The following is a 95349-nucleotide window of genomic DNA, read 5'->3' as shown; positions in this document are numbered from 1 at the left end:
GACACCCCGCAGATAATCGACGCCCTGGACCCGATCAGAGCGCCCCGCCCGGCAGACAAACAACCTCAGCCCGACCACGTCAGCAGCGACAAGGCCGACAGGCGGATGTCGGCCAGCACCGCCTGCTGGGTCCCGGGCCTGCCGGGGAACGGCAGTCCCAGCAGTTTCCGCACCGTGCTGTGACTGCCGTCGCACGCCGCCAGATAGCGCGCACGCACCTGCAGACCGTCTGACGTCACCGTCACGCCGCTGTCGTCCGGCTCGACCCCGGAGACCGGGGTGCCCCGCAGTACCCGCGCGCCGCCGGCGATCGCCCGCTCTTCCAGTACTTCCTCGACCTCCCACTGGGGAATCCCGATCGGGAAGGGGTGTCTGGTCTGCCAGGGGGCGCAGTCCAAGGGCGCGGGCAGGGTCGCGAAGTGCCCGCCCAGCGAATCTCCCGGCGCGGCCCGGTGCAGCAACGGCTCCAGCAGCCCGCGCAATTCCAGTAGCTCAGCGGTGCGGGGCTGGATCCCGCCACCCTTCACCTGCTCGATGCGCTGGGGCAGTTTCTCCAGCACCAGGGTCTCGACCCCGGCCAGCGCCAGCTCGCACGCCAGCATGAGTCCGGTCGGGCCGGCGCCCACGATGACGACCTCGGTCTCGGTCTTCGCCAACACACTCACTCCCCATAATTCCTCACTCGGGTTAAACGTATACATGGTGCAAAAATATCCTCGGAGTAGCTCCTTGCTATCGTGGGTGTCGTGGATGGCAAGCCAGGGCTACGGGAACGAAAGAAGCAGCGGACCCACGCGGCGATCTCCGACGCGGCGATCACGCTGTTCCTCGAACACGGCTTCACCCAGGTCTCGGTGGCCCAGGTGGCCGAGGCGGCTGAGGTGTCAAAACGCACGCTCTTCGCCTACTTCCCCACCAAGGAAGACCTCGTGGTGCATCGCCTGGCCGATCACGAGACCGAACTCGCACGCGTCGTGCGGGCACGCCCGCCTCGTACCGCCCCGCTGACCGCGGTACACGAGCACTTCCTGAAGGGGCTGCGCGAGCGGGACCCGATCACCGGGCTCAACGATCACCCTCAGGTGCTGAGGCTCACCCGGATGATCCTCGACGCGCCCACACTGGTGGCCCGGATGGATCGCTTCAAGACGGGTGCCGAACGCGCGCTCTCGCAGGCGTTGCAGGAAACAGCGGACGCTCCGGAACTCACCGCCAGGCTGGCCGGCGTCCAGATTGTCGCGGTGCAGTGGGCACTGGCACAGGACAACGCCGAACGCATGACGAACGGGGAACCCGCTGACGAACGTTACTCGGGTGCCGTGAAGGACGCCGAGCACGCGTTCGCGCTGCTGGAGAACGGATTGCGCCCTCCGGCCCCGCGGCGGTGAGGTATGGCCCTGCGCACCTTCGACCGAGAGCCTGCACAGGCTACGGGCCGACGGCTGTCGGTGTCGCCGGGGTATTCGTACCCTGCCCCGACGGAGTCAGGCGGACGCGGGCTTGGGGTGTTCTGCCGTGGGGTGTGTCGGCGGACAGTCGAACATCGACCAGCAGATGTCGTTGCGCAGCCGCTGGTCATCGAGTACGAGCTCACGAATCCCCTCCGGGAGCTGCTCGCGCTGCCACTGGCACTCGAGTCGTCCCGCGATCCCGCTCTCGCCGTCCGGTGCTGCTGCACGTGCGGCCTTGATCGCGTAGGCCGCCGCGCCCAGTTCATGCGCGGCGACGTGGGCGACTGCTCCGGCCTGGCCGGCGGCGTACGCGGCGTGCCGCGCCGCCCCGCGCAGATCTCTGGCTGCCCCCATCGCATGGCCGCCCGCCGCGCGCGCCTGCATCATCGTGACCTCGCCACGCGCCCAGGCACGGGCGTGCTCGATCGCCTGGCGCGGCCGCCGATCGCCGGGCTGGGCCGGCTCGAAGAGATCCAGAACGTGCTCCGCACAAGCGGCAGCCCACAGCGCGAGGAGACGGTGATCCGCATCGGTGAGAGTCCCACCACGGCGGATCGTCACGAAGCGGGGGTCGCGGACCTTCGGGAGGATCATGACGTGCACTCCCTTCTGCGAACATCGGCTCCGCTCACCGCGGTGTGCCCTGATGGCCGGTCAGCCGCCCGGCGCAGGGAATGATCCAGCGTGCTCATCAGCTGGGCGACACGACTGCTGCCGCCTGTCGTGAGCGGGTATCGGCAGAGCACATCGATGAGCACCGGTGTGGCACGCTTCCGCGACCGTTCCAGCAGGGCATCCCCGGTCGCGGGATCACCGCCTGCCTCCATCTCCCCGATGCGTGCGGCGCTCGCACAGGCCCGCAGGATGTGACCAACCTGGCCGGCCTGGGCAATGGGGTGCAGATACGCGGCCGATGCGGCGTCACCGGCGGATCGCGCGGCCAGTCGCGCGGCTTCGGACGGTGCGGTGCGGGCGGCTCGATGCGCGTCGAGGGAAGTGACACGCTGCAACTTCGCCCTGCGGGCACCGTTGATGAACACCCAGGCCGCGTCGATCGCCGCACGGGGGCGCGGATCATCGGGAGCAGCCTGCTCGAAGACTGACAGGACGTCCTCTGCGTGCCGAACCACGTAGCGCGCCACGACGCGCAGTTCGTCCGTCGTCAGATCGAAATCTCCGGACACGGTGTGCGTGTTCTGTCCCATGCCCCTGAATCGTATCCTTGAATGCCCGGTGGAGACTCTGCGACGTACTTTCCGCTCATCTGTGTGGAAACCCTCAAACGGAGGTCATGTGCGTCCGGTGGACCTGGCTCGTCGCCATGACCTCTCCACGCAGGCGGTCCGCAACTACGAGGACGCCGGCATCATTCCGCCGGCCCGCCGCAGCCGGACGGGGTATCGGGACTACACCGCCACTCATGCCGCCGGCCTCGCGGCCTACCTGGCGCTCGTCCCTGCCTTCGGCTACTCACGGAGCCGACGGATCATGCATGCCGTCACCGGCGCCCGGCTCGACGACGCGCTGGGGTACATCGACGACGGGCACGCGCTCCTGGCCCGGGACCGCAACACGCTGCGAGCCGTCGAAGCGGCGCTCCCGCATCTCGGAGACGCCACTCCGGATGCGGCGGCCACCACCCGGGCGCCGTACAGCATCGGTGAACTCGCCGGCCACCTCGCGCTCGACCGGGCCACCCTGCGCGCCTGGGAACGCGCTGGAGTCCTCACCCCGCAACGTGACCCGCGCGGGCACCGGCGGTACCTCGCGCGGGACGTGCGCGAAGCCGAACTGGCGCACCTGCTACGCCGAGGAGGCCGCCCCCTGGGCACCATCACCATCGTCCTCGGAGAACTCCGCGACGCCGGCAGCCTGGAAGCGCTGGCCAGGACGCTGGAAGGGTGGTGGCGCGATCTCACGTCCCGCGGAACGGCCCAGCTGTACGCCGCCGGTCAGCTCTCCGTCTACCTCGACGTCCTGGACCGATCCGCGGGAGCAGGCAGCTGAACCGGACCGAGGGGTCACCCGGTGTCGGCGTGAAAGCGTCGGTGCCCGTGAGGCCGCCCGTCGCCGGGGAGCAACGTGATCTCCGGCTCGGTCCCGGTCCGGTCCGCCGTCGGAGGCGTTGTCGTCATCCGAGCCGGACGATGTCCAGAACTGAAAGGTGGCGCAGGGGTCGGTTCGCGACGACGATGACGGACAGCTGGCCGACGGATGCGATACGGATGTCCTCGCCCTTGGGGTCGCCGGCGTCCCACTGGTCGAAGCCCCAGGGGCCGGCCGCAGCGACTTCCAGCACGTCCCACACCGTCTCTTCCGCGTGCTCGGGCAGTTCGGCGAGCACCTTCGCGGCCTGAGCCGAGAGCCGGATCGCGTACGGCCGGCCAGTCACCTCCGCCTGCTCCGGACCTCGTCCATGGTCACGAAACCGGCCTCGTTCCGGCCGGAGGCGAGGAACGCGTCGACTGCCGGGACGGAGGCGATGCGGGCCTGCCAGACCTGGACCACTTCGTACAGCGCGGCAAGGGAGAACGTCTGGCGGGACTCCTCCAGCGCGGCCGCCCACTCCTGCTCGAAGGCCGGCACCCACCGCGCAGCCCGGCGGTCGGCGCGCAGCTGGGCGAGCAGTTCGGCCGGAGCTCCCGGAGTGGGGGCGTACGGCGTGACGGGGACGTGATCAGGCTGCGCGCTCATCGGGCTTGTCCTCCCGGCTGGTCGTCACCCCACGGTACGCGCGCAGACATGCCGTGCATGGGGGCATGGGACAGATACTCGCCTCAGGCTCCCCGGCCGGGTGGTGAGCGGCACTGCCCGGGCAGTGCCGCTCACGCGAGACCGTCGCACCACCAGTTGGGGGGCGCCCCCGGCCGTGCGATGGCCGACTGTTTCCGCACCACTACGAGCCGAGCATCAGCTCAGCGATCGCTGAGGAACACCGAGCGCAGCTTGAGGCGGTCCGTCGCGGGGTTCCCGTGGGGGCGCAGGGTCCAGGAGTCACCCGTGCAGTCGGGCTCGGAGAACACCATGGCCCATTCGTCGGTGTTGTTGTGCGGGGCGAACGAGGGCTCGGAGGCGTCCTCGTCGGCGGTCTCGGGCAGTGTGACGCACTCACGGCTGTCGGGGTCGTGCAGCGTGACCGACTGGGTGGTGCCGTCCAGGTCGGCGTACTTGTAGGAGAAGTCGCCGGTGGCGGCGCTCGCGGAGGTCGGCAGGGCTACGACGAGGGCTAGGGCGCCGAGGACGGCGGCCGTGCTGGTGGGACGGCGCATGGAAGGCTCCTTCACGCAGGCGTGGGTACTGGTCAAGCCTGTCCTGGCGAACTGGCGCGATGGCACACGCTCCGGCGGTTGTCACCTCAACGGGACCCGCAGGAACGTTCTTCCGTAGTCCAAGTGCCGCATCTGCCGGGCCATGGGAAGGGGTGCTCAGCGAGGTGCTCGGGGCCGCGCGACGAAGCGGGCGACCGGTGTCGGCCCTCGACCGGCATCCGGCTGCCGGCGGAGTCGCTACTGGCCGTGCACCCAGATCCGTAGCGGGCCGATCGCCTCGAAGCCATGGCGCAGGGCGGCCGCCAGATCGTCGCCGTGTTCGTAGCCGACCACCGGCAGGCGGGGAAACAGGCGGTGCGCGGCATCGAGTACGACCGGCCAGGCCGCGTCAGGGCCGCCGTACGTTGCGAAGACGTTGGAGATGCCGACCACCTGCTCACTGCGGCTCGCCACCGCGCCGGCAACCACCTGGCCGTCCGCGGACCGTCCTGCGATCACGGACGTGGCCGGGGTGTCCAGCAGGCCGGGCCGGAAGAGGTGCGCGTTGCCGTTCCCGTCGTCCCAGGCCAGTGCCCAGGCGCGCAGCAGATCCGTGTCGGCCACGACGTCCCAGGCCAGATCCGGCGCGGTGGCGGGCTCGCCTGCCGGGCGGTGAATCCATTGCGCGGCGAACAAGATCTGGAAGCCGAATTCTGTCAGGTCGAGATCGGCGAAGCTGTCCTTGACGGAGGCGCCAGGCGTTGTGGTGTCGATACGGGCCGCCAGCGCTGCCGGATCGGCTCCTGGCGCGAGCGTTACCGCGTCGGGGTGGTACAGCGGCGTGCGAGCCGGGGAAATCCAGGACCGGGCCTCGAACGCGCCCGCCGGGCCGTGGGACCGGCTCATCGCCGCACACCACTCGGCGTTGTTTCGGGCGGCGGCTCTGATCAGGAACTCTTGCGGCGTCGTCACGAGTGCGGATCGTGCCCCGTCCCTGCCCCGCCCGTCGAGCGGATTTCCGGTACCCGCATGACGGCACTGCACGGGCCTGTCCCAGGAAGCAGTCGGTCATCGGCCTCCGGTACTGCCGCACCCGGCTTCCCAGGCTGCCTCGATCATCCGGAAGATCTCATGCACCGCGGCCTCCGGGTCGGCTGCCTCGCGGGCCAGCGAGTAGGCGTCGATCACGAACCTCGCGATCGTCCGGCTCACCGTGTCGGTCTGTGACAGTCCGGGATCGGCGGCGATGGCCGTTGCCAGCGTCTCCGCGTGGCGCAGCCTCATCGACTCCTCGTACTTCCGCAGGGCGGGCGTTTCGTCGATCATGCGCCAGATCGGGCCGACACCGTCCGCCGTGCAGTGTTGGACCAGCGCCTGGATCTCGCGGCGCAGCGCGGGGATCAGCGGCTCGTGCGGCGCTCTGGCGGTGACCGCCTGCGTGAGGCGTTGCTCGAAGCCTTCGTCCTGCTCGAACACCAGGGCCTCTTTGGAGGCGAAGTGGGAGAAGAGGGTAGTGCCGGCTACGTCGGCCTCGGCGGCCACTTCACGGATACCCACCGCGTCGTACCCGCGTTCCAGGAAGAGCCGCAGGGCGGTGTCTGCGATCTTCTGGCGGGTCGCGGCCTTCTTGCGCTCACGGCGGCCGGGCGGCGTATTCATGCCCTGACACTATCAGCTGCAAAATCACAACAGATACAAAACACTAACCGTTAGTGCTACGGTTCGCGGCCGAGGAGCCCCACACGGGCCCCGGCCAGATACGCATCGCCGTCCGAGCGGCGGGCGTGAACCCCGTCGACTGGAGGGTCCGTGAGGGGCAGATGCTGAGAGCCCATCCGATCGAACTGCCCGCCGGAGTCGGGCAAGATGCCGCGGGAGTGGTGGACGAGGTCGGGGAGGGTGTCGAAGGGGTCGAGGCCGGCGACCATGTGTTCGGCGAAGGGACCGCCACCTATGCCGAGTTCGCCGTGCTGTCGGCCTGGGCGCGCATGCCCGAGGGCCTGATGTTCGACGAGGCCGCCGGGTACCCCTCCGTGGTGGAGACCGCACTGCGCCTCATCCGCGAGGTCGGTGTGCGGCCCGGACAGACGCTGCTGGTGAGCGGTGCCTCCGGTGGGGTCGGATCGGCGGTGCTGCAGATCGCCCGCGCCCGAGGCATCACGGTGATCGGCACTGCCGGTGCCGCCAACCAGGACTATCTACGCAGCCTGGGCGCCCTCGCCACGACGTACGGCGAGGGCTGGACCGAGCGGGTGCGGCAGCTCGGCCGTGTCGACGCGGCCCTCGATCTGGCCGGCTCGGGCGTGATCCGCGAGCTCGTCGAGCTGACCGGGGACCCGCGGAAGGTGATCTCCATCGCCGATCTCGGTGCGCCGCAGCTCGGTGTGCGGTTCTCGGGGGTGGCCGGAAGTGTGCCGGATGCGCTCGCCGAGGCCGCCGATCTCATCGCGCGGGGAAAGCTCCACATCCCTGTCGAGAAGTCGTACACGCTCGCCGAGGCCGCGGCAGCGCACATCGACAGCCGGTCCGGCCACACGCGTGGGCGCCGGGTCGTGATCGTCTGAGCTGTTGCCCGCACCACCGGCCGTGAGGACCTAGACCCTCGGGCCGCGTGGTGCGTGCGGCGACGGGAAGGGGTGGCGGCGGCCTGTTCCGTACCCTGGGGGCATGCGTATGCGCCCCACTCTGACCTGGATCCCCACCGAGGATCTGCCGCCGGGCACCACGGATCTGGAGCCGGTCGCCGATGCGCTGGGCACCGGCGGCGTGCTGGTGCTCAGCGGGGCGGGCATCTCCACGGAGTCGGGCATCCCCGACTACCGTGGCGAGGGCGGGAGTCTGAGCCGGCATACGCCGATGACCTACCAGGACTTCATCGCCGACTCCCAGGCCCGGCGCAGGTACTGGGCCCGCAGCCACCTCGGCTGGCGGACCTTCGGCCGCGCCCGCCCCAACGCCGGGCACCGGGCCGTGGCGGCGTTCGGGCGGCACGGCCGGCTCTCGGGTGTGATCACCCAGAACGTCGACAGCCTGCACCAGGCCGCCGGCAGCGAGGGCGTCGTCGAACTCCATGGAAGCCTGGACCGGGTGGTCTGTCTTTCCTGTGGGGCCTTCACCCCGCGCCGCGAACTCGCCCGTCGGCTGGAGGAGGCCAACGTGGGGTTCCGGCCGGTGGCCGCCGCGATCAACCCGGACGGTGACGCCGACCTCACCGACGAACAGGTCGGAGACTTCCGCGTGGTGCCCTGCACGGTCTGCGGCGGCATCCTCAAACCGGACGTGGTGTTCTTCGGTGAGTCCGTGCCCCCGCCGCGGGTCGAGCACTGCCGTGAACTGGTCCGCGAGGCGACCTCGCTGCTGGTCCTGGGTTCCTCGCTGACCGTGATGTCCGGGCTCCGGTTCGCCCGCCAGGCGGCCCAGGCCGGGAAGCCCGTGCTGATCGTCAACCACGACCCGACCCGGGGCGACCGTCACGCCGTCACCCGCATCGCGCTTCCCCTGGGGGCGGCCCTCACAGCGGTGGCCGGCCAGCTGGGCATCCCCGTCGACGACTAGGAGCCGTCCGGGCGATCATGCTATTTCCGCCCCACGGGATCCGCGCCGTCGAATTCTGGGGCGAGATGGCCGAGCTGCAGGGTTCGACCGGGGGTGACCATGCCAGATCGCGGCTGGCACGACGACCGCGAGTACCACGATGCACTCCAACGGGCCGAGCAAGCAACGCGGGTCGGCTGGTCAGCGATTGCTGGGACGGCAGGAGCATTGGGCTGTGCATTGATCCTCCTGGTGGCGCTCTGCGTCGTTGCAGTCGTGGCGGGCCTGTACGTAGTGGTGGCTATGCACCACTAACGTCTGCCTTTTGGATCATGTGACTGCTCCATAACCGGCTCGTTGACGTGGGTATGGAGCGGGGAGATCTGAGCGATGCCGAGTGGGAACGGCTGCGGCCGTTCCTGCCAGTCAGCAACGGGCCTTGTGGCCGGTGGCGGGATCACCGGCAGGTGATCGACGGCATTCTGCACCGGGTGCGGACCGGAGTGCAGTGGCGTGACCTTCCTGAGCGGTTCGGTCCATGGAAGGGGGCGAGGCGTCAGAACACCAGGACGAGACGCCGTGGCAGAGCCTCGCCGCCCGCCTGGTGGAGGTGGTGCTGAAGGTGAGGGCTTGGGCCGCTCACGCGGCGGGTTCACCTGCAAACTCCACCTGAGCGCCGACGGTCGTTGCCGCCCACTATCCCTGATCGTCACACCAGGTCAGCGGGCGGACTGCACCCAGTTCAAGCCAGTGCTGGAGAAGATCCGCTTTCCGAAGACCGGCCCGGGCAGGCCGCGCAAGAAGCCGGACAGCCTTGCCGCGGATAAGGCATACAGCAACGGCCCCGTTCGTGAGCTCCTGCGCCTGCGGGGCATCCGCCACGCGACCCCGGAGAAGAATGACAGCGAGGCGGCCCGCCTGCGCAAGGGTTCACGCGGCGGGCGGCCACCAAACTTTGACGGCGAACGGTACAAGAAACGCAACACCGTGGAACGAGCAATCAACCGGCTTAAACAACACCGAGCCGTCGCCACTGGATATGACAAGCGCGGCTACGTCTTCCTCGGCATCGCTACCGCCGCAGCCCTCACTATCTGGCTCCGAACATGATCGACCGGACAAGTCCTAGGCGGCGCAGCCCAGGCGAGTCGGAGTTCGCTTACTTTACTGTGCCGAAACCTCTGAAATACCTCAGATTTGTTTTCGTGAGTCGGGGCGCACTGCCAGAATCACAGGGTTCCTGATCATGCGCCTCAGAGCCATCGCCGGGCACCTCCCCCACGGTCCCGGCCGGGACCGGCCATCTCCCCCTCACAAAGGCAACCCCTCCATGAGTGACGGCAGCCCCACAGCAGCCGGTCAGCTCACCGCTGACACAACGGCGAGCTCCCCCCACGTGGACGCCGGCGACGCCGGTTACAGCAAGGACCTCAAGTCCCGCCACATCAACATGATCGCCATCGGTGGCGCGATCGGCACCGGGCTCTTCCTGGGCGCGGGAGGGCGTCTCGCCGACGCCGGACCCTCGCTCGCCATCGCCTACGCCGTCTGCGGTGTCTTCGCCTTCTTCGTCGTACGCGCGCTGGGTGAGCTGATCCTCTACCGCCCGTCGTCCGGGGCCTTCGTCTCCTACGCCCGCGAGTTCATGGGCGAGAAGGGTGCCTTCGCGGCCGGCTGGCTGTACTTCCTCAACTGGTCCACCACCGCGATCGCGGACATCACCGCTGCGGCGACGTACGCCCATTTCTGGGGTGTGTTCAGCGATGTCCCGCAGTGGATCCTCGCGTTGATCGCCCTCGCCGTGGTGCTCACGGCCAACCTCATCTCGGTGAAGTACTTCGGCGAGATGGAGTTCTGGTTCGCGATCATCAAGGTCGCGGCCCTGGTCGCCTTCATGCTGATCGGCATCTTCCTCGTCGTCACCCAGCATCCGGTGGACGGCCACACCCCGGGCCTGTCCACCGTCTCGGACACCGGCGTCTTCCCCGTCGGCACACTTCCGATGCTGCTCGTGATCCAGGGCGTCGTCTTCGCCTACGCCTCCGTCGAACTGTGCGGCGTCACCGCCGGTGAGACCGAGAACCCCGAGAAGATCATGCCCCGTGCGATCAACTCGATCATGTGGCGGGTCGGACTGTTCTATGTCGGCTCGGTCGTACTGCTCGCACTGCTGCTGCCCTACACCGCCTACTCCGGGGGCCAGAGCCCCTTCGTCACCGTCATGGACAAGCTCGGGGTACCCGGTGCGGCCGGCGTGATGAACCTGGTCGTACTGACCGCCGCCTTGTCCAGCCTGAACTCCGGTCTCTACTCCACCGGCCGCATCCTGCGCTCCATGGCGCTGTCGGGTTCCGCGCCACGCTTCACCGGCCTGATGAACAAGGGACAGGTTCCGTACGGCGGCATTCTGCTGACCGCGGGCTTCGGGGTGCTGGGTGTCGGACTGAACTACGTGGTGCCGGGCCAGGCATTCGAGATCGTGCTGAACTTCGCGTCCATCGGAATCCTCGGCACCTGGGGCATGATCATGCTCTGCTCCCTCGTGTTCTGGCACCGCTCGCAGGACGGCCGGGTCCTGAGGCCCGCCTACCGCCTGCCCTGGGCCCCGTACACCCAGATCGTCACCTTGCTGTTCCTCGTCGGCGTGGCCTTCCTCATGTGGTGGGGCGGCGGCGTGGGCCGGACGACCGTGACGCTTCTCCCGGTGATCGCGGCGGCGCTGGTCGTTGGCTGGTTCCTCGTCCGCGGCCGGGTGCGCGAAATGGCACGGGCCAGGCAAAGCATCTGATCACAACCCATTATTTGCGTGGCACGCAATATTGCGTGCCACGCATTTTCTGTTACCGTGGGGGGCGTGAGCGGCCTTCGAGAACGAAAGAAAGAAGCCACGCGGGCAGCCCTGAGCTGGGCCGCGATCAGGCTGACCGTCGAGCGCGGGCTGAACGCCGTCAAGGTCGAGGACATCGCCGAGGCGGTGGGCGTCTCGCCACGCACGTTCAACAACTACTTCTCCAGCAAGGCCGAAGCGATCGCGTTTCGCTACCTCGAGCGGTCCCTGCGGGTCGCAGCCGAGCTGCGTCACGGACCGCCCGACGAGCCCTTGTGGGAGGCGATCACCCGTGCGGCGCTACGGCAGCTGGAACCCGGCCCTGAGGTGCGGCACATGCCGCCGCAGGAGCCCGCCGACTGGGCGGCGGGCCTGCGGGTGATGCTGGCCGAACCGGTGCTGGAAGCCGAGATGCTGCGAGCCTGCAAGATCGCGGAGAAGGAGCTCGCCTCGGCGGTCGCCGACCGCACGGGCACCGATTCCGGATCCGGCCTCTATCCGCGCCTGGTGGCCGCGAGCGTGATGGCCGCCACCAGCGTCGCGATCGAGCTGTTCGTTCAGGGCGACACGGGAGAGCCGATGGAGGTCCTGCTGCCCAGGGCGCTCGACATGGTGGCCGCCGGACTCCCCACCCCATAGCGCCGCCCTCCCCCGGCCGGGTTTTCCTTCTCTCCCGCCTGCCCTCCTCTGAAGCAACAAAGGAGAATTCTCATGTTTGACGTGGTTATTGTCGGCGCCGGTCCGAACGGACTGATGCTCGCCTGCGAGCTGGCGTTGGCCGGGGTGCGCCCCGTCGTGCTCGAACGTCTCACCGGCCCGAAGACCGAGCCACGGGCGAACGGCCTGGTCGGTCAGATAGTGCGCATGCTCGACCGCCGTGGCCTCTACGCACGCATCAGCGGCTCCAGCGAGCCACCCCGGCCGGCGCCCCGTTACATGTTCGGCGCGTTCACGCTGGATCTCGCGGGCATCGAGGACAACCCCGTGAGCCTGCTCCCGGCGCCGCAGGAGCAGATCGAGAAGGTCCTCGCCGAACGCGCCACAGAACTCGGCGTCATCCTCCGCAGGGGGGAGGAAGTGACCGACCTGCACCAGACCGACGACCTCGTCCGGATCACCCTGGGCGGCGGTGAGACCCTCACCGCCCGCTACCTGGTGGGGGCCGACGGCGGACGCAGCATGGTGCGGCGTCTGTCGGGCATCGGCTTCCCCGGCGTGACCGACGACGACTTCGTCACCCGGTCCGCAAACGTGTCCGTTGCGGACGAGTACGTCGGCCCCGAAGGCGACCTGATCGTCCCCGGCTACGGCAGCCTGCCGCCCCTGCTGTACGTGCGCACCGAGTGCGGCACGATCGTATGGGGTCTGCTGCCCGGCCGTGCGCCCATCCTCCACACCACCGAAACAGGCGGGGCGGCCGAGCAGGACACGCCCATGACCTTCGAGGAGATGCTGGCGAGTGCCGAGCGAGTGCTGGGCGCGCCCGTCCCGGTGGAACCGCCGAAGGGCGACGGGCCGCGTCTGCTCCGCCGTCTGGCCGGCGGAAACACGCGGCTGGCCGAGCGCTACCGGGACGGCCGGGTACTGCTGCTGGGCGACGCCGCACACGTGCACTCGGCGATCGGCGGCCCGGGCCTCAACCTCGGCCTGCAGGACGCGGTCAACCTCGGCTGGAAGCTGGCCGCGACCGTGCGCGGGTGGGCACCCGATGATCTGCTCGACACGTACGACGAGGAGCGACGTCCCGTCGCCGAACGCGTCGTGGCGTCGACACTGTCGCAGTCGGCACTGATGCGCCCCGGGCCGGAGGTCACCGCCCTGCGGACCGTCTTCGGTGAGCTGCTCGCCTCCCCCGGAGGCACTGGACGCATCGCCCACCTGCTCGCCGGCACCACCGAGGGCTTCGCGCCCGACCTCCAGGTGCACACCGGCGGAGGCACCCGTCGGCTGGCAGAGTTGACGACCTCCGCCCGGCCCCTGCTGCTGGACCTGGACGGCGGCTTCGCCGAGGCCGCGAAGCCCTGGCTCGACCGGGTGGACGTCCTGAGCGGCAAGGCGGAGGGCACGGACGCGACCGGACTGCTGCTGCGTCCCGACTGCCACATCGCGTGGACGGGTTACGAGCCGGGCGACGTCAGCGGTCTGCGGGCCGCCCTGACCAGGTGGTTCGGCGAACCGCTGGGGGACGCCCATGAGCCGGAGTGATGGCATGGCAGGGCCGGGGGGGTTGCCGGCCCGCTGCCACAGCCTCAGCTCCTCACGGCCTCGGCGATCCGCAGGGCGGCCTGACCGGGTGTGAGGTGCGTGGTGTCGACGACCTCGGCCTCGTCGTGCAGCCAGGTGCGGGCGGCCTCGGCGTAGGGCTCCAGGTATTCGAGACGGAATGCGGAGGGGCCGAGGACGGTGTCCCCCTCGATGCGCCCGCGGAGGGTGTCCTGGTCGGCGTGGAGAACGAAGTGCCGTAGAGGGATGGCGTGTTGTGCCAGGCCTGCGCTGATCTCGCGCCAGTACTGCTCGACCAGGACGGTCATGGGCATCACCAGGGTGCCGCCGGTGTAGCCGAGTACGTGGCGGGCGGTCTCGACGACGAGCGGCCGCCACGGCGGCCAGTGCTGGAAGTTGCCCGTCCAGGGCAGCCCCGGCGTGATGTCCATGAGCGTCTCGCCGACCTTCTCGGCGTCGAACACCCGTGAATCCGGGATCAGCTGCTGCAGGAGTGCGCCGGTCGTGGTCTTGCCTGCTCCGTGGGTGCCGTTGAGCCATACGATCATGGGATCCGATGCTAGTGCCGCGGCAGGCAATGTTCGCCCGTCAAGGAGCGGCGTTCGGTGCGTGCTCTGGGGGTCCCCCCTGCTCGCAGAGCTTGGGGGAGTGCCGGCCGGAAGTCCTCGTACTGGACGTACTTGGGCTTTCGGCCGGTGCGGCGGAGGGGGCACCTCCCTGCTCGAGCGAAGCCGAGAGCTTGGGGGCGCGTGCCGGGCGTCGCGACGGGGCGGACGTTGCCTGCTGCGGCACTAGCGCCAGACGTCAGGTGTCAGCTGCTCGACCGTTCGTCCTGGGGTCGTCTCGCGTGCGATGCTGAAGGGCACGTGGGATCACGGCGGGTAGCGGAAGAAAGTGCAGGGTGAGGGCAGTGCGGCGGCGGGGCGGGGCCATGGTGTGGGATCGGTTCGCGGCGTCCGATCCGGGACTGCTGCGGCTCACGGCGGGGCTGCGGACCGTCTCGGCGATCGCGCTCACCCTGCTGGTTCTGGCCCTTCTCGGCACCGACGTCAGCCACATGGTCGCCGGTGCGATGACAGCGATGACGGCCACCTTCGCCATCAAGGAGAAGCCGGTACGCGACCAAGCGGTCACGCTGGCCCTCGGCCTGCCGGTCTCACTCGTCGCGATGTCGCTGGGCGCGCTGCTGACTTCGCAGGTCGTCGCGGGCGACCTGTTCTTCATCGCCCTCATCTTCGGTGCCGTCTACTGCCGGCGATTCGGCGAGCGGGGAACGGCACTCGGCCTCATCGGCTTCCAGATCTACTTCCTCTCCCTGTTCGTCGGTGCCTCGACGACTGCCCTGCCGTCGCTCTGTCTGGCTCTGGCCGTCGGATTCGGCTGCAGCGCGGTGGTGCGGTTCGGCGTCGTTCCGGAAACGCCCCGGCGCGTCCTGGCACGGCTGCGCGACGCCTTCCGGGCGCGGCTCGCCCAGCTCGTCTCCGTGCAGATCGAGTTGCTCGACGCCGGCCCCGAGCAACTGGAGAAGGTGCTCGACGACATGCGGCTGCGCACCGCGCGGCTGCACGAGACCGCTCTGCTGATCCAGGGCCGTCTGGAGGAGGGCACACCGGACGCGGACAAGGCGGCGCTGCTGCAACGCCGGGTGGCGGACGCGGAGATCGCCACGGAGCGGCTGGGCATGCTGCTGTTGAACGCCCGCAGCGTGGAGCGCGCGGACACCCTCACCCTGCATCTGCCGCACGCGCCCGTACCGCTCACCGGGGACTGGAGGCCGGCCGATGACGACGCGACCATCGCCCTGCGCCGGGACCTCAAGGCGCTGCACCTTCTGGTCAGCCGTCCGGCGTCGCGCGACGCGGGCACGGCGGTGGCCCACATTCGCAACAGGCTGCTGGGCTACCGCGACGAGGAGAAGCTTCCGTCCGCGCCTTCGGGTATCCAGGACGCCTTTCGCGGCATCGGCGAGGCCGCCCGGTCGGTCCTGGGGCTACGACTCGCGCTGGACGGGCCGCAGGACGAGTCGGACGACTCTCCGGCGACCACGCGTTCCCGTGAGGAGTTCGACGCGGAGGACATCGCGCTCGCGGCCTCGGAGACGTCCGGGGAGAAGGACCGCGCCGGGTTGCAGCGTCCCACCACGAGGGCGGCGTTCCAGGTGGCGGTGGGCTCGGTGCTGGCCATGATCGGCGGTGAGCTCCTCTCCTCCCAGCGCTGGTACTGGGCCGTCCTCACGTGCTGGGTGGTCTTCCTCAACACGGCTTCCACCGGTGAGATCCTTGTCAAGGGATACCGTCGGCTGCTGGGCACTCTTCTGGGAGCCGTCGCCGGTGTCGCGTTGGCGGGGCTGGTCGGTGACCACACCTGGATCTCGTTCGCGCTGGTCCTCGTCTTCATCTTCGCGATGTTCTTCACAGCTCCGCTGTCGTACGCGGTCATGTCCTTCTTCGTCACGGCCATGCTGGGCCTGCTGTACACCCTGCTGAACTCGTACAGCTTCGACGTGCTGGTGCTGCGTATCGAGGAGACCGCGATCGGCGCCGCGTGCGGTGTCATCGCCGCTGTGCTGGTACTGCCGGTGCGCACAGACCGTCGTACCGACGAGCTGCTCGGAACCGTCCTGGAGCGGCTGGGTGAGGTGGTGTCCGCAGCGGTGGAACAGCTCAGCGGTGGTCCCGCGTCCGATCTGCTCGGCAAGGCACGCGGGCTGGACACGGCACTGGACGAACTGCGTGATTCCACCAACCCGTTGACCTATCCGATCACGCCGCTGCGTGGCCGGCGCCGGACCGTCCGCTATCTGGTGGCGCTCCTGGAGACGTGCGCGTATCACGCGCGTTCGCTCGCCGCGACGGCTGAGCTCGTGCCGCACAGCAAGACCGTCGCGGCCGACCCCCGGCTCCACCGGGCCGGGCAGCGTATCGCGCACAACATCGGCGTACTCGCCGCGTACGTCGAGGACGAGGCGGCTCGGGGCGAGGTCGAGTCCGGTGCCAGCATCGCCTCGACGCTGCGGGACGACGGGTCCGGTACCCAGCCGTCCGGCACCGTGACCTTCCGCGTGCTGCGGCACCTGCAGCGCCTGGACGAGGGAGTGGTCGGGCTCGCCCGGCCCCTGGACGTGCCGCTCGCCGACCACACCGGGACGAAGTCCGTACGCGACTGAGTGGCCTGACCCTGTCGGCTGCTCAGCACGAGCGGGTTCTGTCCGCGGTGTACTCGGTGACTGTCCATCGGCTGCCCTCCCCCCGCTCCAACCGCGCCGTGACCCCGTACCTCACCGGCTGACCGGCCCGCCGCGGCAGCCGCCATCCTGTCGTCGTGTCGAGGGTCTCCCACTTCGAACCGTCCACGCAGTCCTGCACGGTCGCCGTGGGCGGCTGCGCGCCGGCAGTCAGCGTGGTGACCTCCGGCTCATGTCCGAGGTCGCCGCGCATCACCGTGTGTTCCTCGGCCATGCGGGCCAGGTCCCGTTCGAATGCGCTCCATGCGTCGCGCGCCGTGTACCGCTTCAGGTCCGTCCCGTCCGCCGAGGCAGCCCGGTACGCCTTCAACTGCTCCGCCCACATCAGGCGGTACACCGCCAGCACGTCGGCCTCGGCCGCCGTGGACGTGCCTACAGGGGGCTTCCCGTCGCTCCCGGTGGACCCGACGCCACCGCAGCCGGTCAGGACGAGAACGAATGTCGCGGCACCGCACCGGAGGGTGACGCCCGCCCGGGAACACGTCTGCCGAGCCGTCGCCATCAGCTACTCCTGGTTCGCCGTCCGATATCGGTCACCGGCTCAACGACGCACGCCGTCATCGGGTCACCGCCAGGAACATCGCGCGGTTGAAGGGGCGGTGGGTCTTGACGGGTTTCTGGTCTGTACCTATGGTCACCGGTCAACGCGAGTGTTCAACATCCAGTGCATCGTTCACATACACGAACGGATGGCCCCCCACATGCCCGCCATTTCCGCGTTCCACCGTGCCGGACGGCGTCCGGCGTTCCTGCTCACCGCGGCCGTCGCGACCACCGCTCTGGCAGCCGGTTTCCTCTCCCTGCCCGGCGCCCGCTCCGCGGAGGCCGCGCCCGCGGCCTTCACGCACCCCGGAGTCATCGTCTCCCAAGGGCAGTTGGACTTCACCCGTGGCAAGGTCGACGCCGGGGCGCAGCCCTGGAAGAGCGCGTTCGACCAGATGACGGCGAGCAAGTACGCCGACCCGAACCGCACCGCCAAGCCCCGTGCGACCGTCGAGTGCGGTTCCTACTCGAATCCCGACTACGGCTGTACGGACGAGCGTGAGGACGCGATCGCGGCATACACCAACGCGCTCGCCTGGTACATCACACGCGACGAGCGGTACGCGAAGAAGTCGATCGAGCTGATGGACGCCTGGTCGGCGGTGATCAAGACCCACACCAACAGCAACGCCCCGCTGCAGACCGGCTGGGCCGGCTCCTCCTGGCCGAAGGCTGCCGAGATCATCAAGCACACCTACACCGGGACGTGGCCCGGCTCCGGGCGCTTCGCGACCATGCTGCGCGACGTCTACCTTCCCGAGATCATCAACGGCTCCGACTCCAACGGGAACTGGGAGCTGTCGATGATGGAGGCCGCCGTCGGCATCTCTGTCTTCCTCGACGACAGGACGTCCTACGACAAGGCGATGGCGAAGTTCCGTGCGCGCACGGCCGCGTACGTCTATCTCGCCTCCGACGGCGCCGTGCCCAGGACCGTGCCGAGCCAGAACCTCGACACCACCGCGAAGATCGTCAAGTACTGGCAGGGGCAGTCCACCTTCGTCACCGGGCTCACCCAGGAGACCTGCCGTGACTTCACGCACACCGGTTACGGCATCTCGGCCATCGCCCACATCGCCGAGACCAGCCGGATCCAGGGCCAGGACCTCTACGGCACGGACGTCGGCGAGCGACTGCGGCAGGCGCTCGGCTTCCAGTCCAGGTACGAACTCGGCGAACCGGCGCCGGACTGGCTGTGCGGCGGGTCGCTGGACCTGGGTCTCGGGCCCGTCACCGAGGTCGGGTACAACGCCCTGCACAACCGCCTCGGCACGGCGATGACCAACACCCAGCTGCTGACCGAGCGGAGCCGCCCGGCCGGCAGCAACAACCTCTTCGTGGCCTGGGAGACGCTGACGCACGGCGACAACCCGAACTGATCCGGCCGGAAGGGCCCGTTCACCCGTCCTGCGGGTGCGCGACGAAGACGCCGCACGGCTGCGAGCGGCTCCCTCGCGCACCCGGTCCGCCGCCCGGCCGACGGGATGCTGTACGAAGACCTGTGTGAACGAACAGACCCGGCCCGCGACCGTACGCGTGTTCATCGCCCTGGCCCCGCCCGACCACGCGAAGGAAGAGCTGGCCCGAGAGCTGCGCCCCGCGTATGACACGCACCCTCACATGCGGTGGAACCGTATCGAGGACTGGCACATCACCCTGGCTTTCCTGGGGGAACTTCCGGTCGGTACCGTTCCGCTCCTGAGCCCGCCGCTCGCCGGCCTCGCTGCGGACCACCGGCCGCCCCGGCTGGCCCTGCGTGGCAGCGGAACCTTCGACGACCGGGTGCTGTGGAGCGGGATGGACGGAGACCTCGAAGGACTGCGAATGCTCGCCACCGATGTACGTACGGCTATGAAGGGCGCCGGTGTCGCCTTCGAGGACCGGCCGCTGCGCGCCCACCTGACCTTGGCACGTGCCCGCCGGGGAGACCGGTCCTCGGCGGCGGAGATCGCTGAGGGACTGGCCGGCTTCACCGGCCGCCCGTGGTCTGCCGAACGTCTGCACCTGGTCGGCAGCAACGTCGGCCGCAGCCGTGGGCCGATCCACTACCGCGACATCGAGGCCTGGCCCCTCGGCGGTGGAGACGGGCCCGGATGAGACGGCACGGACGGGCTGTCAGTTCACCGGCGGTTCCGCCAGCAGGACTTCGACACCGCGGCTGCGCAGGGCGCGCACCTGGTCGGGATCCGCCGACGCGTCGGTCACCAGCGTCCAGCCAGGTTGCCAGGGGGCCCAGGCGTGGAAGGGGGCCGCGCCCAGCTTCGCCGCGTGCGCGAGGACGTACACCCGGCGCGAACGGCGGGCCATGAGTTCCTTGAGCCTGATCTGCTCCGCGCCGGCCTCACAGATGCCGAGGCCGGGCGAGACGCCGTCGGTTCCGAGGAACGCGGCGTCGAACGTCATGCGCTCCAGAGCGGCCTCGGTGAGCGGGCCGACGAACGCGTGGCTGAGCGGGCGGTAGTCGCCGCCCAGGCAGGTGACGTGCACGCCTTCGGCTCCCCCGAGTTCGAGCACCGCCGACAGGCTGGGCGTCGCGACGGTCACTCCGGCCCCTGTGCCGCGCAGTGCGCGGGCGAGCGCGGCGACGGTGGAGCCCGCGTCGAGCAGGACCGTCCCGCCCGGCGCGATCCGGGTCAACGCGAGGGCCGCGATGGCGCGCTTGGCCTCGGGCGCCTGCGCCGTACGCCGGTGGAGGGGTGCCTCGGGTGCCATGGCGCCGCCGTAGGTACGGGCGAGGCGCCCGTCAGCGGTGAGTCTGGCGAGGTCCCGGCGGATCGTGGACGGGCTCACCACGAACCGTGTGCTGAGTTCGTCGACCCCGGCGAGGCCGCTGTCCTGGGCCAGGGCGACGATACTTTCGCGCCGGGCGTGTGCGGCCGCGCTGGTCATCGGTGCCTTTCGGTGGCGAGTGCGACCGCCTGGCGGAGCGCCTCGACCATGCTGTCGCCCCGGGCGGTGCCGGTTCCCGCGATGTCGAAGGCCGTGCCGTGGTCGACGGAGGTGCGGATGACGGGGAGTCCGACCGTGACGTTGACGCCGTTCTCGATGCCGAGGACCTTGACCGGGGCGTGGCCCTGGTCGTGGTACATCGCCACGATCAGATCGTAGTCGCCGCGGGCCGCGAGGAAGAACGCCGTGTCGGCGGGGAGCGGGCCGTGTACGTCGATGCCGTCGGCGCGCAGCGCGGCGACGGCGGGGGCGATCTTCGTCTCCTCCTCACCGTTGCCGAAGAGGCCGTTCTCACCGGCGTGCGGATTGATGCCGCACACGCCGATGACCGGCTCGGGGATTCCGGCGCGGACCAGGGCTTGGTGGCCGCGGCGCACGGTGCGCTCGACGAGCGGCGGGTCGATCCGGTGCACGGCGTCGATCAGGCCGAGGTGGGTGGTGACGTGGATGACGTTCAGGTCGGGAGTCGTCAGCATCATGGACACCTCGTCCGTGCCCGTGAGGCTCGCGAGCAGCTCGGTGTGCCCGGCGTAGGCGTGCCCGGCGAGGTGCAGGGCCTCCTTGTTGAGGGGGGCCGTGCATATCGCGTCGACGTCGCCGCGCACGGCGAGTCGTGCGGCCTCCTCGACGTAGCGGTAGGCGGCTTCGCCCGCCTCCGCGGAAAGGCGTCCCCAGGGCAGATCCGCCGGCAGGAGGTCCAGGTCGACGACGTTCACGCGTCCGGGGGTCCAGTCGGCCTCCCCCGGGCCGGGGACGGGTACGACGGTGTCCTCACTGCCGACCAGTGCGGCCGCCCTGCGCAGACTGCGGGCGTCGCCGATGACGAGGGGGCGGCACCGGCGCACGGTGTCCGGGTGTGCGAGCGCCTTCATGACGATCTCGGGGCCGACGCCGGCCCCGTCCCCCATGGTCACGGCGACGAGCGGGAGGCGGTCGGGCGGCGGTGCGGTCGTGCGGGCGCGTCCGGGGGTGTGCTCGGCGGGGTTCATCGCGGTCCTCCGTCGGATGTGTGCGGTGTCTGCGGTACGTCGTGGCCGGGCTGTTCGCGCAGGGCGCCCACCATGCGCACGAGGGAATCGGTGCCGCCGAAGCTTCCGGGGCGGGTGACGACGCCGCGCCCGTCCGTGGTCCGGCAGAGCACGGCGCCGTGGTGCACCTGTCCGACCGGCAGCAGTGCGGTGATCCCGAGTTCGTCCAGGAGGGTGCGGGCGGTCTCCCCGCCGGTGAGGACGAGGTCCGCGTCCTCGGGCAGGAGCCCGGCGACGGTGCGGGCGAGGGCCCTTGCCAGGCGGGGTGCGGCAGAAGGGTCGATGACCGTGGTGGGCGCGACGCTGAGGACGAGGACCGGGGCCCGGTCCCGGGCGGTCGTGGTGACGGCGGCCGGGTGGCTGCCGGCGGGGTGGGCGAGCAGGGAGTTGGGGCGGAACGCGATGTGGCGGGCCCCGAGCAGGGTCAGTTGCGCGATCTGCGCACGGGCGCCGGGGTGCGCGGTTCCTACGACGACCACCACGGGGCGCGGCTCCCTGTTCGGCCGCCGGGGGTCCGCACGGCGTTCGGCCGTGCCGGACAGCCGTCCCAGGGCGGCGGTGATGCCGCCCGAGCCGATGGTCCGTACTGTCTCCGGCAGGCGGAGAATTGCCTCGGCCACGGCGTCCAGGTCGGCGTCGGTCTCGGCGTCGCACACCAGAGCCGCTCCGTCGGCGAGGCCTCGGCTCAGACGGTGTAACAGGTGTGGGACGCCCGCGCGTATCTCCGTGAGGGGTATGACGGACGCGTACATGCCCAGTGCTCCGGCCACGGACCTCGGCGGCGGCCCTGGCTCGGCGTGCCAGGCGTCGGTGTGGTGGAGCGGTACGCCGTGGAGCCGTACGACACCGTCGCGGACGGTCCGGCCGCCGGCCGGCAGCGCGGTCGCGACCACGAGACCGCCCGCGCCCGCCGCGAACGCCGCGGTCTCTGCGGCGAAATGGCCCCGGAGCAGCGAGTCGCTCTTCTTGACCAGCCGGGTGCCGTCCGCTGCGTGCCGCCGGACCGCCTGCGCGACGAGCCCTGCCGCTTCGGTGGATGTGCGTCCACGCGAGTCGAGATCCACCACCAGGGTCTCCCCCGGCAGCCGGTGTGCGGCCGGTACGAGGGCGATCCTCCGGCAGGAAGGCAGCACGGCCGCGCACTCGGCGGCACCGGACAGGTCGTCGGCCAGCACGACGAGGGGCGGACAGGTCCTGCGGTCGAACCGGTCGTGCGGCACGAGCGGCCCCCTCTCCTCCTGCGCTACGTGGCTGAAGTCGCCGGGCGGCCCGGCGGGCGCGGCTCATGGACCGTCGCGGTCTCCGGCGGCACGGCCGGCCCAGCATGGCAGCTCTGCGCGATTCGCGCGATATATCTTGCGCGAATCACGCAACACTGCCACCGTCGTGCCGACGGCCACGAGCCGGCGCCCGATGCCCGAAGTGCCGCGCGGACACGCCGCAGTTGCCGCCCGAGTGGAAGGGGTCTCCCGATGTCCACCGCCCATGACCTTCACCTGCCGGACGTTGCCGTCCCGCTGTCTCCCCTGGTGCTCGGCACCATGACGTTCGGCGACACAGTCGGCCGCGCGGACGCCGCCCGTCTTCTGGACATGGCCCTCGACGCCGGTGTCACGGGCGTGGACACGGCGAACGTCTATGCCGACGGCGAGACGGAGCGCATCCTCGCCGGGTTGCTCCCCTCCCGCCGCGACCGGATGGTCCTCGCCACCAAGGCGGGGATGCCGCACGAGGACCATCAGGGCCACGCCCCGCTGTCCCGCGCCGGGTTGCGGGCGGCGCTCGACGGGAGCCTGAAGCGGCTCGGCACCGATCATGTCGACATCTTCTACCTGCACCAGCCCGATCACGCCACGCCGGCCGCCGAAACTCTGGAGACGGTGGCGGAGTTCGCCGCCGAGGGCCGCATCCGGGCACTGGGGGTCTCCAATCATCCCGCCTGGCGGATCGCCCATCTCATGGGCGTCGCCGACGAGTCGGGGACGCCCCGGCCGGTGATCGCCCAGCAGTTGCACAACCTGCTGGCCCGCCGCGTCGAGGAGGAGTACACCGGCTTCACCGCGCATCCCGCGTCGCGCGGGATGCGCACCATGGCGTACAACGCGCTGGCCGGCGGTCTGCTGACCGGACGTTACGCCGGTGGCCGGGAGCCGGGCGCGGGCCGGTTCGGTACGTCGCGACTCGCGGACACCTACCACGACCGCTACTGGAACGACGGGCTGTTCACGGCCGTGGCCCGGCTCCGGGCCGTCGCGGACGGCGCCGGAATTCCGCTCGCCGCGCTCGCGCTGCGGTGGCTGCTGCACCGGGAGTCGACCGACGCGGTACTGATCGGCTGCTCCGGGACCGGCCAGTTGCGGGCCAACCTCGCGGCTGCTTCGGCGGGCCCGCTGCCCGGTGACGTGCTTGCGGCGTGCGACGAGGTGGGGGCCGGACTCCGCGGCCCCATGCCCGCCTACCACCGCTGATCCCGTCACCCGGCGGGTGGCTCGCCGGGCGGTGAGCCACAGCCGCAGTCGCGGTCGCTCCCCGCGACGAAGGGGTGGCCGGTCACCGTGACGGGCCGGTCGTCGATGACGTTCGGGGTGTCGACGACATGGCGGCCGGCGCCTCTGGTCAGGGGCGCGGGCCGGCCCGGGAGGTGGATGTCGGCGCGGGCCCCGGGCGGCACCAGGACCTCCACCACGAGGGTGGGCCCTTCGATGCGCCAGCCCGCCTCCGCGCGCCCGTACGGGGTGAGGTGCGCGGCCCACGCGCGGGTGAGCGTGCCGCCGGGGGACGGTGCCACCCGGATGCGGCGCCAGCCGGGCTCGGCCGCGGAGAGTCCGGCCACGCTCCGGTGGAGCCAGTCGGCCACGGATCCGAGGGCGTAGTGGTTGAAGGACGTCATCTGTCCGGGGTTGACGCTGCTGTCGGGAAGCATCGAGTCCCAGCGCTCCCACACGGTGGTCGCCCCCATGGTCACGGGGTACAGCCATGACGGGCAGTGCCGCTCGGCGACCATGCGGTGGGCGAGACGGGCGTGGCCCGCCAGGGACAGCGCGTCGCAGATCAGGGGGGTCCCCGCGAAGCCGGTGGCGATGCGGAAGCCCGAGCGGCGCACCAGTTGTGCCAGACGGTCCCCGGCCCGCAGCCGCTGTCGCCCTTCGGGGAGCAGCCCGAAGCACAGGGCCAGCGCGTAGGCGGTCTGCGAGTCGGACGCCAGACGGCCTGCCGGGGTGACGAACTCTTCGGCGAAGGCGGTACGCAGGCGGGCGGCCAGGGCGCGGTGGTGGGCGGCGTCGCCCTTCTCGTCGAGGAGTTCCCCGATCCCGGCGAGGAGGTCGGCCGAGTGGATGAGGTGGGCCGCGGCGACGAGTTCGGCGTCGGTGCGGGCCGCGGCGGGGTCGTCGGGCGGGGCCGTGGGGTCGAGCCAGTCGCCGAGCTGGTCGGGGTCGCGCCACAGACCGCCGTCCTCCGCCGCTCGTCCGGCCATGAGACCCACCCAGGCGGTCATGGACGGGTACTGGTCGCGCAGCAGGCCGAGGTCGCCGCTGTTGCGGTACAGCGCCCACGGCACCAGGACCGCGGCGTCGCCCCACAGCGCGTGCGGGTGTTCGCCCGCCGGCGGGTCGAGGATGTCGGGGACGACCAGAGGTACCGAGTGGTCGGGGCGGGCCAGTTGCTCGGCCGCGAGGTCCCGCAGCCAGCCGGCCAGCATGCCGGTGCAGTCGTGGAGGAAGGCGGCGGTGGGTGCGAAGACGGCGATGTCGCCGGTCCAGCCGAGCCGTTCGTCGCGCTGCGGGCAGTCGGTCGGGATGTCGACGAAGTTGCCGAGCAGGGAGTGCACGACGTTCTCGTGGAGCCGGTTCAGGAGCGGGTCGGAGCTCTCGAACCAGCCGGTGCGCTCCATGTCGGTGTGCAGCACGATCGCCTCGACACCGGTGGGGTCGAATGTCCCGGGCCAGCCGTGGATCTCGGCGTACCGGAAGCCGTGCAGGGTGAAGCGGGGTTCGTAGGTCTCGGGCGCGCCCGTGCCGCGCAGCACGTACGTGTCCGTGGCGGCGGCCCGGCGCAGGGGGCGCAGGGCGAGTTCGCCGTGTTCCAGGACCTCCGCGTGGCGCAGGGTGACGGTGTGTCCGGCGGGCCCGGTCACTCGCAGGCGGAGCCGGCCCACCAGGTTCTGTCCGAAGTCGACGACGGTGCGGCCTGAGGGTGTGGTGAGCACCTCTCGGACGGGGACGGTGCGGGTGCGGCGGACCGGGGGGCCGGTGGGGGCGGTCAGCCGGGCGGTGGGCGGGGGGAGTTCGCATACCCGTGCCCAGTGGCGGCTGTCGTGGCCGGGCCGGGACCAGCCGTCCTGCTCCAGGCGGGCGTCGTAGGTCTCGCCGTCGTAGAGCTCCGAGCGCACCAGCGGTCCGGTGCTCCAGGTCCAGCGGTCGTCGGTGGTGACGAGCTGGGTGGTCCCGTCCGTCCCGTGGATCTCCAGTTGGGCGAGCAGGGACCGGTGGCGGCCGTAGTGATGGCGCCGGCCGCCGTCCCAGCCGAGGCGTCCGGAGTGCCAGCCTTCCCCGAGGAGCGCGCCGATGGTGTTGGGGCCGGGCCGCAGGAGGGCGGTGACGTCGTGGGTACGGTAGCGCAGCCGGTGGTGGTAGGAGGTCCAGCCGGGTTCCAGCACTTCGTCGCCGACGCGTGTGCCGTTGACCTCGGTCTCGTAGATGCCGTGCGCGGTGACGTACAGGCGGGCGGACGCGACGTCGCCCTCGATCCGGAAGTCCCTGCGCAGCAGGGCCACCGGCAGGGCTTCCTCGTCGTCGCCGGTGTCCGGTGTGATGAGGCGGGCGCACCAGTCGGAGGGGTCGAGCAGCCCGGTCTCGACGGTGGCGGCTTCCGACCAGGGACTGGGTCCGCCGTCCGAGCCTCCCCACACCATCACCCGTACGGTGGCGCGGGTGCGGGAGGTGAGTGGCGGGCCGGGCCAGGGCACCAGCACGCAGTCGGCTCCCGGGGTGCGGCCGGTGTCGGTGAGGGGGGTGCCGTCCGTCCCCACGATCCTGATGCGGTAGGCGTGTTGGACCCAGTCGGGTTCCTCGGTGCGGGTACGCCAGCTCAGGCGCGGGGCCGGTTCGCCGATACCGAGGGCGAGGCGGTGGTGTTCGAAGACGGGGGCGGCGGTCACTGTCGTCGGATGCTGCACGGGCCGGGCTCCTCAGTCCATTTCGATGCGCAGGACCTGCGCGTAGGGGGTGGGGGGCGGCCCGGGGGGCAGGTGGACGTCGAGGGCGTCGTGGCCGGAGGTCCACCGGACCGGGGCGTCGGTGCCGAGCATGCTGATCCGGCGGGGCGGTGCGGTGACGAGCCCTCGCGCCGTGCCGAGGCTTTCGATACGGACGGTGCGGTCGTCGGGCCAGGCCATCAGGAAGGCGTAGAGGGCGGAGCGGTCCCCCTGGCCCACGGTGAAGCGGATGTCGCGGGGCGTGTAGGTGAGTGTCTTCTCCCGGGCGCGGTCGCCGGTCACGTCGGTCGGGCCCTCCCCGTGGACCTTCCAGGGGCGGCTGCCGAAGACGGCCTCGCCGCACAGGGCGGTCCAGGCGCCGAGGGAGTCGAGGACGGCGCCGGTCGGCTCGTCGATGGTGCCGTCGGGGAGCTGGGGGACGTTGAGGAGCAGGCAGCCGTTCTTGGCGACGGTGTCGACCAGCAGGTGCACGATCTCGGGGGCGGTCTTGTAGCGCTCGCCGTCGCTGTAGAACCAGTCGCCGATGCTGGTGTCGTACTGCCAGGGGTGCGGGTCGAGGGTGCCGAGCTGGCCTCGTTCGACGTCCAGGAGCACGGCGTCGCGGTCCTCGTCGGGGATGGTCTTGATGGAGACGGCGCCCTCGGGCCGGCGGGCGTAGTAGTCGGCGAGGAATTCCAGGCCTCGGCGGCTGGGCGGGGCGGCCTGGCACACGCTGCCCTCGTCGAAGGGCATACGGGAGTCGTCGAGGTAGACGAGGTCGGCGTCGTGGCGGAACGCGACGTCGCGCAGCCGGGCGTAGAAGTCGTCGACGAACGCCGCGTCGGGCTTCTCACCGGGCCGGCGTGGGCGGCCGTAGAGGTCGCGTGGGTCGAGCCCCTGCCACCAGGAGCCGTCCCCGTCGGCCGCGGTGAGGTGTCCGTCGTACGGGAGACCCGCGTGGGGGCCGTCCGCGTCGTGGCCGAACGCGGCGTCGAGCCAGCGCCAGGTCCAGGAGCCGGCGTGCATGCTCACGCCGAAGCGGAGCCCGGCGGAGCGGGCGGCGCCGGCCCAGCGGGCGACGATGTCGGTGCGCGGACCGACGTTGACGGAGTTCCACGGCTGGCGGGCCGAGTCCCACAGGTCGAAGTTGTCGCAGTGTGTGGCGAGGGAGACGAAGTACCGGGCGCCGGTCCGCCGGAAGCGGTCCATCAGCGCCTCCGGGTCGAACCGTTCGGCCTTCCAGGAGTGGCACAGGTCCTTGTGGCCGTACGCGGAGGGGTGGCCGAAGTGTTCGCGGTGGTGGGCGGTCTGCCTGGCGGTCCGCTTCCGCTCGAAGTCCTCGGTGCCCTCGTAGGAGCCGTAGAGGTGGCGGGCGTACCAGTCGCCCCTGCGGGCCGCGGACTGCGGGCCCCAGTGCGCCCAGATGCCGAGCTTGGCGTCCCTGAACCAGTCCGGGACGCGGTGGCCGCGCAGCGATCCCCAGTCGGGCCGGTACGTGCTGTTCCGGTCGTGGCCGGTGTTCATGCAACTCCCCTTCCATTGACGGTATTCAGGCGGCATGCCACCTTCGGAGCCATGTCGAACTTCCTTGCACGAGCGTCATGGGGCGCGGACCGGGTCCGGCTGGGGACCGCGTATTACCACGAGTATCAGCCGACGGACCGGCTGGAGACGGACCTCGATCTGATGGCCGCGACGGGGCTGTCGCTGATCCGGGTCGGCGAGTCGGTCTGGTCGACCTGGGAGCCGGAGGACGGAGTCCTCGACCTGGACTGGGTGGCTCCGGTCCTGGACGGCGCGCACGAGCGCGGCATCGGGGTGCTGCTCGGCACACCGACGTACGCGGTGCCTCCCTGGCTGCAGCGCGCACACCCGGAGATCGCCGCGGTCCGCGCGGACGGCAGCCGGGTGCCGTGGGGGGCCCGGCAGGAGGTGGACTTCACGCACCCGGTGTTCCGCCGTTACGCGGAGCGGCTGGTGCGGCGCGTCGTCTCCGCGTACGCGGGACACCCCGCGGTGGCCGGGTTCCAGGTCGACAACGAGCCCGGTCTCCTTCTCCTGCACAACGAGGGGGTGTTCGAGGAGTTCGTGGCGCGGCTGCGGCGGCGCTTCGGGACCGTCGGCGCGCTCAACGAGGCGTGGGGGCTGGCCTACTGGTCGCACCGTCTGTCGTCCTGGGACGAGCTGTGGGCGCCGGCGGGCAACACCACCCCTTCGTACGACCTGGCGTGGCGTCGCCATCAGGCCGATCTGACGGCCGAGTTCATCGCCTGGCAGACGGAGATCGTCCGGGAGGCCGCCAGGCCGCACCAGTACGTGACCACCTGCCTGGCGGTGACCCGTCCGGCGGTCGACGAGGAGGCGCTGACCGGGGTGCTGGACGTCACGGCCGGCAATGTCTACTACGCGGCGCAGGACGAGCTGGCTCTGCCCGACACGGGCCGGCGCCATGAGGGCGGCTGGTTCGGCCAGGGTGTCTGGCAGCTGTACCAGGCGGCGGACCGGCTGTGGGGCGCGCGCCAGGAGCCGTTCCTGGTCACCGAGACGAACGCCTCCTCGATCGGCGGGTCGCACACCAATCACGCGGGGTACGACGGCCAGTTGAGACAGGCCGCCTGGGCGCTGGCCGCGCGTGGGGCGCGTCTGGTGCAGTACTGGCACTGGCACACGCTGCCCTACGGTGCGGAAACCTACTGGGGCGGCGTTCTCGGGCACGCTCTCGAACCCGGCCGTACCCAGCGTGAGATCCGGCGGATCGCGGCGGAGTTCGAGGCGGCCGGGGAGGTGATGACGGGGCTCGTCCCGGACGTGGACGCGGCCTTCGTCCGGTCCGTCGAGAGCGACTGGGCGATGCAGTTCCAGCCGCCGCTGCCGCTCCCCGGAACGTTCGATCCGGATCCTCGCTCGTACGGGCGGGTCTTCGGCGCCTTCTACAAGGGGTTCTTCGACGCGGGCGCCCAGGCCCGGATCATGTCGCCCCGGCAGCTGGCGTCGGCCCTGCGCCACGGGACGGACGCCCCCGGCACGTTCCCCGCCTGCCTGGTGGTGCCCGCCCTCTACGTGAGCGACGACGAGGTGCCCGCTCTCCTCGACGGCTACGCACGCGACGGCGGACACCTGGTGCTCACCTTCCGCACGGGCTACGCCGACGGTGAGGCGCGGGCACGGTCCGAGGTCGCGCCGGGGGCCGTGCTGCGGGCGGCGTCCGGGGTGCACTACACGGAGTACGCGAACCTGCCCGGGCCTCTGGCCGTCGAGCCGGCGGAGGGGTCGTCGCTGAAGCTCGCGCCCGGTGCCCGGGCCCTGGAGTGGGCGGACGGTCTGGAGACGGACGACGCCCGGCCGCTCGCGCACTACACGCACCCCCATTTCGGACGGTGGCCGGCCGCGACCGTCCGGGAGCACGGGCGGGGCAGCGTGACGTATGTGGGAACGCTGCCGGACAGCGTCTTCGCCGAGGCGCTGGCCCGGCACACATCCGGTGGTGCGACGGCTGCGGCGTGCTGGGCGCCGCTGCCCGCGTCGGTGACCGTGACCTCGGCCAGCAACGCACTGGGACAGCGCCTGTGGTTCGTGCACAACTGGGCGTGGCAGCCGGTACGGGTCCCCGTTCCCGTAGCGGTCCGTGACGTGCTCGGTGAGGAGCGCCTGGCTCCCGGCGACGGGCTGGGCCTGGGGGCGTGGGATGTGCGTGTGCTCCGTGCGGTCGGCGCTCACGACGGGCCTCCGGACACGAGCGGGCGGAGCAGCAGCTCGATGTGCCAGGGCTGAGGGAGCAGTTGGTGGTCCGCCAGCGGGCCCGGTCCGCAGGAGGCGCTGCCGAGACCGTGCTGGGCGACGTCCACGTGGAGATGAAGGCGGTCGCCCGGTACGAGGTCCGGCGGGTGGGCGGCCGCTTCGAGCTCCCCGTGGCTCCAGGGCCGGACCGTCAGGCCGAAGGGCCTGCCGGTACCGGCCGTCTCGACGCGCAGGCCCTGGCCGGTCGCGGGGTCCACGAGCTCGGCCCATCGGACGGCGGCGCGCCGGCCGTTCTCCTGCGGGACGACGTACGGGGTCTGGAGCGAGGCGACATCGGCGGTGAACAAGCCCGTCCGGGCGGCGTCTTCGCTGTCCGGGTAGGCCTCTCCGGGGCCCTTTCCGTACCATCGGACGCGGTCGTGGCGGGCGGGCAGTGTGAACCGTATGCCGGCACGCGGCAGGGTGAGACCGTCCCAGGGGCCCTCCGGGGTGATGTCGACGGTGAGGCGCAGGGCATCGCCCTCCCGGGTCCAGGTGTGATGCATCCGCAGGCCGTGCGGCAGGCCGTCGGGGGCGTGGCGGGACCGGACGCGCACCTCCTCCCGGCTCCGCTCGACGCTCTCCGTGCGGATGACCAGCCGGTCCAGGCCCGCTCCACGCCACCGGCGCAGTACGGAGTTGTCGCCCATCCCCCGGTCGTTGTCGGTGGGTGCGCGCCAGATGTCGAGGTAGGGGCCCGCGAGGCCCAGGCCGAGGCCGTCCGGTGCGTGCAGCAGTCCGGTGTGTTCGTCGAGGACGCCGACGGCGGGGGCTTGCGGGAGCTGTCCTGGCCGGGGCGCGGCCGCCCGGACGCGCGACTGTGTCCAGGCGACCTCATGACCGGCCGGGCCCCACAACTCGTCGGCGGCCAGGACGGCCCGGACGGTCAGCCAGGTCTCGCCGGACGGGCCGGAGCGACCGGCGGGCGGGGCGGGCAGCTTCGGCAGGGCGGGCAGGGCGAGGTCCGCCTCCTGGCGTGCGGCCACCGGTGGTACTTCCAGGCCGCCTTCCGCGAGGTGGACACCGTCCGTCTCCAGGGTCCAACCGAACCGCAGGTGCGACAGGTCCCGTACGTCGTGCCGGTTGCGCACCCGGATCCGGCCGGCCTCCGGGTCGATGTCGATGCCGACCGGTTCGATGGCTTTCTTGTACGCGGCGAGGCCGGGTGACGGGGTGCGGTCGGGGAAGAGCAGCCCGTCGATGCAGAAGGTGCCGCCGTTGGGACTGTCGCCGAAGTCCCCGCCGTACGCGAAGTACTCGCGGCCGTTCTCGTCGGTGCGGCGCAGGCCGTGGTCGATCCACTCCCAGACGAAGGCACCGGCGCAGCGCGGATGGGACTCCAGGGTCCGCTGGTACTCGGTGAGGGAGCCGGGGCCGTTTCCCATGGCGTGCGCGTACTCGCACAGCAGAAAGGGCAGTTGGCGCCTGCGCTGCTCCGTCCCGGGCTCGTCCGCGGTCTCGGGCGGCGTGTCCTCCTCGTGGCGGCCGATGCGATCGACCTCGGCCACGGGGGCGTACATGAGGCTGTAGAAGTCGGAGTGGCGGTAGGTGCGGTCGCGTTCGTAGTGCAGTGGCCGGGACGGGTCGCGCTCCCTGGTCCAGTCGGCGACGGCGCCGAAGTTCGTGCCGTGATGGCTCTCGTTGCCCAGGGACCAGATGACGACGCTGGGGTGGTTCTTGTCGCGTTCCACGGTGCGGCGCGTCCGGTCCAGGAACATCGGCCGCCACCGGGGGTCGTCCGCGGGGTTGCCGGCCCAGTCGGCGTGGATGAATCCGTGTGTCTCGATGTCGCACTCGTCCACGACCCACAGGCCCAGTTCGTCGCAGAGGCCGAGGAAGTCGGGGTGGGGTGGGTAGTGGGCGGTGCGTACGGCGTTGATGTTGTGACGCTTCATCAGGAGCAGGTCGTGGCGCATCGTGTCGAGGGGGACGGCGCGTCCGCGGTCGGGGTCGTGTTCGTGGCGGTTGACGCCGCGCAGCAGCACGGGAGCGCCGTTGACGGTGAAGCGGCCGTCCCGGACCGCCACGGTGCGGAAACCGATGCGCAGCCGGACGGGTTCGGCACTGCCGGAGAGGGGCGTCAGTTCGCCGGTGTAGAGGCGGGGGTTCTCGGCGCTCCAGGGTCGGACGCAGGGCAGCGGAACGGTCCGGCCGGCCGGGTGACCGTGGATGCCGAGCTCGGGCACCGACAGGAGGGCGGGCACATCGGTGTCGACGCGCAGGGTGCCGCTCCCCCGTTCGTGGTCGTACGAAGCGTGGACGAAGTAGTCGCCGATCGCCCCCGGAACGACTTCCAGCAGCGTCACATCGCGGAAGATGCCGGGCAGCCACCACATGTCCTGGTCCTCCAGATAGCTGCCCGAGGACCAGCGGTGGACGCGTACGGCGAGGTCGTTGCGGCCGGGGCGCAGGGCCGGGCCGGCGTCGAACTCCGCCGGCAGCCGGCTGCCCTTGGAGGTGCCCAGCTCCTGGCCGTTGAGCCAGACCTTGAAGCAGGAGTCGACCCCGTCGAAGCGCAGGACGGTGCCGGCCGGCCGCCATCCGCCGGGGAGGTGGAAGGTGCGGTGGTGGTCGCCCGTCGGGTTGGTGTCGGGCATGTGCGGAGGGTCGATGGGGAACGGGTACGCGGTGTTGGTGTAACGGGGTATGCCGTGGCCCTGGAGCACCCAGTGGCCGGGGACGGTCAGTGGTGACCAGCTGCGGTCCTCTCGGTCGGGGCCGTCGGGGCCGAGGAAGTCGAGAGGGGCGTCGGCGGCCGGCGACAGGCGGAAGGACCATGTGCCGGCGAGTGCCAGCTGCCGGCCTGGGGCGAAGTGGGCGCGCGGGGCAAGCCGTCCCGTGCCGGGTGTCAGGTCCGCCCAGTACGGGGCCGCCGCCTCCTCCTGCTGTTCTGTGCCCGGGTCGCCCGGGTCGCCCGGGTGGCCGTCGCCGCTGTCCGGCGTCGCGCCCGCTCCCGTTTCCGTGTCCGTGTCCGTCACAGTCCCTCACCTCTCGTCGTCGAAGGCCGCCGCCGGCGTGGTCCGGGCCGTTCACGCATGGAGCGACCAGTCACCGGGGACGGTGAACTCCCAGCTGCCGTCCGGCACTTCGCGCACATCCCGGCCGCCGTCCGGGAGGGGCAGCTCCACCCGTGTGGGCGCGCCGGGCGGCAGGGTGACGGTGAGCCTGAACTCGTCCGGACCCCGGTACCAGGTCACGGCGGCACGCCCGCGTGGTGTCTCGTACCAGGCGCTCGCCCGGGTGAGACCGCCCACCGGGGCGGGACGGACGACGATGTGCTCGTACGCGACGGAGTCCGCGGCCTGCCGTAGCCCGGCCAGGGACGCGGTCAGCCATTGGGCGGCGGCGCCCAGCATGAAGTGGTTCTGCGAGGATCCGCGGGTCGGGCCGTCCCAGCGTTCCGTCAGCGCGGTCGCACCGTGGGCGAGCTGGTAGCCGTAACTGGGGCTGTCGGTCCGGCCGAGCACGTCGGCGACGACGTCGTCTCGCTCGTGCGCGGACAGGACGCGCAGCAGCGCCGGAAGGGCGATCTCACCGACGGTGACATGGTTGTTCTCCGCGCGGATGGCGTCGACCAGATGCGCCAGGACTGCCGGGGACTCGCCGGCCGGGACCGCGCCCATGTCCAGGGCGAGGGCGTCGCAGGCCTGGCTGCCGCTGCCGTAGGTGTGGTCGAGTGGGTCGAAGAACCGCGTGTGGAAGGCTTCGGCGATCCGGTCGGCGAGCCGCCGGTGGGCCGCCGCTTCGTCCGGCCGCCCGATCGCTGCGGCGATGTCGCCGAGCGCGGTGACGATGCGGTGGTGTGCGTGGGTCGCGGTGACGGCCTTGGGAGTGGAGTCGTCGAAGGCGATCCAGTCGCCCAGACCGTGCTGCAGCAGCAGCCCGTCGTCGGAGCGGGAGTGCAGATGGCCGAGGTAGCGCAGCATGTCCGGGTAGTGGGTGCGCAGCGTCGTGGTGTCGCCGTATGTCCGGTACAGGTACCAGGGTGCGAGGACGAGGGCGCCTCCCCAGTTGGCGTCGTCGCGGAACTTGTCCTCGAAGACGGTGTACTCGGGGGCGATGCCCGGGACGAGTCCCGACGCGGTCTGCGCGTCGGCCATGTCGCGCACGAGTTTGCGGTAGTGGGCGGCGACGTCGTAGCCGTACGCGACCGCGGGGAAGACCAGGTGGGTCTGCTCCAGCCAGCCGAGCTTCTCGCGGTGCGGGCAGTCGGTGAGGACGCTGAACATGTTCCCCTGGACGGCACGGTCGATGATGCGGTGGATCCCGTTCAGCAGGTCCGACGAGCAGCTGAAGCCGCCCGCCCGGGTGTTGGCGGTCCGCATCACCTCGCCGTGCACGGTCTCCGGGGATGGCGCGCCGGGCAGTTGCTCGACCTGGAGATAGCGGAAGCCGTGGTAGACGGTGGCGGGTGCCCATTCCTCGCCCTCCGGGTCTCCCCGCAGGGTGTACTTGTCGTAGCAGGGGGTTCCGGTGAACCGCTGGTTCACCGTCCCGTCGTCGGCGAGCAGTTCCGCGGGGCGGATCGTGACGGAGGTTCCGGCGGGTCCCGTGACGTCGATACGCGGGCGGCCGGCGATGTTCACGCCGAGATCGAAGACATGCGTCCCGGGGCGCGGTTCGCTCACGGAGACCGGTGCGATGGTGTCGACGACCTCGACGGGCGGATGGGTGCGGGCGTTCAGCGTCACGCCGTCGAGCGGGGCGGGTACGGCGGCGGTCCATGTCCGGCGGTCGTGGCCTTGGCGGTTCCAGCCGGGCCGTTCGAGGCGGGCGTCGTGCTCCTCGCCGCCGAACCAGGCGGACAGCGTGACGGGGCCTTCCGCGGCCCGCCAGGTGTCGTCGGTGACGATCGTGGTGGACGTGCCGTCGGCGTGAACGGCGTAGAGGACGGCGAGGGCGCGCGGTCTGCCGTGGTCGATGTGGAGTTTGGCGTAGCGCCCCGGTACCCGTGGTGCGTGCGCGATGCCGTTGCCGAGGCTCAGCCCCACGGTGTTGTCGCCCGCTCCCAGAGCCCCGGTGATGTCGTAGGTGGCGTAGAGGAGGCGCGTGCCGTAGGCGGTGTAGCCGGGTTCGAGGAGGGCGCACCCGGCGCGGACACCGTTGACGGAGGCCTCGTAGGTGCCCAGCGCTGTCGCGTACAGCCTGGCCTTGACCGGGGCGGACGGCAGCCGGAAGTCCTTGGCGAGGAGGGGTAGCCGGGAGGTGCCGTCCGCGTCCGGGGCGGTGATCCAGTGGGCGCCGTCCCAGTCGGACTCCGTGGGGAGCCCGGTCTCCCAGGTGGCGGCGGAGCTCCATGCGCTCCAGGGCGAGGTGCCGTCGTCGTACCGGGCCCGCACCCGCCACCAGACGCGCCGCCGCGCGCCGGGGGGCCTGCCGTCGTAGCGGGCGCCCGTACTGCGGGGGTCCTCCACCTGTCCGCTGTCCCACAGGTCGCATGTCCCGGATTCCAGGAGGCCGGGGCTGGTGGCGGCCTGGATCCGGTACGCGCGCTGCCGGCCGCCGGGCCGCCAGGACAGGTCGGGGTGCTGCTCGTCGATGCCGAGGGGCTCGGCGAGGTGGGCCGTACGCAGAGCGTGCGGTGCGGTCGTCATGTCCCGGGCTCCCTGCGTCGGTCAGTGGTGATGTCGGTGGCTCGGGTCCGCCTCCGGTTCGAGGGCCCCCTGCCCCCTCCCCCTGCAATCGTTGCTGGCATGCCACTTGAGAGGGTCGGATGCCCGGAACCGTAGAACCCCTGGAGAGACGCGTCAACACCGCGGGCCTCCCCAACACACGGCTGTGTACTGCGCTTTCGAACCCCTTGACGCCCTTCACCACCGCGCTTAGCGTCTTTTCCGGACGCCTGCATCACTGTTCCTCCGGACTCCGAGACGGCGTGAAGACTATGACTGGCATACCAGCAACTCTCCTCCTGGAAGAACGGGCCGAGCTGGCCATGAACGCCGTCGTGGGTCTGGCCGACCCCGACCTCGGCGGCATCCCCTTCTTCGGTGCGGACCTTCTCGCCGACCCGGCCGAACTGCGCCACGGCGACTGGGACTACGGCTCCAGCCACGGCAGGCTCACCGACGCGGCGGTCCTGGCCCGTCAGATGACCGGCGCCTCGTCGTGGAGCGACGTGGAGACGATGTACAAGAAGACGCTCCTCGCTCTCATCGGCGAGGACGGGCTCACCCGGCGGCGGAGCCATCCGCGCGGCCACTGGGAGCCGAACGCCAACCTGATCGACCAGCGGGCCACCCTGCTCGCGCTGACCACCTGGTACCAGGAGAGCCGGGACGAGCGGGCTGCGGCCGCCGCCGACCGGCTGGTGGCCGCGCTGCACCGGATCGCGGTCAAGGAACGCGATGTCTGGTACTACCCCGCGTCGGAGTACACGGACCGGGGCTGGCCGTCGGCCAACGCCGTACAGCTCCACCTGGCGCCCGACCCGGCGTCCTTCTGCGGGCGCCTCATCATGCCGCTGCTGCGGTGGCACCGGCTGACGGGGAACGAACAGGCCTGGGAGCTGTGCGGCTGGTTCACCCGGCTGATCACCGAGTACAGCGGCGTCTTCCTGCCTGACGGGTCGTTCAATCCGGCGCTCGCCTACCGCAGCGGGCACTTCCACACCCGTCTCGGCACCCTGGACGGCATCGCCAGGTACGCGGTGGACTCCGGCAACCACGCGCTGACCGAGTTCGTGCGCCGCTCTTTCGACTGGGCGCTGGGCCGGTGCACAGCCTTCGGCTGGACGCCGGGGGACCTGGCCGGACAGCGCTTCGAGCACGAGACCTGCTCCCTGGTGGACCTCATCGCCGTCGCGGGGACACTGGCCGGTGCGGGCCACGACCGTTACTGGGGTGTTCTGGAACGCTTTCTGCGCGGACATCTGACGTCCGCCCAGCTCCTCGACGTCTCCTGGGTCCGCTCGGCGCCCGACCGCGGGCTCGACGAACCGGGGTGGATCACCCGTCACCGGGTCGGCGAGCGACTGCGCGGCGCGTTCGTCGGCTACGGAGCCCCCAACGACTACGTCTCGGACAGCGTCCTCGGCCGTGGCCACACCGCCGACGTGCAGGCCTGTTGCGTGGGCTCCGGCGTACGCGGCCTGTTCACCGGCTGGTCCCTCGCGGTGACGGGCGACGAACGGCTGGTCCGCGTCAATCTGCTGCTCAACCGTGGCAGCAGGTTCGTGAACGTACTCAGTCATCTGCCCCACACCGGGCGGGTGGACCTCGACATTCGCGAGGACTGCCGCGAGCTGCGTCTGCGCGTTCCCGACTGGGCGGGCTACGCCCACGTCCGGGTCGTCCGCACCCCAGCCGGAGGCCCCGAACTGGTGCGTCAGGGGAGCGAGCCCGGTCTGTGGGCGCCGGACGGATCGCTCTCCGTGCGCGATCCACGCGTCGGCGAGCGCGTCACCGTCACTTTTCCCCTGCCCGAGACCCTCACCGACGAGACCGCCGCCGGCCGCGACTACCGCGTGCGCTGGCGGGGCGACGACGTCATCGGTATCGAACCGGAAGGAAAGACCCGGCCCATGTATCCGCACCGCACTCCCGCGCCGCAGGCACCCCTGCGCGAGCGCGCCCTGCACGTTCCCGCGAAGGAGTGGTCCTGGTGAGCGGCCCCGACCGCCGGACGTTCCTCGCCGCGGCAGGACTCTCCGCCGCCGGAGTGGCCGCCGCCCCGGCCGCGCGGGGCGCGGAGTCCCCCGCCGTGCCCGGGGCGCGGCGCAGGGCCGCCCGCATCCTCGCCGGGGTGCGCGACCCGCGCTTCCCGCGCCGCCGTGTGCCGATCACCGACCACGGCGCGGTCGGCGACGGTGTGCACGACTGCACGGAGGCGGTCCGCTCGGCCGTCGAGGCATGCGCGCGGGCGGGCGGCGGGCACGTCGTCGTGCCGCCCGGCGAGTGGCTGACGGGAGCCGTCCATCTGCGCAGCCGGATCGACCTCCATCTGGAGAAGGGCGCCACACTGCGGTTCCGGCAGGAGCCGGGGGCCTACCTGCCGGCCGTCTACAGCCGGTACGAGGGCACGGAGTGCTTCAACTACTCGCCGTTCGTCTACGCCTTCGAATGCCACACCGTCGCGGTCACCGGGCTCGGCACCCTCGACGGGCAGGCCGACTGGACGCACTGGTGGGACTGGACGAAGGGCGTCGACGAGGCGCCCGCGCCGCAGAACGCGGACATCGCGCAGTTGCTGGCCTGGGGCGAGGCGGGAGTCCCTGTCTCCGAGCGGGTGTTCGGCGACGGCCACTGTCTGCGGCCGAACCTGGTGCAGTTCTACCGCTGCAGTGACGTGCTCATCGAGGGTGTCACCGTTCGCAACTCCCCGATGTGGAACATCCATCCGGTGCTCTGCACCAACGTCACGGTCCGCGGCGTCACCGTGGACAGCCCGGTCGGCCCCAACAACGACGGCGTCGATCCCGAGTCCTGTTCCTATGTCCTCATCCAGGACTGCCTCTTCGACACCGGCGACGACTGCATCGCGTTCAAGGCGGGCAAGAACACCGACGGGCGGCGTGTCGGCGTACCGATGCAGCACGCCCTGGTCGAGCGGTGCGAGATGCGCGACGGCCACGGCGGAGTCACCATCGGCAGCGAGACCTCCGGCGGTGTATCGGACATCGTCGCCCGGCACTGCGTGATGGACAGCCCCCGCCTCGACCGGGCCATCCGCCTCAAGTCCAGTCCGCTGCGCGGGGGTTACATTCGTGACGTGCTGTGCCACGACATCACGGTGGGCGAGGTCGGGGACGCGGTCGTGGAGATCGCGCTCAACTACGAGCGGGTCGAGACCGGTGACTTCTATCCCGACGTGCGCGACATCGCGGTCCACCGGGTCACCACCACGGCGGGGCCGCGCGCCTGGACCTTCATCGGCAACGACGCCAACCCGATCCACGACGTGCTGCTGAGCGACTGCGTCTTCGACGGCATGACCGGCCCGAACGAGCAACGGAACATCGAGGGTCTGGTCCTGCGCCGCGTCACCATCAACGGCCAGGAGGCCTCGCCTTGACGGATCCGACGCATGTTACCGACGGGTCGGGGAGGAGCCCGGTCCGGGACCCGTGGCGCGAGGCAGACGCGGTCGTCGCCCGCGTCGTGCCGCCCCGCTTTCCCGACCGTGTCTTCCCGGTGACCGCTTTCGGAGCGAGTGGAGACGGCCGGACCGACTGCACCTCCGCACTCCGGCGCGCCGTGGCAGCGTGCCATTCGGCGGGGGGCGGGCGGGTCACCGTCCCGCCGGGGGTCTTCCTCACCGGGCCGGTGCGGCTGCGCAGCCATGTCGAACTCCATCTGGAGGAAGGCGCGACACTGCGCTTCAGCCAGGACCCGGACCGCTATCTGCCGCCCGTACTCACCCGCTTCCAGGGCGTCGAGTGCTACGGCTACTCCCCGTTCGTCTATGCCCGGGACGAGCGTGACATCGCGGTCACCGGGCTCGGGACCCTGGACGGTCAGGCCGACGAGGAACACTGGTGGCCGTGGTCCGGCCAGGAGGAGTTCGGCTGGCGGCCCGGGGTGAGGCACCAGGAGGAGGACTGGCCGGACCTCTGGCGGCAGGCCGAGGACGGCGACCCGGTCGAGCAGCGGGTGTACGCCGACGGGCGGCGTTTCCGGCCCAACTTCATCGAGTTCCAGCGGTGTCACGGCGTCCTGATCGAGGGGGTGACGATCATCCGGTCCCCGATGTGGGAGATCCACCCGGTGCTGTGCGGCAACGTCACCGTCCAGGACGTCGTCATCGACAGCCCCGGCCCCAACAACGACGGTATCGACCCGGAGTCCTGCCATGACGTGGTGATCCAGCGCTGCGACATCACCGCCGGGGACGACTGCATCGCCATCAAGTCGGGCCGCGAGGCCGACGGCCGCCGCGTGGCGACGCCCAGCGAGAACATCGTGATCGAGGACTGTGTGCTGCGGCACCGCTACGGGGCGGTCACGCTGGGCAGCGACATGACCGGAGGCATCCGAAACGTTTACGTACGCCGCTGCCGCATCGGCGGCCCCGGCCTCTATTTCGGCCTCTACATCAAGACGAACTCGGTACGCGGCGGCTTCGCCGAGAACGTCCATCTCGCTGACCTGACGGTCACTCACCTCACCAAGGAGTTCATCACCTGCGACTTCGAGCGGGGCGAGGGGGACACGGGGGCGTATCCCCCTCGGGTCGAGAACGTCAGCGTGAGCCGGGCGACCGTGGGCCGGGCGCGCCGCGGGGTCCTGGCGCGCGGGTACGGGCACGCTCCGATCCGTGAACTGCGCTTGGAGGAGTGCCACTTCACAAGTCTGGCGGAGGAAGACATCGTCGAGCACGTGGACGGATACGTGAGGGAGAAGGTGACCGGTGGGTCCGACGGACGGTGAAACACGCCCCGGGCGGTACGACTACTGCCCGTGGGAGTTCTGGAGCAGGAGCGGCAAGGAGGAGCGGGCCGCGCAGCTGGCCCACCAGGCGGAGCTCGTGAAGCGGTTCGCGGCTGAAGGGGGCACAGCGGAGTTCGGGGACCGGGTGTTCGTGTCGCCGTGGGCGGGGGTCCACACCGATTCCCTGCGGCTCGGCGACCGCTCGTACATCGGGGCGCACGCCGTGGTCACCGACGAGATCGCCATGGGTCGCAACTCCACGCTCAACCCGTTCTCCACGGCACGCGGCAAAGTGGTGATGGGGGATGGTGTGCGAGTGGGGGCCCATACCTCGCTGCTCGGCTTCAACCATGGTTTCGCCCCGGACGAACCGGTGCACCGTCAGCCACTCACCTCGAAGGGCATCGTTCTCGGCGACGACGTCTGGATCGGCTCGCACGCCGTCGTCGTGGACGGGGTGACCATCGGTGACCACTGTGTCGTCGGGGCGGGAGCGGTCGTCACGAAGGACCTGCCGGCCTGGTCGGTGGCGGCGGGCAGCCCGGCCCGCCGGCTGCGCGACCGGCGGGACACCACGACGGCCGGCCCTGGTGCACCGCGGCCGGGGCCGGCGGCGGGCAGTCTCGACACGCGGCTGGAACGCTTCGCGCGACGCTCCAGGGAACAGGCCGGCGAGGTTCTGGGGCGCTGCCGTCCGGACGGGTCCTGGGTCGAACGGCCAGGCGCCTCGCCGACCGTACGCGCTGTCTGCGACGCGGTGGAGATCGCGGACCTGCTGCTGGGCGGACCGCCGCCCGGTGAGGACCGTGACGCGCTGGTGGAGCGGCTGCGTGCCCTCCAGGACCCGGTGACGGGTCTGGTGGCGGAGTTCGGGGGGCCCTCTCCGTCCCTCGACGACCACTCAGCGATGTACCACATCCTCTGCGCCGGCTACGCGCTCGAACTGCTCGGCTCACGTTTCGCGCACCCGGTGCGGGCGGTCACCGAACTGCCGGCGGACCGGTTGGTGGAACGCCTGGACGGGCTGCCGTGGAGGACCGAGGCGTGGCGCAGCGGCAACTGGGTGGACGGGGCCGCCACCGCCCTCCACTTCGCCTCCCCCGGCTCCTCGCCGCAGACCGCGACGCTGTTCGGCTGGCTGCTGACGCGGGCCGACCCACGGCACGGCCTGTGGGGTGCCCCGGACGCGAAGGAGGGCTGGCGGCAGCCGGTGAACGGGTTCTACCGGACGTCACGCGGGTCCTTCGCACAGTTCGGGCTGCCGGTGCCGTATCCGGAGCGGACCGTGGACACCGTGCTCACCCACAGCCTCGACCCGGCCTGGTTCGGCCCTGACCGGGGCACGGCGTGCGATGTCCTCGACGTCATCCATCCGCTGTGGCTCTGTGCCCGGAGTACCGGGCACAGAGCGGGCGAGGGCCGGGACTGGGCTCGGGGGCAGCTGGAGCGGGTCCTGGCCCGGTGGCAGGACGGCGCCGGGTTCTCCTTCGCCCTGGAGCCCGGGGAGCGGCCGGACCGTCTCGCCGGTCTTCAGGGCACGGAGATGTGGCTGGCGGTCACCTGGCTGCTCGCCGACCATCTCGGGTCGGGCGAGGCGCTCGGCTACCGCCCCAGAGGCGTGCACCGCCCCGAACCGGCGCGCGCGGGCCTCGGCCGGGCGGATTAGGCGGCCCGCATCCGCAGCACCTGGGACAACACCTGGGCGGTCACCCAGGAGGGGTTCCAGGTGTTGCTGTTTCCACGGTCCTGCCAGTTGGTGGGGAAGAAGCCCTCCGCCTGCTCTCCCGGTGCGTCGAACCCCCACTCCCCCGCCCGGGTGCAGACGCCCTGCCCGAAGGCGTTCAGGACCAGCTCCCCCATTTCCCGGTACACCGGCCGGTCCACGAGATCTCCGAGGCGGGCGAGTTCGTACGCCGGGAAGAACACGTCGACGTGGTGGTTCTGGACGCTGACGCCCGGCCAGCCGGTGGTGGCGAATCCGTTCCTGAAGGGCGGGTTCCACTGGTACACCCAGGTGAGGAGCCAGTCGGCGGCCTCCTGGGCGCGGGCGCGCCACCGCTCATCGCCGGTGAGCCGCAGCAGCTCGTACACGCACAGGAAGTAGGCCATGCCGCCTTCCTTGTCCTCGCAGGCGGCGTCGAGGGTGGCGCGTGCGAAGGGTGTCGAGTAGTCGTCGGCGTACCGCCGGTGGTAGTGCTCCACGAGTGCCTCGGCGTCCTGGAGCAGGTCCTGGTCCTCGGTGACGCGGTAGGCCTTCAGCATCGCCAGTACGCAGGGCAGGCCGGCCGTCCCGGCGAACGAGGCGAGGGGTGCCCCGTCCGGACGCCAGCCGAAGGGCGTCGGGCCGTCGCCGCAGGCGGCCCGCACGCCCGCGGTGAGTGCGTGCACCCAGGCGTCGGGGACGTCGGTTCCGTGGCGGCGGAAGAGCCGAACGATGTCGGCGAGGTCGCAGAGATTGTCGCCGAGGGCACGGGCCGAGACGTACGGCCCTTCCTTCCCGTCGAACCCCGTCCACGTGCGGTCCTCGGTGGCGTAGAAGCTCAGGCGCAGTCCGGGGGCGTCCGGGAGCGAGCTGCCCGAGAGGTAGAACTCGACGGCTCTGCGGCAGCGTTCGACGCGCCGGGGTTCGTCGTTCTCGATGCCCAGGCGGGCGTCGCACCAGGCGAGCCGGAGGCTCTGCCCGGTCCACCCGTACATGAATCCGGCGGTGTGGCCGGGGCCGATGAACTTGAGGTAGCCGGCGGCTTCGCCGTCGTCGTGCCAGCGCCGGTCGAGTGCCGCCGTCTTGAGGCGTACGAGTTCGTCCGGCGACAGCGGGCTCGCTCCGCGCGGCCGGTACAGGGCGTGGCCGCGGTGCACGAGCGCGCGGAAACCGTGGCCCGGCCGTGTGGGGTGCCCCCAGTCCAGGGCGTGATGGGTGTGGTAGCCGGTGCCGGCCGCGAGGTCGCGGTATCCCTCCTCGCAGGGGGCGGTGCGGGCCTTGTGGACATAGGCGGTGTCGGGGCGCCCGTCGAAGAGCAGTGCTCCGCTCACAGCGAGCAGGGTCACCCCCTCGGGGCGGTGTGTCGCGCCGAGGGAGCCCGGTCCGGGTCGGGCGGCGTAGAGGGTGGCATACCGGCTTGCTCCGTCCGTCTCCCACTCCGCGTGCACGCAGGGGACGGGCAGCCGGTGGTCCTCCACGACGAGGCCGCCGCAGTCCGCCGTGAGGCGCGGCACGGTGCGTTCGGGGTCGGCCGACGGATTGCCCCGGTACAGGACCTGGGGCAGGGTGACCGCCTCGGGCCGCAGTGCGGGCAGCGGCAGAGCGATGCCCAGGACGACGTCCGCGCGGGGCGTTCTGCCGGTGTTGCGCCAGGCGGTCCGCAGGTGCAGGAGATCGCCCTCGAACACCAGGGAGAGCGATACCTCCAGCCCGGGGAGGCCTTTGAGGGTGCAGCGCACCTCCAGGCCGTCTCCGGCCCTCGCCAGCGCGCTGGAGCGTACGCCTGGCCGGGAAGGCGCCCAGGGACGCCCCACGGACACCACGAACATGGCGTCCAGCGGGACGACGAGGGGGGCGTCGCCCTTCCGCTCGGTGTACCCGAGGACGAGGTCGGGCGACCTTTCGGTGGAGCCTTCGGCGAACTCGGCGTATCTCTCTCCGCAGCTGATCCGGAACATTTGCAACTCCCGTCTTTGTAGGGACTGTTGACCGCATCTTCTGTCAGGTGAACCATTGTGGCATTCGCCTGGCATACCAGTGGCGTTCCTTTGCCGATCGTGTCTTCCGACCGTCGGCGATCCCCCTCCGAAGGAGAGGCACCCGTATGACCGCACAACCGCAGCAGAGCGAACAGCAGCCGCCGAGCCGCCGGAAGTTCGTCGGCGGTGCCGCGGCGGCGGTGGGCGCGGCAGCGCTCACCGGCGTCACGCTCGGGGCGTCCGCCCCGGCTCAGGCTCGTCCGGCCACCGGGCGGGCAGCGGCTGCCGCTTCGGCCGCCAAGTGCACCGTTGTCCCCAACAAGTACGACGAGCCGTTCGAAGTGTGCGACGACGAGCTGTTCATCTTCATGGCGAACTACAAGCCCTTCGAGAACCCGGGCTTCTTCGACAAGGTCATCGGCGACGCGATGCGCGCGGCCTTCCCCGGCGTCAAGATCAAGGCGGTGGCCTGGGACCAGCCCGTGCGCTACGAGGACCTCGAGAAGGCGGGTGTCGTACCCGACATCATCCTCGAGGACCCGCGCCGGCGTATCGACCGCGACCTGGAACCGCTCGGCTGGACCCGCGATCTCACCGACGACCTCCGCACCACCGGCATCGACCTCGGCTCGCTCAACCCGGCCGCGGTCGCTCAGGTGAAGGCCCGCTCGGACGGCGGGATGTACGGCGTGCCGCTGTTCGTGGACGAGTACGTGATGTTCCACAACAAGAAGATCTTCGACATGAAGGGACTGAGAACACCGGCCAGCGGCATCACCTACGACGAGGCGTTCCGCCTCGCCAGGAAGCTGACCTTCGAGAAGAACCTGGTCGCGTACAAGGGATATCTCCAGCACCCGGACCTCTATCTGGAGTTCAATCAGCTGGGGCTGTACCCGTTCGTGCCGGGACCGGGCGGTACCCCGGCGCCGGAGGACGTGAAGGTGAACATCACGTCGGAGGGGTGGCAGCGGCTCGGCACCAATCTGGAGCGCTTCCTGCTCCACCCTCACAACATCTTCACCACCGTCGACGACTACCTGCTGACCGGTCATGTGGCCATGGCGGTCGACAGCCTCTGGAAGCTCAACGCCTACGCTCTCAGCCCTCTCTACCTCCAGGAGGACGACGCCGAGGAGTGGCGCGGGCTCGCCGGCGGCGTCGAACTGGGCATCTCGTCCGTGCCGGTGCTGGGCGGCGGAGACGACGCGGTCTACCAGCCCAACAGCATCGCGGCGTTCCTGCCCCCGCAGTCAGCCAAGAAGGCGCAGGCCCTCCAGGTCCTCAAGTGGCTGGTGTCCCAGGAGGGGCAGGTCGAGCTGGCCCGGCACGGCATGAAGCCCGCCCTGCGCTCGCGGGCTGTCGAGGCGGCCTTCGGCACCGCGATCCCCGAGCTCGACGGGATCGACACCTCGGCGGTCTTCTGGGGGGACAACGCCGTCCTGCAGAACTACGAGAACACGGAGTACTGGGACCTGCCCATGTACTCGGTGTTCCGGCAGCACGTCCTCCAGGACGGCCTGCGGGTGTCCTCGGCACTGAAGGTCACCGAGACGGTCGACATCCCCGCCTACATCAAGTCGCAGGTGGCGGCCGGCTTCGACTGGTGAGTCACCGCCTGCGGAGCCGTACCGCGAGATACGGCTCCGCAGGCAGCTCGACCGTCACCGGGCCACCGGCGGCGTCGTCCAGGGCTCGGACGGTCATGTTCCAGGTGTCCAGGATCTCCACGCTCCACGGGCCCCCGGCGAGTGCGAAGGGCCGGCGGGGATAGCGGTGCGGGCCGAGATACTGCAGGACGTATTCGCCCGGCGCCTCCAGCGTCGAGGCGTCGTGTGTCTCGGGGGTGTGGCCGAGACCGGCCGGTGCCTCGTCGAGCACCGCCCGTAGGAACGCGACGCGTTCGACAGCGGTGCCGCTCAGCTGCCCGCCGCCCCCGCTCCAAGGGGCCGGGCCCCACGACTCGGCATGCGCGCCGTAGCCCCCGCGGCATACCGCTTCCCAGATCCGGCACAGCAACTCAGCTCCGGGCAGGGCGTGTTCCGGGTCGTCCGGGTCGTCCCCCTCGGCGCCGCAGTCGTCGACGACGACCGGCTTGCACAGGTCCCGGACCAGTCCGGACACGGCCCGCGTCTGCGGGTGCGCCACGGAGGCGTGCGTGATCCAGGGAGCGCCGAAGTCGGTGCCCGGAGCGCCGTGCACGGTGAGCGGGTGATGGCCGTGGTCGTGTTCCTGGATGTCGGTCTGCGCTTCCGGGTCGGGCGGCGCACACCACCACACGTTGGACCGGCCGGCGAGCCGGGTGACGGTCCCGGGGATGTCGCGGCCGTGCAACAGGACCTCCGCCTGTACGCCCATCGCCCCGAGTGCCCCGATCTGGTGGTCGAGGCGGTCCAGCGGCAGGGAGGCGTCGAGAAGCCGCACCTTGTTGAAGGGGGACGCCGCCAGCGCGCGAAGTATGTCGTCGTCGGCCTGCGGGACGCTGGTGGTCCAGGGGTGGAACGGGGTGCCGTCGGCATGCCGGAAGCGGGTGCCGTGCACCCGTACGGGGCCGTGGGCGGCGTGCGGGGTCGGGGGGTGGGTCGTCATGTCGCCTTCCGGATACGGAGTGCCAGGTCCGGCCGGTGATCCAGCGGCACGCGCACCGTGCCGCGGTGCGGCCCGCCGGGCAGCGGGGTCACCGTCATATTCCAGGTGTCGATCAGGTCCATGCCCCACGGGCCGCCGTCCCCGGGCAGCGTCACATCGCGGTGGCGGTGGCGCCGGTCGCCGAAGTAGACGAACTCGTCTTCGGGGGAGCCCTCCCACAACCGCCGCAGGAACGCGATGCGGGACGGGATCTCGCCGTGCAGCCGGCCGCCCCGGGAGATCCAGGCCCAGTCGTCCGGGTCCTGCTCCGGGAAGCACTCGCCGTGGCCGACGTAGGCGCCGGCGGCCATGCCGTGCCAGAACTGCCGCAGCAGTACCCGTCCCGACAGATTGCCCCAGCGGCGGCCGAGGATCCCTTCGTAGCCGATCTCGTCGATCACCACCGGTTTGGGGACCTGCTCCAGCCAGTCCTGGGCGAATCTCGCGTCCCAGTGCTGGATCGACTGGTGGGTCGTCCAGGCGGTGCGGAAGTCGTAGATCCGCTCGTACTCGTACATCCGGGTGCCGTTGTGGATGGACCTGAGGTGCTGGTAGGGGTCCGACCGCTGGACGTACTGGCCGATGCGGTCCCAGTCCTCGACGGTCTTCGCGGTGTTGAAGTCGTACTCGTTGGCGATCGACCACCACACGTTGCGGTAGGCGGCGAGGCGAGCGACGACGTGGCGGACGAGGAACAGGTCCTCTTCCCGGCTCATGTCGTCGACGCCCCAGTGCCCCTTGTCGTACGGGTGGAGGATGATGACGTCCGCCTCGACGCCCAGGTCCCGCAGGTCCCGTACCCGACGCTCGAACCGGTCGAAGAAGGCCGGGTCGAAGCGGGTCCTGTCGAGCCGGCCGGGCCTGGGCGGTCCCGGGGTGAGGCCCGGGAACACGAGTCGAGGCGGGTTCATGTCCCGGGTCGGCAGCAGGCACATGCGGACCTTGTTGAACGGGGACGCGGCGAGGGTGCGCAGCGTCTGTTCCTCCGCCTTGTCGTCCTCGTCGTGGGTCCAGTGGTAGCAGGTGGTGCCGAAGGGCAGGTAGGGCGTGCCGTCGGCGTACCGGAAGGTGCGCGGCCCCGCCACACGGACCGGGCCGTGGTTGCCGGGGCCTGCCGGTGTGCAGGTGAAGCCGCCCTCGGTGCCGTCGAGGGCGGGTGCGGTGGAGCGCGTCGTGTACGTCCATGGGCCTTCGCGGTCCGGCATGAAGCGCACACTGTGGATGTTGTCACCGTCGTGGAAGCCGTCGGCGCGCACCACCCGGTGACCGTGGCGGAAGTCCGCGCCGAAAGCGACGTCCTGGTAGGGGTTGCCGGCGGACGGGCCGTTCAACGTCAGTTCGAACGTGCCCCATCGCTCCACCGTTTCGCCGACGGTCATGAGCGGCCCTCCCTGACCCAGTCCTCGGTCACCGTCACATGTCTGATCGTCTTGCGGAGGTAGGAGTAGGCGATGTGCAGCAGACCGTCGCGGCTCTGCATGATGCACGGATAGGAGTATCCGTATTCGGTCTCCCGGTACTCCTCGTCCGCGGTCTGCAGGTCGCGGCGCCAGGGCCAGGTCCGTCCGTCGTCGTCGGACAGTGCCACCGTGAGGGGTGTCCGCAGTGCCTTCCTGCGCCGGCCCGGGCCCTCCCCCACCCAGCGGAACTCGCCGCGTTCCAGGCTGGCGTGGTTGTAGACGAGAGCGAGCGCGCCGCTGCCGAGTCCGGTGAACTGGATCCCCGAGTTGTTGTTGGGCAGTTCGGTGGGCACCGCCCGGCTCCAGGTGCGGCCCGCGTCGGTGGAGGTCACGGAGTGGATGCGGTCGGCCGCTCGGCTGCGCAGCAGGCCGAGCAGTGATCCGTCGACCCGGCGGACGACGGTCAGCTGGACCAGGTGGTCGGTCCCGGCGACGTCGTACTCCTTCCAGCCGGCGCCCTGGTCCTCGCTGATCAGGACCGTGCTGTGCTCGGCGTCGCGGCGGCAGCGGTAGGCGGGCAGCAGCCAGGTGCCGTCGCCGGGGTCCAGCGGAGGGTTGCGCACGTAGACGCCGGGTCCCTCGTGGGCGATGTGCGGGGGGTCCCAGGTGCGGCCGCGGTCGTGCGAGACACGGGCGACGAGGTGCGCGGTCTTCTGGTCGTGCGGTTCGTTCGACGGGTGGAAGAGCCACACGGTCCCGTCCGGCAGCTGGCCGAGCACGGGGTTCTGTTCGGAGCGGTCCGGGTCGGCGGACAGCGCGACGGCGCCGGACCACCGGTCAGCACCCAGCGGCAGCCGGGAGAGTACGACGTTCGTGTCGCGGTCCCCCTCGTCGGGGCCGTTGAACCAGGCGCACAGTACGTCGCCGTCGTCGAGTTCCAGGAGACTGGCGGCGTGGCTGTCACCCGGGTGCGGGGCGGGCAGCAGCGCCTCCCGGACGGCGGGCTCACCCGGACGGGGACGCAGCACGCCGTCGAACCTCGGGTCGTGCGCCGGCCGGCTCCCCTGTTCCGTCTCCGTCATGCTCCGACTCCTTTCAGGTCCAGCTCTCCGGCGAAGTGGCAGGCGGCCGTCCGGCCGGGAGCGGTCTCCCGCAGCGAGGGCACCTCCGTACGGCAGCGGTCGCGTGCGTAGAAGCAGCGCGGGTGGAACGGGCAGCCCGGTGGCACGTCGGATGCGTCGGCCACCTCACCGCGCAGTACGACGCGTTCCCGGCGGCGCGCCCCGGGGTCGGGGTCGGGCACCGCGGACAGCAGCGCCTCGGTGTAGGGGTGGAGCGGCTGCCCGTACAGGTCCGCGGTCGCCCCGGTCTCCACGACCCTGCCCACGTACATCACCGCGATCTCGTCGGCCATGTACTCGACCACGCCCAGGTCGTGCGAGATGAAGAGATACGTCAGGTAGGACTCGTCCTGGAGATCCTTCAGCAGATTGAGGATCTGGGCACGCACCGACACGTCGAGCGCGCTGACCGCCTCGTCAGCGACGACCAGACGCGGCGCGAGCGCCAGGGCTCGTGCTATGCCTACGCGCTGGCGCTGGCCGCCGCTGAAGGCGTTCGGGTAGCGGCGCAGGTATTCGGGGCGCAGACCGACGCGGCGCAGCAGTTCCGCGACACGTTCCTCGGTCTCGGCGCGGCCGAGGCCCAGATTGACGCGGAGGGGCTCGCCGATGATCTGGAGCAGCGTCATGCGCGGGTTGAGCGAGGCGAACGGGTCCTGGAAGACGAGCCGGATCTCGCTGCGGTACGGCTTGAGGGCGCGCTCGTCGAGCTGGGCGAGGTCGACCACCGTGCCGTCCGTGCGACGGTAGGAGATCTCCCCCGAGGTGGGTTCGAAGACCCTCATCAGGCAGCGGCCCAGGGTGCTCTTGCCGCAGCCAGACTCGCCGACCAGGGCCACGGTGCGTCCGGCCGGCACGGTCAGGTCCACGCCGTCGACGGCGCGCACCTGGCCGACGGTGCGTCCCAGCAGTCCGCGGCGGATGGGGAAGTGCTTGGTGAGTGCGTGGGTGCGCAGCAGGGGGGCGTCAGCGGCCTCCGTGACCGGGGCTTCGAAGGAGGGTGCGGTCATGTGGTGGTCTCCTCGTACAGCAGGCAGCTCACTGCTCCGGGGCGCCCTGGGTCCGACACCGGCTCCGGCACGGTGACGTCGCAGCGGCCGGCCATGAACTCGTCGCAGCGCGGGTGGAAGGGGCAGCCGGACGGCCGCCGGTAGGTGTGCGGGACCATGCCGCGCACGGGCTTCAGCCGCTCGCGCGATCCGGACCCCAGCTTGGGCACGGACCGCAGGAGCGCTTTGGTGTACGGATGGCGCGGAGCCCGGAAGACGTCTTCCACGCGTCCCTCCTCGACCACGGTCCCCAGGTACATCACGGCCACACGGTCGGCCATCTGGGCGGCGACCCCGAGATCGTGGGTGATGAGCATGACGGACATCCCGGTCTCCTGCTGGAGGGTGCGCAGCAGGTCGAGGATCTGGGCCTGGGTGGTGACGTCGAGGGCCGTCGTCGGTTCGTCGGCGATGAGCAGCTGCGGGCCGCAGGAGAGCGCCATGGCGATCATGGCGCGTTGCAGCATGCCTCCGCTCATCTGGAACGGGTACTCGTCGACGCGCCGCTCAGGAGCGGGGATTCCGACGCGGCCGAGGAGTTCCACGGCGCGTGTACGCGCCTCGGCCTTGGTCACGGGTTCGTGCAGCCGGATCGCCTCGCCGATCTGGTTGCCGAGCGTGTGCATGGGGCTCATCGAGGACATGGGCTCCTGGAAGACCATGGCGACGCGTTTGCCTCGCACCTCCCGCACCGTTGCCGGGCCGGCCGTGACCATGTCGGCGGTGCCGTCGTCGGTGCCGACCCTGATCTGCCCGGCGGTTATCCGGCCGGGCCGGTCGACCAGGCGCAGGACGGAGCGGGCCATGACGCTCTTGCCGCAGCCCGACTCGCCCACGACGGCGAGGACTTCGCCGTGTCCGATGGTGAGGTCGACGCCGCTGACCGCGTGCACCACGCCGTCCTCGAGCTCGAACCGGGTGTGCAGGCCCTCGATTTCGAGGATGTTCCGTGACGGTCGCGTCAGTTCCTGCTCCCGCGATGCTTCCGTTGCCGGCATCGCGCCCCCTTACTGTTTGTACGGGTCCGCGGAGTCCCGCAGCCCGTCACCGACGAAGTTCATGGCGAGCACGGTCACGAAGACCGCCGCTCCGGGTATCAGCAGCCACGGCGCGGTCTCCAGCGTCCGTACGTTCTGCGCCTCCTGGAGCAGGACGCCCCAGCTGACGGCGGGCGACTGGAGGCCGAGGCCGAGGAAGCTCATGGCGGTCTCGCCGAGGATCATCGCGGGCACGGCCATGGTGAGCGACGCGATGACATGGCTCGACATGGACGGCACCATGTGCCGGAAGATGATCCGGACACGTCCACAGCCGTCCAGCCGGGCCGCGGTCACGAAGTCCTCCTCGCGGAGGGAGAGGAAGCGCCCGCGGACCACCCGGGCGAGTCCGGTCCAGCCGATCACGGAGAGGATGGTGGTGATGGCGAAGTACCGCATCATCGGTCCCCAGTCGGCCGGCACCGCGGCGGAGAGCGAGAGCCACAGCGGCAGCGTCGGGATCGCCATGAGGAACTCGATGATCCGCTGGATGAGTGTGTCCGGGGCGCCGCCGAAGTATCCGGAGATCCCGCCGAAGAAGAGGCCCAGGAGGAAGCTGACGGCGACGCCGATGAGGCCGATGGACAGTGAGACCCGCGAGCCGTGGATGATCAGGGACAGCAGGTCGCGTCCGGACCGGTCGCTGCCGAGGAAATAGACGCTGTCGTCCGCGTCGGCGGCGCCGATCAGATGGCGGTCCCAGGGGATCAGCCCCCACATGTCGTAGGAGTCGCCCCGGGCCAGGAACCGTACCGGGACGCGCTGGTCCGGGTCGGCGGTGTGGATCTGTTCGAATGTCTCCGGGTCGCGGACCGTGCGGTAGCCGTTCACGTACATCCGCAGGCCGTCGTCCCAGCTGAGGTCGACCTTGACCATCTGGGGCGGGGCGTAGGTGTGTTTCGAGTCTCCGGAGCTCGGTGAGCCCGGTGCGAGGAACTCCGCGAAGACGACGACGAAGTAGGCGAGCAGAACGACCACGGCGCCCGCCACCGCCAGCTTGTGCTTGCGGAACTTGCGCCACACCAGACGCCAGGGGGAGTTGTTCCGTCCGGACGCGACGTCCGTGTCGGCGCCGGCGTCCTCGTCGGCCGGCGGCGCCGCGGCCGGCTTCTTGGTCCTGGTCAGCACGGAGCCTCACCCTCCCTCGTAGCGGTGCCGGATTCTGGGGTCCCACCAGGCGAGGGCGAGGTCACTGACCAGAGTTCCGATGACGGTCAGGGTGGACAGGATCAGGATGAAGCTGCCCACGAGGTACATGTCCTGGTTCTCCACGCCGCTGAGCAGAAGCGGCCCGGTGGTCGGCAGGCTCATGACGATGGAGATGATCGTCTCGCCGCTGATGAGTCCCGGCAGCAGCCATCCGACGGTGGAGAAGAACGGGCTCAGGGACATCCGCACCGGGTACTTGAGCAGCAGCTTCCACTCGGGCATGCCTCTGGCCCGGGCGGCGACCACATACGGTTTGTACAGCTCGTCCAGGAGGTTGGCGCGCGTGATACGGATGAGGCCGGCGGTGCCTGACAGGCCGATGATCAGGATCGGCAGCCAGAGATGTCCGGCCAGGTCGAGCAGTTTGCCGAGGTTCCATGCGGCGTCCTGGTACTCCGGGGAGAACAGGCCGCCGGGACTCTGCCCGAAGAAGCGCATGCCGGCCCACATGAAGACCAGGGCGAGAAGGAACTCGGGCACCGCCATCCCGAAGAAGCCGAAGAACGTGGCCACGTAGTCACCGGGCGAGTACTGGCGTACGGCGGAGAAGATCCCGATGGGGAAGGCGATGGCCCAGACGAACAGCAGTGTGGAGACGGAGAGGAAGAAGGACAGTCCGACCCGGTCCCAGATGAGGTCGGAGACCGGCCTGCTGTTCCAGGCGAAGGCCTGTCCGAAGTCGCCGTGGAAGATGATGTTGGAGATCCACTTCCAGTACTGGGCGAGGAAGGGCTGGTCCAGCCCGTACCGTGACCGCAGGGCGGTCAGCTGCGCGGTGCTCATCAGCTCGCCCCGGCTCTCCGCCTCGGCCTGGAGGGTCGAGACGTAGTCGCCGGGCGGCAGGCTGATGATGAAGAACGAGGCCAGCGAGACCGCCCACAGGGTGACGACCATCCACATGACCCGGCGCATGAGGAACGAGAGCATGGGAGTCCGCCTTCCGCGTCAGGCCCGGCCCGAGATGAAGTACGTCGACGGATTGCTCGGCCCCGGGGCCTGGTGCGCCACCGCCGCGCTGAACTTCTTCGGGACGTTGTGCACGTTGTTCCTGACGATGCCGTACTCGGCGGGCGGGGTGGAGATCCCGATGTAGTAGAACTCCTCCTTGGTGATCTCCAGGATCTGCTTCGCCAGGCCGAGTGCCTGGGACGGGTCGAAGGTGACGCGCATCCGGTCGAAGAGTTCGAGCTGCTCGCGCACCCGGGCGGGCGGCTCCTCCCCTGCCTTGCCCTCCCGGGTGTACCACTTGGCCCACTCCCCGCCGAACCGGGAGGATCCGCGGGGGTTGGAGGGGAGGTAGTAGTGGTTGCCGCCCGCGCCGGTGCGCACGTCGAAGGAGCTGCCCTGCCAGGTCGCGCCCTCCGACTCACCGGCCTCGACGCGTTCCCAGTACAGGGTCTCGGCGAGCCGCTGGATGTTCGCCTTGACGCCGACCTTCTGCCAGTCGGTCCGGATGAGGTCGAGGGCGTCCACCTGGTCCGGCTGGTCGGAGACGACGAGCACCGTGAAGGAGAGCGGGTCGCCGTCCTTCGTGAGCCGCGTGCCGTCGCCGTTCCGGCGGGTGAAGCCGGCCTTGTCCAGGTATTCGTTCGCCCGGGCTGCGCTGTACTCGGTGTACTGGCTGCCGAGTTCACGGCTGTACAGCTCGTCGCCCTCGACCGGGCCGCACTGCCAGGGGCTGCCCTGGCCGCCGTAGATGGTGTCGATGATCTTCTGCCGGTCGATCGCGTGGGAGAGACCGATCCTGAAGTCCTTGTTCGCGAACAGCTCGCGCTTCTTCGCGTCGGGGTGCGTCTGGTTGAAACCGATGATCATCGTGTTGGCCAGGGCGGACTTCACCTCGATGAGCCGGTAGCCGCCCTTCTGCCGGTTCCGGGCGATCACGGGCTTGTTGCGGATCGTCCCGAAGTGGCTGAGCTGCATGTCGAGGTCGCCGTTGGTGACCTTGAGCACCTCGACCTCGACGTCCTGGATGTTCTCGACGACCACCTTGTCGATGTACGGGAGCTGGCTCCCGTCGGGGTCGACCTTCCAGTAGTACGGGTTGCGCTCGGCGACGAGGCTGCTGCCCTTGCCGACCTCGTTCCTGGCCACCCAGGGGTTCAGGGTGGGCAGGTCCGGGTTGGCCCAGCAGTCCGCGCGCAGGGGCATGTAGTCGATCCAGCTCCCCAGGCCGGCCTTCTTGGCGAGGTCCTCCGCGCTCCTGCCGTGCTTGGGGTGGAACTGTCTCAGGTAGTGCGCCGGGAGGAACATGACGACGCCCGAGGTTCCCGCGATCTCCTCGATGAACCCCGGCTTCGGCTCCTCGTAGACGTACCGCACGGTGTGCTGGTCCACCACCTCGAACCGCGCGGGCTTACCGGACCGGGACAGCCACAGGTCGTAGACGCCGTCCTCGTGAAGGTCCGGGTCGATGTTGTAGTCCGTGTAGGCGAACGCGAAGTCGTCCGTGGTCACCGGTTTCCCGTCCGACCACTTCAGCCCTTCGCGGAGGGTGAAGACGAACTCCTTGCCTTCGCCCTTCACCTCGTACTTCTCGCACACGTTCGGGAGCATCTTCGTCCTGGTCATGCCCTGCCAGGTGGGCGCCCAGGAAACGAGCGGCTCGTAGCCCATGCTGTAGCGGAGCCACATCACGTCTTCCTGGGTGATCATCGCCGAGTGCCAGGTCCCGCCGTAGACACCCGTCTTCTCCAGCGGGGTCACCTTCGGCGGGGCGCCGGGCAGCCGGTCGGCGACCTTCGGGAGTTCGCCGGCGTCCGCGAGCTTCTTCAGTGCCGGTGCCTCCTTGCCCTTCGCACCGCCGGTGGCCGCGGTGCCCTCGGGTTCGGTGTCGAAGAATCCGCAGCCGGACAGCGACGCGGCCACCAGGAGGCCGCCGCCCGCCCGCAGGAGGGTGCGCCGGTCGAGCACGCCTCGCTGCGCCGGGGACGGCGTGCGGTCAGCAGTCATGTCCACGCTCCTTTGCGTGTACGTGCCGCTTCTTCCAGCTCGCGGACCTTGGGGACGACGGTGGCGGTCAGCTTGCGCCGCTCCTCGTCGTCGAGGCTCGCCAGCGGATCGGCGGCGTGGGTTTCGTCGATGCGGCCCAGGGCGGCCAGGACGAACTTGAAGGTGCTGACGAGCGCGGGGAGCGTCGGTTCGTGCCGCGCGGCGCGCATCAGGCCGAGCAGATCCTCCAGCTGTTCCTGGAGCATCCGGGCGTACGGCCAGTCCCCGGCCCGTGCCGCGTCGTACAGGTTGACCAGCAGACGGGGTGTCACATTGGCGAGGGAGGAGGTGGCACCGGCGACGCCGGCGTAGAGGGACAGATCGGTCAGGCTGCTGCCGCCGGCGAAGCAGCGTACGTCGACTCCCTCGCTGTCGGCCTGGCGCAACAGACGCCGAAGCCAGGTCATGTCGCCGGCGCTGTCCTTGATCCCGCAGAGCACGCCCTCACGGGTGAGGTCGATCACGCACTCCACGGTCAGGGAGCACCGGGTGAGCTGGGGCATGTGGTAGGCGAGGACCGGGAAGCCCACGGCCTGGGCCACGGCGCGGTAGTGGTCGCGGAGCTCTTCCCTGCCGTAGCCGGCGAAGTAGGGGGCGATGACGGCGACTTCGTCGGCTCCGGCGTCCAGTGCTGACCGTGCGTGACGCACGGTCAGCGCTGTCGCCGCGTCACCGACGTGCGCGATGACGGGCAGCCGGCCGCCGGCGGTCTCGGCGGCGACGGTCACGGCGAGCGCGCGATCGCCGTCGTCCAGCGCGTGGAACTCCCCCGTGGTTCCGTTGATCCAGAGGCCGTGGATGCCGGCTTCGATCAGTCCGGTCAGGTGGCATTCCAGCGAGGACCGGGCGAGTTCGCCCTTGTCGTTCATGGGCAGAACGGTTGGTGCGATGATCCCGTGGAGCTCGTGTCTCGGCATGGTACCTCGCGGCATGTCGGTGGAATGCCATGAGTCTCTTGAGCGCGACATCGGCCGTCAACCCTTTCGACACAGGCAATAGTCTGCGCACGTGGACTTCGATCAGGCCTGGTTCACCTGCGGCATACCACAGGGGCCCGCCCGTCGGGCACGGCGTCGTACGGGCCGCCCGGTGCGACGGATCCGGGCGGCCTTGCGCGGGTTGTGTCCGGGTCGGCGGTCCGTGGACCGGCGGCCGTTGCGGGGTCAGTGGTTGATCTTCACCTGGCTGAACTCCGCCGTCACGTAGTGGGCGACGTCGTTCGCTTCCTTGTTGCCGTCCACGAACATCCCGGCATAGAGCTTGTCACCCATCGGGATCCGCTCGTAGCCGACGCGGGTCCACTGCAGGGAGTCCGGGGATATCTCCGAGGTGAACTCGTCGCCGCGCAGGGTGATACGCAGCCAGTACGGACCGTCGTCGAGCTTCTCGTCCTCTTCGTAGGGGTAGGTGCCGGCGCTCATCTCCGTGCCGTTCGCGTGGATGCGTTTCACGACGGCCTTGATGCCGCCCTTGGCCGAGTAGATGGCCAGGAGGTTGAAGGGCGAGTCGGCGGTGAGGTTCTCGCGGATCATGATGCCCGCGAGGACTTCCTCGTAGACGGCGCTGAGTGAGTCGAGCCGGGCGATGAGTTCCACGACCTCGTCGCCGGGCGCGTCGACGGTCTGGTGGACGAACAGGCCGGAGTCCTTGCGCCCCTTGAGTTTGCCCGAGCCACGCAGGGTGAACACCTTGCCGTTCAGGGCGGCCGCTCCCTCGATGGGCGCCTTGCCGATGTCCTTGGCGGTCCAGCTGCCCAGCGTGGTCACGCGGTTGACGTGTACGGGCACCAGGGTGGACGTCGTGGAGGTGCCCGTGCTGTCCGTGACTCGCGCGGTGAGATGGTGGGTGCCCTCGGGGGCGTTCTTCCAGACGGCCTCGTACGGGGCGGAGGCCGTCTCGCCGACCTTCTTGTCATCGGCGTGGAAGACCACCGAGGCGATGGTCGCGCCGTCCTGCGCCTTCACGTCGGCGCGCAGGGTGATGTCGTGGGTGCCGGCCGCGGAGGCGAGTACGGTGTCGGCGGCCGGCGCGGTCAGGGTGACCGCGGGGTTCGCCGCGCCGGTGGGACTCAGGGAGTTCAGGTACAGCTCCAGGTTGCTGTAGCCGGTGTCCGGGTCGATGGCGCCGCCGTCCGCGGGGTCGCTCTTCGCCAGTCCGTGCTTCTTCTCCCAGGCGTCAGGAATGCCGTCGTGGTCGCTGTCCCGGGGCGGCTCGGCCGAGGCGAGCGGGACGATCCCGCCGACCTCCCTCTGCGAGTTGATCATGCGTCCGGTGCCTTGGCGCACGTCATTGACGACACGTGCGTCGACGGCGTCGCGGCGCGGCAGGACCGCGCCGACTCCGGCCAGGACGGCCTGGTAGGCGTCCTTGGCCGACTGTGCCTCGATCGGGTCGGGGACGTCGAGCGGCTCCTTGCTCAGGGTGGCGCCGCCGACCGGGAAGACGACGCCGCGGGTGTTGTCCGCCGTGATGTCGGAGTGGCCCTCGATGACGTTGCCGCCGACGTGCCAGATGCCGCCGCGGTCGGGAGAGACGATGACCGGCGCGATGGCGGCGAGGGTGTTCGGGCCCGGCTTGTAGTAGTTGCCGACCATGTTGACGCCGTCGGCCCACTCGCCTCCGTAGCAGGAGGTGTAACCGTAGTTGTAGATGACGTTGTTGCGGTGGTCGGCCCGCTGGGGCACGTCCTCGACGAAGCTGAAGCGTGGATTGCGGCCACCCTGGTGGACCAGCAGGTTGTGGTGGTAGCTCGCGTTGTCGCCGCCCCACAGCCCGCCGTAGCCGTGCAGGCCCTTCTCGTGGACGGACATCGCCAGACCTTCGGCGATGATGCACCACTGCAGGGTGAAGTTCTCGTTGCCGTAGGCGGAGCAGACCTCGTCGACCGCCCAGCTGAAGGAGCAGTGGTCGACGATGACGTTGCGGCAGCTCTCCATGCCGAAGGTGTCGATGGGGGTACCGAGGGTGTCCGTACCCCGGAAGCGCAGGTGACGGATGATGATGTTCTCGACGTCCTTGGCCTTGGTCTCGTTGCCGACGACACAGATGCCGTCGCCGGGCGCGGTCTGTCCGGCGATGGTGAGGTTCGACCCGGTGATGTCCAGGCCGCCCTTGAGCTCGATGTTCCCCGAGACCCTGAAGACGATGGTGCGGTCGCTGCCCGACACGGCGTCGCGCAGGGACCCCGGCCCGGAGTCGGCGAGGGTGGTGACCTCGTGGACCGAGCCGCCACGTCCGCCGGTGGCGTACCGGCCGCCGCCCTCGGCTCCGGGGAAGGCCAGGACGCCGCCGGCGGCCTCGGCCGCCGCGGCGAGTTTTCCGGATGCCTGTGCCGAGGGGATCCGGAGCGCGGCGGTGCCGAGGATCACGCCCGCGCCGACGACGAAGGCACGCCGTCCCAGCGGTCTGTCCGTCCCGTCGCTCGTGCCGGTGGCGGTTCCGTTCAGTGGGTTCATGACGAGTCTCTCCTCAGGGGATCGAGGGGGTGTTCGGCGTGCCGGGAGACGGGGTCCGGTACGCCGTCGGAAGGGTGTGCGCGTCTCGGGTCCGTCGGGTCTCAGGGTTCGTCGGAGCAGTTCACGTCGAGGTCCCAGAGGATGACGTCGAGGGCGTGCGGGCTGATGGTGTGTTCGGCGTGCGTGGCGTCCTCCAGGAGCTCCCAGTGGCCGTTGCCGATGACCTCGATCCGCTGACGCACGACAGGCTCGTAACTGCGGTGCCCCACACCGTTGAAGCAGCAGGCGTCGAAGCGGTTGAGGATCTGCATCTGGCGGCGGTGGGGCCCGACCGACGCCAGCGCGTAGATGTCCGGGAAGTCACTGATGCCGTAGAACACCGGGTGCTTGTCCAGGCGTTGCTCCCAGTCGCCGGTGGTCGGGCTCGGCTTGGGCGGAGCGGAGCGCAGGAAGAACGGCAGTGATCCTGCGGTCGGGTAGCTGCGGGTGATGCGTGGGTCGAGCGCCGGATACACGGTGGTGGTCCAGCCGCCGCCGGACAGGCCGATCATCTGGAGGGAGGAGGGACGGTGGGTGCGGCTGACGTGGTTGACCGCGACGGTGAGCGGTTCCAGGAAGAACCGGAGGGTGGAGAACGTCGCGGACTCCCAGGGCCCCAGGTCGTTGTGGGACTCGGGGGTCACCATGGTGTCCGGGTCGGTGGGGCTGCGCAGTTGTCTCGGGTTCCAGTGGTAGAGCGGCATCGCGCACAGCAGCACGCCGTAGCCGGCGTCCACGAGTGCCTGAGCGGTGCGCTGCATGGTCTCGGGTGTCTCACCGTGACCGTTGTGGTAGAGGGCGAAGCGCCGGTGGCCGGCGGGACGGCGCGGCAGGAGGAGATACACCACGGACTTGAGGTCGTACGGGAGGGTCACGGTGAGTCTGTCGATGCGCCGCAGTCCTGTGAAGGCGGGCAGTTCGGGTGCGGCGACGCTTTGTTCGACCTCGGGCAGGGTGCCGGGCAGCCGGCCGTCGGCGGATTTCCACACTTCGGCGACGAGCTGGGCGCGGATGCGTTCCACGTCGGCCTCGGTGTGTACGGTCATCAGCTGCTCGACGTCGACCCCGACGACCTGCTGGGGCAGGGCCTTGTAGTCGATGCTGTGGGCGGCAGCCGCCTCCTGGTCGACGGGGGCGACCGGGCGCGGGCGGGCGGGGCGGGCGGTTCGGGCTTCCGGGGAGCCTTCCAGGGCGTACGCGTTCCCGCTCGCTCCGAAGTCTCCGAGCGCGGCGGTGGTCGCGGCGGCTCCGGCGGATCCCAGGAGCGCTCTGCGGCTGACGGTTGACATGACGGGCCCCTCAGTTGCCTCGGCTGTGGTCGGGTACGGCGGACGGGTTCCAGCCGTCCAGCAGGTGGGCCGGGTCGCGCCAGGTGCGCGCCTCGGCTTCGGACAGTTGCCGTGAGCAGGACAGCCGCTCGGAGGTGTCCACCGGTGCCCCGCTCAGGTCCTTGCTGCCGTACTCCCAGAAGCGCAGCTGCTGCCCCGTGGTGCAGTCGAACCCGGTCAGGCCCCAGCCCACGGGGGCCACGTGGGAATCCATGGTGGTGTCGATGAAGACGGCCTGGCTGGCGGGGAAGCGGCTGTCGATGCGGCTGAGCAGGACGCTGCCGTCGGCCACGGAGTCCGCGCGGGTGAGTCCGGTGTCGACGAAGACGGCGCCTGGCCCGTCCGGAGCGTTGCGGATCTGACTGATGTAGCCGAGGTCGAGCGCTTTGAGTTCGGAGTCCTGGACGAAGACGCCACCGGTCCCCCAGAGGAAGTCGACGTCCCCTTCGATGTAGGAGTCATGGACGTACGCGCGTCCCTGGATGCGCAGGCTGTCCTGGAAGCTGAGGACGCGTACCCCGTCGAGGACGATGCGGTCGCCGTTGCCCCGGAACGCCTCGGACTGCGATCCGCCCTCCGGCGTGAGGTTGTGGACGGTGATGTCCCGCATGCGGAAGTCGTCCGCGTCGACGCCGAACGCGGCGCGCCAGCAGTTGAACCGGTCGGGCTCCGGCAGCACCCGGCGCGGGCAGTAGCTCTGTTCGGGCGGCACGTCGGCCATCGCGGAGTCGCCGTTGAGCAGGCTGTTGTTGGGGTATCCGACGACGGTTCGGCCGGCCCCGGCACCGGTCACCCGCAGATGCTGCCGGTTCGGGCCGATGTAGACGATCTCCCGGTAGGTACCGGGTGCCACGTCGATACCGACTTCGTGGCGGTTCCCTTCCGGCACGAAGTCGACCGCGCCCTGCACGGTGCAGAAGTCACCGCCGCCACGCGCGTCCACGCGCAGGTTCCTTGTCCCGGGGCGGGGCCCCTCCGCTGTCCGGAACCGCCAGGTTCGGGAAGAGGTGATGCCCGGGTGGCCCTCGAAGAAGCCCGGGTCCACGGTGACGTAGTACTGCTGCCCGGGATCCAGGGGGCGGTGCAGCAGGACGGTGGCCGTGCGGCCGTCGACGACGACCGGCTCGTAGCTCCAGCGGTGGAGTTCGCCGTAGTCGGAGCGTGCGTCACCTATGTGGCGCTGGTACGTCGCGGGATCGGCGAGGTCGACGGTGTCGACGGCGCTGCCGTCGGGGCGGTGCACGGTCAGGCGTCCTTCGGTGCCGACCCTGGCGTCCGATCCGAACGTGAGGCGCAGGGGCGTGTCGGCGCAGACTGCCCGTGCGGTGCCGCTGGGTGCGACGGCCGCCGGTGCGGCGGCCCGGGTGGAGACGCTCCCGGCCACGGCGGGCGGGTTCACGACCACCGGGGCGAGCAGGACGGCGAGGACCGGACCGGCGCGCACCACCGGTCGCAGGCGGGTTACGAGCTGACGGAACTTCGATCGCATGAGAGCGGCTCCTCAGTCCGGCATACCTATGGCATGCCAGCGATGGAAGCACATGAGTCACGGGGTGAACACCCCTTGTACGGAGCGAACCCGGCTTCCCTCCGGGAGAGTTGTGACCGACGGGGTCAAGGCGGGCCCGTCGTCGCGCCGTCCCGGTCCGTGACCGGCCGGCGGACTGCCGGATGCCGTCCCGCCAGGTCCGCTCGGTGGGTCCACGTGGCGTCGACCGGTCCGCGGTCCGTCCCCGTATCCCCTTCGCATCGGGGCGAAACCGGCGCCGGCACGCGACGTTCCGGGGCCCGGCGGAAGAGCGGCCGGGCCCTCGTGGGCGCGGCCCCGCGCACGGCTGAGGGGAGTCGTTCTGCTCGACGGGCAGACACTTGGCCCACCAGTGGCATACCATGTGCTGAGTGCGCGTGGGACGGACGGTACGGTGACCCGGACAGCAGTCACGGAGTGCCAGGAGGACGGCATGACCCCACCGAAGGCGGTTTCGGCCCCGCGCGAACCGGCCACGTCGTCGATGACGAGCGTGGCTGAGGAGAGCTTGGAGACCCGGGCACGCAAAGCGCTTGTGGACTGGTTGACGAAGGAGCACCCCGCTCCTGGACAGCCCGTTCCCGTGCGGGAGTTCGCCAGGCGCCTGGGCATGAGCAGGACCCCGGTGCGCAGCGCGGTCGGTCGCCTCTACGAGCGCGGGCTGCTCGCCTATGACCCGGTGGCCGGCTTCACCGTCGCCATCCCCTCGCTCTCCAGCATCTACGAACTGTTCGAGCTGCGGCTGATGCTCGAATCGCACGCCCTGCGGCTCTTCGGGGATCGCACCGACCGCGAGCCGCCGGCCAGACTCCGCGAACTGGTGGACGAGGCCGACGTACTGGCCCGGGAGTCGGTGGAGGACCACACGCGCTACATCGACTTCCGGGAGAACGACAGCCGCTTCCACCGCGCCATGGTGGAACTGGGGGGACTCCCCCGGCTGCTGGAGCTCCACGACGACCTGCATCTCAGCATTCATGTGACCCGCACCGGTATGGAGGCACCCATCACCGCGTCCCGGCTGAACACCGCTGTCTCGGAACACCGTGCCGTGGTCGACGCGCTGGAACGCGGCGACCGGGCGGCGGCCAGGGATCTGCTGGAGGCCCACATCCTGCGGGTCCGCGACCAGACCATCGCCTTTCTCGCCCGGCCCACGATCTAGGGGAGACCATGTCGGGACCAGCGGTACCCACCCGCACCGCGCGCAGCGCGCACCGTCCGCCGCAGCTGGAGCACGCCGAGCTGACAGGCGGACTGTGGCGCCGATGGCGTGACGTCAACCGCACCGTCAGCCTGCCGTTGGCCCGGCAGTGGCTGGAGCGGGCGGGGAATCTGGACAACCTCCGTGTCGCGGCCGGTGAGGCCGACGGCGGGTACCGGGGCCCGGTCTACATGGACTCGGACGTGTACAAGGTCCTCGAGACCGCGGCCTGGGAGCTGGGGTCCGGCGAGGACCCCGCGTCCGCGGAGTTCGTCGACAGCACGGCCCGGCTGCTGGAGCGCGCCCAGCAGGACGACGGCTATCTCGACTCCCACTACCAGGTGGTGAATCCGGATGGCCGCTACACCCGGCTGGTCGACAGCCACGAGCTGTACTGCGCCGGTCATCTGATACAGGCGGCGGTGGCCGCCCACCGCTCCGGTGCGGACTCCCGGCTGCTCGGCGTGGCGCGCCGGGTCGCGGACCACCTCGCCGATGTGTTCCTGGGCGGCGACGGCCCCGGTCTGGACGGCCATCCCGAGATCGAGACCGCTCTGGTCGAGCTGTACCGGGTGACGGGCGAGGAGCGTCACCTCGCTCTGGCGTCCGCCTTCGTCGAGCGGCGTGGACGCGGCCTGGTCGGCACGCACAAGCACGGCAACCGGCACCGCCAGGACCATCTGCCGGTGCGTGAGGCTCCAGCCGTCACCGGCCACGCCGTGCGCGGGCTCTACCTGGAGGCCGGGATCGTCGACGTAGCGGCCGAGACCGGCGACGCCTCCCTTCTCGCCTCGTCCGAGCACCGCTGGCAGGACATGGTGGCCGCCAGGACCTCGCTGACCGGCGGGCTCGGCTCGCGCCAGGTGGGCGAGGTCTTCGGCGAACGGTACGAACTGCCGCCGGACCTCTCCTACAACGAGACCTGCGCGTCGGCCGCGAGCATCCAGTGGAGCTGGCGGCTGCTGCTCGCCACCGGCCGGGCCCGATACGCCGACCTGATCGAGCGCACCCTCTGCAACGCCTTCGCCGCGGCACGGTCCGACGACGGCCGGACGTACTACAAGGGCAATCCGCTGCAGCGGCGCGCCGACCACGCCGAGGCGGTGGGCGACCCCCGTTGCCGTGACGAGTGGTTCTTCTCCGCCTGCTGCCCGCCCGCCGTCACCCGCCTGGTCGCCTCGCTCGAGCACTACGCCGCGACCGTCTCCGAGCATGCCGGTGTGCCCACCTTCCATCTCCAGCAGTACGCGTCGATGGACCTGGCCTCTCCCTTCGCGGACGGCCGGCTGCGGCTGCGGGTCGAGACCGACTACCCCTGGCGCGGACAGGTCGGGATCACCGTCACCGAGGCGCCCGCAGGTCCGTGGGCGCTCGCCCTGCGCGTTCCGCCGTGGAGCGTGGCGACCAGGCTGGACACCCCGGACCGGAGGGACCTCGCGGTCACCGCGGACGAGGACGGATACGTCGTACTGCGCCGGTCGTGGCGGGCGGGTGACACCGTGGTGCTGCATCTGGACATGACCCCCCGGATGACGCTGCCGCACCCGCGCATCGACGCCGTGCGCGGGTGCGCAGCCGTGGAACGAGGCCCGCTGGTCTACTGCTTCGAGCAGACGGACCAGCAGGACGGAGTCGATGTGGACGATCTCGCCATCTCCCCGGACGCGGTGTTCGAGGAGGTCATGCATGACGACCTCGACGGTCTCGGCCCCACCGTGACACTGCGGACCCCTGCGGTGGCGGTCACCGGCGCCCACGAGGCGGGTCTCCCCTACCGCACCCGCTCCACCCCGGAGGCCACCGATTCCGTCCGGCCCGCGACCGCCACCGCGGTGCCCTACTTCCAGTGGGACAACCGCGGCGACGGCGCGATGCGGGTATGGATGCCGCTGCGCGGCTGACGGCCGGTCAGCCGCCCGTCCTCGAGGGGGTGAGCCGGTACCCGGCGCCCCGGCGGGTGTCGAAGGACACCACGCACTCCTCGGGGCGGGCGGCCACGGCGCCGGCGACCTCCACCGGGTGCGGGGTGCGGACGCGTACCGGGTTTCCGAGCAGGGACCGGATCTCCGCGTGCGTGATCCCGTCGGCGGTCCACGTGAGGTCGACCTCGAAACCGCCGCGGGCGCGCAGTCCGCGGAAGGACCCGGCCGGCCATGCGTCGGGCAGCGAGGGCAGCAGGGCGATCTCGTCGGCGTGGCTCTGCAGCAGCATCTCGGTGATGCCGGAGACCCCGCCGAAGTTGCCGTCGATCTGGAACGGCGGGTGCAGGTCGAAGAGGTTGGGGGCGGTGCGCGCCGGGGTGAGCAGGTCCGACAGGTGCTGGTAGGCGCGCGCCGGTTCCAGGAGCCTGGCCCACATGTTGATCTTCCAGGCGAGTGACCAGCCCTGCCCGGCCGTTCCCCGCAGTTCCAGACTCTTCACCGCCGCGGCGGCGAGTTCCGGGGTCCTGCGCGGGTCGATCTGCGCGCTGGGGAACACCCCGTACAGGTGGGACACATGGCGGCTCCGCACCAGGGCCGCCTCCTCCCAGTCCTCGAGCCACTCCTGGATCTGTCCGAGGTAGCCGATGCGTGTCGGTGCGAGCCGGTCACGCACCTCGGTGACCCGTTCGACGAGTCCGGCGTCCCGGCCCAGCACCTTCGCGGCCTGCCGGTACGCGTCGAACAGGTCCCGCAGGAGCTGCATGTCCATGGTGGGGCCGGCGCAGATGCTGACGCTCTCACCCTCGTCCTGGTGGTGGGTGACCTCGGGTGACTGCGAGGGGTTGGTGACGAGCCGGCCCGTCTTCGCGTCCACGACGAGTGTGTCGAGGAAGAACTCCACGGCGCCCTTGATCACCGGGTAGTTGCGGCTGAGCGCGCCGGTCTCGCCGGTGAAGCGGTAGTGGTCCCAGAGCATCACGCACAGCCAGGCGCCGCCGGTCGGCCACATGCCGTACTGCGCGGCGTCCACCGGTGCCGTTCCCCGCCAGCCGTCCGTGTTGTGGTGCAGCACCCAGCCCGGGGCGTCGTACATCGCCTTGGCTGTGCGGGTGCCGGACTCCGCCAGCTCGTGGACCATCTGCACGGCGGGGTCCCAGCACTCCGCCAGGTTGGCGGGGCCCGCGGGCCAGTAGTTCATCTCGAAGTTGATGTTGACGGTGTACTTGGATTCCCAGGCGGGGTTCAGGCTGTCGTTCCACAGGCCCTGGAGGTTGGCGGGCTGCCCGGGCGAGCGGGAGCAGGAAGCCAGCAGGTAGCGGCCGTACTGGAAGTAGAGGGCGGCCAGGTGCGGATCCTTGCCGTCGGCGAAGAGCGGGATGCGCTGGTCGGTGGGCAGTCCTGCCCGCTCGGAGGGGCCGAGGTCGATACCGACCCGTGAGTAGAGCCTGCGGTAGTCGTGCACGTGCCTGGCGCGCAGCTGCTCGAACCGCCGCTTCGCGGCCGGGGCGAGGTGGCGGCGGGCTCTGGCCTCCGGATCGGCGTCGGCGTCGAGGTAGTTGCGGTAACTGGTCGCCAGGGAGATCAGCAGGGTGACGGAGTCGGCGCCGTCCACGGTCAGCGCCCCCTGGTCGGTGCTGACCCGTCCGCCCTCGGCCTCGGCCCGCGCCAGGGCCCGGAAGCGCACGGAGCCGGGCAGGCCGAACCAGTCGCCGCTGACACCGTCGAGGGCGACGGTACGCGCGTCCACGGCGGATCCGGTGGCCCGCTGGGGCGTGGTGAAGCGGGCGGTGAAGCCGACGGAGCCCGGCGTGTCCGTGGTGATCCGTACGACGATGACCTGGTCGGGGGTGCTCGCGAAGACCTCGCGCACATGGCGTACGCCGCCGCGGGTGTAGCTGGTGCGGACGACCGCGGACTCCAGGTCGAGTTCACGTTCGTAGCCGGTGGTCTCCCCGGCACCGGTGAAGGCGAGTTCGAGGTCGCCGAGCACCTGGTAGGCGACCTGCTCGGAGGGGCTGCCGATGAACTTCGTGTCGATCAGTCTCTGCGCCTGGTTCCACTTCTCCTCCACCACCAGGCGGCGGATCTCGTCCAGGTGCTCCCCCGCGCCGGGCCGGACGTAGTCGTGCGGGCCGCCGGCCCACACGCTGTCCTCGTTGAGCTGGAGACGCTCGGTGTCCGTGCCGCCGAACACCATCGCGCCTATGCGGCCGTTGCCGACCGGCAGCGCCTCCAGCCACTCCGCCGCCGGGGCCTGGTACCAGAGCCGCATCGGGTGGGATCCGGTTCCGGTGGCCGTTTCCGTGACCGTGCCGGCCGTACCGGCCGCGGCCTGTGCGACGCCGGTGCTCAGCGCGGTCGCCGCGGCGGATGCTCCGGCAGCCGCCAGGATGTTTCGTCGGGACAGCTCAGACATGGTGTGCCTCCAGTTTCGTCGTGCGGGCAGGGGAGGCCGCCGCTGCGGCCCCCCGGGCGGTCATCGCCAGCTCCCCTCGCGGTACCAGGTGTCGAGGGCGTCGAGCAGTGTCCGGTGCGGGGTTCCTGCCGCCAGGCCGTCGCGCAGCAGTCGCGAAGCGCGCTCCTGGAAGGTGAGATAGCCGGGGCGGCGGGGGCGGAGCCATGCGCCCTCGACGGTGTCCAGGGTGTCGCGGCAGAAGTCCTGCCAGTGCCGGTCGCCGGTGCGGCCGGTCCACGCGGGCCGGGCGGCGGGCTGTCCTCCGGTCATCGGGAAGAGCTCCCCCTGCACCGGGTCGGACAGCAGGCGTCGCAGATGGTCACGGACGGCGTCGCGCGTCCCGGCGTCGCGTACCCGGGCGGCGGACACCGCGAGGCCGGCACCGCCCAGCACGCTGCCGGCCGGGCCGCCGGACCGCCAGCCGGGCGGACACGAGAAGGCCAGCGGGTACGCACCGGACCTGGTGTACGAGGCTTCGCCGTACACCAGGGGGCAGTAGGCGGGGCCGGCGCCGTGCGCCATGGCCCGCAGCACTCCGGCGGGGCCGGCGGTGCGCAGCGGGGGCGGTGTGCCGGCCCTCAGTCCGGCCATCATGTCGAGCGCGGCGAGGCCGGTCCCCCGGGAGACCACCGGCCCGGATTCCTCCCGCATGGGCTCCTCTCCCTGGGCGAGGCTCAGCGAGCACAGGGTGAGGAAGGCGTGCGGGCCGCCGAGGCAGAGTGCCACCGGGGCCCGCTGGGCCAGCGCGCGCACCTCCTCCCAGGAGCGGGGCGGGTGGCGGAGGTCGACCAGGTCCGGCCGCAGGGCGGCCACCTGTGCGGCCGCGTCCAGTGGCAGCGCCCAGGTCCGGCCGTCCAGCCGGTAGCTGTCGTAGCTCGCGCCGACCGACCGCCGCTGCCAGCGGCTCAGCTCCGCCGGGGCGAAGAGTGCCTCCATCGGCATCAGGCAGCCGGACTCCACGGCCGATCCGAGGCCCGGATGGGTGACGACGACGATGTCGTAGTCGGCCGTGTGACCGCTGACCGGCGTCGATTCGAGGGCGGCCACCGGCTTCCGTTCCCAGCGCAGCGGCAGGCCGACCGTCTCGCAGCCTGCCGGGAGTGAGGCGTCGAGCCTGGCGAGTTCCTCCAGAGGCGCGTAGACGCGTGGGTGGTCCCAGGCCAGTCCGCGCAGTTCGGCGGTGCCGGTGCGCACCGTGGCCGGGGTGGTCATCACGATCCGCCTCCTTCTCAGCTGGTCGTGCGGACCGGCGGGGGCGGCCGCGCAGCCGCCCCCACCGGGGGGACGGGGCCGTCCGGCCGGCGGGTTCCGGCGGCCGGACGGGCCCGTACTCTGTGGAGGTGTCAGGTCAGCGACCTGTCACTGGGTGTCGCCCTCGGGCAGCGGGTACGGGAAGGAGGCGGTGACGCCGATCTTGTCGTACTCCATCTTCGACGCGTCGTAGCCGTCCTCCCAGTTGGCGTTCTTGACGTCGTTGCACTGGTAGCTCTGGTACGACTGGTCGGTGGTCTTGCCGACCTCGATGTCCTCGAAGCTGAAGCCGCAGCCGCCGGCGTCCATGTGGATGCCTCGTGTGCCGCTGTCCGGCATGGACCCGTCCGGGATCACGTCGCCGATGACGACCTGCCGGACATGGTTGTCGATCTTGTGCGGTTCGAAGTTGCTGACGCCGTAGGTGTAGAAGGCGCCCATGTCCCCGCTGTCCAGGCCGGCTTCGTCGATACGCAGGTACTCGAAGGTGTTGTTGCGGGCGTAGTCGTCCTCGATGAGCACTTCCGGTCGTACTTCGAGGCTCACGCCGTAGCGGGCACTGTGCTTGACGTGGGTGTGGCTGACCGTGTTGTTCCCGGTGTTCTGCAGCTCGATGCCGGAGGCGTCACCGGGTACCAGCTCGCCGACGTGGGTGATGTAGTTGTTCGTCAGCAGATGGCCGTTGGAGGTGTTGCCCTCTCCCGGGTACGGGCCCTCGACCTTGATCCCGTCCGCGCCGATGTTCTCGAACAGGCTGTCGCGGACCGTGAGTCCGTCGTTGGCGAAGAGTGCGTAGACCGCGTGGTATCCGGTGTCGGAGATATGCATCCGGGACAGCGTGATGTCCTTGCTGTTGGTCACCGTGACGGCGCCGAAGCGGTTGCGCGGCATCTCGATCTGACGGTCGTACTCGGGGTACTTGCGGGGTTCGCCGGAGTCGCCGTCACTGATCCAGCCGTAGCGGTACCAGTCGACGAAGTCGGTGTACTGGAGGGAGAGCCCGTCGAGGGTGATGTTCTCCACGCGGCGGTCCGGGTCGGCGCCGGCCAGGTTGAACAGGGTCTTCACGGTGGGCCGCAGCACGGTGACGTCCTTGATGTCGCCGCGCGGCTTGTAGTAGACCTGTCCCTTCTTGAAGTCCATGTAGTACTCGCCCGCCTGGTCCAGGAAGTCCAGCGAGTTCTGCAGGAAGTAGCGGGATCCGCCGCGGGAGTTGATGAGCGCGTACCGGGTCCAGTACTTCAGCGTCATCTGGTTCTTCGCGGCGTTCCAGTCCCGGATCGGGACGGTGTCGGTGAACCAGCTCCAGCTGCCGCCCGACCAGACGACCGCCGATGCCTGGTCGAGGTTCCAGTTCGCGTCCCACTCACCGGGGTTGGAGTAGAGCCACTGGCGGACGGCTTCCTTCTCCGGCTCCTTGAGCACGGAGGTCAGGTAAGGAGCCCACTCGTCGTCGGACTTGCGGTTGGGGTAGCGGGCCGTGGTGGCACGCTTGCCGTCCTCGAAGAGGGTGTAGAAGGGCTGGTCCGTGCCTACGTCGGCGCGGTAGATGCCGTCCTTGTACTCCTCCCAGCCGGTGACGGGCGCGGCGCCCGTGACCCGGGCCTTGCCCGCGCCGTCGTAGGAGCGGTAGACGACCTCGTGGCCGCCGGCGCCCGAGTCGCGGTCGTCGAAGTCGATCGTCCTGCTCACCGGGTAGTCGCCGGCACGCAGGTTGACGTCGATGTCGCAGCGCATCCGGCCTGCGCGGTTGAGACCCTTGTCGCGGATGTGGTCGCGCGCGCCTTCGATCGTCTTGAAGGGGCGGCTCTTGGTGCCCTTGGCCTTGTCGTTCCCGTCGGGTGCGACGAAGAGTTCGGTGGCCTTGCAGTCGGCCGGCTTCGCGTTCGCGTCGGGGACGTTCAGTGTCGCGCCGCTGACCAGCAGGGCGCCGGCCGCGAGCAGCAGCGGGAGTCTTGTCCTTCGTCGTACGAAGGTGGTGATGGGCATGGAGCCTCCTTGCCACGTGCGATGTGTGGCTTCGTCGTTCGGCCGTGGACGCGTGGACGACATGTGAGGGCGCGGGCGGTTGCCGCACCGGGGCGTGCTCGTGCGGCGCGGTGACGGCGTATGAGCGCGTCGACGCGGCATCACGTTCGGCCTGTCGCCCGCGGTCTCCGGGGAGCGGGCACGCTCCGCCCGGGCCGCGGGTGCGTCACGGGTTCAGGGAAGGATGCGGCCGGGTTCACGCCGGCATGGCGGTGCCGTGGCGCGGGCCGTCATTGCCGGGGCCGCTGCCCCGTTCAGTGGTTCCAGATGTCCTGGGACGGGCTGGGGATGATGTTCCGGGAGCGGACGGACGGCGTGATACCGGCCCTTCGGGGCCTCACGTCTCCGGTCCGGCGTTCACACAGCGTTTCCTCCTCGGCGGGCGTCGCTGAACACGATCTAGTGGGTCACTGATCGAGCACGATAAGTAAGATGTTCGCGCCCGGGCGCCGTCAATACGTTGGCACGAACAATAAGTTGATGTGCCCGGGGCGGCATCGATCCGGCCCTCCGAGTCATAAATCCACACATCCACGGAGTGGCGACGCCATGACTGTTCCCGATCCGGCCGCGTTTCCCCAGCTCAGCGAGGGGGACCGGTCAGCCTTGTCGGACTACTCCCGTCAGCCGCCCGGGGCGCTCCGGCTGCGCAGCAGCATCGTCCTGGCCTGTGCCGAGGGGCTCACCAACGCGGAGGTGTCCCAGCGCCTCCAGGTCAGTCCCGCCACGGTGGCCAAGTGGCGGGCGCGATATCTGCGGCGCGGCATGGCCGGCCTGCACGACGCTCCCCGCTCGGGCCGACCGCGCAGCGTCACCCGGCGGGAGGCCGAGGCGCGCATCGCGGCCGTGGTCGAACAGGCCGGGAACGGCTCACCGGTGCCCTCGACCCGCTCCCTCTCGGACACCCTGGGGCTGTCGCAGTCCACGGTGGCCCGCATCTGGCGCGAGCAGGCGGCCGAGCTCTCCGGGCCGCCGGACCCGCGGAACCGCCCTCGGACCGGGCAGGACGGCGGGGACCCCGCGCCGGTCCCGCCGCGCATGCCGCGGCAGCTGCTCTCCGACCACGTGTACACGCTGCTGCGGGACTGGATCGTCGGCGGTGAACTCGTGCCGGGGCAGCGGCTCGTGGAGTCGGAGATCGCCCGCAGGGTCGGCACCAGCCAGGCTCCGCCCCGCGAGGCGATCAAGCGGCTGGCCTACGAGGGCCTGGTGATCTCCCAGCCGCACCGCGGCACGTATGTCGCCCGGATCTCCGAGCGGCAGGCCCAGGACGTCCGGGACATCCGGGTCATGTTCGAGGAGTACGTGGCCCGCCGTACGGCCGGTCACCTGGACGCCGAGCACACCCGGCTGCTGACCGAGGACGTGCAGCAGTTGCGCCGGGCCGCGGACAGGGGCGACATCGCGGCCTTCCGCAGCGGCGACATGTCCTTTCACCGCCATGTGTGCGAGGCTGCGCGCAACGACGCGCTGATCCGCCTGTGGCGCATGATCGAGTCCAGCATGTGGGATCTGCATGTGCTGGGCGACCCCCGCTACGTCGGCGGCTGGGGCGCGTTGGCCGAGCACCACGCGGAGCTTCTCGACGTTCTGCGCTCCGGCGACCCCGACGCCGCCGGGCCGATGTTCGCCGCCCATGCCGCGGGTGAGGTGGAGCGTTACCTCCCCGGTCCGGCCGGGCCCGGTGCCCCTTCCGGGCAGTGAAGCGACCGCGGACCACCAGCCCATCTCACCGAGGGACACTTCCGTGACTGATCCGGTACGCAGACAACTCCTCCGCCTCGGGACCCTGGCCGCCGCAGCGGCTCCGCTCGCCCGGGCCACGGGCACGGCGGCCGCCGCCGGGCGGGGACACTCCCGCTTCCCCGACGCATGGTTCCCCGTCACCGACCACGGTGCCGTCGGCGACGGCACCACCGACTGCACGGCCGCGGTCCGTTCGGCCGTGCGGGCCTGCCACGAAGCGGGCGGCGGGCACGTCCTGATACCGCCCGGCCGCTGGGCCACCGGTGCGATCCATCTGCTCAGTGGGGTCGATCTGCATGTCGCCGAAGGGGCGACGCTGCTGTTCAGCACCGATCCGGCCGCCTACCTGCCTGTGGTGCGGACCCGCTGGCAGGGCATCGAGGTGTACAACTACTCGCCGATGATCTACGCCTACGGGCAGCACGGCATCGCGGTCACCGGGCGGGGGGTGCTCGACGCGCAGGGCGACAACGCGCACTGGTGGCCATGGAAGGGCTCGGGCCAGTACGGGTGGGAGCCCGGAATGCCCGACGAGCGTGCGGACTGGGCGACTTTGGAGCAGTGGGGCACACAGGGCGTTCCGGTCACCGAGCGTGTTCTGGGCGAGGGCCACTACCTGCGTCCGAGCTTCATCCAGCCCTATGCCTGCACCGATGTCCTGATCGAGGGCGTCACACTGCGCAACTCCGCGTTCTGGAACATTCATCCGGTGCTGAGCCGTGACATCTCCGTCCGCGACGTCCGGATCGAGTGCGAGGGGCCGAACAGCGACGGCTGCGACCCCGACTCGTGCGAGAACGTCACCATCGAGCGCGTCACGTTCGCCACACACGACGACTGCATCGCGATCAAGTCCGGCCGCGACGAGGACGGCCGTCGGGTCGGCGTGCCGTCACGGCGCATCCGGATCCAGGACTGCGTGTACCTCAGCGGCGGGGCGGCGGTGGCGATCGGCAGCGAGATGAGCGGCGGGGTGTCGGACGTGATCGCCCGGCGGCTCCGCCTGCCGTTCGATCCTGACCTGGGAGAGGCCTCCGTCGCCTCGGTCCTGGTGGTCAAGTCCACCCCCACCCGGGGCGGTTATGTGCGGGACGTCCGAGTGACCGACGTCGACGCGCAGGCCTGGACGTATGTGCCGTTCGAGGTCACGTTCCAGTACGCCGGGGGCACGGGCGGGACGCTGCCGGCCGAGGTGTCCCGGCTGTCGGCGGCGCGCTGGTCGCTGGGCGGCCACTGCGAGTACCCGGTGCGCGTCCGCGCCCGTCCCGAGGCTCCGGTCAGCGACGTCCGTCTGGACCGGCTCGCCTTCGGCGATGCCGCGCAGGACATGCTGCTCCAGTCCGTCACGGATCTGTCGCTGCACCGCGTCACGGTCAACGGACGCCTCCAGGAAGGCCCGGTGTGACGGCCGGGCGCCGTCGTCGGGCATAACCCGAACTGCCGGCGCGGGACGGAGACGCCCACACGCACCGGACGGACGTCACCACGCGGCCCGTGTGCCCGGCAGAAGCCGGGGCGCGGGCCGCTCGCGTGCTCGGGCCCCGCGCGCGGCAGGGGCGCCCACCCGACGCCGTACCATCCGCAACACCGCCCCGACGTCGGGTTTCACACTTCCGGGCCGGCCCCTGACGCTGAAACCCGGTGTTAACAAGGGGCTTTCAGGTCGTCACTTGTATGATACGTTACGACTGTTGAGGGCGCGGTCCGGGAGACTCCCCGGCGGCGCACGACGCCGTTCCCGCCCCGACGAGGAACCACCCCGAAACAGCAGCAAGGTGCGGTCGTCGACCGCGAGCCACGTGTCCCGGCACCCTCCCCCACGGCCCGCGTCCACGACCCGCGTCCGAGGACGACCGGCGCCAGGGACGGGCCGGCCGCCTCGGTGGCACCCCGGAGGCGGAAGCGCCTCCGCCCGAGGGACGGCGAACGAGCACGCAGAGGGGGAGCAGTTGAAGATCACCGGATACCGGACCCTCCGGACGGTGCACCACTGGGGCCGCCCCGTCGGAGACGCCAACGGCGTCGTCGCGAGCGGCAGCACCGAAGTCCCGCTCCTGCTGGTCGAGACCGACTCAGGTCTCACCGGTGTGGGGCTGGGCGCCCACGCCGAGGCACACCGCATCTTCCCCGCCGTCGAGGGCCATGATCCGCGAGCCGTCACCGCGCTCTACGACCGCATGCTGGCCCACACGTTCAAGAGCGGCCACGGCGGCGCGGTCTTCGGCACCATCGGCGCCTTCGACATGGCGCTCTGGGACCTCAAGGCGAAAATGGCCGACGAGCCGCTGTGGCGCACACTCGGCGCCGCCGACCGCTTCGTGCCCGGTTACGCCTCCGGTCTCGACATCGCGCTCGGCGACGACGAACTGGTGGCCCTGTACGCCGGCTGGGCCGAACGCGGCTTCACCGGCGCCAAGATCAAGGGCGGTCTCGACACGGACCGCGACATCCGCCGGCTGCACGCGGTGGCTGACGTGCTGCGGGCCAACACCCGCTCCCCCGCCCTGATGCTCGACGTCAACGAGACCTGGGGCAGACACCAGGCGGTCCGGCTCCTGGCACGCATCGAGGAACACATCGAGATCGCCTGGATCGAGGAGCCGGTGCGCCGTTGGGACGTAGCGGGCAACCGGGCGGTGGCGCGGGCCGCCCGCACCGCCGTCGCGTCCGGCGAGAACCTGACCGGTCTCGAACAGTTCCGTCCCCTGCTGGCAGCGGACGCCGTCCAGGTGGTGCAGACCGGCAGCGTCTGGGGCATCACCCACTTCCTGCGGGTCGCCACCCTCGCGCACGGCCACGACCTGCCGGTGAGCCCGGTCGGATACGAGTGCAACCCGGTCGCACACGCCGCCGCCGCGGCCCCGAACCATCTCGTCACCGAGGTGCAGGACACCTCTTCCCCGGTGGGTCTCACCCTCGACCAGGTCGTCGCGGACGGCGGCATAGTCCTCGGCGACGCCCCCGGCCTCGGCATCTCGGTCGACGAAGCCGCACTCGCGCGGCTCGAGGCGACCGCCGCGTGGGGCCTGCCCGCCGGGCCCCACGTACGGCCGCCCGTCGCCGGTCTGCGCCTGGTCGCCGAATCCGGCACAGATGCCCGCCCCGACGCCGAACGTCTTCCCCGCGAAGGGCGCACAGAAAGGGAGACCGCCCCGTGACGCGACCACGCGCCGTCCTCGCCATGAACCCCGCGCGGCTGTCCCGGTCCCTCTTCGACGAGGCAGCCCTGGCCCGCCTCCGCCGTGTCGCCGACATCGACCCCGGTCTCGTCCTCACCGAGCTGGACTCGCAGCCGTCCCAAGACGCGCTGGCCGGGGCGGACATCCTCGTGGCCGGATGGAACGCACCCCTCGTCTCCTCCCGTCTGCCCTGCGCCTCCCGGCTGCGGGCCGTGGTCTACGCCGGCGGGGTCGCCGCGACCTGTCTGGCGGACCCGGAGGCGTTCGCCGCCCGCGGAGTGGTCGCCGCCAACGCCCGCGTCGCCAACTCCGTGCCGGTGGCCGAGTACGCGCTCGCCATGATCCTCCTCGCCGGCAAGCGGGTGCTGTCCGTGGGGCACGCGTACCGCCGGACCCGCAGCCTCCCCGACAACCTCGCCGTTCCCGCCGGGTCCGGCAACTACCGGCAGACCGTGGGCATCGTCGGCGCGTCCACCGTGGGCCGTGCCGTCCTGGCCCTGCTGCGCCCCTTCGACCTCGACCTGCTCCTTCACGACCCCACACTCACGACGGAAGAAGCCCTGGGCCTCGGTGCGCGGCCGGTGGAGCTCGACGAACTCATGAGGAGCAGTCAGGTGATCTCGCTGCACCAGCCCCTGACCCCGCAGACGCGCGGCCGGATCGACGCCGGACGACTCGCCCTGATGCGCGACGGGGCGACGCTGGTGAACACCGCGCGCGGCGCCGTCGTCGACCAGGCCGCCCTGACCGCGGAGCTGCGTACCGGCCGGATCGACGCCGTACTCGACGTCACCGATCCTGAGCCGCCCGCCGCCGACAGCGAACTGTGGACGCTCGGCAACGTGGTGCTGACCCCGCACATGGCCGGTTCCATGGGCGGTGAACTGCACCGCGTCGGCGACGCCGTCGCCGGTGAGGTGGAGCGGTTCGCCGCGGGCCTCCCGTTCGCCCACCCGGAGGACCTGGCGTTGTCCGCGCGTACGAGGGTCAGGTGAGTCCGATGCGTGACCGTACCTCCGCACGCACGCCCTCGCTGACCGAACTCGGTCTGGGTGCGGCCCAGTTGGGAAACCTTGCCCGAACGACGAGCGACGAGGACGCCCGCGGCGCCGTCGACGCGGCATGGGAGAGCGGCGTCCGCTACTTCGACACGGCTCCGCACTACGGTCTCGGGCTGTCGGAACGCCGCCTCGGCGCCGCGCTCGCGGGCCGGCCCCGCGACGAGTTCACCGTCTCCACCAAGGTGGGCCGGCTGCTGGAACCGAGCCCGGAGACGGCCCACCTCCAGGACGACGGCGGATTCGCGGTGCCGGCGGCGTTCCGCCGGAGCTGGGACTTCAGCCGTGACGGAATCCTGCGCTCGCTGGAGGGCAGCCTGGAGCGCCTCGGCCTCGACCGCGTCGACATCCTCTATCTGCACGATCCGGACGACCACTGGACGGCGGCCTCCACCACCGGCGTCGACACTCTCGTGGAACTCCGTGACCAGGGAGTGGTGAAGGCGGTGGGCGCCGGTATGAACCAGGCCGCGATGCTGACCGAGTTCGTGCGCAGGTGCGACATCGATGTCGTCATGGTGGCCGGCCGTCATACCCTCCTCGACCACTCCGCCCGGGACGCGCTCCTGCCGCTCGCCCAGGAGCGCGGGGTCGGTGTCGTCGCCGCCGCGGTCTACAACTCGGGGCTGCTCGCGGCCCCGCGCCCGCCGGCCGACGCCACCTACGACTACCAGCCCGCCTCCCGCGAACTCGCCGGCCGGGCCGCCTCGATCGCGGACGTCTGCGAACGCCACGGCACCAGCCTGCCGGAGGCCGCCATCGCCTGTCCCCTGCTGCATCCCGCGGTCACATCGGTGGTGCTCGGCGCGCGGAACGCCGGCCAGTCCCGGACCAACGCCGACCGGCTGGCGACGGCGGTGCCCGACGCGCTCTGGAGCGAACTGACGGCGCTCGGGCTGCTCCCGGACGTCACCTCGCCACGCACGGGAAGGGTGCGGTCATGACCGTCGTCGACGCGCACCAGCACGTCTGGGACCCCGAGCGCGCCCGCTACGACTGGCTCGGTCCGGAGATGGCACCTATCGACGGCGCGATGGGTTTCGAGGACGTCCGTCCGGCACTGGAGGCGGCCGGGGTCACCGCGACCGTGCTGGTCCAGGCCGCCGACAACGACGCGGACACCGATCACATGCTGGCGGCCGCGGCCGCGCATCCGGAGGTCGTCGGCGTCGTCGCCTGGGTTCCACTCGACGATCCCGACCGTGCCCGCGTCCGGCTCGCGGAGCTGGCCGGCGACCCGCACGTGGTGGGTGTGCGCGCCCTCGTCCACGAGATGCCGGACCCGGACTGGATACTCCGCCCGGAGGCACGCCGCGGCCTGGAGCTGGTCGCGGAGGCCGGGCTCACCTTCGACTTCGTCACATCGTCGCCGAGGGCTCTGGCCCAGGTACCGGAACTCGCCTCCCGTCACCCGGAACTGCGCCTGGTGATCGACCACCTCGGCAAACCGCCGGTCGGCGGCGGCAGGGAGGAGCACACCGCGTGGCGGAAGCTGATCGCCGCCGCCGCACACGACCCCCAGGTACACGCCAAGCTCTCCGGGCTCTACCCCGCCCAGGGCCCGCTCGACGCGTGGACGACCGGCCAGGTACGCCCGTTCGTCGAGGACGCCCTGGAGCTGTTCGGTCCGGACCGTCTGATGTACGGCGGTGACTGGCCGGTCTCGGTGCTCGCCGGAGGCTACGGGCGGTCCTGGGAGGCGTACGGGGAACTGCTCGCTCCCCTGGGCTCCGGCGGACGGGCGGCCGTGCTCGGCGGGACGGCGGCCCGCTTCTACCGCATCGACGCCACCCTGCTGGAAGCCGCACGCCACGCGGCTGTGTGAACCATCCCGGAAGGAACGCCATGGAACACCGCACGACCAGGCCGGACACGGCCGCGCTGGCCGGCTGGCTGCACAGCTGGGTGACGGACGAAGGGGCGGTCAACGGCTTCCACAACCACAGCGTGTGGGGGACGAATCCGTTCACCTTCCTCGACTTCACCAGCGGACACACCACGTTCGCCGGTCCAGCCGTCGGCGCCCTCGCCCAGGCTCTGGCCGAGCAGCCCGACGAGCGGGGCATCGCGCTGCTGCGACGGCTGCTGCGTTACCAGTCCACCGAGGTGCAGGACGACGGCCAGTACCAGCACATCGGCTTCCAGGTCGGGGAGTCGGCCACCACCGGGCTCATCCACAACGCCGTCGGCAGCCTCGGCATACTGCTCGCACTCCGGCACGCCCGCCATCTGCTGCCGGCCGGCGAGGTGAGTGACGCGCTGGCGGCCGTCCGGCGCAATCTGGACGCCTGCGAGATGTACGGCGGCGGCCGGGCGGGCGAGGACGGCACCTGCAACCAGGAGTACGCGCGGGTGTGGGTCAAGCAGCTCTACACCGAACTGGCCGACGACAAGACGTACGCGGATCAGATACCCGGGGATCTCGCCACCCTGGTCGCTCTCTTCCACCACCGGGGAGTTCCCGACGCGGAGAGCGCCGGCACCTTCCGCACCGCCCGGGACCGCGCCGAGGGCGGCATCCTGGAGCCGGCCGAGTACTACGGTCTGATGATCGTCCCTCTGGTGCTCGGCTACCGGGCCCAGGGCGACCCCGAGCTCCTGGCCGAGGCCAGGCGCCTGTGCCGGCACGTCGCCCGCTCGGCCTGGACGGACTCCACCGGCGCCACCCGCTACCACCGTTACTGGTACGTCCAGGGCGAGCGTTCCCTGAAGACGGACACACCCATGCTGATCGCGGGCATGGGTCTGACCCTGTACGGCATCCACGAGGTGCTGGCCGAGGGACCGGACCCCGAGCTGGAGGCCTTCACCGAGGCCTGCCTGGCGACCTACGCCCGCTATCAGACGCCGGCCGGCTACTTCGCCTCGGCGAGCGGCTGGCACAACGAGGCCGACATCGCGCCCAGCACCGCGTGGCACGCCCACGACCTGATGTTCCTGATGGCCAGGCTCGGTCCGGGGGAAGGTTTCTGGGACAAGGTGCTCTCGCCCCCGGAGCGTCAGTCGGTGCTGGTCAGCGACCGGGCTTTCTGGGCCGAGTCCGGTGTCCACTGGTGCGTGCGCTCCCCGCTCACCGCGGGAGATCTGCACATCTACGGCCGTAAGGACAAGGACACCTTCACCCGGGAGTTCTTCTCCTGGACGGACCGTGAGCCGCTGCCCGAGGACCTTCACTACCCGGGCGTCCCCGAGTTCTTCGTCGCCAACGACGGCATCTACCGCGTCGACGGCGACGAGGCGCCCACCGATGTCACGGCCGTCGGTCCCTTGCCCTACCGGGGCCGGCTGTGACGCCGGACCGCATGTCCCATGCCCCACTGCCCATCGGATGTTGACCCCCAGCTTTCCCCATCCAGGAAAAGAGAGACGACAATGATGTCTGCCCACAGAGGGAGCAGGACGCGCCTCGCCGCCCTTGCCGCCGTGGTTCCGCTGACGCTCCTCGCGGCCTGTTCGCAGGGCACCGGCTCGTCCGGCGGCGAGGACGGCGAGATCCGGATGATGGTCAACCTGACCGACAACCTGGACCAGGCCTACTGGGAGAAGCTGGTCAAGCCGTTCGAGGACAAGACGGGTCTGAAGGTGAAGATCGAGGGGCCGACCGGCAAGTCCGTCGCCGAGTCCTTCCCCCAGCAGCTGGCCGCCGGCACCGCGCCCGACGTCATCCAGTCGATCTTCCCCGACGACGACACGGCCCCCGAGCTGCTCGACCTCAGCGATGAGGCCTGGGCCGGGGACACCCCGATGTTCGACGAGTACGCGATCGGCGACGCCCATTACGCCGTCGGCGTCGGCACCCAGACGCAGTCGCTCGTCTACTACAACAAGACCGCGTTCCAGAAGGCCGGCATCAAGGGCACCCCCACGACCTGGGACGTGCTGGCGGACGACATGGCCAAGCTGAAGAAGGCCGGCTACACGCCGATGCAGACCGCCGGGGACTACATGACCGGCCTCCAGCTCCAGCAGATCTTCCACCCCGCGCTCAACCAGGCGCACCCGAAGTGGCAGAGCGACGTCAAGGGCGAGAAGCTCACTGTCGGCGATGCCTATGAGCCGGTGTTCAAGAAGTACGCGGAGTGGATCGGCGACGGCTACATACGCAAGAGCGACGTAGGTCTCAACCCCTCGCAGGCCGACGGCAACTTCGTCGGGGGCAAGGTGGGTCTGTACACCAACGGCAGCTGGTTCGCCGCCACCCTGGACAAGGCGGGCAAGCTTCCCTTCGAGGTGGGGGTGTTCTCCCCGCCGGTCGACGACAGCAAGAGCTACCCGGGCCCGCAGGGCGCCACCATGGCCAACCCGTACATGGTGAACAAGGGCGCCACCGACGCGGACGGCGCCAAGCAGCTGGTGGAGTACATGGTCACCGACCCGGCGGCCGTGGAGACGCAGCTCGGCTCCGACGGGGTGTTCCGGCAGGGGTCCGAGGTCGAACAGACGGGTGTGTCCTCCCGGATCCAGAGCGTCCTGGACGACGCTCCCGAGCTGGTCGCCGTGGGTGAGGGCCAGGGCAACGTCCGGCTGCCCGTGACGGGCTTCAACCCGAAGTTCACCGAGGTCGCGCAGAGCCTCTACACCGGAGCGAGCCCGGCCGACGCGGCCAAGGCCATCGACCAGTGGGTCGACGAGAACCGCTGATCATGGCACTCAAATCCACTGGGAAGCCGCGGGGATGGCGCAACGCGGGCGCCGCCGTCAGCATGGTCGTCCCCGCGGCCCTCCTCTACGCCGCTCTGCTGGTCGTACCGGTGATCTACGCGATCTACTACAGCTTCACCGAGTACAACGGATTCCCCAGCCGCGTGCCCGAGTTCATCGGCCTGGAGAACTACCGGACAATCTTCGGCTCCGACGACATGACCGGCACCATGGTGGTCACCGCCGTGGTGGCCGTGGTGGGCGCGATCGCCGTCAACCTGGCCGCGCTGGGGCTGGCGCTGCTGCTGCAGCGCACCAACCGGTTCAACACCTTCGGCCGTGTGGTCATGTTCTACCCGCATGTGCTGAGCGCGCTGGTCGTCGGGTTCCTGTGGCAGGCCATCCTCGGGCCGCAGGGTGTGGTCAACACCATGCTGGAGAAGGTCGGGACCGACGCCCTGCCCTTCCTCAGCGACCCCGACTGGGCCCTGTGGTCGATGATCATCGTCATTGCCTGGTCCCTGTTCGGCGTCCAGCTGATCCTCTATCTGGCCGGCCTCCAGACCGTGTCGGCGGACCTGCTGGAGGCGGCCAGGCTCGACGGCGCCAACCGGTGGCAGACGTTCCGCGCCGTCACATGGCCCTCGCTCGCGTCCACCGTCACGGTCGCCGTCATCACCTCCGGCATCTCGCTGCTGAAGACGTACGACGTCGTCGTGTCGCTGACCGGAGGCGGTCCCGCCGGGTCCACCAAGACCCTTGCCTACTCGATCCTCGCAGTCTCGTTCCCCCAGCGGGACATCGGCCTCGCATCGGCCCAGGCCGTGCTGCTGATCCTCGCGGCTGCGGCCCTGTCCCTGACGGTCCTCTTCCTGCGCAGGCGCGCCGAGGACGACGCGGAGTCCATCGGATGAAGAAAACACTCACCTCGGCCGCCCTCGTCCGGGTGGCGTTCATCGGCCTGGTGTCCCTCGGCATGCTCGTGCCGATGTACATCCTGGTGGTCAACGCCTTCAAGGACCAGCAGGACATCCTCGCCAATCCGTTCACGCTGGACTTCGGCTCCGCCACCCTCCAGCACCTCGCGGACGCCTGGAACAACCCGGACTTCAGCATTCTGAAGGGCTACGGCACCACCATCGCGCTGGTGCTCTGCGTCAACATCATCGCGATGGGGGTGTGCGCCCCCGCGGCGTACGTGCTGGCCCGGACGCCCAGGACGATCTCCCGGGTCCTGCTGTTCTTCTTCATCGCGGGCATGTTCATCCCGACCCAGGTGATTCTGGTGCCGGTCATCTTCGTGCTGCGGGCGATCGGCCTGATGGGCACCATGCCGGGGCTCATCCTGTTCATGACCGCCACCACCGTCCCTTTCACGCTGTTCGTGTTCTTCGGCTACATCAAGGTGCTGCCCAGGTCGCTGGACGAGGCGGCGGCCATCGACGGGGCCGGCAGGTACTACACCCTGTGGCGCATCATCCTGCCGCTGATGCGGCCGATCCTCGCCACCGTGTTCATCCTGAACTCGCTCAGCGTCTGGAACGACTTCGCCAGCCCTCAGATGATCCTGGGCCCGGGGAGCGGCGTCTACACGGTGACCACCGGCGTCTACGCGGCCGTCGGGCAGTACTCGACCGACTACACCAAGGTGTTCCCGACCTTGCTGCTCGCGGTGATCCCGATTCTGGTGATCTTCGTCGTGATGCAGCGTCACGTCATGAGCGGCCTCGCCGCGGGAGCGGTCAAGGGCTGACCGCCGAGTGCCTCCGCTCACGGACCTCGACCGGCCCGGCCACCGCGCCCGGCCGGCGGAGGTCGCTCTCCCCCGCTCACCAGCCCCCACAGAGGAGTCAACACCATGTCCGCACCCCGGGCCCCACGCCGCGTCGCGTCCGTGATCCGCCTGCGTCCGGAACAGGAGGAGAAGTACCGGGAGTTGCACAGGGCGGTCCCCCAGCCGGTGCTGGACACGCTCTCCCGCGCGCACATCACCTCGTACTCCATCTTCCTGCGCGACCACACCCTGTTCTCGTACTACGAGTACACCGGTGAGGACTACGAGGCCGACATGGCCGCCATAGCCGCGGACCCGGCCACCCAGGAGTGGTGGACCCTGACCGATCCCTGCCAGCAGCCCCTCGACTCGGCCGGGGCCGGGGAGCGTTGGGCGGACGCCGAAGAGGTGTTCCACCTGGACTGATCCGCCGGGTTCGCTTCCCTGCCGTCCGGATGCTTGCGCCCGGCCCGACGGGGCCCTAGATTGCACATGTCATACATGTTCTGTTATCCCTGTGGCCTACGTCCCGGGTGGCTCCACGAGTTCGCGTGTCGCGACCGTGAGAGGAACATGGCATCCAATGAAAGGCTCCTCCATGGTGAGAACTGGGAGACGACCGGCGCGGATCGTGATGACCTCCCTCGCGCTGGCGCTGGTGACGGGCGTCGGCGCGCCGGCGGCCGGGGCGGCGGTGGCGGCACCTGCCTCAGCCGCCTCCGCCTCGGACCTGACGGTCCATGTGTCGGCCGACGACGGCGACGACGGCAACAGCGGTGCCGCGGACGCCCCTCTGAAGACGATCACGGCCGCGCGGGACGCCCTGGCCGGCCGTACGTCCGCCGAGGCACGCGGAACGGTGTACATCCGCGGCGGGACATACGTCCTCGACGACACGATCCGGCTCGAGGGAACCGCCAACTCGTGGGTCACGTACACGGCGTACCGGAACGAGAAGGTGACGATCACCGGATCGCACGAACTGCCGGCCGGCGGCTGGTCCAAGCTCACCGACCTCCCCGACGAGACCCTCTCCGAGCCGCAGTACTCCTCCAACAGTCGCCTGAACACCCCTGAGTTGCGTGAGGGCGTGTATGTGTACGACCTGGGCGCGCACGGCATCGACCCGGGCACGCTCTACAAGAACGGCTTCAACTGGGTCCAGCAGCCGTTCGCTCCGGAGCTCGTGGTGGACGGCGGAACCCAGGTGCTCGCCGAGTACCCGAACGGCAACGCGTGCTCCACGAAGGAGACCGGGTGCCATCTGTGGGGCACGGGCGACAAGTGGGACGCGGCCGGTCCCGAAGACCTGATGAACGTGGATCTCGACGCCCGGTTCGGCCCGGAGAGCGACTGGAACGGCTCCGGCACCACCCCACGGGCCCAGTTCGAGGACAAGAAGCAGCAGCTCCCCGCCTCCGAGAACCGGGACACCTGGTCACCGGAGGAGATGCGGCGCATGACCCCGTCGGTCTTCACCGTCGGCGGACGCGCGGCGCAGGACGACCGCTTCAGGAGCTGGGCGCCCGAGGCCGTGCCGACGGTGGACGACCTCGGCACCCGTGGGATCGGCGACTACTCCGACGTGCCGGTCCAGCTGGACCCGCGGTGGATCGACGGCATCGACAACACCACGTCCGAGACCGAGGGATGGCTCTCCGGCTACCTCGGCAACAACTACGCCAACGACATGCTGCGCATCCTGTCGTGGAGCGGCGACACGCTGTACACGAAGTACCCCTCCATGTACATCCCGCAGGACTCCTGGACCAAGGTCAAAGTGCTCAACGTCCTGTCGGAGATGGACACGGACGGTGAGTACTACATCGACCGCTACCAGGACAACGACGTCCTCTACTACCGTCCGCAGGGCGGCACGATCGAGGGCAGGACCACCACGCTGCAGACGTTCGACAAGAACTTCATGCTGCTGGACTCCACCCGGGGTGTGACGGTGCGCGGCCTCTCGATGACCGGCTCACTGGTCAGCGGGGTGCAGCTCCTCGACGCCGTGGACACGCTCATCGACGGGGTGGACATCTCCAATGTGAGCATGGACGCGGTCCGGATCGGCCGCACGACCGACACGATCACCAGCATGCCCGACTACGAGACCCTGCAGGGTGGGCACGACAACGTCGTGCAGAACTCCTACCTGCACGATCTCGGAGGCGGAGGCGTCCTGCTCGGGGGCGGCGACCGCCGGACGCTGGAGCGGGGGAACAACGTCGCCCGACACAACGAGATCACGCGCTTCTCCAAACTCGCCACGTACACCCCGGCCGGCTACATGTACGGGGTCGGCAACACCTTCGAGTACAACTACGTCCATGACGCACCGCACATGGCGGTGCAGATCATGGGCAACGACATGCGCGTCAACCACAACCACTTCTACGACGTCGTGAAGAACGCCGGAGACCAGGGCGCCGTCTACGCCGGACGCGACTTCACGTACCTCGGGAACGAGATCGCCTACAACCACTTCGAGAAGGTCGGCGGTTCGAACGACGCGCTGTACATGGACGACGGAGCGACGGGTGTCAGGTTCCACCACAACGTGGTGAACGGTTCGAACTCCGGCGTCAACCTCAACTCAGGACACAGCAACACCGCCAACGACAACGTCTACATCGACGTGAAGCACGCAGGCCACGGCGGGATCTATCACAAGAACGGCGAGACACGCCTGCCGCTGGCCAACAGCTGGGTGCTGGAGAGCCGGTACAACGCCTTCCTCGACGTCCGCGAGGACGAGAAGTACACCGCGACCCCGGAGTCGGTCGCGGCCTGGCACGAGCACTACACCGACGGGAAGCAGAAGTACTCCGACGGCACGCCGGTCACATACCCGGAGATCACCGACTGGTACGTCCCCCGGGTGACCGCGACGGGCGAGGAGTGCACGACGGCCGCCTACTCGACCGAGGGAACCAACGGCTGCGGCCGGGCCACGGTGTGGGACGACCCCGACTCGGTCTGGGTGCCGTCCAGGGTCGAGATCGACCATGCGGTGATCGTCGGCTCCTCCCTCGGGTTCGTCGAGACGAACACGACGTTCTCGGAGCCCACGTCCGTGTACAACGTGTCGCGGTGGAGCGACAAGGTCAACACCGCGAGTCTCTTCGCCGCTTCGGTCGCGGAGACGGGTCTCGACCTGGACACCCTGAAGTTCTCCGGCTCCGGCACGGTGGCCGCCTCGTACGGGGCCGACTGGATCGCGGAGTGGAACCACGGCGTCACCTCGGAGGGGATCGGCCGTCCGCAGCGCGGCGACACCGAGGCTCTCTGGAAGACGGTCGACCGGGCACGGCAGGTGCTCTCCGACGAGCCGGGCGGGGAGGCCGGACCGCTCACCGCGGCACTGACCGCAGCGACCGGTGCCGGCGAGGACACCGGCTCCTACCAGGAGCGGATCGACGGCGCCGACTCGGCACTGGAGAAGGCGATCGAGGCGTATCGCACGGGCCGTTGGTCGGCGGCGAAGGCCTACGACAAGGGTGACACCGCCTTTTACGGCGGCCGTGCGTACGAGGCCCTGTGGTACGCACGCGGAGAGAAGCCGGGCACGTCGGCCACTGGCGCCTGGGCGGAGAGCGGTGCTCCCGTGAAGTGCGCGGGCGGCACGGTCCCGGCGTGGACGGCCTCCTCGGTCCATGTCACCGGGGACACGGTCGAGCACGGCGGGCGGCTGTGGACCGCGAAATGGTGGACCCGGAACGGGACTCCGGGTGACGCGAACGGCCCGTGGCAGGACGGAGGCGCCTGCGCGGCCGAGGCGTAGTCCCCCGCACGGGGCCGGGGCATCCGCCGGACGGCGGGTGCCCCGGCGTTCTCACGCCTCGGTCGTGCCGTGGGGGCGGCGGCGCTCCCACGAGGACGTGATGTGGAACCGCATCGCGTCCGCGGCGCCCTCCGCGTCCCGCGCGAGCACCGCCGCGGCGACCTGGGCGTGCGCCTCGTGGGTGAGGTCGATGTCCTCGCGCGTCGGGTCACCGCTGTACTGGGGTGACCGGACCGCCTTCCCCTGGATGCTGGAGACGATGGCCCGCCCGAACGCGTCCTGCGACGCCCGGTGGATGATCTCGTGGAACTCGATGTCCGCACGGGTGTAGGCCGTGGGGTCGCCCCGGAGGCCGGCGAGTTCGTCCAGCTTGGCCGAGAGGGCCGCCGCCTGGACGTCGTCGATGCTCCGGGCCGCCCGGGCGGCCATGGCGCATTCCAGAGTCGTCCTTATCTCGATGAGGTTGTCCAGGAAGACCAGCCGGTCCTCGCGCTGGAAGAGCGCGTCGAGGATCAGTGGGTCGAGCAGGCTCCACTGCTCCTGGTCGAGCACAACTGTGCCCCAGCCCTGACGAGTTGCGACGAGGCCCTTCTCGGCGAGGGTGGTCGTCGCCTCGCGGATCACGGTGCGGCTCACTTCGTACTCGTCGCACAGGTCACCCGCCGACGGGAGGGCCGTCCCCGGGGGGTACTCCCCCAGCACGATGGCCGTCGTGAGACTCCGGACGACCGCTGCGGCGAGCGGTGGCCGGCGCCGTTGATGACGGGACACGGCAACGGTGTCCGCGGATGGCTTGCTCATCTGGTCAGAGACTCCCCAATGTGTGTGCAGGTCTGCCGGCCCTGCCGTCCGACGTCCCAAGGCTAGCGGAACATGCTAAGGTCATCACTCGTATCACAAGTTATGACTGATAGTCGCGGGAGAAACGGGGCCGCGCGGACGCCGCCCCGGCGGCGGGGGTCCCCGCCGCGGCTCCGAGCACCGTCGCTCACGGCAGGCACCCGCGCACATCCGGTCGGACCTCTCGAAGCGCGCGGCGCACATGGTGACCGTGCGACGCGCGCAGACCAAGGAGAAGCGCGATGCGAATCACCGGATACCGGTCCCTTGCCACGGTGCACGAGTGGGGGCGACCGGTGGGCGACGTGAACGGCGTCGTCGCGAGCGGCATCACGGAAGTACCCGTCCTGCTGCTGGAGACGGACGAGGGCCTCACCGGCGTCGGCCTCGGAAGTCACCCGGACGTGCACCGCGTGTTCCCCGCGCTCGACGGCCAGGATCCGCGGGCGGTCACCTCGCTGTACGACAGGATGCTCTCCTACGTCTTCAAGTCCGGGCACGGCGGCCATGTGTTCGGGACCATCGGTGCGCTCGACATGGCGCTCTGGGACCTCAAGGCGAAGATCGCTCAGGAGCCGCTGTGGCGGACACTGGGGGCCGCCGACCGCTTCGTGCCAGGCTACGCCTCGGGTCTGGAGTACGCACTCACCGACGACGAGCTGGTGGCGTTCTACGAGCGTTGGGCGGAACGCGGTTTCACGGGTGCGAAGGTCAAGGGCGGGCTGGACGTCGACCGCGACGTGCGGCGCCTGACCGCCGTCCGTGACGTCCTGCGCGTCAACAGCGAACGCCCCGCGCTGATGTACGACGTCAACGAGTCCTGGGGTGCCCACCAGGCGGTGCGTCTCGCACGGTCGGTCGAGGACCGTGTCGACCTCACCTGGATCGAGGAGCCGGTCCGGCGATGGGACGTCGCCGGACACCGTGCCGTCGCGGCCGGTATCCGCGCGGCCGTCGCGACGGGAGAGAACCTGACGGGCCTGGAGCACTACCGTGCCCTGCTCGACGCCGGGGCGGTGGGGGTGGTGCAGACCGGAAGCGTGTGGGGCATCACCCATTTCCTGCGGGTCTCGACGCTCGCGTACGGACACAGCCTGCCGGTGAGCCCCGTGGGGTACAACGCCAATCCTGTGGCGCACGCGGCGGCTTCCGTCCCGAACCACCTGGTGACCGAGGTCCAGGACCTCACCTCCCCGGTCGGGCTACGGGTGGACCAGGAGATCGCGGACGGCGGGATCGTCCTCGGCGACACGCCGGGGCTCGGCATCGAGGTCGACGAGGCGAAGATCGCCGCACAGGCCGCCTCCGGCCAGTGGTCCGTCCCGGGCGGCCCGCACGTCCGTCCGCTCGACGCGGGTCTGCGGCTCGCGCCCGGCGGCACCGCCGGACACACCGCCGGGAGCCGGCGGCCCTACGAAGGGATCGCGAAATGAGTGCACGCAGGGCCCTGGTGGTCCGCGGAGGATGGGAAGGGCACGATCCGGCCGGCTGCACCGGGCTGTTCGTACCCAGGCTCGAACGCGCCAGGTTCGACGTCACGGTCGCCGAGGACCTGGCGGCGTACGAGGACGCGGACCTCCTCGCCGCCACCGACCTCGTCGTCCACTCCTGGTCGGGCGGTGAACTGACCTCCCGGCAGGAGACCAATCTGGTCTCGGCCGTGGAGGCCGGCACCGGGTTCGCCGGCTGGCACGGCGGCGTCATCGGGACGAACGTGGGGAACGCGCGCTACCTGCGGATGGTGGGCGGGCGGTTCCTCTGGCACCCGGACGGCTTCCAGGACTTCACCGTACGGATCGCCCGGTCGCCTGACCGCGACGGACGCATCACCGCAGGGATCGGGGACTACGACGTCGTCACCGAGCACTACTGGGTGATGACGGACGGCCTGAACACGGTGCTGGCGACCTCGGTGCTCACCCCCACCGGCGAACAGTGGGACGAGCCGGTCGAGTTCCCCGTCGTATGGACGCGCCGCTGGGGGGCGGGCAAGGTCTTCGTGTGCACCCTCGGCCACCGCGTCGCGGATCTCGAGGTGCCGCAGACGGCGACGATGGTCGAGCGAGGCCTGGAATGGGCGGCCCGTTGAGCATCCGCTCGGCCGGGCGCACCGGCACCCGGCCCGTGCCGCCGCCCCGTCAGGTGCTCTCGCGCGCGACGACCCGGTAACCGACGTCCCGGCGTGTCACCGCGACGGGGTTGCCGCGCATGCGCGTCAGCAACAGCTCGGCCCCCAACTCCCCTATGAGGGAGCCCGGTACGGCCACCGTGGTCATCGCCGGCACGAGATGACGCGCGAACTCGAAGTCGCCGAAGCCGGCCAGGGCGAGCGTGCCGGGCACATCGATCCCACGCCGGACGCACGCCTGGAGAGCGCCGGCGGCGAACACGTCGCTGGAGAACATCACCGCGTCGGAGTCCGGGTAGCGCTCGAGCGCCAGGTCCAGGAGCGCGACGCCGGTGTCCATGGTGACCGGCTCGGGCCCGGCGTCCACCGTGCGCGGTGCGGCGCCGCCCAGAAGATCACGGACCGCGGCCGTGTAGCCGTCGAGGCGTTCCGCCGCCCGGGGGTCGCCCGAGGTGTGCCGGCCCGCGAACGTGATCCGGCGCCTGCCACGCTCCACCAGGTGCGCGACCATGGCCGATGCCGCCGCCGCGTTGGAGAAGCCGACCAGCAGGTCCAGCGGCTCGTCCGACCAGCCCCAGGTCTCGACGACGGGCACCCCGGCCGCTCCCAGCAGGACGCGGGTGCCGGGGGTGTGGTCCGTGCCGACCATGAGCACTCCGTCCGGCCTCCGGCCGAGGAAGCTGCGCAGCACCTCCTCCTCGTGCTCCGGCCGGTAGTCGGTCGTCCCGACGAAGATCTGGTAGCCGTGGGCCGCCAGGGCCGTCGAGAAGGCGTGGACGGTGTCCGCGAAGACCGAGGCGTTGATCTGCGGCACCAGGACGGCGACCGTGCGGCTCCGGTTCGAGGCCAGGTTGCTGGCGGCCAGGTTGGGCACGTAACCGGTCGCCGCGATGGCCGCCTCGACCTTGCCCCGGGTCACGTCCGACACCGACAGAGGATCGCGCACGACGCGGGAGACCGTCTGGGCGGACACCCCGGCCGAGGCCGCCACGTCCGACAGGGTCACCGAGCGGGTGGCGGAACGCTTGCGGGGGCGGCGGGGCGGTTGAGTCACACCGGAGACGATATCCATCGCTCCGCCCACCGCCCCGTCGCCCCGGCCCCGCCCGCCGGCCGCCGGGCCTGTCGTCACAGCGCTCCCCGTGCGGAAAGCGACCGCATCAGATCGGCGAGGCCGAAGGTCCACGGCTCGCAGGCCTCGCTCGCCCTGATCCGGTTGACGAGTGAGCCGAGCCGGGGCGTGGCGATGGTGACCAGGTCGCCGTCGTGATGGGTGAATCCCTGGCCCGGCGTGTCACGGTCCTCCACCGGGGCGAACATCGTACCGAGGTAGAGCACGGCACCGTCCGGATACCGGTGGTGCGGACCGGTCAACTGGGCGGCGAGGTCCAGGGGATCACGGCTGATGGCGGACATCGACGACACCGCGTCGAGCCGGTACCCGTCGTCGCCCTCGACGGTCAGGCTCACGGCCGCCCCGCGCACATCCTCGATGCCGAAGCCCGGCTCGAACAGTCGCACGAGCGGCCCGAGTGCCGCCGAGGCGTTGTTGTCCTTCGCCTGAGGCAGAAGGAGAGCGGAACGGCCCTCCACGTCACGGAGGTTGACGTCGTTCCCGAGCGTCGCACCGACGGTCTCCCCCGCAGAGGAGACGACGATCACCACCTCCGGCTCGGGGTTGTTCCACCGCGACGCGGAGTGCACCCCGGCATCGGTGGCGCTGCCGACGGCGGCCAGCACGGGGGCCTTGGTGAAGATCTCGGCGTCGGGGCCGATGCCGACCTCAAGGTACTGGCTCCACACCCCCTGGGCGACCAGGATCTTCTTGAGGGCCGCGGCTTCGTCGGAACCTGGCCGCAGAGAGGCGATGTCGTCGCCGATGAGGCCATGGATCTTCTCCCGCATCTCCGAGGCCCCGGAGGCGTCGCCTCGGATCCTCTCCTCGATCACGCGCTCCAGCATCGACACCACGAAGGTGACGCCGGCGGCCTTGACCGCCTGGAGATCCACCGGGGCCAGCAGCCAGGGCAGTTCGGGATCGCGTGTGTCGGGCGGGGTGTTGGCGAGCAGCTCGTCGAGCCCGGCGAAGCGCTCGCCGTCGGCGGCACGCAACGCCCGTGCCGGATCCCGCGTCTCGCACAGGTCCCGTACGGTCGCGAAGCGTGCGGTCACATCATGGACACCGCTGTCGCGGACAGCGACGACGGACGGGCCGAGACCGGGCCGCCAGACCCGGCCGACGAGAGCCCCCTCGGTTCCGTCGTCCGGCAGGGTGGCGGCTGCGTCGGGCCACTGGTTCATGTCGTTCCTCTCAGCGCTTGCGGAAGACGGGCGGGCGCTTCTCGGCGAACGCGCGGCGGCCTTCGGCGGCGTCCTCGGTGGCGAAGCAGATGGTCTGCAGGTCCCGTTCGTAGGCGAGGGCCTGGTCCTCGGGGAGGTTTCCGGCGGCGCGGAGGTTGATCTTCGCGGTCTCGGCGGCCACCGGGGCTCTCGACGCGATCACGAGGGCGAGCGAACGGGCCCGGTCTGGCAGCTCCTCGGGTGCCACCACCTCGCTCACCAGGTGCCAGGCCAGCGCCTGCGCGGCGTCGACGCGTTCGCCGGTGAGCAGCATCATCGCGGCGTTGCTGGGACCTGCGGCGCGGTCGAGGAACGCGGCCATGCCGCCGCCTCCGATCCAGCCGAGGGTGATCTCGGGTGCGCCGAAGGAGGCGGTTTCCGAGGCGATGCGAATGTCGCAGGAGAGCGCGGTCTCCAGACCGCCGCCGAGGGCGTAGCCACCGACCGCCGCGATGGTCGGGGTCCGGGCCTCACGGATGGCGTCGCAGTAGTCCACGCGGTTACGGAACTCCCACGGCGTCCGGTAGCCATCCAGTTCGCGGATGTCCGAACCCGCGCTGAAGGCCCGCCCGCCGGCGCCGGTGACGACCAGGGCGCGGACGTCGTCGGTGGTGTCGCACCATTCGACGGCGCGGACCAGGGCGCGGGACATTCCGGGGGTGACGGCGTTGAGCTTCTCGGGCCGGTTCAGGGTGAGGGTGGCCACGCGGTCGGCCACGTCGAGCAGCACGTGCTCGGTGCCGAGGTCCGGCGGGGTGCTGGTGGTGGTGTCGCTCATGCTCGTCCTTCCTTCGGGGTCCGGTTCATGAGGCTGGTCCGGTAGAGCGCGCGCATCCGGTCGAGTGCCGCCCTGTGGCCGGTCTCCTTGGCGAGTGCGTCCCGGACGACGGCGGACGCCGCGGCCTGGAAGCCGATGTATCCGGGGTGCCGGGGCCGGACCCAGGCCTGTTCGCAGGTGGCGGTGGTGCGGCGGTAGAAGTCCGCGGCGACGATCGCCGGATCGCTCCACGCGGCCCGCGCGCTGGGCTGCCCCCTGTGCTTCGGCAGAAAGTCGCACTGGGCGGCCGGGGACATCAGCCAGCGTATGTGGTCCAGCAGTTCGGGCCCGGGGGTGCAGCGGGAGCTGACGGCGAGTCCGGTGCCGCCGAGGGTGGAACCCGGACGTCCCCCGGGCCTGGCCGTCGGGGCGTCGGTGAAGGCCAGCCGGTCCGCGTAGGTGACGTAGCCGTAGACCAGCGGGCAGTGCGCCAGCAGGTCGGTGTGCGACATCAGCTCCAGCAGCCCGATCGGGTTGAGCGTACGTGTCTCGGCCGGGGCGGCGGAGTCGACGGCCGCCATCAGGTCGAGGGCCGCCAGTCCCGTCCCGTCACCGATGAGTTCGTCCGGGCCGGAGGCCGGCTCCTCCCCCAGGGCGACCGCGACGGAGGCGAAGGTGAGGAACGCGTGCGGCCCGGCGAGCGACAGCGCCACCGGCGCGCGCCCGGCGAGGCTCCGGACCTCGTCCCAGGTGGCGGGCGCCTCTCCGACGAGGTCCGTCCTGGTGGCCGCGACCTGGGTGGCCGCGTCCAGCGGGAGCGCCCACTGTCTGCCCTCCATCGCGTACGAGCGCATGGTGGGACCGATCGCGTCCGCGCGCCAGCGGTCGAGTTCCTCCGGAGTGAACAGGTCGTCCAGTGGTAGCAGGCAGCCGGCGTCCAGGGCCTCGCCGAGGTGCGGGTGGTCGAGCACGACGAGGTCGTAGCGGGCGCAGAGCTCGTCGACGGGGCGGGACTCGAAGCCTTCCAGCGGCTGGACGGACCAGTGCACGAGGCCGCCCGCCGAGGCGGCGAGGGCGTCGTGTCCACGGGGGTGGTCCCATGTCAGTCCTGCGTAGGTCACGAGGTCTCCGCCACGGTCCCGGAGCTGAACAGCGCCTCGATCTCCCCTTCGTCCAGGCCTGCTTCGGCAAGAATCTCCCGGGTGTGCTGGCCGGCGAGCGGTGCGCCCCGGTCGATGCGCGGCGGCGTCGCGGAGAACTTGTACGGGAAGCCGGGCACCTTCACGCGGCCCTCGGTGGGGTGGTCGTAGGTGACGAAGGTGCCGTTGTGCCGGATCTGGGGGTCCTCGACCAGGTCCGCGTAGCCGTAGACCGGGCCCGCCCAGATGCCGGCTGCCTCGAAGGCGTCGAGCCAGTGGCGGGTGGGCCGGGTGAGCAGCCGGGCCGCGGTACGGGCGAAGATCTCGTCGCGGTGGGTCCAGCTGTGCTTCTCGTCCTCCATGGACAGGAACGACTCCTCGCCGATGATCTCACCGAGCGTCTTCAGCGGCGGGAAGGCGAGAACGAGGTAGCTGTCGGAGGTCTGGAAGGCGCCGTAGGGCGCGCGGATGTAGACGTGCGCGTGCGGCTCCTCTGAGCGGGACTGCGGCAGTCCGCCGACGGTGTGCACCGAGAGCTCCTGCATCTGCAGGGTCGTGATCGCGTCGAGCATGTTGACCGTCACGAGCTGGCCCTCGCCGGTGCGTTCGCGGTGCAGCAGCGCAGCTAGCACGCCCTCGAACGCGGTGGACGCGGTGACGGCGTCCACGAGGTACTGGCCCGCCGCCCGCGGCGGCTCCCCGGCCCGGCCGGTGGAGAGCATGGCCCCGGACATCGCCTGGAGCAGGAGGTCCTGACCGGGGCGCTGGGCGTACGGGCCGTCCTCGCCGAAGCCGGAGATGGAGACGTACACGAGGGAGGGGTTGATCGCGGCGAGCGAGGCGTGGTCGACGCCTAGCCGGGCGGCGACTCCGGGCCGGTAGTTCTGGAGGAAGACGTCGGCGTCGGCCACGAGTCTGCGCAGCACCTCCTTGCCCGCCGGGTCCTTGAGGTCGACGGCGAGCGAGCGCTTGTTGCGGTTGAGCGACAGGAAGGACACGTTGATCCGGTTGCCGCTCGCGCCGCCGGCGGCGGCGTGGCGCTGCCACTCGCCGGTGACCGGCTCGACCTTGACCACGTCGGCGCCGAGATCGCCGAGCCGCTGCGCCGCGAAGGGACCGGCCATGGCGATGGAGCAGTCGAGGACCCGGTATCCGGCGAGTATGCCGGGCTTGTCGCGCGTCGTCATGGGACTCCTTGGAGGAGAGGAGGCGAAGGAGGGAGAAGAGGGAGGAGGGTGCGCCGAACTCGTCG

General features: G+C 70.6%; 71 protein-coding genes and 2 pseudogenes. 34 read left to right on the top strand and 39 right to left on the bottom strand.

Annotation, left to right across the window (positions count from 1 at the left end):
• Window positions 1-80: 80 nt before the first annotated feature.
• A pseudogene (locus ACIREO_RS25285) lies at window positions 81-701 on the bottom strand (FAD-dependent oxidoreductase); the annotation flags it as partial.
• Between the two features lie 45 nt (window positions 702-746).
• Here ACIREO_RS25285 and ACIREO_RS25280 point away from each other — a divergent pair.
• Entirely contained in the window at window positions 747-1388 is a 642-nt protein-coding gene (locus tag ACIREO_RS25280; protein ID WP_404114047.1) for a TetR/AcrR family transcriptional regulator, read from the top strand.
• 96 nt (window positions 1389-1484) lie between these two features.
• Here the strand turns inward: ACIREO_RS25280 and ACIREO_RS25275 are convergent, their stop codons facing one another.
• Together ACIREO_RS25275 and ACIREO_RS25270 are read right to left on the bottom strand one after the other, a co-directional pair.
• Complete coding sequence (locus ACIREO_RS25275) at window positions 1485-2045, bottom strand: putative immunity protein (protein ID WP_404114046.1); 561 nt, start codon at window positions 2043-2045, stop codon at window positions 1485-1487.
• The gene (locus ACIREO_RS25270) at window positions 2042-2656 is read right to left on the bottom strand and encodes a putative immunity protein (protein ID WP_404114044.1); all 615 of its coding nucleotides are present in this window, start codon (window positions 2654-2656) and stop codon (window positions 2042-2044) included. Before ACIREO_RS25270 ends, ACIREO_RS25275 begins: the two co-directional genes overlap by 4 nt.
• 88 nt (window positions 2657-2744) lie before the next feature.
• Between ACIREO_RS25270 and ACIREO_RS25265 the strand changes: the two genes are divergently transcribed.
• Complete coding sequence (locus tag ACIREO_RS25265; protein ID WP_404114042.1) at window positions 2745-3458, top strand: MerR family transcriptional regulator; 714 nt, start codon at window positions 2745-2747, stop codon at window positions 3456-3458.
• Between the two features lie 124 nt (window positions 3459-3582).
• On the opposite strand, the gene ACIREO_RS25260 is transcribed toward ACIREO_RS25265, so the two are convergent.
• From ACIREO_RS25260 to ACIREO_RS25240, 5 genes are all read right to left on the bottom strand, one after another.
• Window positions 3583-3843 (bottom strand): hypothetical protein, encoded by a 261-nt coding sequence (locus tag ACIREO_RS25260; RefSeq protein WP_404114040.1) that lies wholly within the window; start codon window positions 3841-3843, stop codon window positions 3583-3585.
• Complete coding sequence (locus tag ACIREO_RS25255) at window positions 3840-4145, bottom strand: DUF6247 family protein (RefSeq protein WP_404114038.1); 306 nt, start codon at window positions 4143-4145, stop codon at window positions 3840-3842. The genes ACIREO_RS25260 and ACIREO_RS25255 overlap by 4 nt, the downstream gene beginning before the upstream one ends.
• 221 nt (window positions 4146-4366) lie before the next feature.
• A complete protein-coding gene (locus ACIREO_RS25250) occupies window positions 4367-4720 on the bottom strand; it encodes a hypothetical protein (RefSeq protein WP_404114036.1) in 354 nt (117 codons plus the stop codon).
• Window positions 4721-4957: 237 nt separating this feature from the next.
• Entirely contained in the window at window positions 4958-5671 is a 714-nt protein-coding gene (locus ACIREO_RS25245) for a hypothetical protein (protein ID WP_404114034.1), read from the bottom strand.
• A gap of 96 nt (window positions 5672-5767) precedes the next feature.
• Window positions 5768-6358 carry a TetR/AcrR family transcriptional regulator gene (locus ACIREO_RS25240; protein WP_404114032.1) on the bottom strand — a complete coding sequence of 197 codons (591 nt, stop codon included), beginning with the start codon at window positions 6356-6358 and terminating at the stop codon, window positions 5768-5770.
• A 53-nt stretch (window positions 6359-6411) separates the two neighbouring features.
• On the opposite strand from ACIREO_RS25240, the gene ACIREO_RS25235 reads away from it, so the two are divergent.
• From ACIREO_RS25235 to ACIREO_RS25210, 6 genes and pseudogenes are all read left to right on the top strand, one after another.
• The gene (locus tag ACIREO_RS25235) at window positions 6412-7263 is read left to right on the top strand and encodes an NADP-dependent oxidoreductase (RefSeq protein WP_404114030.1); all 852 of its coding nucleotides are present in this window, start codon (window positions 6412-6414) and stop codon (window positions 7261-7263) included.
• Between the two features lie 103 nt (window positions 7264-7366).
• Window positions 7367-8254 carry an NAD-dependent protein deacetylase gene (locus ACIREO_RS25230; RefSeq protein ID WP_404114028.1) on the top strand — a complete coding sequence of 296 codons (888 nt, stop codon included), beginning with the start codon at window positions 7367-7369 and terminating at the stop codon, window positions 8252-8254.
• Window positions 8255-8601: 347 nt separating this feature from the next.
• Window positions 8602-9343: pseudogene (locus ACIREO_RS25225) on the top strand (IS5 family transposase).
• A gap of 220 nt (window positions 9344-9563) precedes the next feature.
• Window positions 9564-11021, top strand: a complete 1458-nt coding sequence (locus tag ACIREO_RS25220) for an amino acid permease (protein WP_404114026.1) — start codon at window positions 9564-9566, stop codon at window positions 11019-11021.
• 66 nt (window positions 11022-11087) lie between these two features.
• Window positions 11088-11699 (top strand): TetR family transcriptional regulator, encoded by a 612-nt coding sequence (locus tag ACIREO_RS25215; RefSeq protein WP_404114024.1) that lies wholly within the window; start codon window positions 11088-11090, stop codon window positions 11697-11699.
• 72 nt (window positions 11700-11771) lie between these two features.
• Complete coding sequence (locus ACIREO_RS25210) at window positions 11772-13265, top strand: FAD-dependent monooxygenase (protein ID WP_404114022.1); 1494 nt, start codon at window positions 11772-11774, stop codon at window positions 13263-13265.
• A gap of 44 nt (window positions 13266-13309) precedes the next feature.
• Here the strand turns inward: ACIREO_RS25210 and ACIREO_RS25205 are convergent, their stop codons facing one another.
• Window positions 13310-13831 carry an ATP-binding protein gene (locus tag ACIREO_RS25205; RefSeq protein ID WP_404114020.1) on the bottom strand — a complete coding sequence of 174 codons (522 nt, stop codon included), beginning with the start codon at window positions 13829-13831 and terminating at the stop codon, window positions 13310-13312.
• A gap of 383 nt (window positions 13832-14214) precedes the next feature.
• Between ACIREO_RS25205 and ACIREO_RS25200 the strand changes: the two genes are divergently transcribed.
• Entirely contained in the window at window positions 14215-16449 is a 2235-nt protein-coding gene (locus ACIREO_RS25200; RefSeq protein ID WP_404114018.1) for an FUSC family protein, read from the top strand.
• Window positions 16450-16471: 22 nt separating this feature from the next.
• Here ACIREO_RS25200 and ACIREO_RS25195 read toward each other — a convergent pair whose 3' ends face one another.
• Window positions 16472-17029 carry a secreted protein/lipoprotein gene (locus ACIREO_RS25195; protein ID WP_404114016.1) on the bottom strand — a complete coding sequence of 186 codons (558 nt, stop codon included), beginning with the start codon at window positions 17027-17029 and terminating at the stop codon, window positions 16472-16474.
• A gap of 199 nt (window positions 17030-17228) precedes the next feature.
• On the opposite strand from ACIREO_RS25195, the gene ACIREO_RS25190 reads away from it, so the two are divergent.
• Together ACIREO_RS25190 and thpR are read left to right on the top strand one after the other, a co-directional pair.
• Window positions 17229-18449: an alginate lyase family protein gene (locus ACIREO_RS25190; RefSeq protein WP_404114014.1), complete on the top strand. Its 1221-nt coding sequence runs from the start codon at window positions 17229-17231 to the stop codon at window positions 18447-18449.
• A gap of 124 nt (window positions 18450-18573) precedes the next feature.
• Window positions 18574-19167: an RNA 2',3'-cyclic phosphodiesterase gene (gene thpR, locus ACIREO_RS25185; RefSeq protein ID WP_404114012.1), complete on the top strand. Its 594-nt coding sequence runs from the start codon at window positions 18574-18576 to the stop codon at window positions 19165-19167.
• An 18-nt stretch (window positions 19168-19185) separates the two neighbouring features.
• Here thpR and ACIREO_RS25180 read toward each other — a convergent pair whose 3' ends face one another.
• From ACIREO_RS25180 to ACIREO_RS25170, 3 genes are read right to left on the bottom strand one after another with little or no spacing between them, the layout of a single operon-like run.
• On the bottom strand, window positions 19186-19959 hold the full coding sequence (locus ACIREO_RS25180; RefSeq protein ID WP_404114010.1) for a DeoR/GlpR family DNA-binding transcription regulator: 774 nt from the start codon (window positions 19957-19959) through the stop codon (window positions 19186-19188).
• Window positions 19956-21008 (bottom strand): 4-hydroxythreonine-4-phosphate dehydrogenase PdxA, encoded by a 1053-nt coding sequence (gene pdxA / locus ACIREO_RS25175; protein ID WP_404114008.1) that lies wholly within the window; start codon window positions 21006-21008, stop codon window positions 19956-19958. Before pdxA ends, ACIREO_RS25180 begins: the two co-directional genes overlap by 4 nt.
• Window positions 21005-22267 carry a four-carbon acid sugar kinase family protein gene (locus tag ACIREO_RS25170; RefSeq protein WP_404114006.1) on the bottom strand — a complete coding sequence of 421 codons (1263 nt, stop codon included), beginning with the start codon at window positions 22265-22267 and terminating at the stop codon, window positions 21005-21007. The genes pdxA and ACIREO_RS25170 overlap by 4 nt, the downstream gene beginning before the upstream one ends.
• A gap of 252 nt (window positions 22268-22519) precedes the next feature.
• Here ACIREO_RS25170 and ACIREO_RS25165 point away from each other — a divergent pair, with 252 nt between their 5' ends.
• Window positions 22520-23515 (top strand): aldo/keto reductase, encoded by a 996-nt coding sequence (locus tag ACIREO_RS25165; protein WP_404114004.1) that lies wholly within the window; start codon window positions 22520-22522, stop codon window positions 23513-23515.
• 5 nt (window positions 23516-23520) lie between these two features.
• Here the strand turns inward: ACIREO_RS25165 and ACIREO_RS25160 are convergent, their stop codons facing one another.
• Complete coding sequence (locus tag ACIREO_RS25160) at window positions 23521-26223, bottom strand: family 78 glycoside hydrolase catalytic domain (RefSeq protein ID WP_404114002.1); 2703 nt, start codon at window positions 26221-26223, stop codon at window positions 23521-23523.
• Window positions 26224-26235: 12 nt separating this feature from the next.
• Window positions 26236-27765, bottom strand: coding sequence for an alpha-L-fucosidase (locus ACIREO_RS25155; RefSeq protein ID WP_404114000.1), 1530 nt, complete (start codon window positions 27763-27765; stop codon window positions 26236-26238).
• A 51-nt stretch (window positions 27766-27816) separates the two neighbouring features.
• On the opposite strand from ACIREO_RS25155, the gene ACIREO_RS25150 reads away from it, so the two are divergent.
• Window positions 27817-30012: a beta-galactosidase gene (locus tag ACIREO_RS25150; RefSeq protein WP_404113998.1), complete on the top strand. Its 2196-nt coding sequence runs from the start codon at window positions 27817-27819 to the stop codon at window positions 30010-30012.
• Here the strand turns inward: ACIREO_RS25150 and ACIREO_RS25145 are convergent.
• Window positions 29955-32996, bottom strand: coding sequence for a glycoside hydrolase family 2 TIM barrel-domain containing protein (locus ACIREO_RS25145; protein ID WP_404113996.1), 3042 nt, complete (start codon window positions 32994-32996; stop codon window positions 29955-29957). The genes ACIREO_RS25150 and ACIREO_RS25145 overlap by 58 nt on opposite strands.
• A gap of 51 nt (window positions 32997-33047) precedes the next feature.
• On the bottom strand, window positions 33048-35612 hold the full coding sequence (locus ACIREO_RS25140; RefSeq protein WP_404113995.1) for a family 78 glycoside hydrolase catalytic domain: 2565 nt from the start codon (window positions 35610-35612) through the stop codon (window positions 33048-33050).
• Window positions 35613-35902: 290 nt separating this feature from the next.
• On the opposite strand from ACIREO_RS25140, the gene ACIREO_RS25135 reads away from it, so the two are divergent.
• From ACIREO_RS25135 to ACIREO_RS25120, 4 genes are read left to right on the top strand one after another with little or no spacing between them, the layout of a single operon-like run.
• Window positions 35903-37624 carry a hypothetical protein gene (locus ACIREO_RS25135; protein WP_404113993.1) on the top strand — a complete coding sequence of 574 codons (1722 nt, stop codon included), beginning with the start codon at window positions 35903-35905 and terminating at the stop codon, window positions 37622-37624.
• A complete protein-coding gene (locus tag ACIREO_RS25130; RefSeq protein WP_404113991.1) occupies window positions 37621-39030 on the top strand; it encodes a glycoside hydrolase family 28 protein in 1410 nt (469 codons plus the stop codon). The genes ACIREO_RS25135 and ACIREO_RS25130 overlap by 4 nt, the downstream gene beginning before the upstream one ends.
• Window positions 39027-40385, top strand: a complete 1359-nt coding sequence (locus tag ACIREO_RS25125) for a glycoside hydrolase family 28 protein (RefSeq protein ID WP_404113989.1) — start codon at window positions 39027-39029, stop codon at window positions 40383-40385. Before ACIREO_RS25130 ends, ACIREO_RS25125 begins: the two co-directional genes overlap by 4 nt.
• Window positions 40366-42051: an acyltransferase gene (locus tag ACIREO_RS25120; RefSeq protein ID WP_404113987.1), complete on the top strand. Its 1686-nt coding sequence runs from the start codon at window positions 40366-40368 to the stop codon at window positions 42049-42051. The genes ACIREO_RS25125 and ACIREO_RS25120 overlap by 20 nt, the downstream gene beginning before the upstream one ends.
• Here the strand turns inward: ACIREO_RS25120 and ACIREO_RS25115 are convergent.
• Window positions 42048-44045, bottom strand: a complete 1998-nt coding sequence (locus tag ACIREO_RS25115) for a hypothetical protein (RefSeq protein ID WP_404113985.1) — start codon at window positions 44043-44045, stop codon at window positions 42048-42050. The two genes, ACIREO_RS25120 and ACIREO_RS25115, sit on opposite strands and share 4 nt — an antisense overlap.
• 146 nt (window positions 44046-44191) lie before the next feature.
• Here ACIREO_RS25115 and ACIREO_RS25110 point away from each other — a divergent pair, with 146 nt between their 5' ends.
• The gene (locus ACIREO_RS25110) at window positions 44192-45676 is read left to right on the top strand and encodes an ABC transporter substrate-binding protein (RefSeq protein WP_404113983.1); all 1485 of its coding nucleotides are present in this window, start codon (window positions 44192-44194) and stop codon (window positions 45674-45676) included.
• Between the two features lies 1 nt (window position 45677).
• On the opposite strand, the gene ACIREO_RS25105 is transcribed toward ACIREO_RS25110, so the two are convergent.
• The 12 genes from ACIREO_RS25105 to ACIREO_RS25050 all read right to left on the bottom strand — a co-directional run bounded on the left by ACIREO_RS25105 (window position 45678) and on the right by ACIREO_RS25050 (window position 61812).
• A complete protein-coding gene (locus ACIREO_RS25105; protein WP_404113982.1) occupies window positions 45678-46655 on the bottom strand; it encodes a DUF5605 domain-containing protein in 978 nt (325 codons plus the stop codon).
• Window positions 46652-48073: a DUF4038 domain-containing protein gene (locus tag ACIREO_RS25100; protein WP_404113980.1), complete on the bottom strand. Its 1422-nt coding sequence runs from the start codon at window positions 48071-48073 to the stop codon at window positions 46652-46654. Before ACIREO_RS25100 ends, ACIREO_RS25105 begins: the two co-directional genes overlap by 4 nt.
• Window positions 48070-49176, bottom strand: a complete 1107-nt coding sequence (locus ACIREO_RS25095; RefSeq protein ID WP_404113978.1) for an exo-alpha-sialidase — start codon at window positions 49174-49176, stop codon at window positions 48070-48072. Before ACIREO_RS25095 ends, ACIREO_RS25100 begins: the two co-directional genes overlap by 4 nt.
• On the bottom strand, window positions 49173-50225 hold the full coding sequence (locus ACIREO_RS25090; protein WP_404113976.1) for an ABC transporter ATP-binding protein: 1053 nt from the start codon (window positions 50223-50225) through the stop codon (window positions 49173-49175). The genes ACIREO_RS25095 and ACIREO_RS25090 overlap by 4 nt, the downstream gene beginning before the upstream one ends.
• The gene (locus tag ACIREO_RS25085; RefSeq protein ID WP_404113974.1) at window positions 50222-51262 is read right to left on the bottom strand and encodes an ABC transporter ATP-binding protein; all 1041 of its coding nucleotides are present in this window, start codon (window positions 51260-51262) and stop codon (window positions 50222-50224) included. Before ACIREO_RS25085 ends, ACIREO_RS25090 begins: the two co-directional genes overlap by 4 nt.
• A 9-nt stretch (window positions 51263-51271) precedes the next feature.
• Window positions 51272-52429 (bottom strand): ABC transporter permease, encoded by a 1158-nt coding sequence (locus ACIREO_RS25080; RefSeq protein ID WP_404113972.1) that lies wholly within the window; start codon window positions 52427-52429, stop codon window positions 51272-51274.
• A 6-nt stretch (window positions 52430-52435) separates the two neighbouring features.
• Window positions 52436-53437, bottom strand: coding sequence for an ABC transporter permease (locus tag ACIREO_RS25075; protein ID WP_404113970.1), 1002 nt, complete (start codon window positions 53435-53437; stop codon window positions 52436-52438).
• Between the two features lie 18 nt (window positions 53438-53455).
• Window positions 53456-55462, bottom strand: coding sequence for an ABC transporter substrate-binding protein (locus ACIREO_RS25070; RefSeq protein ID WP_404113968.1), 2007 nt, complete (start codon window positions 55460-55462; stop codon window positions 53456-53458).
• Entirely contained in the window at window positions 55459-56418 is a 960-nt protein-coding gene (locus ACIREO_RS25065; RefSeq protein ID WP_404113966.1) for a dihydrodipicolinate synthase family protein, read from the bottom strand. Before ACIREO_RS25065 ends, ACIREO_RS25070 begins: the two co-directional genes overlap by 4 nt.
• Before the next feature lie 246 nt (window positions 56419-56664).
• Window positions 56665-58956, bottom strand: a complete 2292-nt coding sequence (locus tag ACIREO_RS25060; protein WP_404113964.1) for an Ig-like domain-containing protein — start codon at window positions 58954-58956, stop codon at window positions 56665-56667.
• A 101-nt stretch (window positions 58957-59057) separates the two neighbouring features.
• A complete protein-coding gene (locus tag ACIREO_RS25055; protein ID WP_404113962.1) occupies window positions 59058-60284 on the bottom strand; it encodes a hypothetical protein in 1227 nt (408 codons plus the stop codon).
• Between the two features lie 10 nt (window positions 60285-60294).
• A complete protein-coding gene (locus ACIREO_RS25050) occupies window positions 60295-61812 on the bottom strand; it encodes a pectinesterase family protein (RefSeq protein WP_404113960.1) in 1518 nt (505 codons plus the stop codon).
• Between the two features lie 472 nt (window positions 61813-62284).
• Between ACIREO_RS25050 and ACIREO_RS25045 the strand changes: the two genes are divergently transcribed.
• Complete coding sequence (locus ACIREO_RS25045) at window positions 62285-63016, top strand: GntR family transcriptional regulator (RefSeq protein ID WP_404113958.1); 732 nt, start codon at window positions 62285-62287, stop codon at window positions 63014-63016.
• Window positions 63017-63024: 8 nt separating this feature from the next.
• A complete protein-coding gene (locus ACIREO_RS25040) occupies window positions 63025-64956 on the top strand; it encodes a glycoside hydrolase family 127 protein (protein ID WP_404113956.1) in 1932 nt (643 codons plus the stop codon).
• Between the two features lie 7 nt (window positions 64957-64963).
• On the opposite strand, the gene ACIREO_RS25035 is transcribed toward ACIREO_RS25040, so the two are convergent.
• The 3 genes from ACIREO_RS25035 to ACIREO_RS25025 all read right to left on the bottom strand — a co-directional run bounded on the left by ACIREO_RS25035 (window position 64964) and on the right by ACIREO_RS25025 (window position 70672).
• The gene (locus tag ACIREO_RS25035) at window positions 64964-67393 is read right to left on the bottom strand and encodes a glycosyl hydrolase family 95 catalytic domain-containing protein (protein WP_404113954.1); all 2430 of its coding nucleotides are present in this window, start codon (window positions 67391-67393) and stop codon (window positions 64964-64966) included.
• Window positions 67394-67453: 60 nt separating this feature from the next.
• Window positions 67454-68644, bottom strand: a complete 1191-nt coding sequence (locus ACIREO_RS25030; RefSeq protein ID WP_404114076.1) for a carbohydrate ABC transporter substrate-binding protein — start codon at window positions 68642-68644, stop codon at window positions 67454-67456.
• Between the two features lie 147 nt (window positions 68645-68791).
• A complete protein-coding gene (locus ACIREO_RS25025) occupies window positions 68792-70672 on the bottom strand; it encodes a right-handed parallel beta-helix repeat-containing protein (RefSeq protein ID WP_404113952.1) in 1881 nt (626 codons plus the stop codon).
• A gap of 588 nt (window positions 70673-71260) precedes the next feature.
• Between ACIREO_RS25025 and ACIREO_RS25020 the strand changes: the two genes are divergently transcribed.
• From ACIREO_RS25020 to ACIREO_RS24965, 12 genes are all read left to right on the top strand, one after another.
• Window positions 71261-72415, top strand: a complete 1155-nt coding sequence (locus tag ACIREO_RS25020; protein WP_404113950.1) for an FCD domain-containing protein — start codon at window positions 71261-71263, stop codon at window positions 72413-72415.
• A 43-nt stretch (window positions 72416-72458) separates the two neighbouring features.
• Window positions 72459-73862, top strand: a complete 1404-nt coding sequence (locus ACIREO_RS25015) for a glycoside hydrolase family 28 protein (RefSeq protein WP_404113948.1) — start codon at window positions 72459-72461, stop codon at window positions 73860-73862.
• Window positions 73863-74406: 544 nt separating this feature from the next.
• Window positions 74407-75615, top strand: a complete 1209-nt coding sequence (locus ACIREO_RS25010) for a mandelate racemase/muconate lactonizing enzyme family protein (RefSeq protein WP_404113946.1) — start codon at window positions 74407-74409, stop codon at window positions 75613-75615.
• Window positions 75612-76631 carry a hydroxyacid dehydrogenase gene (locus ACIREO_RS25005; protein ID WP_404113944.1) on the top strand — a complete coding sequence of 340 codons (1020 nt, stop codon included), beginning with the start codon at window positions 75612-75614 and terminating at the stop codon, window positions 76629-76631. The genes ACIREO_RS25010 and ACIREO_RS25005 overlap by 4 nt, the downstream gene beginning before the upstream one ends.
• Before the next feature lie 5 nt (window positions 76632-76636).
• Window positions 76637-77638 carry an aldo/keto reductase gene (locus tag ACIREO_RS25000; protein ID WP_404113943.1) on the top strand — a complete coding sequence of 334 codons (1002 nt, stop codon included), beginning with the start codon at window positions 76637-76639 and terminating at the stop codon, window positions 77636-77638.
• On the top strand, window positions 77635-78519 hold the full coding sequence (locus tag ACIREO_RS24995; protein WP_404113941.1) for an amidohydrolase family protein: 885 nt from the start codon (window positions 77635-77637) through the stop codon (window positions 78517-78519). The genes ACIREO_RS25000 and ACIREO_RS24995 overlap by 4 nt, the downstream gene beginning before the upstream one ends.
• A gap of 20 nt (window positions 78520-78539) precedes the next feature.
• Window positions 78540-79985 carry a hypothetical protein gene (locus tag ACIREO_RS24990; RefSeq protein WP_404113939.1) on the top strand — a complete coding sequence of 482 codons (1446 nt, stop codon included), beginning with the start codon at window positions 78540-78542 and terminating at the stop codon, window positions 79983-79985.
• 84 nt (window positions 79986-80069) lie between these two features.
• Window positions 80070-81335 carry an ABC transporter substrate-binding protein gene (locus ACIREO_RS24985; protein WP_404113937.1) on the top strand — a complete coding sequence of 422 codons (1266 nt, stop codon included), beginning with the start codon at window positions 80070-80072 and terminating at the stop codon, window positions 81333-81335.
• A gap of 2 nt (window positions 81336-81337) precedes the next feature.
• Entirely contained in the window at window positions 81338-82249 is a 912-nt protein-coding gene (locus tag ACIREO_RS24980; protein WP_404113936.1) for a carbohydrate ABC transporter permease, read from the top strand.
• Window positions 82246-83088 (top strand): carbohydrate ABC transporter permease, encoded by an 843-nt coding sequence (locus ACIREO_RS24975; RefSeq protein WP_404113934.1) that lies wholly within the window; start codon window positions 82246-82248, stop codon window positions 83086-83088. Before ACIREO_RS24980 ends, ACIREO_RS24975 begins: the two co-directional genes overlap by 4 nt.
• A 105-nt stretch (window positions 83089-83193) precedes the next feature.
• Window positions 83194-83535 carry an L-rhamnose mutarotase gene (locus tag ACIREO_RS24970; protein ID WP_404113932.1) on the top strand — a complete coding sequence of 114 codons (342 nt, stop codon included), beginning with the start codon at window positions 83194-83196 and terminating at the stop codon, window positions 83533-83535.
• Window positions 83536-83743: 208 nt separating this feature from the next.
• Window positions 83744-86893, top strand: a complete 3150-nt coding sequence (locus ACIREO_RS24965) for a carbohydrate-binding protein (protein WP_404113930.1) — start codon at window positions 83744-83746, stop codon at window positions 86891-86893.
• 51 nt (window positions 86894-86944) lie between these two features.
• Here the strand turns inward: ACIREO_RS24965 and ACIREO_RS24960 are convergent, their stop codons facing one another.
• Window positions 86945-87694 carry a FadR/GntR family transcriptional regulator gene (locus ACIREO_RS24960; protein ID WP_404113928.1) on the bottom strand — a complete coding sequence of 250 codons (750 nt, stop codon included), beginning with the start codon at window positions 87692-87694 and terminating at the stop codon, window positions 86945-86947.
• A gap of 281 nt (window positions 87695-87975) precedes the next feature.
• Here ACIREO_RS24960 and ACIREO_RS24955 point away from each other — a divergent pair, with 281 nt between their 5' ends.
• A complete protein-coding gene (locus tag ACIREO_RS24955) occupies window positions 87976-89166 on the top strand; it encodes a mandelate racemase/muconate lactonizing enzyme family protein (protein ID WP_404113926.1) in 1191 nt (396 codons plus the stop codon).
• Window positions 89163-89822, top strand: coding sequence for a ThuA domain-containing protein (locus ACIREO_RS24950; RefSeq protein ID WP_404113924.1), 660 nt, complete (start codon window positions 89163-89165; stop codon window positions 89820-89822). The genes ACIREO_RS24955 and ACIREO_RS24950 overlap by 4 nt, the downstream gene beginning before the upstream one ends.
• Window positions 89823-89871: 49 nt before the next feature.
• Here ACIREO_RS24950 and ACIREO_RS24945 read toward each other — a convergent pair whose 3' ends face one another.
• The 5 genes from ACIREO_RS24945 to ACIREO_RS24925 form a co-directional block, all read right to left on the bottom strand.
• Window positions 89872-90915, bottom strand: coding sequence for a LacI family DNA-binding transcriptional regulator (locus ACIREO_RS24945; protein WP_404113922.1), 1044 nt, complete (start codon window positions 90913-90915; stop codon window positions 89872-89874).
• A 74-nt stretch (window positions 90916-90989) separates the two neighbouring features.
• Window positions 90990-92162 carry a fumarylacetoacetate hydrolase family protein gene (locus ACIREO_RS24940; protein ID WP_404113920.1) on the bottom strand — a complete coding sequence of 391 codons (1173 nt, stop codon included), beginning with the start codon at window positions 92160-92162 and terminating at the stop codon, window positions 90990-90992.
• Between the two features lie 10 nt (window positions 92163-92172).
• A complete protein-coding gene (locus tag ACIREO_RS24935) occupies window positions 92173-92979 on the bottom strand; it encodes an enoyl-CoA hydratase/isomerase family protein (RefSeq protein WP_404113918.1) in 807 nt (268 codons plus the stop codon).
• A complete protein-coding gene (locus ACIREO_RS24930; RefSeq protein ID WP_404113916.1) occupies window positions 92976-94079 on the bottom strand; it encodes an extracellular solute-binding protein in 1104 nt (367 codons plus the stop codon). Before ACIREO_RS24930 ends, ACIREO_RS24935 begins: the two co-directional genes overlap by 4 nt.
• Window positions 94076-95284 carry a CaiB/BaiF CoA transferase family protein gene (locus ACIREO_RS24925; RefSeq protein ID WP_404113914.1) on the bottom strand — a complete coding sequence of 403 codons (1209 nt, stop codon included), beginning with the start codon at window positions 95282-95284 and terminating at the stop codon, window positions 94076-94078. The genes ACIREO_RS24930 and ACIREO_RS24925 overlap by 4 nt, the downstream gene beginning before the upstream one ends.
• Window positions 95285-95349: the final 65 nt, after the last annotated feature.

This window comes from Streptomyces sp. NPDC102441 (assembly GCF_044765585.1).
Lineage (GTDB): Bacteria > Actinomycetota > Actinomycetes > Streptomycetales > Streptomycetaceae > Streptomyces.
This window is presented reverse-complemented; position numbering and strand designations above follow the sequence as displayed.

Coding starts and splice junctions, on each gene's coding strand:
- ACIREO_RS25275 (WP_404114046.1), bottom strand. CDS start 2,045: ATGATCCTCCCGAAGGTCCGCGACCCCCGCTTCGTGACGATCCGCCGT.
- ACIREO_RS25270 (WP_404114044.1), bottom strand. CDS start 2,656: ATGGGACAGAACACGCACACCGTGTCCGGAGATTTCGATCTGACGACG.
- ACIREO_RS25255 (WP_404114038.1), bottom strand. CDS start 4,145: ATGAGCGCGCAGCCTGATCACGTCCCCGTCACGCCGTACGCCCCCACT.
- ACIREO_RS25250 (WP_404114036.1), bottom strand. CDS start 4,720: ATGCGCCGTCCCACCAGCACGGCCGCCGTCCTCGGCGCCCTAGCCCTC.
- ACIREO_RS25240 (WP_404114032.1), bottom strand. CDS start 6,358: ATGAATACGCCGCCCGGCCGCCGTGAGCGCAAGAAGGCCGCGACCCGC.
- ACIREO_RS25230 (WP_404114028.1), top strand. CDS start 7,367: ATGCGTATGCGCCCCACTCTGACCTGGATCCCCACCGAGGATCTGCCG.
- ACIREO_RS25220 (WP_404114026.1), top strand. CDS start 9,564: ATGAGTGACGGCAGCCCCACAGCAGCCGGTCAGCTCACCGCTGACACA.
- ACIREO_RS25210 (WP_404114022.1), top strand. CDS start 11,772: ATGTTTGACGTGGTTATTGTCGGCGCCGGTCCGAACGGACTGATGCTC.
- ACIREO_RS25205 (WP_404114020.1), bottom strand. CDS start 13,831: ATGATCGTATGGCTCAACGGCACCCACGGAGCAGGCAAGACCACGACC.
- ACIREO_RS25200 (WP_404114018.1), top strand. CDS start 14,215: ATGGTGTGGGATCGGTTCGCGGCGTCCGATCCGGGACTGCTGCGGCTC.
- ACIREO_RS25195 (WP_404114016.1), bottom strand. CDS start 17,029: ATGGCGACGGCTCGGCAGACGTGTTCCCGGGCGGGCGTCACCCTCCGG.
- ACIREO_RS25190 (WP_404114014.1), top strand. CDS start 17,229: ATGCCCGCCATTTCCGCGTTCCACCGTGCCGGACGGCGTCCGGCGTTC.
- ACIREO_RS25180 (WP_404114010.1), bottom strand. CDS start 19,959: ATGACCAGCGCGGCCGCACACGCCCGGCGCGAAAGTATCGTCGCCCTG.
- pdxA (WP_404114008.1), bottom strand. CDS start 21,008: ATGAACCCCGCCGAGCACACCCCCGGACGCGCCCGCACGACCGCACCG.
- ACIREO_RS25165 (WP_404114004.1), top strand. CDS start 22,520: ATGTCCACCGCCCATGACCTTCACCTGCCGGACGTTGCCGTCCCGCTG.
- ACIREO_RS25155 (WP_404114000.1), bottom strand. CDS start 27,765: ATGAACACCGGCCACGACCGGAACAGCACGTACCGGCCCGACTGGGGA.
- ACIREO_RS25150 (WP_404113998.1), top strand. CDS start 27,817: ATGTCGAACTTCCTTGCACGAGCGTCATGGGGCGCGGACCGGGTCCGG.
- ACIREO_RS25140 (WP_404113995.1), bottom strand. CDS start 35,612: ATGACGACCGCACCGCACGCTCTGCGTACGGCCCACCTCGCCGAGCCC.
- ACIREO_RS25135 (WP_404113993.1), top strand. CDS start 35,903: ATGACTGGCATACCAGCAACTCTCCTCCTGGAAGAACGGGCCGAGCTG.
- ACIREO_RS25115 (WP_404113985.1), bottom strand. CDS start 44,045: ATGTTCCGGATCAGCTGCGGAGAGAGATACGCCGAGTTCGCCGAAGGC.
- ACIREO_RS25110 (WP_404113983.1), top strand. CDS start 44,192: ATGACCGCACAACCGCAGCAGAGCGAACAGCAGCCGCCGAGCCGCCGG.
- ACIREO_RS25105 (WP_404113982.1), bottom strand. CDS start 46,655: ATGACGACCCACCCCCCGACCCCGCACGCCGCCCACGGCCCCGTACGG.
- ACIREO_RS25100 (WP_404113980.1), bottom strand. CDS start 48,073: ATGACCGTCGGCGAAACGGTGGAGCGATGGGGCACGTTCGAACTGACG.
- ACIREO_RS25095 (WP_404113978.1), bottom strand. CDS start 49,176: ATGACGGAGACGGAACAGGGGAGCCGGCCGGCGCACGACCCGAGGTTC.
- ACIREO_RS25090 (WP_404113976.1), bottom strand. CDS start 50,225: ATGACCGCACCCTCCTTCGAAGCCCCGGTCACGGAGGCCGCTGACGCC.
- ACIREO_RS25085 (WP_404113974.1), bottom strand. CDS start 51,262: ATGCCGGCAACGGAAGCATCGCGGGAGCAGGAACTGACGCGACCGTCA.
- ACIREO_RS25075 (WP_404113970.1), bottom strand. CDS start 53,437: ATGCTCTCGTTCCTCATGCGCCGGGTCATGTGGATGGTCGTCACCCTG.
- ACIREO_RS25070 (WP_404113968.1), bottom strand. CDS start 55,462: ATGACTGCTGACCGCACGCCGTCCCCGGCGCAGCGAGGCGTGCTCGAC.
- ACIREO_RS25065 (WP_404113966.1), bottom strand. CDS start 56,418: ATGCCGAGACACGAGCTCCACGGGATCATCGCACCAACCGTTCTGCCC.
- ACIREO_RS25060 (WP_404113964.1), bottom strand. CDS start 58,956: ATGAACCCACTGAACGGAACCGCCACCGGCACGAGCGACGGGACGGAC.
- ACIREO_RS25055 (WP_404113962.1), bottom strand. CDS start 60,284: ATGTCAACCGTCAGCCGCAGAGCGCTCCTGGGATCCGCCGGAGCCGCC.
- ACIREO_RS25050 (WP_404113960.1), bottom strand. CDS start 61,812: ATGCGATCGAAGTTCCGTCAGCTCGTAACCCGCCTGCGACCGGTGGTG.
- ACIREO_RS25045 (WP_404113958.1), top strand. CDS start 62,285: ATGACCCCACCGAAGGCGGTTTCGGCCCCGCGCGAACCGGCCACGTCG.
- ACIREO_RS25040 (WP_404113956.1), top strand. CDS start 63,025: ATGTCGGGACCAGCGGTACCCACCCGCACCGCGCGCAGCGCGCACCGT.
- ACIREO_RS25035 (WP_404113954.1), bottom strand. CDS start 67,393: ATGTCTGAGCTGTCCCGACGAAACATCCTGGCGGCTGCCGGAGCATCC.
- ACIREO_RS25030 (WP_404114076.1), bottom strand. CDS start 68,644: ATGACCACCCCGGCCACGGTGCGCACCGGCACCGCCGAACTGCGCGGA.
- ACIREO_RS25025 (WP_404113952.1), bottom strand. CDS start 70,672: ATGCCCATCACCACCTTCGTACGACGAAGGACAAGACTCCCGCTGCTG.
- ACIREO_RS25020 (WP_404113950.1), top strand. CDS start 71,261: ATGACTGTTCCCGATCCGGCCGCGTTTCCCCAGCTCAGCGAGGGGGAC.
- ACIREO_RS25000 (WP_404113943.1), top strand. CDS start 76,637: ATGCGTGACCGTACCTCCGCACGCACGCCCTCGCTGACCGAACTCGGT.
- ACIREO_RS24995 (WP_404113941.1), top strand. CDS start 77,635: ATGACCGTCGTCGACGCGCACCAGCACGTCTGGGACCCCGAGCGCGCC.
- ACIREO_RS24990 (WP_404113939.1), top strand. CDS start 78,540: ATGGAACACCGCACGACCAGGCCGGACACGGCCGCGCTGGCCGGCTGG.
- ACIREO_RS24985 (WP_404113937.1), top strand. CDS start 80,070: ATGTCTGCCCACAGAGGGAGCAGGACGCGCCTCGCCGCCCTTGCCGCC.
- ACIREO_RS24980 (WP_404113936.1), top strand. CDS start 81,338: ATGGCACTCAAATCCACTGGGAAGCCGCGGGGATGGCGCAACGCGGGC.
- ACIREO_RS24975 (WP_404113934.1), top strand. CDS start 82,246: ATGAAGAAAACACTCACCTCGGCCGCCCTCGTCCGGGTGGCGTTCATC.
- ACIREO_RS24970 (WP_404113932.1), top strand. CDS start 83,194: ATGTCCGCACCCCGGGCCCCACGCCGCGTCGCGTCCGTGATCCGCCTG.
- ACIREO_RS24965 (WP_404113930.1), top strand. CDS start 83,744: ATGACCTCCCTCGCGCTGGCGCTGGTGACGGGCGTCGGCGCGCCGGCG.
- ACIREO_RS24960 (WP_404113928.1), bottom strand. CDS start 87,694: ATGAGCAAGCCATCCGCGGACACCGTTGCCGTGTCCCGTCATCAACGG.
- ACIREO_RS24955 (WP_404113926.1), top strand. CDS start 87,976: ATGCGAATCACCGGATACCGGTCCCTTGCCACGGTGCACGAGTGGGGG.
- ACIREO_RS24950 (WP_404113924.1), top strand. CDS start 89,163: ATGAGTGCACGCAGGGCCCTGGTGGTCCGCGGAGGATGGGAAGGGCAC.
- ACIREO_RS24940 (WP_404113920.1), bottom strand. CDS start 92,162: ATGAACCAGTGGCCCGACGCAGCCGCCACCCTGCCGGACGACGGAACC.
- ACIREO_RS24935 (WP_404113918.1), bottom strand. CDS start 92,979: ATGAGCGACACCACCACCAGCACCCCGCCGGACCTCGGCACCGAGCAC.
- ACIREO_RS24925 (WP_404113914.1), bottom strand. CDS start 95,284: ATGACGACGCGCGACAAGCCCGGCATACTCGCCGGATACCGGGTCCTC.